Here is a 113,960-nt window from a genome sequence, read left to right as displayed (position 1 = left end):
ATTCCGATCGCGGCCTTCTTTTATCTCGGTGACGCGGGGTTTAAAAATATTTTGAACACCCCGCTGCCGAAAGGGTCTGCGGGGATCGTCAATGACCTCGGACTGGCCCTGTCCCATTCTTTTCCGATGTCCGGAGAATTCGCCGGCATCGCACTGGCCGCAGTCGGTGCGATTACCGGGCTCGACGGGTCTGGGTTTTCCGGTATATCTCTTGCAGGCTCGATGGCAAAGCTGTTTTCTGCCGCGCTTCATACGGACCCGGCCGTTTTAACGGCGCTGGGCCAGATTTCAGCGATCTGGGTCGGGGGCGGAACATTGGTCCCTTGGGCACTGATTCCCGCTGCGGCTATTTGTAAAGTTGACCCGTTTGAGCTTGCCAGGAAAAACTTTATCCCGGTTGCGGCCGGACTTATCGTCACGACGATCGCCGCCATCATCATTCTCCCGTAGCAAAAAGATTGAAATCTTCTGACATTTTCTATACAATCATGGGAAAAGCAAACGAGGGGGCATCGCTTTTGACGTTAACGACACTTCAAAAAAGCTTAAACGCTCAGCTTGACGGGCTGTATGAGGAAATGGTTGAAATCAGGCGTCACCTTCACATGAATCCCGAGCCATCCTTTAAGGAGAAAAAAACACCGGCGTTCATCGCCTCATTTTATGAAAAGCTCGGCGTCCCCATACGGACGAATGTCGGGGGCAACGGTGTCACAGCCTGTATTGAAGGCGGTGAACCGGGACCGGTCGTGGCACTCAGAGCTGATTTTGACGCTTTGCCGATACAGGATGAAAAAGATGTGCCCTATGCTTCACAAATTCCCGGCGTCATGCACGCCTGCGGGCATGACGGCCATACGGCGGCTCTGCTCGCGGCCGGAAAAGTGCTGTATCGCAACCGGGAAAAACTGAAAGGGTCATTTGTGATGATCCACCAGCACGCTGAGGAATTATCTCCCGGCGGAGCAAAAGCAATGATTGAGGACGGCTGCCTCGAACATGTCGATGCCATTTTCGGCACACACCTATGGGCGACTGAACCCGTCGGAACGGTCTTATGCCGCCCGGGCCCAGTAATGGCCGCCGCTGACGGCTTTACGATTAAAGTCATCGGCAAAGGCGGCCACGGCGCGATCCCTCACGATACGAAAGACGCCGTTTTAATCGGCTCACAAATCGTCACGGCTCTTCAGCATATCGTCAGCCGGCGGGTAAATCCGGTGCAGCCGGCCGTCATCTCAGCCGGCTCGTTCACCGCTGAAAATCCGTTTAATGCGATTGCCGATCAGGCAGTCATATCAGGCACCGTCCGCTCATTTGACGAAAGTGTGCGCAGCCTGCTCGAAGCAGAAATAGAAGCCGTCGTAAAAGGAATCTGCTCCATGCACTCCGCTTCCTATGAATATCGTTTCAAACGCGGCTATCCCGCCGTCGTCAATCATCCTGAGGAAGCGGCGCACGCTGCGGCAGCCGCAGCGGAAACAGACGGTGTTACGAAGGTCATTGAAGGAGAGCCGCAGATGGCGGGAGAGGATTTTTCCTATTATCTGCAGCATACAAAAGGCGCTTTTTTCTTTACGGGCGCCGCTTCAGAAAATGCGGAAACCATTTATCCTCATCACCACCCGAAATTTGATTTTAATGAAAAAGCGATGCTGACGGCCGCCAAGGTGCTTATCGGCGCCGCGGTAAGCTACCCCCGCTGACATAAAAAACAGCCGGTACATTACGTACCGGCTGTTGTGATTCTTAAATGAAAAACGTGCCTTGCCGTCTCACCGAGCTGTGACAGCAGTTTATAATTGGCCGCTCCGCCCACGGCGGCTCCGACGACCGGCAAAAGCTGAAACAATTTCACCACGTCCAGATAATCGCGGTATTCCTGCTGAAAAACTCTCCAATCGACATCATGCTTTTTCGAATCCCACTGTTCAATCATTGAGTATATGCGTTTCCGCTGTTCACCGCTTGAGAAAGCCAGCTGAAAAATAAACAGCAAAAACAATCGCTCATCCCTGTCTTTCACATCATAGCCGTAAATGGAGGCAAGATCGAACAGACATTTCATTTTAATGGATAGCAGCAAAGGAAAATCAGCCATCCCTAAAAAAATTCCGCCGGCCCCCGTACCGATACCTTCGGCTGCCGCGACCTTTTGGTACGATGCGATGGTTTGTCTGGCGAGGGCATCTTTTTCAGCAAGCGTCATACCGTTTGTATCCCGCTTGCTTTTCACCAGATTTGAACCCGTCATTGTTGCTTCGGTCATTTTTTTAATGCTTTCTGTGATGACGGCATGAATTTTATCGGGAATCCGCTCATTTATTTTCGCCTGCATTCCTTTAGAAAAGCGTTCAAGCATGGAATCCTTGCGCAAAAAACGCGCTTTCCACTGCAGTGCTTCCTGTATCAGCTGCTGATCGTCGGTCATCTGTGTCTCCTTCTTTCATTGAGGTTTCAAAAACCCGATTGATTACCGATTGATTACAGCTTGCCGTACTTTTTCAATCTTCCGCCCATATACGAAGGCATGATCACAAAAATCAGAACGGCTGAAGCAACGGCCGCATACAGCGCCCCGCTGACTCCCGCGGCATAGGCTGACGCTGCACAGAACAGCAGCGCCTGCACGGTTAATGCCGATTTCATCAGCGAAAAGAAACTTTGCAGCTTCGCTTTCTGATTGACCGGGTAAAGCTCCTGCAGAGAAAGATGATGAAAATGCCCGAACAGCGGAAGAAGCTGTATTCCCGTAATAAAGACGGTAAATACGGTTAACGCCGCCGTGATCCACGGATTGGCGGAAACGAGCATAATAATCAGGATAAAAATAATCGTGAGCCTGACCTGAATGCCGAGATAATCATTTGAACGCAGAAAGGCCCGCGCATACATATAGGAGAACGTTTTCCGCTGCTCAAACGGAATCATTCTGAGCAAAAAGTCGAGATACGCCCGGCGTTTTGCCTGTTTTTTCAGGTGAGGCACATCGGTAAACAGATTGGCGATTCTGTAAAACCGCTGCTTCCTTCTTAATTCATATTCAATATGAGCTTCCCATTTTAATGATTTATGTTTTGCGGCCGATGTGAAATACACATAAAGGCCGGCCATCACAATGTAGACGGCGGCAGCGTACACATAAAACGACTGTAAGACGAAGTATAAAAGCAACATATTGCAGATAAAGCGTATGACCGCATCCATCATTTTCATGCTTCTGTCATTCATAAACGTCATCCGCCACTCCATGGCCTGATTCCACGCTTTTACCGCCAGCATCTGAATAAATACGGCGGCATACGACGCAAGCGACGCCCCCGGACTTACAGCGAAAAACAGAGGCATGCATACAAGCGACAGAGCAATAAGCGGAAACAGCTGTGACAGATAGCTGTACTTAAATGAATGCTTAAAGTATGTCCCCATTTTCGGTTCAAGCGGCAGCAGAAACACGAGGTCCGCTTCCTTTAACAGCGTCCGGACGTATGAACCGGTCAGCACAAATGAAAAGAGCACCGCCATCACCCAAAATGAGGGAAAATGAACGGGAATGTCTTTGACCCACTTGCTGTACCAGCTCGCCGCGCCGGCAATAAAAAAGATCAGCACAATGACGAGATGATCATTGAGCATATATTTCATATACATTCTGGTTTCCTTTATATGCTCTTCAAGCCGGGACTGCCAAATAGTAGACATATTATTCATGGCCGGCGTCTTCCTTCGTCAGTTCAATATACAAGTCATCAAGAGCTGCGTCTTTCATGCCGAACTGCTCTCTCAGTTCTTCCAGTGTGCCGCTTGCCCGCACTTCGCCGTTATGTAAAATAATGAAAGCGTCACAGTAGCGCTCTGCCGTAGCCAGGATATGCGTTGACATCAGCACGCTTGATCCGGCTTTTTTCGCGGCGTCCATCCGCTCCAGCAATGCATTGATCGCCAGCGGGTCAAGGCCGAGAAACGGCTCGTCAATGATATAAAGCGAAGGCTCCGCGAGAAACGCGCACATGATCATGACCTTCTGCTTCATCCCTTTGGAAAAGTGAGCGGGAAACCATTTCAGCCTTTTTTCCATTCTGAATTCTTTCAGAAGCGGAGGAAGCCTTTTTTCAAGCGTTTCTTTGGAAAGGCCGTACGCCATGGCCGTCAGCTCCAGATGCTCTTTGAGCGTCAGTTCTTCATACAGCACCGGCGTTTCGGGGATGTACGTAAATTGCGAGCGGTAGCTTTCCTTATCCTCCGAAAACGTCTTGCCGTTCAGCTCAATCGAGCCTTTATGCGGGTCCATTAATCCGATAATATGCCGGATCGTCGTGCTTTTGCCCGCGCCGTTTAATCCGATGAGTCCGACAATCTGGTTCGGCTCAAGGGTGAATGAAACATTTTTTAAGACCGGGTTTCTCGTATAACCGCCGGTTAAGTCTTTTACCGATAGCAGAGACATAATTTCTCCCCTTCTGATTCGTTTTTCTTCATAGTACCAAAAATAAAGTCTGATTTGAAACGATTCCCTTTTTTTCTCACGTGAAAAGCGTGCATAGTTATCGTTTTGGCGGACATCATAATGTATGTAGAAGGAAACAGCTTTAATCAACTGAAAATGAGGTGTTTATAAAAGACGTCTTAGAACAGTTGGATGAAAATCAACATGTCCTGTGCTTACAATTTCTTCACACACTGCTTTGATGATGTTCTTCATTCATGATGAAATAATCAAATGAGGTGTTTGTCCCAGGAATGATTAAGCAGACCCATAAGTCTTCATTTTAAAAACAAATGAGGTGCTTACAAAAGGCATATTTAATTTTCTGTGATAAAGCTCGTACTTCTGCATCAGGGTGAACGCGCAGCCGTTCATCCTGTTTTTTGTTTTGGCCGTTTTTGTGGTACGATGAGAATATACATATATTTCTTTTCAGGGAGGAAACCCATCTATGCACAAAGCGGACGATTGTATTTTCTGCAAAATCATTGCCGGTGACATTCCGTCTTCAAAAGTATACGAAAATGAACATGTTGTGGCGTTTCTTGATATCAGCCAGGTCACAAAAGGCCATACGCTCGTGATCCCGAAAACACATATCGAAAACGTGTACGAGTTTACGCCTGAGCTTTCTAAAGAATATTTTGAAGCGGTGCCAAAAATCGCACGCGCCATCCGCGATGAATTCGAGCCGATCGGGCTGAATATTCTCAATAACAACGGTGAAAAAGCGGGCCAATCGGTGTTCCATTTTCACATGCATATCATTCCGCGTTACGGAAAAGGCGACGGTTTCGGGGCTGTCTGGAAGACCCACGCCGAAGACTATGCGCCTGACGATCTTCAGGAGATCGCTTCAACCGTCAGAAAACGGCTTGCCTCATCTTAAAGATGAGGTTTTTTTGCGTCCGGTAACACAAAAAACATAAAATTATATTTTTTCATATCAAAAAAATCAAAAAATTGTGATAGGATAATTGTATTATTTCTTACACTAAAGCGGAAAACAGGGAGAGATCGTAAACATGGAACGTACAACGAATTTCAATGCAGGACCCGCAGCCCTTCCACTGGATGTGCTGCAAAAAGCACAGAAAGAATTTGTCAACTTCAATGACACCGGCATGTCCGTCATGGAGCTGTCCCACCGGAGCAAAGAATATGATGCGGTGCATCAAAAAGCAAAAAGCCTTCTGAAAGAACTGATGGATATTCCCGACGATTATGATATTTTATTTCTTCAAGGCGGCGCAAGCCTTCAATTCTCCATGCTGCCGATGAACTTTTTAACGCCGCAGCAAACGGCGCACTTCATCGTAACGGGCGCATGGTCTGAAAAAGCACTCGCCGAGGCGAAACTGTTCGGAAACACATCTGTCACGGCAACAAGCGCAGATTCAAACCATAACCACATACCGGAAGCGGACCTCACAGGAATCAAAGACGGCGCCTACCTGCATCTTACGTCCAACAACACGATTTTCGGAACGCAGTGGAAAGAGTTCCCGAATTCACCGATCCCGCTCGTAGCCGACATGTCAAGCGACATCCTGAGCAGAAAAATTGATGTCAAAACGTTTGATGTCATCTATGGCGGAGCCCAGAAAAACCTCGGTCCGTCCGGCGTCACGGTCGTCATCATGAAAAAATCATGGCTTGAAAACGAAAACGCCAACGTCCCTAAAATTTTGAAATACTCCACACATACAAAAGCCGATTCACTGTATAATACGCCGCCTACATTTGCGATTTATATGCTGAGCCTCGTCCTTGAATGGCTGGCTGAAAACGGAGGTGTCGAAGCGGCTGAACGGCGCAATCAGGAAAAGGCCGACGTCCTGTACGGCACAATCGACGCAAGCGGCGGTTTTTACGCGGGGCATGCCGCAAAAGACAGCCGTTCTCACATGAACGTCACGTTCACCCTCCGCGACAGCAGTCTGACGAAAAAATTCGTTGAAGAAGCGAAAGCGGCTAAAATGACCGGACTCGGAGGCCACCGCTCAGTCGGAGGATGCAGGGCGTCTATCTACAACGCCGTCAGCCTGGCTGATTGTGAAAAACTGGCTCAGTTTATGAAAAAGTTCCAGCAGGAAAACGAATAAATTTCTTCTAACATAACGGTTCCTTTGATATACTGTTTGCATATCAATTTTTCCGGCCATCGCAATAAATGACGAGCATATTATTGGATGGCGAAAAAGCTTAGCAGAGGAGAGCTTAGTATGAAAACAAAAGAATTAGTCATTATGGCCCTGTTTGCGGCAATCGGAGCGGTGCTTCATTCCATTATGCCGCCGGTATTATTCGGAATGAAACCCGATATGATGCTTGTGATGATGTTTATGGGTATTCTGTTATTCCCCCGTGTGCAGAACGTGCTGATGATCGGGATTGTAACGGGAATTATTTCCGCACTCACGACATCTTTTCCGGGCGGACAGCTTCCGAATATCATTGAAAAACCGGTAACGGCGTTTCTGTTTCTCGCGCTGGCGCTTTTGGTGAAAAAGAGCGTAAAGACAGCGGCGGCCGCCGTCATTACGATAGCCGGCACCTTCATCTCCGGTTTGCTTTTTTTGGCGCTGGCCCTTCTGATTGTCGGCCTGCCGGGCGGATTCACCGCCTTGGTGCTCGCGGTCGTCCTTCCGGCGGCTGCGCTGAATGCGATCGCCATTATCATTATGCATCCGATTGTGCAGACGATCTTAAAACGGTCCAATATGATTGAAACGGTGAAATAACCGCATACCGAAACCTCTTCCGGCCGGAAGAGGTTTTTTAATGTGTTTCAGCATGTTTTATACGAGAAGTTTTGTGAAAAAGATAAGGAACAATGCGAGGGCGGTTCCTGCTGAGCAGACGATGGCCTTTTGGCGGACGACCCGCTTCGGCGGATAAGAAGCGGCCTGGCCGAGCAGTTTCAGGTAATAAACGGCGCCCGCCGCAAAGACAAGAGCCATACAAGATAAAACAATCATAAAGACAGACAACCTTCTCCCTCCTTTTCCCTTAAAAAATATGCTAAAATAAAGCAAGCTATGTATAGAAGTTTATTCTTCTGAACAAAAATGATAAAAGTTATGAGAAAAAAAACGGGGTGATTTCAAATGGCTGACGGACGTTCCCTTTTAACAGGCCTTTTCGTAGGCGGATTGATCGGAGGCGCAGCGGTGTTACTTTCGGCTCCTTCATCCGGAAAAGAGCTGCGGGGCAAAATCAAAGCAAATTGCAATTCAATTGAGGACACAATCAAACGGTTAAAAAAAGACGGAATGGCGCTTAAGGACCAGCTTGTCCAAACGGCGAAAGAAAGCGCAGAAGTCATTAAAGACGTAGGCGGAGAGCTTCAGACCAGCATTAAAAGGTGGCAGGAGGAAATCAAGCCGCACCAGCAGGATCTCCAAAAGGAAATCGCTGATATTGAAGAGAAAATCAGACAGCTGGAGAAAACCTTACAAAACTAATATCCTATACAACCAAAAAAAGTGCGGACATATTGCGTTCCGCACTTTTTTTTGCGGTTTAAAGCCTTTCACAGCAACGGATGAAGAATTTATTATAAAATTCTTAAATTTTCATCTTTATTAATCTTTATTTTATTGGCATAATAGAGGAAAAGAAAATGTGAAGCAGGTGATCTGTATTGAATCGTGTTGAACCGCCTTACGATCTAAAAGAAGCTTTAATCTATACCCAAAAAATGGCGCAGCTGTCCAAAGCGCTCTGGAAATCTATCGAGAAAGACTGGCAGAATTGGCTGAAGCCGTACGACCTTAATATTAATGAGCATCATATATTATGGATTGCCTATCAGCTTAAAGGAGCTTCTATTTCAGAAATCGCCAAATTCGGCGTTATGCACGTATCAACTGCATTTAACTTTTCAAAAAAGCTTGAAGAACGGGGATATCTGAAATTTTCCAAGCGGCTGAATGATAAACGGAACACGTACATTCAGTTAACAGAAGAAGGGGAAAATGTATTCGAAAGCCTGCTTGAGGAGTTTGACCCGTCGAGAAACGCGGTGTTTAAAGGCTCACAGCCGATCTACCACTTATTCGGGAAGTTTCCGGAAGTTGAAGAATTAACCTGTGTCATCCGCCACATTTACGGCGAAGATTTTATGGAGATATTCGAGAAATCATTGACAAACATAAACAATGATTTTGATAGTGAAGACGGAAGGCTGAAGAAAAAAACGGACGAATCGGCTGTCCATGAAACGGCTGAAGAGCTGGAACCGATCAACAGTTAATCAAAGTGCTTCATAATCTCAATAAATTCTTCCATCAGCGCTGTATAAAGCCCCTGCTCATACAGAGCAAAAATCGTTTCATGAACATCTAATTTTTCGTTCAGCTGTCCCGCAAAAAGCGCAAGGAGCTTGTCAAACGTCACAAAGCCTTGCGCTTTTTGCGACTCCAGCTCGTCCTCCAATTCGCGGCAGATCCGCCCGACCTCTTCTCCTTCTTCTTCGGTCAGCCCTTTTTCAATCATCATCGCATAAAAAGGGTACTTATCCATATCCACCGTTTTCACCAGCAATTGTATGTAATATTCTAAACGCCCGATACGCTGATCCATTGAATCCATCCGTTTCACTTCTTTCTATCTTTAATCTTATTTTAGCTGATAATGAATAGAGAAGAAAGGTTAAACCGTACATTTCCATGTTTCACCGAGCTCTTCTGTTCTTCCCTTTCCGGGGTTATTTTTTTTCTTTAAAAAAGGATTGATTTTTTCTCCTGAAGAGAGTAAATTATTTTGAGATTGTATTCCATCTTTGTACGGAAGGATGACTCTGATGAATTGCTGGAAAACCATTAATCTGATCAAAGATTATGGTGCGGTTCGTTTATTATTGACTGCTGTAGGTTTTATGATCCTGTTTTTTATATGCAACTTCTTGGCATTCGGGCTGCTGCGTCCGAATATCAGTTTAAGTGACGGGCACGTGTTTGCTTTTTGTGTTCTGCTCGTTGTTACTTTATTTGTACATAAAGTCATACATGTCCTGCCGATGATCTGTAAAAAAAGAAAAAAGGAAATGAAAATGTACTTCTTGCGGATGCCGACATGGAAAGGCATACCGAAAACGACGATGCTGATTTCTACGATCAGCCCGTTTTTATTCATTACGCCGTTATTGTTTTATGCCGGACTGGCATTTCCGAGACACGCTCATTACTTTTATATGATTTCGAGCATTCATGCGGGTTATTGCCTGCCTGATCTTCTGTTTGCGCTGCACCTGGTCAAAGCGCCCAAATCATGTCTGATTGACCAGGAATCCGACGGTTTTGATATATTAGTAAAAAAAGTGCCGGAGTCTTGATATCCCGCTGATTTTTCAGGTTACATTCTATCTTTTTTAATAAATATTTGGTAATGTAATATGGGAGCAGTTCAGAGAGAGGGGGAATCTCCCATCATTTTATTCTATTTTATCGTGGCTGCCCTGTTTATTCTTTATTTCATAAACAGGCTCACAAATACATTATGCCTTGTCAGAGAGATTCCTGAAGACCGGCAGGATAAGGTATTCCGTTTTATTAATGTATCTATTTTAATTTTACTGATCTCTTCATTCGTCGAGATCTCCTTTACTGTGTAAACAGGCAAAAAAATATGGCTGACGGAGGTCTGACCCCCGACAGCCATATTTTTTTCTTAATAAAGCCAAGAAGCGCCGATGATGATCAATAAGATGAACAGAACAACCAATAATGCAAAACCGCCTGCAAATACTTCACCCATCTCCAAAAGCACCTCCTACAAAACGTTTTATTTTTCCAATTACATCATATGCAATTTACTTCTGAAACGATTAGGCGCCCGGGTAAGAAAACGGACCGCTTTTAGAAAAAGCGATCCGTTTCGCTTAACAAATGTAAGCTGCACCTACGATGATAAGCAATATGAACAATACTACGAGCAGTGCGAAACCGTTTGAATATCCTCCGCCCATGGTTCATTACCTCCTTTTCATGATCAATATATTTGTATGTATCAGGAAAAAGTTTGACTAGACGAATGCCCTTTATTTAAAATCTTTTTACAGAAAGCCACAATATGTTATGATACGCATATGCAATTTAATTTGGATGATTAGGAGTGTTTAAAGGAATGAAGAAAATCGCGATAGCAGCTATTACGGCAACGAGCGTCCTGGCTCTCAGCGCTTGCAGCAGCGGCGACAACGACGTGATTGCCAAGACGGATGCCGGAAATGTAACAAAAGGCGAGCTCTACACGAATATGAAAAAAACCGCGGGCGCAAGTGTGCTGACACAGCTCGTACAAGAAAAAGTATTAGCAAAAAAATACAAAGTATCGGATAAAGAAATCGATAACAAGCTGAAAGAGTACAAAACGCAGCTCGGCGATCAGTACAGCGCCCTTAAACAGCAGTACGGCGAAGATTACCTGAAAGATCAGGTGAAGTACGAACTGCTTGCACAAAAAGCGGCGAAAGACAACATCAAAGTGACTGACGCTGATACGAAAGAATATTACGACGGCTTAAAAGGTAAAATCCGTGCGAGCCACATCCTTGTCGCTGACAAAAAGACAGCTGACGAAGTGGAGAAAAAGCTGAAAAAAGGCGAGAAGTTTGAAACGCTTGCGAAAGAATATTCAACTGACAACTCAAAAGACAACGGCGGCGACCTTGGCTGGTTCGATAAAAAGTCAATGGATGAAACATTCAGCAAAGCTGCATTCGGTCTGAAAGTCGGACAAGTCAGCGATCCGGTCAAAACAAAATTCGGTTATCATATCATCAAAAAGACAGAAGAACGCGGCAAATATGATGACATGAAAAAAGAACTGAAAGAAGAAGTTCTTAAACAGAAATTAAACGACAACTCAGCTGTACAGGCGGCAATTCAAAAAGTCATGAAAAAAGCTGACGTAAAAGTGGAAGACAAAGACTTAAAAGACACGTTTAACACTTCAACTTCTTCTGAATCTAAATAAAAAAACTGTGCGGGCTCTCGGAGAGCCGCACAGTTTTTTTATGCGATGGAATGATTGGAGTTTTCTTCCGCATCCGCGTTTTCACTTACGGGCGCCGCCATACGGCGCTCGCGTTCCTGTTCCATCCGTTCAATATACACCCTTCCTTCTTTTTCAATAAACGACTGGTCAAGCTTTTCCTCTTCTTTAGCTGTTGTGAAAAGCTTATAGGCGCTGAAAATAATTCCGATAATGCAAAGGTATACCCACCAAGGAAAAAATAGCACGTCGGTTTCCTCCCTTTTTCACCAAGAGTCTTTATTCTAAGCTATGCTTGATAAAGACAAGTTATGAGAGCTGAACGTAAAAAAGACCGATCATAGAGAATCGGCCTTTTTATCTTATTGATGGAACGTCGGTTTGTAGAAAGAACGGTTTTCAAGCGCAAATACACGCTCTGTGTATTCGCCCGGCTTCACCCGTTCCAGCGCTCTGTCCATCATGATCATTTTTGCATCCAGATTGTCAATGTAGTGCAGAATTTCCGCTTCTTTCACCATCGGCGGTTTCGGGCTTCCCCATTCCGCTTTTCCGTGATGGCTTAAAATCAAATGCTTCAGAATCAGCACTTCTTCAGCGTCAATCTGAAGCTCTTCGGCCGCTTTTGAAAGCTCTGTCACCATGATCGAAATGTGCCCGAGCAGATTCCCTTCCACGGTGTACGTCGTGGAGACGGGGCCTGAAAGCTCTTTTACTTTGCCGAGATCATGCAGAATGACTCCGGCATACAGTAAATCCCGGTCAAGAGACGGATACAGATCGGCAATCGCTTTTGCCAGGTTCAGCATGGACACTACATGATACGCGAGCCCGGAGACGAACTCATGGTGGTTTTTAGCCGCCGCCGGGTAATCCATAAACTCAGCCGCATATTTTTTGACCAGATGTCTTGTGATCCGCTGGATATTTGGATTTTTCATTTCAAAAATGTATTGAGTGACGGTTTCCATCATTTCATTTTTCGGAATCGGCGCCGTTTCCAGAAAATCATCAATGCTGACATTTTCGTTCTCGCCGGCCGGCCGGATGTTTCTCAGCTTAAGCTGGTTTCGTCCGCGATAGTGATGGACATCTCCGATCACCTTCACGATCGTCTGCGCCGCGTACGTTACTTCATCAGTCGGCTTGGCATCCCACAGCTTCGCTTCGATATCTCCCGATTGGTCCTGCAGCATTAACGTCAGGAATGGTTTCCCGTTGCTTGCGATTCCCTTAGTCGAAGATTTAATCAGAAAGTATTGATCGACCTGCTCGCCGACCTCGTGCAGCATAATACCTTTTGCCATTCTATTAAAAGCTCCCTCCATATCTTACATAATACCAGTATAGCACATACCTCTTTTTTGAAAATAAACTCTTTTATGACAGGAGCCGCATGACTTGTCCGCTGTGAAAAGACCGGCTGACATGCTCATGGCAGGTGAAATAAAGTATCTGCCGCCCGCCTTCTGAAAGCTGATTCAGCACATCAAACAGCCGCTCCAGCCGCTGCTTGTCAAAATGGACAAAACTGTCATCAAGTAAAAACGGAAGTGATACCGCAGATTCCCTCTCTGACGCAAGGGCGAAACGGATCGCCGCATAAAGCTGCTCGCATGCCGCCTGTGAGAGTTCGCCTGCAGAAAACACCGTTCCGTCTTTCCGCATGACCATAATGGAATCATCCGCCTCGGAGAAATACAATTTGTGGTAGCGTCCGTCCGTAAGCGGTCCGTATAATGCACCGGCGGTTTCTAACAGACGGGGAAGCGTCACTTTTTTATGCCGATCCATTTTTTCCCTGATGATGTGTCTGACCGTCTGTAATGCGGCCCACTCTTTAGCGGTTTTTTTCACACGCTCCTTCTGCATTTCTGTCTGCTGTTTTAAATCGGATACAAGTCCCGAGGACTCCAGCTGCTCTTGTTTCACCGTTAATAAAGCCGTTTTCTCACGGAGCTGCGCGCTTTTTTCCTCAAGCGTTTTTTTCTCTGTTTCCTTCTGAACGACTGTATGTTCAAGTTCGGACACTGTGCGGCTCATATACGGCTCAAGCTGTTTTCCGCCTATGCCGGACAAGTGCGTTTTGATTTCGCGCAGCTGCCGCTCTGTTTCCCGGCGGCTTTCATTCAGCCTGGCGAGTTCACAAAAGTGTTCGCGGTTTTTTGCGCCTGCCGCCATGAAAAGCTGTTTGACCTGCTGTTCGTAGTAATGAACTTCTTCATTTAATTCACGCATTTGCTCTTGTGCATGCAGCAGATCCGTTTCGAGCGCCTGCTTTCGTTTTGCTTCCTCACGGGCCCGTTCCGCCTGCGCCAGCAAAACGCGCAGTCTTTCTTTTACGGACAGCTCCCTTCCGTCTGAAGGACTCAGCTTTTTGACCCGGTCCTCAAATGCTCTTTGCAGCTTTTGCAGCCGGCCCGCTTCAATGGTCAGCTCATGCTTGTTAAGGATTTCTTTTTTGACATCTTTCATCACATGATATGCGTCAAGAAGATGGGAAGGACTTCCTGAAAACCCCAGTTCCTTCATAAAAAGTTCCGCCTGTTTTTCAGACGGCGCCATTTCCGCCTCCCATTCTTCATATTGGCGGATGACTCTTTCATATGCCGCTTCTTTCTGTTCAAGCACGGCTTGATCCGCAATCAGCTGCTGCCGGTGCCGGCCGTCACGCCAAAGCTCTTCCTGCAGAAGATCAGCTGCTTCTTTGGAGATCGTCGGCTTCTTTTTCTTGTGTCCGGGCCCTCCTCTTTCTGACGGCAGCGGCTTTTGTATGCCGGACAGCATATACAGCAGCAGAGCGCCGGTAAAAAGGGCGGCGGGCAGCCATTCCTTTAACATAGCGAAAATCGCAATGAACAGAATGCCCGCACCGAGAAAGAGCTTTTTTTGTTTGGCGCGCTGTTTTTCCAGCTGCTGTACATGTGCCTGCCATTCGTTTCCTTCTGTATCAGCTGTTTGCTTATATGATTGTAAAGCGGCTTCTTTTTCTTTCCTGACAGCGGGGTCCAAAATGTTTTCCGCCGTCAAGGCATGTTTTCGTTCGGCTTCTTCCAGCTCCAGCCGCGCTTGTTCGAAAATCGCATCAAGCTGTGTCTTTCTTTCTCTTGCCTGTCCGGCGCTCTGCACGGCTTCCTGCAGCCGCCATTCATATTCATAATCGGTGTTCAGCGAAAGAATGCCGTCTTCCTCATGTCTTCCGAGCTGCTGCAATCCTGACGAAACACGGGCAGATGTCTGCCGGATCTGTGATTGGATGGCGGCAAGCTGTTCACCGCGCGATTCGTACATATGCTGCTCGCCGGAAAGCTCCTGCAGCTGCCGCTCTGTTTGCAGCAAGTCCTCATTTGGAGCGAGCAGCTCAGCCTGCCGCCTGAGTTCAGCCGCTTTTGCCCGAAGTCCCTCAAGACGGGCCGCTTTCGGATGGAGATGCGATTCGTATTTTTCAAGCTGATGCATCCCGTCCTTCGGGAATTGCTTCAATGCTTCCGGATAAGAAGAAAGTTCGCTTTCCAAGGCTGTTTTTTTGTCTGCGAGCGGCTTTGCTTCTATCGCCGATTTTACTGTTTTGATTTCTTCAGTTATGTCTTTCAATCGTGCTTCAGCATCCTGCAAACGGCCGCCGGCGCTTTTTTTCTCTTCCAGAAGGCTGTGATAGCCCGCTTCCGCAGCTTCCGCCTGTTTCAGCTGGGCGCTGAGCCGCTTTAATGTATCCAACTCCTGATTTAAGCGGGGGTTCCGCCCGTTCGGCTTATACATCCTGTCAAGTTCTTTTGCCAGCCGCCCGTCAAGCTTTGCCGCCGCTTCCGACCCGAATAAGCTCGAATACAGGAGAAACTCGCCGATTTTGTCCCGGTTAAAAGCTTGAATCTCCTGCAGTCCGAATACATCGAACGAATAGATCGCTTCGTACAGCGCCCGATCTGTATCGGAAAGAAGCTGTTTGAGCCATTCTCCGTCCTTGATTTCGCCTGAAGCCGTATACACTCTGACTTTTTCGGCAGTGCCTTTTGTCCGTTCGATTTTGACGGCACCGTGATCGCCATGCTTCAATTCCACAGTGCCGCCGTAAACCCCGCCGTTTTTCGGTTCGTATTTTTTTGATTTCGGAAAACCGAACAGCACGCTTTTGATAAAGGACATCAACGTCGTTTTGCCCGCTTCATTTAATCCGTAGATCACTTGCACGGGAGAATCTGACAGCAGAAAACTTCGGTCGGAAAATTTTCCGTATTGGTAAATATGCATCGCCGTTATTTTCATCGCTGAATCTCCTTCATCTGGCGTCTTAAAACGGCTTGAGCCTGTTGCTTAATATCCAGTATCTCTTCATCTGTAAATGAAGTGATCTGACGCCGATATACGGGGTGACGCTCAAGGGCTTCAAATACACCGCTCATGTCCGCGCATTGTTCTATATCCTGAAGCAGCCCTTTAAAAAACGGATCGTGCGGCACGCTGTCTGTATCATCCGTCCGATCCTCAAGCACGAGCGGCCAGACGAAACATTCCTCTTCGGCCTCTTCCTCCTGTAAAGCGGAAAGAAAGTCCTCTGCGATGCCTGCGGGCGCCTCCGTCCAAAAGCGGGGCGCCGCGCCGCGAAGCACCAGCCTGACACATGCCGGGCGGCCCGCCGCGCGCAAGCCGGAGAATGTATCCGATGCGGCTTTCAGAAGTGAAGTCATATGTTCAGCTCCGGAGATATCAAGATCAATTTCCTCCCATAACACATCATGCGCTTCTTTGAATTCCCAAGACATCTCACCGTTTGCCGCCCGGACGAGATAGTATCCCTTAGGCCCGGTTTCTTTTAAATGCCGGGCTTGAATATTCCCGGGGTAAATAGCGGCGGGATGCTGGGCGGACAGAACCTGCCGTTTATGAATGTGTCCGAGCGCCCAGTAATCCATGCCGCTTTTTTCAAGGTCTTCTTTCGTAAACGGGCAGTACGGGTCATGCCCTTCCGCTCCTGATAACATGCCGTGGAGCATGCCGATATGATAAGGCGCGCCGGTCATTTTCCGGTAACGGGCCGCCTGATTGACCGTTACGCTTCTTTCCTGATAGCTGCATCCGTATATGCTTGCCGCAAGCTCTCCGTTTTTAAAGAAAGATTTTTCCTCCGGTGTACCCGAGGTGAATATATGTACATTTTCCGGCCATTCAATCGGCGTCCACTTACCGCCCAAATGATCATGGTTGCCGAATATGACGAACACTTGGATATCCGCTTCCTGTAATCTCGTAAACTGTTTTCTCAAAAACAGCTGGGCTTTTAAACTTCTGTTGGCTTCGTCAAACAGATCCCCCGAAAGCAGCACGAAATCTGCCTGCTCCCGCAGTGCCCCGTCCGTCAGACGGCGGACGCTGTGAAATGTGCTTTCTTTAATACGCGCATATACCGGTTCAGGCAGATTCGAAATGCCGTAAAACGGGCTGTCCAGATGCAGGTCAGCGGCATGAATAAACGTCAGATCAGCCATCTCGCCCTCCCCTTTCTGCAAATTGAATTACCCTTATTTTAGCACCGTTTTTATACGAATGCACGTTCTGCAAAATAAAAAAACAGCCCGGCTGTTCCGGGCTGTTTCACTTATTTTTTGGAGATGCGCAGCGCTTGTTTGATCGCTTTGAATCCGCCGGCGTTTCCGTAAATCAAAACGCCGCCTTTGTAAATTTTCGCGCCGACCGCCGCAAAGATCACGATAGTGAGCAGTGTCAGGGCGATTCCGGCCGCAGCCTGCCAAAACGGGATATCAAGCATCCCGACACGCAAAAACATAATCATCGGCGTGAAAAACGGTATATAAGAGGTAACGGTAATAAAACCGGCGTCAGGATTGCCGAGGCCGAACATGGCGATCATAAAACCTGCCATGATTAAAAAAATCATCGGCTGAATCGTCTGCTGCACGTCCTCTATCCGGCTGACAACACTGCCGAGAAACGCGGCAAGCGTCGCGTAAAGAAAATAGCCGAGCAAATAGAAAATGACGGCATAGACAATCGTCGAGACGGGAACATCCGTAAAATTAAGAAATGCACTGATCGGCGACGACGCATCATTTTGAGGGTTCAGCTTCAGTGAGAAATAACCCGCTGCAATCAGCACCGCAAACTGTGTGATCCCCACGAGCGCGATACCGAACAGCTTGGCAAACATCTGCTGAATCGGCGGCATGCTTGAAATTAAAATTTCCATGACGCGGGACGATTTTTCCGTCGCCACTTCCATCGCAATCATACTTGCGTACATGAAGACTGAAAAGTAGATGACAAACAGCATGATGTAGACAAGCCCCATTACCTGACCGAGCTCTTCCTCAGATTTCGCCCCTTTTTCCAGCGCGCTTTTGCTGACTTCCGGCGGAGTGTAGAGGCTGCTGACTTTTTCTGCCGAAATGCCGAGCTTGGCGGTTTCGACAGCGGTTTTTGTCTGGGTTAAAGCCTGTTTGAGAAGTTTATACGCTGATTCATCAGAAATGGTCAGCGCTTTGTAGGCTCCTGTTATCGTTCCTTTTTGATCTTGTCTGATGATAAACAGTCCGTCCCATTCACCGTCTTTGACACGCTTTACGGCATCTTTTTCGGACTCCTTCGTCTCCATTGCCTGCAGATCATTGTCTGTATCGGCCGCTTTAAGCTGTTTTGCAAACGCCGGGTACAGCCCGCCCGTTTCATCAATCACCGCGATTTGCTGCTTGCCGTCATCCGATTGAAACACGGAAATAATCGATTGCAGGTTGGTCACCGCTAATACTAATAAAACGGTAATAGCGGTCGAAATAATGAATGACTTTGTCGTGATTTTGTTTTTATATGTATGAAACAGCATAATCCAAAATTTATTCATATACGGCCCCCACCTTTTCTATAAAAATATCATGCAGTGACGGCTCTTCCAATTCGAACTTCCGTATAAAACCTTTCCCTTGCAGCGCCCGGAAAATATCCTGAGAAACCGGTTCATTCGCGACCTGCAGTCTGATTCCGTCATTTGTTTCCTTCCATTTCACGACACCTTCATGCGTTTTTAAAAAGCTGAGGTCATCATCTGAATGAACGGTGACATTTTTTTTGCCGAAAGACCGCTTAATGTCTTTAAGATTGCCTTGAACGACGGGTTTTCCCTTCTGGAGAATGCACAAATTCTCGCAAAGTTCTTCCACATGCTCCATTCGGTGGCTTGAAAAAACGATGGAAACGCCGCTGTTTTTCAAAGAAATAACCGCTTCTTTCAGCAGCTCGACATTCACCGGATCAAGACCGCTGAAAGGTTCATCGAGAATCAGCAGTTCAGGCTTATGCAGGACGGCCGAAATGAACTGGATTTTCTGCTGGTTTCCTTTTGACAGCTCTTCGACTTTCTTATTCTTGTAATCTGTAATGCCGAAGCGCTCGAGCCATGTCATGAGCTCTTTTTCCGCCTCTTTTTTGCTCATTCCTTTTAATCTCGCCAGATAGACAAGCTGGTCACTCACCCTCACTTTCGGATACAGCCCCCGCTCTTCCGGGAGATAGCCGATTTTTTCACTGATGGAATAATTGACCGGCTTCCCTTTCCAGGTGATATGCCCGTCAGTCAGGCTTAAAAGACCTAAAATCATCCGAAAGGTCGTCGTTTTTCCCGCGCCGTTTGCGCCGAGCAGCCCGAACATTTCCCTTTCAGGTATTTGCAGGTTCAAATTGTCAACAGCGGTAAAGCTGCCGAATGTTTTCGTTACATTTTCAATTGTAAGCACGAATCCAACTCCTTCCTTGACCCATTATATACTAATAATGGGTAAAAATTAATGGAGGATTTTAAATTCTTTATCAGAATATCATTCTATAAAGGGGGTGATATGATGGGACAATATGTATTGACCGCATTCCATGCGTCGGGAGAAACGCTGCTGGATGAACGGATCGAAGCAGATAATGAGGCGGAGGCGAAGGCCGCCGGAGAGGCTTTGTTAAAGGAAAAAAAGCTTGAGCACAGTACTCACCGCTTGGTAAATGAAGCCGGAAAGCTGATTTTATTCCACAGATAACAGAAGCTTTCCGGCTTCTGTATTTTACCGGTTAAATTGAGGCGTCCGTTTTTCTAAAAAAGCGCGGATGCCCTCTTTATGATCATCCGTTTTTCTCATATTTTCCTGGGCCTTTCGTTCAAGAGACAAAACGTCTTTTAACCGGCTGATATGAAGGCTCTGATAAATAGCCTTCGTTTCAATCATCGCTGACAGCGGCGCATGCAGCAATCGGTCGATATACGGTTGTGCCCCCTCCGCAGGGCCGCCGCTGAACAGCCCGTCGGCAAGCTTAAGCCGCACCGCTTTTTCAGCCGGCAATTTTTCACCGCTCCAAATCAGTTTTTTCGCTTCGATCTCACCGACGCGTCTCATTAATAAATAGTGGCCTCCACCGTCGGGAACCAATCCGATGCCGATGAAATTCATCGCGAGTCGGGCGTTTTCTTCGGCGAGCACCACATCGGCGCACAGCGCGAAACTCAGCCCGAGCCCCGCCGCGGCTCCGTGGATGGCGGCTATCACAATTTTTTTCATATCATAGAGCGTCAGCGTAATGGATTCAATCATTTTCATGAGCCGTTCATATTCTCCTGAATCATGATCAGACGTCATCATCTGGATATCACCGCCCGCGGAAAATCCCCTGCCTTCCCCCCGCAAGAGGACGATAAGCGCTTCACTGTCGGCTGCCATAACGCATGCATTTTCCAATTCCCGGAGCATTTGTTCATTCAGCGCGTTGTAATTGTCAGGCCGGTTCAGCACAATCTCTGCGATCTTTCCTTTTTCTTCATAACGAATATACTGCATGTTTACTCCCTCCTTGAATCCGCTTACATATTTTGTTCAAATGATATATTCCTTCCCCCGAAGCGAAACTCCTTTATTTTTCAAGGTCAACAGATACCGAAAAATGCATATCATTTGAAACTGAACATACATTTTTATATAGTGAAATTGATATACAAAACAAAAGGGGGGAAAAACACCGATAATGAAATATGTGATACTCAGCTTATTACTGAGCTTTTTTATGGTGCTGTTCCCCCCTTCGGATGTCGCTCTTCCTTCCCAATTGGTGACAGAAACAGACAGCTATGTACAAATTTCGGTTTACCCGCAGGAAACGGAATCGGCAAAGACGCCGGTTCAAACCAAAACCGCTCCGCAAGGCCTGTCAAAAGGATACGGTGCGTTATCCCGGATGATCTCCCTGTTATCTGTCAAACCTCTTGATCAATTCATTGATTCCACAATGGAAAGGACATGCGTCATTCCGATACAATACCAGTCAAATTACCTCCGGCATCAGACCATTTCTCATTGCCAATCTGTATTTACGGTGTAAAAACAGTATATTCCGGAGGGATTTTTTATGAATATTAAAGAAAACGATCTGCCCGGCATCGGGAAAAAATTCGAAATCGAAACGAGAAATCATGAAAAAATGACGATCATCATTCATGATGACGGCAGGCGGGAAATTTACAGATTTGATGACCGCGACCCTGATGAGCTTCTGGCAAGCATTTCACTTGATGATGCGGAAGCAAGACAGATTGCCGCAATTATCGGCGGGATGGTGTACAAACCGCAGGCGCTTGAATCGATTGAAATGGCGTTCAGCGATCTGATTATCGAATGGTTTAAAGTTGAAAAAGGGGCAAAAGCGGCAGGGCGGACGCTCGGCGAACTGGATGTGCGCCAAAACTATGACGTGACGGTTATCGCCATCATTAAGCATGACCAGAAAAAGTTTTTAAACCCGGGCGCTGATTCGCTCCTTGAAGCAAACGATACACTCGTCCTCTCAGGTGAAAGAAAGCATCTGAAAAAACTGATCCAAGACTTCCTCTCCAGAGACGGAGTGTGATCTGTTTATGGATCATCTCGTATTTGAAGTCGGTACGGCGTTAGTTCTTGTGGCCATTGCGAGTGTCATCGCCAATAAAATTAAATTCTCGATCATCCCCTTCCTGATCATTTTAGGAATGCTTGTCGGGCCGCACGCGCCCCAAGCGGGCATCATTGACCTGACGTTTATCGAAAGCCGGGAAGTGATTGAGTTTTTCGGACGGATGGGCGTCCTGTTCCTCCTCTTTTACCTCGGGCTTGAATTCTCGGTCGGAAAATTAGTCAAATCCGGACGTTCAATCGCCGCCGGAGGAACGATTTATATTCTGATTAATTTCAGTTTAGGGCTGATCTACGGCTTTATCACGGGCTTTTCCTTTTTGGAAGTGCTTGTATTGGCGGGCGTCATCACGATATCATCAAGCGCCATTGTCGCAAAGGTGCTTGTCGACTTAAAGCGCACGGCCAATCCGGAAACGGAGCTGATTCTCGGCATCATTATGTTTGAGGATATCTTTCTGGCGGTTTACTTGTCCGTCGTTTCCGGGCTTGTTCTGGGAGACGCGACGTCTGTCGGGGGCGCGCTGATGTCAATCGTGATCGCTTTCGGATATATGCTGCTGTTTTTCATTGCCGCTCGGAAATTGCCGCCTCTGCTGAACAAGCTGCTTGATATCCGTTCAAACGAGGTATTTGTCATCGTCATTTTCGCCGCGCTCTTTTTCATTGCCGGCTTTTCCGAAACGATTCATGTCGCTGAAGCGATCGGCGCGCTCTTGCTCGGACTCGTATTTTCGGAGACGGCCCATTCTGACAGGATTGAGCATCTTGTCGTGCCGTTCCGTGACTTTTTCGGCGCCATGTTTTTCTTCAGCTTCGGCCTCAGCATTGATCCGTTTTCACTCGGAGATGCGGTATGGCTCGCCCTCGGCGCCGTTCTGCTGACGATTGCCGGAAACTTTATCGCCGGCATGATCGCCGGGCGCCGGGCGGGGCTTTCTCATAAAGCATCGTCCAATATCGGGCTGACCATTGTGTCCCGCGGCGAATTCTCCATTATCGTCGCAAACCTCGGCATCGCCGGCGGCCTGTCCGCTTCACTTAAACCTTTCGCCGCCTTATATGTTTTGATACTGGCCATCTTCGGCCCTTTGCTCACGAAAGAATCGAAGCGGATATATCTCCTGCTGAACAGCGTATTCAAATGGAAGACGCCTGAAAAGAAGCCGCAGAAATCATAAAAAAAAGCTGACCTCTTCATAAGAGGTCAGTTTTTTTGAGCGGGAAGAAATTGCTGAAAAGCCGTTTTTTTATTAATGGAGAAATGCTCTTTTCCCAGAATGGTATTGATGATTTTTTGGTTTCTGTAAACAGACAGCTTCAAATTCGTAGCGCCCGTTCCGTGAGCATGATCAAGATTCGTTAATGTGAAAAAGTGATGCCGCCTGTCGTCCTTAAAGACAAGACGGGAATCGGCCGTCACTTTAAACCGTTTCTCATCCTCCCATTCGATATCGGGGGCAATTGCCGTAAACCATTCCGGAATATGAGGTTTAAAGCCGGTCGCCAATATCACTTTTTCTGAATCGGCCGTAAAGGTTTCATCCATCTGCCATTGATGAAAGCTCAGTACGCAGCGCCCGTTTTGCTTTTCAATTTTTTCAAGCTCCGCCATCGGCTGAATATACACGTCAGGCGAACCTCCGCTGATCGATCTGTGATACAGGGCATCGTAAATGGCGGCAAGTGTGTCAGAATCAATGCCGTGGCGCAGTCCGTCCAGCTCAGGGAGTGTGTTCAGCCGTTCTTTAAAAGGCAGGCGGTTAAAATATTCCACATAATCAGGTGTAAACATTTCCTGCCCGAGCTTGGCGGTTTCCAATTCTCGAAATCCGGCGGAGCGTGTCACCCATTGCAGCCGGCTGCGGCGGTATTGTTCATCATGCAATAAGTCAGAAAAGATCTCCGCGGCGCTCTGTCCGGAGCCGACCACTGTAATTGATTCGGCGCCGGCGAGCTCGTCTTTCCGGAACAAATATTCCGTGCTGACCATCGTGTCCTGACGCGCCCCGTCATCAATCTCTGCGGGAATAAGCGGTTCAGACCCCGTCCCCATGACGAAATGCTTCGTCTGATAGACACTGATGCTTCCGTCCTCAATGTTTTTGACGCTGACTTCATAATGTCCGCCGGCATTTTTCACGCCGATTACCTCTGAGCCGAAACGGCATGATTTGATTTCTGAAGCCGCCCAGCTTAAATAGTCGTTAAATTCCCGTCTCGGAATATCAAATTCATTAAACGTATAAAACCGGTACAGCCGGTCATGTTCATGGAGAAAGTTTAAAAACGTGTAGCGGCTTTTCGGATCGGCGAGCGTGACCAGGTCCGCCAGAAACGCCACCTGTAAATCCGTCCCTTTAATTAAAAGACCGGGATGCCACGCAAATTCTTTCTTTTTATCGAAAAAAAGAACGTCTGTTCCGGGTATATCCTCTAACAATGCGGCAAGCCCTAAATTAAACGGCCCGATTCCCGCTCCTATGACATCATACATATTATGCACCTCTTGCGAATAACAGTCTGATGATCTTTTCCCGTTTTTACAGACGGTTAAACATAAAAAAACGGCACGCTGATTCCGTGCCGTTTTTGATATTATAATGCAGATTTGACGAACATCTCATCTAAGTATTTGATTTTCTCTTCTGTATAATGCTCAAATCGGTCATTATATGATTTCGGGTCTTTCGGATTGGCGAAGTGCGTGATTTTTCCGGTTTCCGGATGAATGAATTTGCTTGCCGCGCCGCAGCCGATACCGATAATCGTCTGCACTTCTTCCATAATCATAATGTTGTAGATGCTCTCCTGACCCGGGAAGGAGTAGCCGACATTTTCAAGGTTTCCGAGAATGTTTTTCTGCCGGTACAAGTAGTACGGCGTATAGCCGTGCTCTTTTGTCCAGCGGACGGCGTCATCCATCATGCGGGATACTTCCTGCCTGTCGGCAACTTTATACTTATGCTTGTTTCTCGTCATTTCTGACGCCCGTTTAAAAGAAAGCGTATGAACGGTCAAAGATTCAGGCATCAGCTTTTCCGTTTCTTCAAGACTGTGCCTGAACTCAGCCGTCCCTTCTCCCGGCAGGCCGATGATCAGGTCCATGTTGATATTATTCATGCCGTGTTTGCGGGAAAGATGGTATTTTTCGATGGTTTCTTCAACTGTATGGTGTCTGCCGATGGCCTTTAGCGTTTCGTTTTCATAAGATTGCGGGTTGATGCTGATTCTGTCAATCTTATACTTATTTAAAACGGCCAGCTTTTCCTCCGTAATCGTGTCGGGACGGCCCGCTTCAACGGTAATCTCCCTGATATTCGCGACATCCGGGAAAGAGCGGACCATTTCTTCATATAAAAGATCCATTTCTTCAGCGGTAATGCTTGTCGGCGTGCCGCCGCCGAAATAAATGGTCGTCACTTTGATATCATGCCGCTTCAGCCATTCTCCGATTTTCTGCATTTCATAGTGAAGCCCCCATAAAAAGGAGCCGACTCTTCCCGCCTGTCCTTGAATGGCATAAGCCGGAAACGTGCAGTAGGCGCATTTCGTCGGGCAGAACGGGATGCCGATATATATGCTGACTTCATCTTTGACCCGGTACAGATCGGGAACCGCAGCGAGCTGGCGGTCGACAATCTCCTGCATCAGATTGATTTTTTCATCATGGATCAGATAGTCTTTTTTCAGATCGGCATGCGCCTCTTCTTTTGTCAGGCCGCTCTGCAGCTTTTTATGAAGAAGTTTAGTAGGCCTGATGCCGGTTAAGATTCCCCATTTTTGTGTCATGCCCGTATGTGATTGAAGAAGATTTAAGTAGACATATGACAGCGTGTTTTTCACCTGTTTAAATACTTCTTTTTCGCTCCATCCGGCAAGAAGCGGTTTCGTGTGATGTTCCTTTTCGCCGGTTCCTTTGATTTCTCCGGATACCGACACGCTGTCTGCATCTTGAGAAATGGCAAGTGAGATGACGAGATCAGAGGGTTCCTCCGTTTCGCCGTACGCAAGAACACACTCTTCAAAAAATAAATTCGCGATGTTTTGCAGCGGACGATGCAGCCTGTCATCCGTTATGCCGTCTATTTTTATTTGCAATGTGATCACCTTATTTTTCAGATTCAAAACTTTCTTTAGTGTACAGAAAGAACAGGCTAAAATCAATCCGCGAAAAAGCCGCAGACCGGCGTTTCGCGTCTGCGGCTCTTGATTACGGCCGTTTCATATGGAACTTATCGAGAAAGCCTTTGCGGTGCTGCATGCGGAAATATTCCTTAATCATATAGGCGACTCCCTGTTCATCATTTGACCTTGTCACCCAGTCCGCTTTTCTTTTTAATTCATTTGAGGCATTCCCCATCGCGACGCCGAGACCGGCCAGCTCGATCATCGGCAGATCATCTTCCTGATGGCCGATAGCTACAACCTCTTCCATTGAAAGCCCGAGATCAGCGGCGACCATCGAAAGTCCGCTTTCTTTTGAAACCCCTTTAGGCACGATGTTCAGTTTTTCTCCGTTGACGCGGATCACATCGACGGCCGGGAATGCTTTCATTATCGTATCCGTTATATCAGCCTGCAGGCCATCTTCAGCATGCACTTCAATGACGGGCGCTGAAACCGGCTCATCAAGGAGCAGGTCACTTAATGATTCGACAAACTGCACCGGATAAAAAATCGGATCAGACGGATGAATCATCGTTTTCCCGACCAGATTGGAGTTCACTTTCTTCTTGTTTCCGATCGAATATTTTTCGTGAAGAAGCCGGATATTGCATTGATAGCTTTCCAGCACCTGAACGATATTAAACGTGTGATCTTCTGATATTTTCTTTTCAAAAAACGGCTCATCTATTTTTTCAGAAATGTATGCGCCGCTGTGGGTAATCAATTTTGCATCAAGCTTTAATATTTTCGCCACTTTTTGAGCGGAGCGAAAATGGCGGTTTGTGACCAGTGTGACGTAAATTCCTTTTTTCTTGACGTATTCGATGGCATCCTTTGTCGTCTGATGAAGTTTGCCGTTGGAGCGAAGAAGCGCTCCGTCTATATTTAACGCCAGCATTTGTTTTGACACAGAGAAGTCCCCCTCCTTGATGACTGTACTTGTCATTAGGATATGACCCTGTCTCTTTGTTTAGAACAACCTTTTCTCCGCAGCAAAAAAGCCTGCCTCAAGCAGACTTTGAACTGTCGTTTTGTTGGGATACGATCGATTTGCTGCCTTCTCCCCAATGTGCATTTCTATTTACGAAATATATCAGGAACCCCTTATTTGACCGTTGATGCGCTCGTTTCACTTACTCTCTGTTGCTACCCCTTAACATACCAGGCAGTATAGGCGACCGTATCCTTAGATCATCTGTAAGTGTAGGCGCTTTCAGAGTTATTATCTCAATAATATTGTTAAAAAACAAGGGTTTTTTTAACTAAAAAAATCAGGGGAAATATCTGTGCTGAATGTATGATAAAGTTGAAAGGGAACGTATATTCGCATATAATAAGAGAAAAAAAGCGGTGACTGTTATGTCTCTATTAAAAGATATTTATAACGAAGAATTTGCAGAAGCACTTCTGAACAGAATCAAATCGGCGTACCCGGCTTTTGAGCGGGACAAGTGCCGGGCGCTGATATTTCAGGAAGATTGGCCCGGACTGACGTTAAAACAGCGGATGCGCCGGATCACAGACTCTTTATATGAAACACTGCCGAAGGATTACATACGGGCGCTTGACGTCTTATATGAGACAGCTCCCCATTTCACAGGGCTCGCCGGGATTATTTTTCCCGATTATGTCCAACAGTACGGAACGGATCACTGGGAAGAATCAATGAAGGCGCTTCAGTTTTTCACTCGTTTTTCCACTTCCGAATTTGCGGTCCGCCCGTATATCAGGCTTGACCGGGAGCGGATGTTCAAAGAGTTCCTTTCCTGGACGGAGCATCCGGACGAACATGTCAGAAGGCTTGCCAGCGAAGGCTCAAGACCGCGACTGCCGTGGGGAAGCTCCATTCCGGCTCTTCTTGAAGATCCTTCTCCGATTCTCCCTGTTCTGGACCGCTTGATGCAGGATGACTCGTTATATGTCAGAAAAAGCGTGGCGAATAACCTGAATGACATCTCCAAAACACATCCGGATCTTCTGGCACAGATCGCAGCCGAGCGGTTCGGAAGCTGTCCGCACACGGATTGGATTTTGAAGCACGCCTGCAGGACACTGTTAAAAAGAGGAGACAAACAGGCGCTTGCGATTTTCGGGTTTGAAGACGCCTCCCGGATTTCATTGGAACGTTTTACACTGAATCCGGAAACGGCCGCCATCGGAACAAGCATACATTTTTCTTTTCAGATCCGCTCATCCGCCCGGCAAAAAGTCAGGGTTGAATACGCGATTGATTTTGTAAAGAAAAGGGGGCATCGCAGCCGCAAGGTGTTTAAGATGTCGGAGTCCGCCATGGATAACAGAGACGTAAAAGCCTTCAGCAAACATCATTCCCTTAAAGATTTAACCACCCGCAAGCATTATCGGGGAATTCACACTCTGTCTGTCATCATTAACGGAACGGTAAAAGGTTCTCTTGATTTTTCTGTTGAATAAAAAAACCCCTCCATTTCATAGATGGAGGGGTTTGAAGCTTATTGCGGGCTGCCGTAAAGCTCTTCAAGAGGTTTCATAATGATTTTGTTTAACTCGCCGATCAGCATGCTCATGCGCTGTTCCGCTTCCATCAGCTGAGAAATCAATTCATGCTGCTGTACGAGAGCAACGGTTTTTTGTGCCTGCTCTACCTCTTCCTGAGTGATTTCTTCACCTGACATCTGCTTCTGCTGCAGCTGCAGCTGTACATTGCGGAAGTTATCAAACATGCGTTTTGCGGATTCATCTGCGTTTACTTGATCATAAAGCCCTCTCAGACGGCTGTATTCATCACTGTTTCGCAAAGCTTTTTCAAGATCATATGCTGCATCATAAAAATGAACTGCCATAGTAACCGCTCCTTTCTTCCTTTCGGACATACCACTCCACTATAACAGACTGCGGAGCGACTTTCATCATCGGCGTATGTTTTCCTTAGAAAAGAATGACAAACAAAGCCTGAATTGCTCCGATTATCCCGCCGAGCAGACCGCCTAAATACGTTATCATCTTAAATTCTCTCTTGGAAATCGACAGCACCATTTCTTCCAGCCGTTCAACGGGAAACTGATCAACCTGCTCTTTGACCACTTCCTCAAGACGCAGCCGTTTCAGCACACCCTCCAAATGAGCGGCAATACTGCCGAGTGCCGCATCAAGCAGCTTCGGCGCGTACGTCCCCGTAATCTCCCCTTCATAACGGGAGATGATGTCACCGAGCCGGCATTCGAAAAAGGGCGCGGTTTGAAGTGCGGCCAAAGCCCGCTTTTTCATGCTGAACAGCAGATCTTTCGCATTCCACTTTTCATCGGCCTCATAAAGTGTATAAGATTTGAGCTTGCCCCATTCTTGAGAAAGCAGATCAGCCAGAAGCTTTTTCGTTTCCTCATTGCGCAAAAACTTTAACAGCTCAGGCAGCACACGGTCTGCCAAGCTTGAATTGCCGAGGAACATCTGCACCATGCCGCCGAGCATCCCCCGGGAATTCAAAAAGTCGTCAATCATATTTCCGAGCCTGTCTTTCCCTTCTTCGCTCTCAAAATAATCGATGCTCCGCTTCAGGATATAATCTGCGGCCAGCGGGATTTTTTCATCCAGCTTTTCCTGCAGCTCATCAGGAAGCCAGTCTTTTATGGCGCGGTGCTCATATTTCCGGTACAGGTCCGAAAGTTTTTCATCGGTAAAACGGTCAATCCAGGCATCCGTCTTTTCCTGCGGATTCCGGATGCCCGCGGCGGCCAAAGCTTCGTGCACCGTCATCTCGGAAGCGGCCATTTTTTGCGTGAATTGTTCGGCGAAAAGAAGCGCCTGGTTTTTAACGGTATCTGATAAAAGCCGCTTTTTTATTCCTTCCGGGGTTAAAAGATGGTTCGTCACCATGAGCCCCATTTGTTTTGCCAATTCATCCCGTCTTTTCGGGATCAGCCCCGGCGTAAACGGAACCCGTTTTCCGAACAGGTAATACGGCCGGTACGGACGAAATAACATCTGAATGGCAAGATGATTCGTCACCGCGCCGATCGCGGCTCCGATCACAATCATAAATAGAAACGTTCCTGCTATGCCCATTCCTTTTCTTCTGCCTCCATCTTATGTTCTATTTTCTTGATGATATATCTATTCGTATTATAGAGGCTGGCGGGCATGCGGGCAAATGAAGAACCTGAATTGTTGTTTGTGAGGAATAAGGCAAGATGCTGTTTCGTACTCTTTACAGTAGATCATCTTTTATGATGCGCTTAGCATATTTATTGGATGGAAGGGCCGTTCCATCAGCGGCTTTTTGAATAAAGGGGGAGTAATAATATGACAACACTCGGTTTTATGTCTGTATCCCGCCGGCACGAAGAAGATTACGCCGGGGAATTGGCTGAAAGAGCGCCTCAATATAATGTGCGCTTAGCCCGCTTTACACCGTTTGATATATTTCCGGATTCTTTGCGCGTGAAAGCGCTCGTCTATCACCCGCAAAGCGGAAAGTGGAACGAAACGGAAATCGATATTCCCGAATATATTTACGACCGCTGTTTTTACGGAAAATCCGCTGAAGCGCAAAAAGCCAAACCGATCGTCGAATGGCTGAAAAAATATCCGAAAACGGAATTTATCGGGCGGGGGCTTCCTGATAAATGGACGGTCACGGATGCGCTCCAAAAGCATCATCTGATCAGTCCCTATATTCCTGAAACGGCCGAAGTCAGCCGCTATGAACAGGTGCAATCATACTTAGCCAAGGAAAAAGCATGTATACTTAAGCCCGCTTTCGGCGCGGGAGGCAGAGGCATCATCCTGCTTGAAACAGGCAAAAAATCAATTACGGCCACTTACTATATCGGAAAAAACAAACAAACAAAATCATTTTCCAATCACGTGTCTTTTAAATCTTGGTGCAAAAAAGTGCTGCAGCACCGCTATTTGCTTCAATCCTACTTAAATATCCAGGATAAAGAACGGCATCCGTGCGACATCCGCATTTTCATGCGCAAAACGGAGTCAGGCGTTTGGGAAACGGTCGGAAAAGCGGTCAGAAGGGGTTATCAGAACGGTCTTTTATCTCATTTGCCCGGAGGATCAGAACCGATTAAGTTTGACACATGGTTTGAGGAAATTCCGAGAAAGCAGCAGGCCGTTTTATTGGATGATGTCTTTTCGATCACCCAATCCGTCCCTTATTTCCTTGATGAACGGTTCGGACCGCTGTTTGAGCTGGGGCTCGATATTTGTTATGCCAAAGACGGACGCATCTGGCTTTTGGATGTCAATTCAAAGCCGGGACGGAAAGCTATTTTAAGCGTGGCTCCGGAGGCGAAAGAGGATTTGTATACGGGTCCGCTGAGACGCTTCCGCGAACTTCAGTCACAGGAAAGCAGGAAAGGAGTATTACCGCGTGAATCATAAAGGGATGATTGTCGGCATCGATAAAAAAAGCAAAAATACGCTGTTTCTCCCCTCCTCCATGAAACGGGAAGGGCTTTTATCCGCTGCCTTCGGGACCAAGGTTGTCAAATGCCGTGTAGCCTTTTCTCAATCACTTGAAAAAAGCGCGCTCCTTTCTGAAGATTTGTTTGAGGAGCTGTTGATACCGTATAAAAGCCGGGCTGACTTTCTCATACACGGCCAGACGGTGCACATCGGACCGCTGATCGGCGTTTTCACAGCCGGGTTCACATCATCGCCGTCCCGCCCGTTAAGAGACCGTACAGCCTTCTTTTCCAAGATGCTCTCACTTCATGAACAGGCGAACGGATATTGTTTCGTTTTCGGGGCTCATCAGATCAACTGGGAAGAAGGCACCGTCCAAGCGCTGATTTATAAAGAAAACAGCTGGAAACGGACGGCCGTCCCGCTTCCGAATGTCGTATATGACAGGCTCCCGAGCCGAAAAACGGAAGGAGTTCCGCTTTTACAGCAGACAAAACAGAGGCTGATGAATGACTATCAGATTCCGTGGTTTAATCCGCAATTCTTTAATAAATGGGACATTCATAAGCTTCTGGAAAAAAACAGCCTCACCGCTTCACTTCTGCCAAAATCTGTCCTGCACCCGAATGCAGAAGCGTTAGAGACGTTATGCAACACATTTGACACCGTCTATATCAAACCTGCAGACGGCGCACTCGGAACGGGGATTTACAGGGTGGAAAAAACAGATGCCGGCTTATCTGTCAAACACACGAATGAGGAAAAAACGGTGGTGACGGCAGAGTATTCAGATGCGGCATCCTTCATGAAATCATTTAAAGAAAACAATGACCCGTCCGCATTTTTAATTCAGCAAGGCATTGACCTGATCCGGCTGGATGGACGCCCCGTCGATTTCAGGGTGCACACGAATAAAAACGCCGAGGGGAAATGGACAGTGACGGCCATCGCGGCAAAAATTTCCGGTGAAAACAGCATCACGACGCATCTGGCAACCGGCGGAGAAGTCAGGACGTTAGCTGAATTATACGGCGATCCGAGAGAGAGAGTCGGCATGATGCGGAAACTTTCAAAAGCCGCCTTGGCGGTCAGCCGCGTGTTAAATGAGCACATTGAAGGTTTTATCGGCGAAATCGGTTTTGACCTCGGCGTCGATCATTCAGGGAAAGTTTGGATGTTTGAAGCCAATTCCCGCCCCGGGCGCAGCATTTTTTCCCATCCGAAGCTGAGATCGGTCGATTACCTGACAAAACGGAGAAATTTTGAATACGCGTCCTATTTATCAGAACGGTCCATCACCGCCCCGGAAAAACTTTGGCGGTGAGGCTGTCTTTTTTTGGGTTTACCCGGGACAGGCACAGAATGATGAGCTACAATGAACAAGATCAACATTTCCCACAAGGAGCGTGAACGTCATGATTTCGCACTTCAGCTGGAAACCGTTATTCAAAAAAGAGAAACTGCCCGGATGGCGGATTTCATTTTACTGGCAGGGTACGCATTACGAAGGGATTTACCATAAGTCCGGTGACATTGAATGGGGACACACACATCCGGGAAAAGAAGAGCCGGCGCTCGTAAAAGAGCTGCATGAATTAATGCTTTATCACATATATGACTGAAAGCTAAAAGCTCAGCCGCATCAGGCTGGGCTTTTCTTTTTCCTTCCGCTATTTACCACCCGGTTTTCCGAATGAGATGCCGTTTGATTCACCATAATACGTAGTACAAAGCGGCAAACAGCATTGGGTGAAGCCGAGCTGGCAATGGTTTTCATTCCGAAAATCATCGGCTGGTGCAATTCCAGCAAACCCAACCATACTACTTAATAAAGGAGATCATACAAATGGCAAACAACAACTCTTCAAACCAACTATTAGTACCCGGCGCTGCTCAAGCAATCGACCAAATGAAATACGAAATTGCTTCTGAGTTCGGCGTAAACCTTGGCGGAGAAACAACTTCTCGTGCAAACGGTTCTGTCGGAGGAGAAATCACGAAACGTTTAGTATCTTTCGCACAGCAGAACATGGGCGGCCAAGGCGTACAATAACTCAATAAATGGCTTACAGAAGGCGCGGGATACCGCGTCTTCTTTTATGCCGTCACCCTTTTTTCCTATTTCACATACCCTAGGAAAAAAGGAGGGAAAACATGTCATTCATTGCCTCAGTCAATTGGGAGCTGTTTCAGTTCGTAAGTGTTTCTTTGGTCAATGAATATGTTGCCCACCATTTCCCGTTTATTCACAGGCATTCTTTTCCCCGCTGCTTTGAATGATATAATGAGCGGCGAGGAGGTTTTTTACATGAGCATCGCTTTACTCGGAGCAACGGGAAGAGTCGGACAGGCTTTTATAAAAGAAGCGCAGAAACATGGACACATGGAAATATTCGCTCTTGTCAGATCAGCCGGAACAGTCCTTCCCATTCCTGAAAAACAGATCATAACAGGGAATGCGAGGCGGCGGGAAGATGTAAGCCGATTGATTTCCAAAGCGGACACAGTCGTGAGCTGTCTCGGCACGGACGGTGACGATACCCTTTCAGCCGCTATGACCCATATAATAGACGGCATGAAACGGCATCATGTTCAGCGTCTGATTACGATCGGCACCGCGGGTATCCTTCAATCACGGCTTATGCCTGATCAATACCGTTTTGAATCGGCAGAATCAAAACGAAAATCAACAAGAGCCGCAAAGGAACACGCCCGCGTATACGAGATGCTGCTGGCAGAGGATCTTGACTGGACGATCATCTGCCCTACCTACCTTCCTGACGGAGACGCTGCCGGAGTTTACCGGTTCGAACAGGATCGCCTTCCTGAAGACGGCGCCGAAATCACAGTCGGAGACACTGCGCATTTTCTGTACCGCGAGCTGATCAGCCCGCAGTTTGTCAGAAAACGGGTAGGACTGGCTTACTGAATGAAAAAAAGGGCGAATCTTTTTGATTCACCCTTTCCGATTACACCGCGGATTTCGCCGTTCCTTTCTGTAATTCATACATTTGATGGTACTGCCCCTTTTGCGCCATTAATTCGTCATGGCTTCCCTTTTCAATGATGCGGCCCTTTTCCAGCACGAGAATCTGGTCTGCGTGTCTGATCGTGGAAAGCCGGTGGGCGATAATAAATGTCGTGCGCCCTTCTTGAACGACTTGCAGCGCTTTTTGAATGACTGCTTCTGTTTCGGTGTCAATGTGCGCCGTCGCCTCATCCAAAATTAAAATGGCCGGATCGAACACAAGCGCTCTTGCAAAAGAAATCAGCTGACGCTGGCCTGAGGATAGTGTGCCGCCTTTTTCAGTGACGGGCTCTCTGATGCCCTTCGGCAAAGATTGCAGAAGACTTGCGGCGCCGACTTGGCGAAGCGCTTCTTCCGCCTGCTCCAAAGAAATACGCTGATCATCGAGGGTCACATTGGAGCCGATCGTTCCAGAGAAAAGATACGGATCTTGAAGCACGATCCCCATATGGGATCTCAGCTCCTGTCTTGACATGCTGTATATGCTTTTATCGTCCAGCAGGATATCCCCTTTTTGGGCATCATAAAAACGGAACAGAAGATTCAGGATGGAGCTTTTGCCGGACCCCGTATGGCCGACGAGGGCGACCGTCTCCCCTTTTTCAGCTGTAAAGCTGATGTGTTTCAGCACCTCTTCTCCCTTTCGATATCCAAAAGAAACATCGCGGAATTCCACTGTCCCTTCCGCCTTTCTGTCTGCGGGAGCGCCTTCTTCTTCCGTTTCCTCCTCCTGTAAAAGCTCGAATACTCTGGTGGCAGAGACACGGGCCAATTCAAGCTTCGAAAATTGGTTGACAATCCCCGTAACCGGCTGGAACAAACGGTTTAAATAATCAACAAATGCATATAAAACACCGATCGAAACAATTCCGGCCGCACTCAGACTCGCGCCTCCGAAATACCAGATCAGCCCGACAAACGCCAGATTGCGCAACACATTGACAAGACTGTGGGACATGAGGGAATTTAAGGACAGCATTTTGTTTTTGTAGCGGAAATGAGCTTCATTCAATTCTTCAAATTCCTTCATCGTTTCCTTCTCGCGGCGGAACGCCTGAATAATCGGCATTCCTTGAATGGACTCATTCATTTTCGCATTGATGTCACTGTTAATAGAACGGATTTTTTGGTTGAAGACGGATGCGTATTTGCGGTACACAACCGACCAGATCATTAAAATCGGAATAATCAGAAGACAAACGGCGGCCAGCCTGACGTCAAGCATAAACAGCGCCGTAAAAATGCCGAGCATATAAACGCCGCTTGTGATAAATGTCGACAGCACCGTTACATATAAATCCCTGACCGCTTCTGTGTCATTCGTAATACGAGCCACGACTTTTCCGGCAGGCAGATTATCAAAGTAGCGGATCGGCATTTTCTGAATGTGTGAAAATACATCCTGCCTCATGCGCTGTATGATCCGGTTCGCTCCCATCTGCAGCAGATAATGCTGACCGTAATGAAAACATACGGAAAACATGAGCAGTCCCGCGTAAATGGCGGTCAACGTCAGCAATCCTTTTATTTCCGGACGGTAAAATCCAAAAATCTCCTGTCTTGATAACCTAATGGCGGGATATGACCTGCTTTCTTTACCGTTTGATATGGTCAGCCGGTCGTCAGCCACCGAACGGTTTCCGTCAAAACTGACGGGACGGTCAACAAAATAGTAGCCCGCACCGACTTGATAAATGTGCGCCTCTCCGGTTTTATCCGCCTCCGGTTTGAGCCGGTCCTCCCTGACATAATCATGCCCCCGGAACCTGACGGCGCCCGGATCGTCCGCAGAGGCTTTAACCCATGTTTTTTCAATGCCGAGAATGTGGTCGTCAATCATTTTTTTTCCGATAAACGGGCCGGTCAGCTCAGTGCCGACCGCAATAATGAGCAGGACGACCGCCCATATCAGCAGCTTCTTATATTGAAGCGCGTAATTCCATAATCTTCTCCCGGTCTTCATGCGCCCGTCCCCCCTTCTTCAAGAGAGAACAGCTGCTGCCTCTCATATTGTTTTCGATACCAGCCGTTCTGCTCCAATAGCTCCCGGTGCGTGCCTCTTTCAGATACCCGGCCTTCATCCATGACGAGAATGAGATCTGCGTGTTCAACTGCCGAGAGCCGGTGGGTGGTGATAATCGTTGTTTTATGCCGCCGTTTTTTACGGATGCTGTCAATGATGGCGGCTTCCGTTTTCGCGTCTACGGCAGAAAGCGAATCATCTAATATGAGAATGTCAGGATCGGTCAAAAGCGCTCTCGCAATTGATATGCGCTGCTTTTGTCCGCCCGAGAGCGCCACGCCCTTCTCGCCGACAAGCGTCTCAAGCCCGTCGGAAAGCATGCCGATATCGTTTTCAAAATGCGCATCTTTCAGCGCGCCGCCGATTTCCTCTTCGTTTGCATCCTGCCGTCCGTAAAGCAGATTCTCCTTTACAGTCTTAGAAAATAAAATATGATCCTGCGGCACATAGCCGATCCACCCGCGGAGCTCCTCAAGCGGGATCTCCTGAATCGGAACGCCTGTAAACGTGATTGCTCCCGCCCCGGGCGGATATTCACGCAACAGCTGCTTAATGATCGTCGTCTTTCCGCTTCCCGTCTTCCCGACAATGCCGAGTGTCTGCCCTTTTTCTACGGAAAAAGATACATCGGAAACCGCCGGTCCCGCTCCGCTCGGATACGTGAAAGTCACTTGTTCAAAAACAAGACGCCCGGGCTCCTTGATGCCGGCGGGGCGCTTGGGCCCGATCACGTCAGGCTCATAGGAAAGCGTCTCATTGACACGATCCAAGGAGGCATTGCCGCGCTGCATGATATTGATTAATTCTCCAATCGCAAACATCGGCCAGATCATCATTCCAAGGTACACGTTAAACGATACCAGCTCTCCCAGCGTCAGCCGGTTTTGAAAAACGAGATAAGCGCCGTAGCCGAGACCGATGAGATAGCTGAGGCCGACGAGAAGTTTCACAGTCGGTTCAAAAAGTGAATCGATAAACGCCACCTTCATATTTTTCTCATATACATCCGCCGTCATATCACCGAACCGGCTGACATCATTTTTTTCCTGTACGAAAGCCCGGATGACCCGGACGCCGGATACCGACTCCAGCACCTTGTCATTTAATGATCCGAAAGCATCCTGCGCTTCCGTAAACCGCTCATGGATCTTTTTTCCGTACAGGCTGACCGCAGCCGCCATTATCGGCAGCGGAATAATCGCGGCAAATGTCAGCTTCCAGCTGATGAGAAGCCCCATTGTCAAAAATATCGTCAGCATATACATCGTCGAATCAACGAGCGTTAAGACCCCGAAGCCCGTCGTCATACTGACGGCCTGCAGGTCATTTGTCCCCCGCGCCATTAAATCGCCCGTTCTGTATTTCTCGTAAAACGGCGGTGACATTTGAAGAAGCCTTCCCATCAGTTTTGATCGGAGAATCTTCTCCATGACATTCGCCCCGCCGAAAAGCTGATACATCCAAAAATAAGACAGTAAATAGACGGCTGCCGTTAATGCGAGAAAAACACATATGTAAAACAGCATCCCGCTTTTCGTAAACACGCCCGCCTTCATATCGTCTATTGCATTACCGAGAAGTTTAGGCGGAAACATCTCAATGACATTCACAATCAATAACAGAACAATCGCTGTCGTATAGCGCAGCCAATAGGCTTTAAAAAACCACGCGAGCTTTTTTAATACAGTAAACAAATACCGTCATCCCCTTTCATCAATCAGCCGCCCTCAAGCTTTTCCGGATTGTTTTTCATTGTTTTCGCTAATGCCGCCACATGCATCACACCTGTCTTTCTTTCATTTTTTTGTATAAAAAAAGACATGAAGCCTCAGCTCCATGCCTCTTATTATTATAAATAAGGTACAGACCCGCCGTTTATGCGCGACTGCCCCGTTTTTAAGCAAATGTTCAGAAAACGGAAGCTGTATGGGAGTCACGCCGGTATTCAGCTGAAGATGAGTTGACAAGCTTTAGTTTTGACATGATCCATACCTCCTTTTTCCCTATATTGTTCCTTCATCATATAAACAAATCCTTTTTTTGTCAATGCAGGTTTTACATTTCTGCTGCACGGGTATTGTAAAACAAACCTTTTTTACTGAAAGGATGAGGCTGATGTTTCACGCAGACCGGTTGATAGCAGCTTTTGACGGAAGTGATGATAGTAAAAAAGCGCTCCAAAAAGCCATAGACCTTTCAAAAACGTTTCACGCGGATTTAACGGTCGTACATTCCCACAATGCAAAAGATACCCAGACGATTGTTGATCCCCCGAGGCCGGGAGCCGGGGCAACGTATATCGGCGGCGGGATTGCAAGCGTTCCTGACCCGCTCCAGGCGGAAAGAATCTCCCCTGATCCGATGATTTATGAAGACCGTACGGAAGAAATCGTTGCGGAAGCGAGAATGCTGATGAACGACAGCCAGATTGACGGGGATATCGACATTTTAGAAGGTGATCCCGCTGATGCCATTATCGAGCATGCCGACCGTATATCGGCGGATTTGATCGTCATGGGGAGCCGGGACCAGAACAGGCTGAAAAAACTTTTATTCGGAAGCGTCAGTGAAAAACTGTCATCGAAATCCGATATTCCCGTGCTGATCGTAAAATAATTCTTTCTGTAAAGCAGCTTAATCAAAAGCTGCTTTTTTTACAGCTCCCGGCTGTTTTTTCTTTTTTTCGGCATCACAAAAAAACTCGCCATGATCAAAAAATCGATGCACAATACGACAGACCAGCCCTTTAACAGTCCGCTGAGCGCTTCGGTGCGGGAAGCGTCCTGAATGAGAAATACCGTTCCGGCTAAAAGAACGCCGCCGATGACAAATGCTAATACATGTCTTCCCCATCCTTTTGCATAATGTTTGGCATAATCCAGTCCGTACCGCTTGACCGGTTTTGCCCCTTCCTTTACCACATAATAGCGGAACCGCTCATCCGCCCATTGAATCATGCTTTTTCCGAAGGCGACAGACACTCCGATATAAACGGCCGCCACTGCATGCGCCATAGTCGCCGCCGCCCCTCTGTATAAATCAGCTGCGGCCGCCAGAAACAGTACAGCATCCAATATAGGAATGAGAGCGAAAAAAAACATTCCGAGCTTTTGCCGCCTGAATATATAGCGCGCCGCCAATCCGAAGATGACAGCCGCCCAAAAAGCAGCCTCACAAATGACAATCAACCAAGCAATCGCGTTCAATCCGGTTCCCCCTTATCGTTTTCTAAAATGCATTGTATCACTGCTTTTTATTTAATACAACTGTATTACAAAATTGCAAGAAAAAATATTTCCTGTTACACTGGAACCATGCCTAAAATAATCGATCATGAAAAAAGAAGAAAACAAATAGCCGAAGCCACTTGGCGGACGATTTTGGAGCGGGGAATGGAAGGAGCGACAGTGAGAAACATCGCCCAAGAAGCGGGTCTTTCTTTAGGCGCGCTGAGGCACTATTTCACCACCCAGGATGAGCTTTTAGGGTATGCGATGACACTCGTAAAAGAAAAAGCGGCCGCCAGAATTAACGAAGTTGCCATGAAAGATCTGCCGCCGAAAGAAAAAGCGGTGCGTCTGATGCTTGAAATTATCCCGACAGACGAAGAAACGATGGCTGAAATGGAGGTATGGTTCGCTTTCACAGCTTATGCCAGACATAAGGGAGAAGAGTTTCAACCCCAGCAGGACGGGATCTTGGCATATATCCGCGGCCTGATTGACTGGCTGGATGAAAATAAGCTTCTGAAACCAAATCTTGATAAAGAAACCGAAGCGGAGAAAATGTACGCTATCGCCGACGGGTTGGCGCTGCATGCCATGCTTGAACCTGATCGTCTTTCAAAAGAGAAGATCTCCCGTGTGCTCGTTCAGCATATCGAATCTCTTTTTATCTGACTGAAGCAAAAAGGCCGGATGTGTTCCGGCCTTTTTTTCAGCTTATGACTGAACGCCGAGCTCCTGCTGAATGTGCGACTGAAATGCCTCCTGAATCGTTTTGGCTACAGGTCCCGGCGCGCCGCTTCCGACCGGTTTTCCGTCAAGGGTTACGATCGGGATTAATTCAGACGTCGTTGACGAGATGAAAATTTCATCCGCATCTCTGAGTTCGTCTTCGGTAAGAGCCTTCTCCCGCACCTCAATCCCGTTTTCTTTCATCAGCTCTAACAGTTTCATCCGCGTAATGCCGTTTAAAATCAGCTCATTTGCAGGATGCGTCCGGACGGTGCCGTTTATGACGGCGTATACATTGGATGAGGTTCCTTCCGTGACCGCTCCGTCCCTTATCAGCACCGCTTCATAAGCGCCTGCTTCATAGGCTTTTTGTTTTACCATCACATTATACAGTAAATTCAGACTCTTAATGTCACACCTCAGCCAGCGTTTGTCTTCCGCCGTGATGGCCTGCGCTCCGGCTTTTTGTTCATTTTCCGGTTTTTTCACTGAAAAGGTGTATGCCGTCGTCTGCGGCTCCAAACCTTCGTCATACTGGTGCTTCCGCGGCGCCTTCCCTCTCGTCGTCTGTATATAGACCCCGCCGTCAATGAGTTTGTTTTCCTGTACGAGCTTTTGCAGATCCCATTCTATGTCCTCTGCGGAGAACGGCAGGGTGATGCCGATTTCTGCGGCGCTTCTGAAAAGACGGACGATATGCTCACGCAGACCGAATAAGGCGCCGTTATACACTCTGATGACCTCATACACACCGTCACCGAATTGATACCCGCGGTCCTCAATATCAACTGCCGCTTCTTCACGATCAATCAACTGGCCGTTTACTAATGTCTTCATGTAAACCCTCCTAATCGTTATCTGCCGTGATGTGCATTCTCAGCTGTTATTGTCAACTATTCTATCATACTGAACGAGCCGGCTGCGGAGTTTATTTTTTTCTTAAAATCTTATTATTCGACATCTTTTCTATGTCTTTTCCAGTTTTGTTCCTGTATACTTGATTCGACATACATATGCTGTTAACTTATGGCACTTCGCAAGCCTCCGCTGTTATCGGCATTATGCAGAAACTTATGCTACTGGAGAGATTGTTATGCGCAACACAAAAGAAGGTGCTTCCCCTTCTCTGTTTTCATTAGCTTTTAAACTTACGAGTTTAGCAGTTTTGTGCGGACTGCTTCTGGTAATCGTCATAATGGGATATTCCGCTTCCGCCGCAAAAAACAAACAGGTCACCGTGACCGCAAACGGGCAGCTTCGGGATGAAGCAGAAAGCCTGCGGCTGAAAAATGATTCTCCCGACGTCTTAATGAAACATTTGCAGAAAGAGCGTGACCCAGGGAAAAAAACGGTATATTTAACCTTCGACGACGGGCCGTCTCCATATACTGAACAGCTGTTGAATGTATTGAAGGCAAATGGCGCAAAGGCCACTTTTTTTATGCTTGAACCGCGGATGAAAGCCTATAAGCATTCCGTGCAAAGAGCGAAGCAGGAAGGAATCGCGCTCGGCCTGCACGGCGTGACGCACGATAATCACCTGTTTTATCAAACACCGACATCGCCGCTGAACGAAATGCAGCAGGGACGCGATACGCTCGAGACAATCACTGGAGTAAAAACGGATCTTGTCCGCACGCCTTACGGCAGTAAACCGTCATTGACGGATGCCCAGATTAAGAATCTCGAAAAAGGCGGATTCGTGTACTGGGACTGGACGATAGACAGTGAAGACTGGAAGTACAAAAACGCACGGTACGTGCCGGAAGTATTGAATCAGCTCGCATATTTGGAAAGCGTTCATACGAGCAGGCCGCATGTCATTTTAATGCACGATCTGCCTGCGACGGTGCACGCTTTACCGAGCCTGATTCAAAAACTGAAAGCCCAGGGCTACTCCTTTGATGTTCTGACGGATCAAATGATTCCCGTCCATGAATAAAAAAAGCCGGATCTGTATATGATCCGGCTTTTTTTATGTCGAAGCGCTGATCCGTTTTGCAAATTCACCGATCTTCTCATGGATGACAAGATCAAATAAATGGTCGCAATATGTCGGCTCAAGGTTAATGATCACCTGCTTCAAACCGGGAATCCGGTCCGCATCCTCAGGGACAAACCTTGCCGGCGCCACTTCAAGCGAAGTGCCGATCACAAGAAGAAGATCAGCTTTATCAAGCTTTTCATAAAGGGTTTCAAAATGCTGAACGAGATCGCCGAACAGCACGACATCCGTTTTTAATACGGTGCCGCATACCGCATGATCACCGATTTCGGCCGTACATTCCGGCACTTCGTCCTTCAGCAGATGAGAAAGCCCGTAGCGCGCTCCGCAGCGGGGGCATGCGGCGGTCTGAATTGAACCGTGAAGCTCATAGACACTGCTGCTTCCCGCTTTCTTATGCAGCCCGTCAATATTCTGCGTGAAAATGTCTACCTGCTTTCCCCGCTTTTCAAGATCCGCCAAATACGTATGGCCGGCATTCGGCTCATAGCTTCCGCTCATTTTCATCTGAAAGAGCTGTTTGAATTTAGGCCAGAATTCACGCGGACGGCGTTCAAAGTATTCCCTGCTCATCGCTTCCATTCTGGAGGTGTCTTCGGTCCATATACCGCCCGCCGAACGAAAATCGGGAATGCCGGATTCCGTGCTCATTCCCGCTCCCGTCAGCACCAGGATACGTTCAGCCTGATTGATCAATGTTATAAACGCTTCCACTCTTCCACCGCCTTTTCTTTTTATCATATCATGAAAAAAGAACGGCGCCTGTTATGCCCGTTCTTTTTCTCCGGAATGATCCTTCACATGAACCGGATCATCGTGGCTCTTCTGTTTTACGAATACATTCTGGCCCGGATAGGCGAACTCCACGCCTTCCTCAGCAAAAATATCAATAATCCGGCGGTTGATATCCTGCCGCACGTCCAGGCTTTCCGCCCAGACGATGGTCTTTGTGTAAAAGTTGAAAAACAGATTGTAATAGCTGTCCGCAAACACGTCAAAGTTAACCATAATCGTATCATCATGCACGCCTTCATGTTCACGAAGCATTTCTCTGAGCCTTGTGATACACCGCTCTAAACGATCAATCGGCGTCGCATAAGAAACACGAACGGAAAACGTGACCTGGCGCTTCGTCATCCTCGTCCAGTTTGTGATGGCTTCCATGGACAGCGTTGAATTGGGTACGGTAACAAGCGCCCCCTGCGCCGTCCGGAACCTTGTGCTTCGGAATGTGATATCTTCAACGCCCCCCGTCACAGATGACGTCTCGACCCAGTCGCCGATCGTAAACGGCTTTTCCGTAATGATGATAATGCCGCCGAAAAAATTGCTGATCGTATCTTTAGCCGCAAGCGCGAAGGCCAATCCGCCAAGGCCGAGTCCGGCCACGAACCCGTTTACATCATAATTGAATTCCTGCGCGATCACACTGACGCTGAGCGCGAGAATGACAAAGCGCAGCACCTTGGATAAAAACGGCGCCAAAATGTCATCCATATCCAGCTCAAAACGCTGATTGACTTTATGAAATAAAAACGAAGACGCCGATGTCAGATTGCAAAGCCCCCAGGCGATCAGCGCTATGATCAAAGAGCGGTACATTTTTTTGACAATGTCCATCTGCCCGTCTAAAAACGGCGAATACTCAATCGCCAAAAACAGACCCAGCGCCACGAAAAACCATCTGGCCGGCTTGTCAAACGCTACGGCAATCTGTTTGAATATGTCGGTTTTCGGCTTGTTCGCCAATTTGTAAATGAGCTGAAAAAAGTATTTGACAAACAGTTTTCTCAAAACGAGAAAAGCCGCTAAAATTCCGATGCTGATACTGATCTGCAAAATATGGTCAAGAGTAAAAAAGCTCTGAAATTGTGTCATCATGGCATATGCTCCTTTGTCTTGTCGAAAATCTATTATACTAAAACATTCGGACATCAGCTTGTTTTATTGTCTTTAGGCAGCCTGAAAAACCCCGGCATCAGAGCACAGCCGGGGTTTTTCACACATTCGTTCATCTTTCAGCCAGATACAACAGGGTCAGGCACTATTTCTTCTTTGATTGTGTCTGTTTCAGGAGAGTCGCTTTTTGGATTTCAGCATCGGTTTCGGCCTTAATTCTTTCTTCCACTTTCAATCTCCCTTTTCCCATGATCTCGCCTCCTTTTTGCCATTATAAAACATCACTGCGGATTGTAAACCGAAAAAAGCACTATCTTTATTCCAAAAAAATACTGTTTTGCACATTCACCAGTTTGAATCGCTGTGCATATACGAATCTGATATAATAACAGAAATGCCCATGAGGGGAGCTGACAAGCTTGTATACCATCGCTCATCGCGGCGCATCCGGTTACGCGCCCGAAAATACATTTGCGGCATTTGATATCGCTGCCGAAATGAACGCTGATTTCATTGAGCTTGACGTCCAGCTCACAAAAGACGGCCAGATTGTCGTCATCCATGATGACAAAGTCGACCGGACGACGGACGGCTCCGGTTTTGTAAAAGATTTTACGCTGAAGAAGCTGCAGTCTCTGGACGCCGGCAGCTGGTATGGGGCTGAGTTTAAAGGGGAGCGGATTCCCCTGCTCGAAGAGGTTCTGAAGCGTTATCATTCTGAAATCGGTTTTTTAATTGAACTGAAAGGGCACATTTCTCAAGTCGGTCTTGAAAAAGCAGTCGGCCAGCTGTTAAGCAGGTTTACCTTTTCCATCCACCCTATCGTTCAATCATTCAGTCTCAAGTCGATTCAGACCTTTCACGACATGTATCCGTCCGTTCCGACTGCAATTATCGCAAGACCCAGCTTCGGGATGTTTTCCAAAAGCCAGCTGGCCGCTTACAAATCAGCCGCAAATTATGTCAATATTAAATATACCCGCCTGAATCGGTTCTTGATTTCCACCGCTCACAAACACGGCCTGAAAGTATTTGCCTGGACGGTCAGAAATCACAAGACGGCCGAAAAGCTGCAAATGATGGCAGTTGACGGCATTGTAACTGATTTTCCGGATATTATTTCTAAGGATGGCTGATATGAAACAATACATCGCAATTTTTATCGGAGGCGCGCTTGGCGCATTGCTCCGCTTTGAAATGAGCGCGCACATTCACAGCGGATCTTTCCCGGGTGCCACTTTCCTCGAAAACGCGGCGGGAAGCCTTTTACTCGGTCTTATTACGGGTTATTTCATCATTCGGGCTAAACGCCCTCTTTTGACCGCCTTTTTAGGAACCGGTTTTTGCGGAGGTTTCACGACGATGTCAACCTTCGCAAAAGAAACCATTTTTCTGCTGCAATCGTCTCCCGCAGCGGCTTTTTGTTATGCTGCCGCGACTTTATTCGCTGGTCTTGCCCTTGCATACGCCGGCATTTTTTGGGGACGGCGGATTGCCCTTCACGCAGCGGGAAGGGGGCATGATACGCCATGACGATTGTCCTGATGCTTATCGCGGCGGGTATCGGAGCGGTATTACGGTCTCTGCTGAGTAAAACAATTTCAGAAAGAACAAAAGGTTTTCCGATTCCGCTTGGAATGGCTGCGGTCAACCTGCTCGGCTCCTTCGGCCTCGGCATATTCACCGGATTGGGTCTGGATAATCCTTCTGCCGGCATCATCATCGCGACGGGCTTTTTCGGTGCGTTTACGACCTTTTCCACCTTCAGTATTGAAGCCGTGCAGCTGATGATGAACAATCGCATAAAGGAAAGTCTGCTCTACATCGCTGTTTCAGCAGCCGGAAGCCTTTTGGCATTCTGGTGCGGCTTTGTTATGATATCCATTTAAAAAAACCTTGAGCTTATTTTTCGCTCAAGGTTGCGTTATGAAGCATGACCGTTTCCGGCACGGGCAGCGGGCGGTTTATTGTCCCCTGACCGCCCGGGCGGCCCTGTTCTTCTTTGAGTTCAAGCTGTTTAATAAACCGGCCGTCCATTTCTAATATGAGGGCAGTGTATCCCCCGATTTGTATCGACTCACCCGCACAAATGTCAATATTCCGTTTCAGCACAAGACCGCCGATCGTGTCGACTTCCTCTTCAATCTCTGCGCCGAGAAGATGATTCACCTGATCGATCCGAACCTTTCCGTCCAGCACATAATGGCGTTCGGACAGCTTTTGAATCTGCGGCTGTTCGTCCTCATCAAATTCGTCTCTGATATCGCCGACGATTTCTTCAAGTATGTCTTCGGTCGTCACAAGACCGGACGTTCCGCCGTATTCATCAGACAATATCGCCAAATGAATCCGTTCTCTCTGCATTTTTATCAGCAGGTCGTGTATCGGGATCGTCTCGATGACTTCAATCACCGGGCGGACGTAAGACGTGATGGATACTTCCGCTTTTTCATCTTCTGTCATAAACAGCAGATCTGAAAAGAGATGCTTCGTATTGATCATGCCGATGACACTGTCTTTGTCCCCGTCCGTTACGGGCCAGCGCGTATATTTGTCTTTCAGCATCATATCAAGCATTTCCGGCACGTCCATATCAGTGGAAACAGCCGCGATTTCTTTTCTCGGGATCATGATTTCCTTGGCGATCCGATTATCAAAATCAAAAATTTTATTCACAAATGTATATTCAGACGGATTGATTTCTCCGTTTTTTAAACTTTCTGACAGCAGGATCCGCAGCTCTTCTTCAGAGTGGGAGCCTTCATGCTCAGATGCCGGCTTTAATCCGGCCAAACCGGTCAGAATTCTCGCGGAGCCGTTCAGCACCCAAATAAACGGGAACATGAACACGTAAAATAACCGAAGCGGTCCGGCAATCCATAACGTCAGCTTTTCCGCTTTTTGAATCGCAACCGTTTTAGGCGCAAGCTCACCGACGACGACATGCAAAAACGTAATCAGCCCGTACGCCGCAGCAAAAGCAGTCACATGCTCGGCTGAATCCGGCAGCCCCATGCCCTGAAACACAGGATGAAGCATCCGCTCAAATGCAGGCTCTCCCAGTACGCCGAGCCCGATGGATGTGAGTGTAATGCCAAGCTGCGAGGCGGATAAATACTCATCAAGATCCGTAATGATACGCTTTGCGAGCACCGCCCGTCTGTTCCCTTCTGAGATGAGCTGATCGATTCTGGATCTCCTCACTCTGACGATCGCAAATTCACTCGCCACGAAAAACGCCGTTAACGCAATGAGCACACCGATTAAAATCAAACTGTCAATATCGTCCATTTCACCTTATCCCGAATTGAAGGATAAGGACGTCACCTCCTGATTTCATCGTTTTTTCTTAAGCGAGAGGAACGAAATGGGTGATTGACTACACAGAGGGCCCCATCCTGCCACCTCCTAAGTCAAAGCATGATTGTCATTTGTATAGTTTATTGTATCACAACTCCATTCTTTCATCATTTTCAGATTTTTCACCATATAAAAACAGCCTTCAAAAAGAAGGCTGCCGTTATCTGCTTCGGAAATGATTTTCTAAACAAAGCGCCGTATTAATCCCCCCGAATCCCATGCTTAAGCTTAACGCATGGTGTACGGTATGGGCGCTCGGCCCGTCGGTCACCCACTGAAATGAATCGTCAATCGGATCCGTTAAGTTTCGGATCGGATGAAGCTTGTTTTCCCGCATTTGCAAGAGAACAGCAATGATTTCCACCGTTCCGGCCGCACTCAGACCGTGTCCGGTAATCGATTTTGTCGCATTAATCCGCGCGTGCGACAGGCCGCTTTCAGAAAGCGCCCGGCATTCAGTCTTATCTCCGATCGGCGAACCAGTGCCGTGCGGGTTGATGTAATCGATCTCTTTCGCTGAAAGACCGGCCCGCTCCAGCGCCTGGCGGATCACCGTCATTTCGCCCTCTGCTGAAGGATTCGGGTTGCGGTTCGCATCGGAAGCCATCCCCCAGCCCTTTAAGCCGGCCCACGATCGTGCGCCCCTCTCTTCGGCAGATTCAGCGCGTTCCAGCACAATCGCCCCGCACGCCTCTCCGAATATAAACCCGTCCGTATGCCGGTCAAACGGGCGGCAGGCGGCTCCAGGCCGTTCAGCGTATGTATCAGTGCCCATCGCTCCCAAAGAACGGAGAGCGTGACACTCCATGTACGACAGATCGGCCAGCGCCCCGATCACGATGCACCGGTCAAACAGGCCTCCTATGATTCCTTGAGCAGCCTGGATAACCGCCGCCTGGCCGCTTGCCGACGCGCCGCCGACCGTAAAGGCCGGCCCTTTTATCCCGAATTGCTCCGTGCAAAGCCCCGACAAATCACTATCCATAAAAGAAAGCCCGTATGTCGGATTTACAAATTGCGGCGTTTCACCGTTTTTCTCAAAGGCCTGCAGCAATTCGCGCTGCGTCATATTCGACCCGCCGATGATCAGACCGGTGCGGCTGTGATCAGCGCCGTCTAATTGAGCGTCATGCCACGCTTCATATAAAGCGATAAGCGCCGTCTTTCCTGATAATGCGGCCCTTCGGTACAAGCGCTTCGACAGCGCGTCCGGCGGCGTTAATTCGCTAAGCTCCGCGCCGATAAACGAACTGCCTTTCTGCCGGCCGGGGCGTTTCATCACATCAAAGGCGTGCCGCCCCTCCATGAGCGCAGCGAGAAACGCCTCCTTGCCTTGTCCGACCGCGGTTAAGACTCCGATTCCTGTAATGCTGATGTCTGACGTGCCATTATTTCTCCTCGACATGTGTCCGTTCTCCCATCTTTATGTATTGGAAGCTATGAAGAAAAATCTTGATACAGTGCTTTGAAAATATCGCGCGAATGTCTGATCTGTTCCGAAGGCACGCTGAAAGATAATCGGAAATAGCCGCTTTTTCCAAATCCGCTGCCGGGTACGATCAATAGTTTGTATTTCTGTGCGGCATGCATGCAGAACGCCACCTCGTCTTCAATCGGTGATTTCGGAAAGACGAAAAAGCCTCCTTTCGGCATTTCAAATTCGAAGCCGGCTTCTGTGAGGATGTCCACCATAAGGTCTCTCCGCTTTCTGTAAGGTTCAGCGTCAATCGAAAGATCATCCATTTTCGCCACGGCGCGCTGCATCATGACCGGAGCGTTCACAAAGCCGAGCGTCCGGTTGCAGAAAACGAACGCATCCGTCAGAAGATCGCCCTCAGGCATTTGGGCGTCCGCCGCGATATACCCGAGCCTTTCCCCCGCAATGCCGAGATCTTTACTGAATGAACTGACTAAAATCACGCGGTGATACGCCTGAAACGGATTCGCCTGCTCTTCTCCGTAAATCAGCTGGCTGTACGGTTCATCAAATAAAATAAATATGCTTTGGCCGTTCCGCTCTTCGGCTTCTTTTAATAAGGCGCCCAATTCGTTAAGGTTTTTCTGGCTGAGCACAGTCCCCGTCGGATTATGCGGCGTATTGACGATCAGTCCTTTCGTACGGGGGGTGATCGCACCTTTAACCGCTTCAATATCAATCTCAAATGAGTCAGTCAGCGGGCAGATGACGGGTCTGCCGCGGTAATTTTCAACATACGCTTTATATTCCGCAAAATAAGGCGAAAGAAGGATGACTTCTTCCTCCGGGTTTAAAATGCTCTTCAGCGCGACATTCAGCGCCCCGCCGGCTCCGACCGTCATAACTGTATGCCTGGCGGAAATTTCTGTCTGAAACCGCTCTGACAAAAAGCGGGCAACCTTTTCTCTCGCCTCCGGAAGCCCTTGGTTTTGTATGTATCCGTGCCGTCCTGTTTCAGCCGCTTCGCATAGCGCCTTTTTAAATGTTTCAGGCGGCTCCGCAACCGGATTTCCTATCGAAAAGTCAAACACCTTATCGGCGCCGAACTCTTTTTTCAGCCGAGCGCCTTCATCAAATAGTTTGCGTATCCATGAACCTTTCTCCAGATTCTGTGTCACTTCCCTTGATAAACCGGCCACTGTCATCTGTCCCTTCTGTCTTTTTCTGCCGTTTCTATTTACAATGATTATGAAAGATTTACATGGCGCAGTCAACGCTTTTTCAGACAGCCTGCCGCCCCGTTTCAGGAGAAAGACGGAAAACAATAAACTTGTGCAAACTCCCCTTCATATATTAAACTATTCTCATAACTATAACGTGATGGTTGGGGAGGGATTTAGATGGGGCTGAGACTTATCGCATCAGTGAATTAGCAGAGCTTGCCGGTGTAACGAAACGCACGGTGGATTACTACACAAACCTCGGGCTTTTAAAGCCTGACAGGTCTTGTTCGAACTATCGTTACTACGATACACTTGCACTTAATCGGTTAAAGTTTATAGTCGCTTGTAAAAAGCAGCGATTGGCCCTGTCTGATATAAAAGATCGACTGGAGAACCAGTTTCCCTCTTCAGCCCTGCCTGACGATGTTGGAAATCTGGCATCGGAAATTGATCATATGAATCAAAACATCTCCGGGATCTTGAATCGGTTTGAAAAGCTTGAACCAGAGGAGCGCGCCCAGCTGAAAAAAAGGCTGGCTCCTGAAAAGCTTGCAGTGCTTCAATCATTTATGCTGCTGTTAAGTTAAACCATTATCTTACTAACAGGAGGTGTTACCTTCATCTTCCCAAAAGAAGTGAAGGTTCTAATTGGACATTGTGAATTTGATTTTAGTCGCGGTTTTAATCGCGCTGACGGCATTTTTCGTAGCATCTGAGTTTGCGATAATCAGAATCAGAGGCTCACGGGTTGACCAGCTTATAGCAGAAGGAAATAAAGCCGCAATCGGTGTCAAAAAAGTGACCACGCATTTAGATGAGTATTTATCGGCGTGCCAGCTCGGCATAACATTGACTTCCATCGGTCTTGGTGTCTTAGGCGAATCAACGATTGAACGCTTGCTTCACCCGCTTTTCACAAAGATAAACGTACCAAGCTCATTATCGCATATTATTTCATTTATTCTCGCCTATGCGATCATTACATTCTTACACGTGGTCGTGGGAGAATTAGCGCCGAAAACAGTCGCCATCCAGAAAGCGGAAGCCGTTTCAATGCTGTTTTCGAAACCGCTCATTTGGTTTTACCGCATCATGTTCCCGTTTATCTGGCTTCTGAACAACTCCGCCCGTCTTTTAACGAAGACGTTCGGTCTGGAGACGGTGTCTGAAAATGAGCTTGCCCACTCTGAAGAAGAGCTGCGCATCATTTTATCGGAAAGCTATAAAAGCGGTGAAATCAACCAGTCTGAATTTAAATATGTGAACAAAATCTTTGAATTTGACGACAGACTTGCAAAAGAAATCATGATTCCGCGTACGGAAATCGTCAGTCTGCCGCATGATATCAAAATTTCTGAAATGATGGATATCATTCAGATTGAAAAATATACCCGGTACCCTGTCGAAGAGGGTGACAAAGATAATATTATCGGCGTTATTAACATTAAAGAAGTGCTGACCGCCTGCATCAGCGGCGAAGTATCAGTCGACTCGCCGATTACGGATTTTGTCAATCCGATCATCCATGTGATTGAGTCGGCACCGATTCACGATCTGCTTGTAAAAATGCAGAAGGAACGGGTTCATATGGCGATTCTGTCGGATGAATACGGCGGAACCGCGGGGCTTGTCACCGTTGAAGACATTATTGAAGAAATCGTCGGGGAAATCCGTGATGAATTTGATATCGATGAAATCAATGAAATCCGCAAACTCGGCGACGGCCATTACATGCTTGACGGCAAGGTCCTGATTGATCAAGTGAACGAACTCCTCGGCATCCATTTAGAAAATGACGAGGTCGACACCATCGGCGGCTGGTTCCTTACCCAGAAATACGACGTCGAACAATACGACTCGATTATCGAAGAAGGCTGCGAATTTATCATTAATGAAATTGACGGCCACCACGTCGCATATATCGAAGTGAAAAAACTGGCGTTTGATGAACTGCTGGAAACCGCCGAACAAAAAGAAGCATAACAAAAAAGCTTGCGCGTCTGATACAGACGGCAAGCTTTTTTTCATTTACAGTTGTTCAAGTTTTTTCTCAAGCTCTTTAATTCTGGCATTCAGCTCTTCTGTCATGGCCGCAAGCCTCTCCTTCGGCGCAAGATCGGAAAAGTCCTCCAAAAAAATCGGCTCGCCGATGATAAGCCGCATTTTTCCCTTTTTAAACAGCGCTTTTCCCGTAGACGGCCCTTTATATGCGGCCGGAACGAGCGGCGCTTTCCCCATTTGGGCGATGGTCACGGCCCCTCTTTTCAGCGGGACGTCTTCAGAAGTTCTCGTGCCGCTCGGAAAAATCCCGACAATCTTCCCTTCCTTCAGAAGCTTAATCGGCGTTTTAATGCTGCTCGGACCCGGATTTTCACGATCAACCGGAAACGCGTGAATCTTCTTTAAAAAACTTCCGATCCACTTTTTCTGAAACAGCTCTTTTTTCGCCATATAATGAATCTGATGGGGCAATATCCCGACACCGAGCGTGAGGACGTCCACCCAGCCCGCATGCGTGCACGCGATAACGAATCCTTTATCAGACGGAAGATTCTCTTTATTGTATACTTTGACTCCTCCGCGCAGAGAAAGAATGAATTTGATGGCATTTGCACAAAACTTATACATAACGCACTTCCTTTGTTGTAATGATCAAAAGTGTTCTCTCTCTATTATAACAATATTTTTTATTACCTGGTACTAATAAATATATTTTTCCTCCGCCGATCTCTATCTTTTATGACGGATTTTGGGTACTATAGAGAAATGGTGTTTGATGAGGTGAAAATGAATTTAAGCCGTTTGCATGGAACGTGCAACTTTAAACCTTTCTTATGCGTGTATAACATAGAGGGGAGAAAAGGCAGTGACGATCGATGAAATTTACCAAATGTATATGAATGATGTTTACCGGTTCCTGCTCTCCATGACAAAAGACAAGCATCTCGCTGAAGATTTGCTGCAGGAAACCTTTATGAGGGCATACATACACATTCACTCCTACGACCACAGCAAAGTAAAGCCATGGCTTTTTCAAGTGGCGAGAAATGCGTTTATAGATTATGTCAGAAAACATAAAAAGGAAGTGACCATTTCCGATGACTTAATTGGGAGCCTTTTTCAGACGGCTGTTCAAAGCCCGGCTCATCAGATTGAAATCAAGGAAGTGCTGACAGGGTATATGTCCGAACTTCCCGACAATTATCGGGAGGCCTTAACACTGTATTATTTAAAAGAACTGAATTACAAAGAAGCATCCCATATTATGAATATTTCAGAGGCTAATTTTAAAAGTGTTTTATTTCGTGCCAGACAGCGGCTGAAAGCACTTTATAATAGAGGTGTTAATGATGAATGAAGAATTTAAAAAGCGTTTTTACCAATACAAAAATGGAGAAATGAGCGACCGGGAAATGGCCGCCTTTGAAGAAGAGCTGGAAAAGCTGGAAGTCTATCAGGAGTTGATTGAAAGCGAAATGCAGGACGACCGGGAATGGGACGTCGGCATCAGCCCGGAAAAACAGAAGGCCATTTTGTCATACGGAAAACGCAAATCGTATTTGCGGATTTCAGTTCTCGCCGTCATCTCCACTTTGATGATTTTGCCGCTTTGCACTTTGGGAAGCTACCTCTATTACGGTCTGGGAGGAAAGGAAAGCACCGGCAATCAATTAATGGAAACCGCGGCCGTGACGGTCGCGACCACCATGCCGAACGTCCTCGTCGATACCTCCGGACTGAAAAGCCAGGTGAAGCTGTTTGGAATGAATACAGAGTTTCCGCTGCAAAAGCAGATCGGCACAAAAACGAAATCCGTCGGCGGAGAACGGATTGAAATGTTTTTAGATACGGTCAAATCGCCTGCCGTTAACTACTATGATCTAGACGCGGCACAGGCAAAGCATTATTTCGCCCATCCTTCGGGCTTAAAGGAACGCACGATTGACAAAGCCGGACAGACATTAAAAAAATTGCCTGAAGGAAGCGTGGCGGAGGTCTATCTTTCTTATGACCGGGCCTACCCTTCTTCTCAAGTATATTCAACTTTTAAAAAATACGATGTGAAGTTTTTATGGAACGCGGTCGAAACGGAGAAAAATCTGAAAGACAGTCCTTATGCCGAGCCGTTAGGATTTCCCGGGAAAGATTCCAAGATGGTGTCCTCTTTCGAAACGCAAGGACAGACAGACCGTGAACAATTTATCAATGCCCTTGAATTTATGTCCCGCCATAAAAAATGGGCGCATGCAATATCGAAACGCAAAGACATGAATCTGGGCAGCCGAATCGACTATGTTGAACATCACGGAATGAACGTATACGGCTCTGTCGTGACGGGGCCGACAAAAGAAATCGAACGTCTGCTGAAAAACAAAACAGTAAAAGCAGCAAACATCGGTGAGGTGGAATTATGGAATTGGTAAGAATTTTTAAAGAGCATAATGTTTTCGGCTGGATATCAGTCGGTACCGCGATTTTGTCGCTGCTGCTGTTGAACGTGGCAATCATCAGCAATGTGACTTTCTATTCTTATCAGATGCTGCCGTTTGCGATGGCCGCCGTGCCGTTCGGCATCATTGAGCTGTTTATTAAAAAAGGACGGACGGGCCCGGGACTGCTCGGTGTCATCCTCAACCTTTTCGTCATTGTCTGTGTATATACGATCGTTGCCGTTGATACGAATCTGCAATTCGGTTTTTAAACATAAAAACAGGCCCTTTTACGGGGGCCTGTTTTTTTAAAATGGAAGAACGCCGATTAAATGCAGCAATACGACGATGATAGCCAGCGGCACGAGATATTTCAGAAGGAAATACCACACCTGAAAGAAACGATAGCCGATGGCGGAACCGCTTTTCATCTCGGCGAACAGCTCCCGCTTCGGTATTTTCAGCGGGATGAAGATTGATATTAATAAAGCGCCGAGCGGAATCAGCACATTGCTCACTGTGAAATCCGCTAGATCAAAAAACGTTTTTCCGAACAAATGAACATCACCGAGCACACCGTATGATAAACACGACGGAATTCCGACTAAGAAAATGAGCAGACCGCTTGTCCACGACAGCTTCTTCCTTTTCGTTTCATCACCTTTCCCGACAGTCGCTACGATAATTTCCACCATCGAAAAGGCCGAAGTCAGCGCGGCGAAGAAAAAGACCGCCAGAAAGCTGATAAAAAACAGCGAGCCGAACGGCAGCCGGTCAAACACAGCCGGCAGTACGGTAAACAGCAGTGTAGGCCCTTCATCCGGTTTAAAGCCGAACGAAAAAACCGCCGGAAAAATGGCCAGTCCCGCAAACAGCGTGACGAGCACATTCATCACAACAATGGAACCTGCCGATCCCGGAAGGTTTTGGGTTTTCGGCAGATACGAACTGTATGTCACCATGACCGAAACGCCGAGCGTTAATGTAAAGAACGCCTGTCCTAAAGCATATAGGATGGATTCCGGCGTCAAATCTTCAAAGTGCGGAACCAATAAAAATCTAATCCCCTCAACGGCATGATCGAGCGTGACTGATCGCAGCACAAGCAATAGAAACAGCACGAATAAAACCGGCATCAGCACCGCACTGACACGTTCAATCCCTTTCTGCACGCCTTTTGCGACGACCGCCACTGTCAAGATCATAAATACAAGCTGCGCGGCGAGAGTCTGGATCGGATTTTCAATGACCGTCCCGAACACCGTTCCGTACTGCTCCTGAGTGAGCCCGGATAAAGAACCCGTAACAGCTTTTAACACATAAAGCAAAATCCACCCGCCGACAACACTGTAAAAAGACAAAACTAAAAAACAGGCCGCCACACCCACATAACCCGTGAGGTGCCATACCGACTTCGGCGCGGCTTGTTTGTAGGCATCAATCGCATTTGTCTGGCTCCGTCTTCCGAAAATAAATTCACCGAGCAAAAGCGGATAGCCTAAAAGCACGGTAAAGAGGACGAATACAAGAAAAAAAGCGCCTCCTCCGTTCGTACCCGCTACGTAAGGGAACTTCCAAATGGCTCCCAGGCCGATCGCCGAACCGGCAGCGGCCATAATAAATCCTATTTTTGAGGCCCATTGAACCCTTTTTTGGTCAGACACGACTTTCCACTTCCCTTCCGCCCTATATTATCCCTTATTCGCTGCGATAACTTAAGTCTATTTCAATATGTTTCATTATTCCGAAAAATAAAAAGGAGCGGCGGGTGCCGCTCCTTACAAATCCCCGTTTAATTTCGAATGCTTTCTCGAATATAAGAAATAAATCACCAGACCGATGATCAGCCAGATAAAGAAACGGAATATGGTGGTGGCGCCAAGGTTAATAATTAAAAATACGCAGAACAGAATGGATAATATCGGAATAAAGGGAACCCCCGGACATTTAAAAGCTCTCGGCAGATCAGGCTGTTTCTTTCTCAATACGATAACCGCTACTGAAATCAGGACAAATGCGGCAAGCGTGCCGATGTTCACCAGCTTCGCCAGCTCATCAAGCGGGACGAGTGAGCCGAGTAATGCCGACAGGATGCCGAACACCCATGTCACCACGTGCGGCGTTTTATGCTTCGGATGGACTTTTGAAAGCGCCCCCGGCACCAAACCGTCACGGGACATGGCAAACATCACCCTCGTCTGGCCGTACAGCATGACGAGCATCACCGTTGTCATTCCCAACACTGCACCGATATCAATAATCCCGGCCACCCAATTCTGTCCGGCCATCTGCAGGACGAGAGACACGGGATGGTCAACGCCTTCAAAGCGGGCAAACGGAACGACGCCCGTCATAATCGCCGATACGGTCACATACAGCACAGTGCAGACGATTAATGAAAAGATAATTCCTTTCGGCAGATCCTTCGCCGGATTTTTCGTTTCTTCAGCGGCGGAAGAGACGGCGTCAAAACCGATAAAAGAGAAGAAAACGAGCGCCGCGGCACTGAAAACACCGCCGAACCCCATCGGTATAAACGGCTGCCAGTTGTGAGGTTTGACATATACGGCCGCAACGGCGATAAACAATAGAACAACCAGAACCTTCAAAATGACCATAATATTATTGACCCGCTTCGATTCCTTAATGCCTAAGTAGAGGAGGAATGTAATCGCAAGCACGATAACAAATGCGGGGAGATTAAAGAATGTGACCGTGCCTTTAATAGATCCCGGCGCGGCCGTTAATGCGGTCGGAAGATGAATGCCGAAGCCCGCCAAGAATGATTGAAAATAGCCGGACCAGCCGACCGAAACCGCACTGACGGCGAGCATATATTCCAAGATTAAATCCCATCCGATGATAAATGCGAGAAGTTCACCCAGTGTCGCATAAGTAAACGTGTAGACGGAACCGGAAACCGGGACGCTTGAAGCAAATTCGGCATATGATAAAGCCGCAAATAAACACGCAAGAGCGGCGATGACAAATGAAACGGTCAGCCCCGGCCCCGCCGTGACAGCGCCTGTTCCGGTTAATACAAAAATTCCCGTTCCGATGATGGCCCCTATCCCCAGAAGGGTCAGATCAAAGGCCCCTAACTCTCTTTTCAGCGACTTTTCCCCGCCCGTTGCGGCAAGCAGGTCCTGAATGCTTTTCTTTCTGAATATGCTCCCCTTCATCTGCTTCACTCCTTGTAAATCAATATATGTTAGAATATTCAGACAACAATAGCAATAATGACTAAATTCTTATTTTTCGCATGAAATGTTTCAGCACATCATTCCTTTCTCCTACATCATATTATAGCGAAAAATATAAAAATGAAAATGACTTTTTTGAAAATTCTATATATTATTTCAGTTTTCATAAAACAGAACTCAGCGGATTCTCTGCTGTGAAATATTAACATTAGTGATTCGGCTGGAGACTTCCATTTGTAATCAAATAAAAATCCCGCACTTTTTAAAAGCGCGGGATAAGACTTGCGTATTATGTTGAAATAAACCTGCCGCCATTTACGTGAATGGTTTGCCCCGTCATATAGGAAGATTCGTCTGAAGCCAGAAGCACGTAAGCTCCGGCGTGTTCCGCAGGCTGTCCCGGTCTTCCCATCGGAGTGTCCAGACCGTGCTTTTCCACCTTTTCTTCAGTAAACGTTGCCGGAATCAGGGCGGTCCAGATCGGCCCGGGTGCCACCGCATTTACTCTGATCCCCTGATCGGCCAATGACATCGCCATTGAACGCGTAAAGGAAACGATGCCGCCTTTCGTGCACGAATAGTCGATCAATGATGTGTCTCCCTGATAAGCGGTAATCGACGTTGTATTAATGATGGCGCTCCCTCTTTTGAGATGAGGCAGCACAGCTTTAGTCATATGAAACATAGAAAACATGTTTGTACGGAATGTCTTCTCCAGCTGTTCAGCCGTAATATCAAGAATCCCGTTTTGCGGATGCTGCTCAGCCGCATTATTAACGAGAATATCTATTTTTCCGTAGTGATCTAAGACTTGCCGGACCGCCTTCTGACAATGCGCCTCATCACCGACGTCTCCCGGAATTAACAGGCATTCGGCCTGGTATTCTTCCGCACGCTTTTTCGTTCTCTCGGCATCGGCATGTTCGTCTAGGTACAGGATGGCAAGATCCGCCCCTTCCTTCGCGTAAGCGATCGCAGCCGCTGCGCCGATGCCGCTGTCTCCGCCCGTGATGACGGCGACTTTTCCTTTTAATCTGCCCGATCCTTTTACATCCGGGTCCTCCAAGAGCGGTTTTGGCTCCATGTCTGACTCAATGCCGGGCTGGCGGTTTTGCACCTGCGGCTTTTGTCCTTCCGTCTGTCTGTCCATCGGATTCATATTCTCACACTCCTGCAATTGGTATTACTGAGACGATACCACGCAGTGCGGGGAATTAAACGGACAAATATGCCGGTAATTAAAGCTGCTGAGCCGTTTCGGGAAAAGCGCCGGTGTATTTCGCAGACGGCCTGTAAATCATGTTGTCAGCGGACTGTTCAAGCACATGTGCGCACCAGCCTGCCATTCTGCTTGCTGAAAAGGTCGGCGTAAATAAATCATTGTCGACATCAATGGCCTGCATCACAGCCGCTGCGTAAAACTCCACATTCGTATACAGCTTCCGTCCGGGCTTATATTGCTCTAACAAGCGGATGGCTTCCTTCTCCACATAAAGCGCCAAGTCAAGCGACGGATCATTTCCTGCCACTTCTTCAGCCTTTATGCGCAGCGCTTCCGCCCGCGGGTCTTTTGTTTTGTACACCCTGTGCCCGAAGCCCATCAGGCGTTCTCCCCTCATAAGCTTCGCTGTCAAATACGCTTCTGCATTTTCTTTTTCCCCGATGTCTTCAAGCATTTTCGTGACACCTGAAGGAGCGCCTCCGTGCAGCGGCCCTTTCATCGTACCCAGTGCGGCAGTGACGGCAGACACTAAGTCCGATTCAGTCGAAACGGTGACTCTCGCCGAAAAAGTCGATGCATTCATCCCGTGCTCCATCGCCAGAATCATATACGTCTCAAGCGCTTTCTTTTGGGCTGCGGACGGCTGCCTGCCTGTCAGCATATACAAATAGTTTTCAACGTGTCCGTATCGCGCCTCGGGTGACAGCGCTTCCTGCCCTTGTTTACGGCGGTATCTGTACGCAATAATCGTCGGTGTGACGGCAATCAGTTTAATCGCTTCTTCCGGCTTGGGCGGATATGTAAATGAATCTGTGCCCAAACCCGAAACAGCCGTTCTCAGCACCGCCATGTCGTCCATTTCATCCGGAAGCGTTTCCAGTAAGCCGATCAAATGTTTCGGAAGCCCGCGCTCGGCTGCAAGTTCTTCCTGAAACGCAAGCAATTGCCGCTCATCAGGAAGCGCCCCGTTCAAAATGAGATACGCCGCTTCTTCAAAACTGAATTGCAATGCGATATCCTTCGCGTCATAGCCGCGATATATTAAATGCCCCTTTTCTCCGTCAATGTGGCTGATCGCCGTTTCTGCACAAGTAATCCCTTTCAATCCACGATAAATCAATTTCATTCCCCCTTATCCTCTTTCTGTTATTATAGTAAATATAATATTTAAAAAATAATGAATATTTTTAAGGGAATTAATTAAAACTTTTAATCAGAGGAGTGCATCTATGGATTTTAAATGGCTTCACACCTTCGTCACCGCGGCAAAATACGAGAATTTCAGAAAAACGGCGGAAACGCTTTTTTTATCTCAGCCGACCGTCACCGTTCATATAAAATTATTAGAGAAAGAAATCAGCTGCAAGCTGTTTCAGCGGAGCGGCCGGAAAATACAATTGACGGAAGAAGGAAAAGCATACGTGCCGTTTGCCATGAGACTTTTGGAAGACTATGAAAACAGCATGGCGGAGCTGCACAGGGTGCGCCAGGGCTACTCGCACACGCTGACACTCGCTGTTTCGCCGCTTATCGCCGACACCGTTCTCCCGTCTGTCATGAAGCGTTATACAGAGGACAATAAAGAAACCGAAATGACGGTCACCATTTTCGAATCGGAAGAAATCGCCTCTCAAATCAGAAACGGCTCAGCCGATATCGGACTGAGCTGCTTAAAGGTGCAATCATCTTCCCTCACTTGCCGTCCCCTGTACAATGACCCCGTTGTCCTCGTCGCGCCACCCGGCCGAAAACCCGGGACAGGGAAGACGGATGAAGTGAAAGACCTGTTCGGACAATATCTGCTTTTGACCCATAACCATCCTGACTATTGGGATGATTTGCTCCGCCAGGTCAGAATACAGTTCCCTTTCGTCAGAACAATGAAGGTGACACAGACGCATATTACGAAACGATTTATTAAAGAGGGGCTGGGCGTCTCATTTCTGCCGCTGTCAGCGGTACGGTCCGAACTCGCCGCAGGCAGCATGATTGAAATTCCGTGCGAATTCGCCCAGATGCCGAGCGCGGGCGCGTACGCCATCGCCCTCTATGAAAATGAAAAAAAGAAAACCTTTTTAGATTTTTTATCACATTTTCATTTTTAGGTGAAACAAATGGAGCTCTGCCCCGTCTAAATAAAAAACCCGTTCGGATGAACGGGTTTCTCTCACTGCTAGAATCTTTTCGCGCCCAGGTAGCGCGGCTTCCAGTAGCTGTTATTCAGATCACTTGTTGTGACGCCGTCAGAACCGGCATGGATGAACTTATTGTTTCCGATGTACACACCCATGTGTGAAGGGCCGGCCTGATATGTTGTAAAGAAGACGAAGTCTCCTCTTGACGGGCTGGACACGCTCTTCATTGAGCTCCAGTATCCCGCAGTGCTTGTTCTGCCGACACTCGTCTGTTTGTTTAACAGGTACCAGATAAATCCGCTGCAGTCAAAGCCGGAAGTCGTTGTTCCGCCCCATACATACGGCGTGCCGATTAAAGATTGCGCATCAGAAATCAGCTTGTTTACATTCAGGCTCGTCTGTGCAATATTATGGCTGGATGAAGGCTTCTTTGATGACGAAGATCCTGAAGACGTTGAACCGGAAGTTGATCCTTTTACTTTAAGCACTTGCCCGATGCGGATCAGGTCCGTTTTTAAACCGTTTAAACTTTTTAATTGGTTTACCGTCATTTTATATTTATTCGCAATTTTCCAAAGGCTGTCGCCTTTTACGACTTTATATGTAGACGATGATGACTTGCTGCCCGAATTTGAACCTGAAGATGATTTACCGTTGATCGAAAGCGTCTGACCGATGTAAATGATATCCGATTTTAATTTGTTCTCAGATTTAATGGAATTAATTGACGTTCCATACCGATTTGAAAGTCCCCATAATGTATCGCCTTTTTTTACCTTAATCGTTTGCGCAGACGCCGCGCCCGCAAACAAAGTCGTCCCCAAAACCACTGCCGTTGTTGCTGTAACAAGTTGCTTTTTCATATTTTCCTCCCCGAATGATTCTATCTATTTTATGTGTCTCTTTTTTAAAGTTTTTATCTGTTTCCTATTATAAGGTTCAATTTCCACTAGAAATAGACTTGACTTCCCGTGACAAATTTCTTACTAATTCGTTTTTGAAAAAAATTTTTAAGGGTATTAAATATTTCAATTTGATTTCAAACGTGACGAAAAACGAGTCAATTTGTCATGTTTTTTTCCTGTGATCCTCGTATTTTGGAAAAACAAAGCAGTTTACTTTCCAAATAACTCCTTGTTAAAAAAATCCTCGTCTTTTTCAAAAAAGTGAATGGTTTTCACCCTTTCTTGAAAACATAAGTTACACCGGAATTTACATTTCTAACAATGTTTCACCTGAAATTTACAGGAGAAACAGGCGCTCTTTACAAACACCCCCTACCATTAGACATGCAGACACGATTAAAGGAGGACGAGTGAGAATGAGTCTATTTAAACAGGTTCGATCAAAACTTCTGCCGGCGGCAGCCGTATCCGTGCTGACAGCCGGTCTGATTGCGGGCGCGGGGTTTCAGCACTCTGAACAGGCTGCGGCAAAAAAACAGCCTGACAAAAACGAGATCAGAAACGTCATCTTCATGGTCGGCGACGGAATGGGCGCTCCCTATATGAACGCCTACCGTTCGGTCATTAACAAAGGAAAGCCTTCGGATGGTATGAAACTGACGGCATTCGACCCCAATCTCGCCGGTATGATGATGACTTATCCTGACGATCCTGATTCCAATATTACCGATTCCGCGGCGGCTGGCACGGCAATGGCTACGGGCGTGAAAACGTATAACGCGGCGATCGGAGTCGATAAAAAAGGAAAGCGGGTCAAATCCGTCCTCGAAGAAGCGAAACAAAGAGGGAAATCCACCGGACTTGTCGCAACTTCGGAGATTGCCCACGCCACCCCTGCGGCATTCGGAGCCCATAACAAATCCCGAAAGAACATGAATGACATCGCAAGCAGCTACTTTGATGACCGCATCAACGGAAAACAAAAAGTCGATGTGCTCCTCGGAGGCGGCAAATCAAACTTTATCCGTAAAGACCGCAATGTAACAAAGGATTTCAAAAAAGCGGGATACAGCTATGTGACATCAAAACAGGAGCTGAAAAAAGATCGTAACAAGAAGATTCTCGGCCTGTTTGCCGATGGCGGACTCGACAAAGCAATCGACCGGTCAAACGCCGTCCCTTCATTAGAAGACATGACAACGGCGGCGATCGACAGGCTGAACAAGAATAAAAAAGGGTTCTTCTTAATGGTCGAAGGCAGCCAAATAGACTGGGCGGGACATGACAATGATATAGTCGGCGCAATGAGTGAAATGAAGGATTTTGAAAAAGCATATAAAGCAGCGATCGCATTTGCCAAAAAGGACAAACATACGCTTGTCGTTGCCACGGCTGATCATACCACCGGCGGATTGACGATCGGCGCGAATGACGATAAAAACTGGCATGTTGAACCGATTCTTGCCGCCAAGAAAACCCCGGCATTTATGGCTGACCAAATCAAAGCGGGCAAATCCGTATCTTCCGTGCTTGCGCGTTTTACAGACCTGAAATGGTCAAAAGCGGAAATCAAACAGATCGAAACGGCCGCAAAACAGGATACTGACAAGAGCGTCTACAAATCGATCATTAAGCTTTTTAATGCGAAAACCAACAGCGGCTGGACAACCGGCGATCATACGGGCGAAGAAGTTCCCGTTTACGCATACGGTCCGGGAAGAGAGTCATTTACGGGGCTTTTAAACAACACGGACCAGGCCAAAAAGATTTTTCACATCCTGAAACACGGAAAATAAAAAAGGATGCGGGGGTTTCCCCGCATCCTTTCTTCTTTTACAGATATCTCCGGTGCACTCCTTTGCCGTCATACGAGAACATCACTTCTCTGTCTTCAAGAACAGATTCGATGTGCACGCTCCTGCCCCACAGCTGGTACAGATACGGCAGCACTTTCTCCAAGTATTTCAGATCAAGCTCAATTCCCTCATACCAATGTTTAATATAAAGCTCATTATTCTTCAGGTAATCCCCGTCATTGACGGTCAGATAAGGAAATCCCCCGTTGACCCGCATGTTCACGAGCTGGTCGCGCACGGCCTTCCATTCTTTGTCGATCACTTTATAGTCCCTGCCCTGCTTTTGGAATAAATACAAATCCTCACGCATGACGAGATCTTTCGTCAAATAATTGCGGATAAACGATATATCCGATTCAATTTCCCTGACCTCAAACATTTTCTCACGGCCGGACCCGGGCTTTACCCCTGTTTTTTTCATTTCATCTGTCGGGTTGTCATAACGCTCTTCGATGTCTTCAAAAATTTTCAGTCCTAAATAATACGGATTGATTCCCGTTTTTGACGGTTGAACGACGCCTGCGTTCAGCTTCGCAAATTCGATGGCTTCATCTGAAGTCAGGTCAAGCTCACGGATAATCCGCTGATGCCAATAGGATGCCCAGCCTTCGTTCATGATTTTCGTTTCCAGCTGAGGCCAGAAATACAGCATTTCTTCTCTCATCATGGTTAAAATGTCACGCTGCCACGGTTCAAGCTCCCGCGAATGTTCTTCGATAAACAGCAGAATATCTTTTTCCGGCCGGGGCGGAAACGGTTTTTTCCCTTTTTTCTTTTTCACCTGCTTCGGCTTATCCATTCCCCATAAATCATCGTAAGGCGATGCCGCGGTTTCTTCTTCGTCCTCCTCTTCGTCATCGACGCTCCACAGCAGCTTCGGCCTGACAAGCGACGGATCGATATGCTCCTGAATCGCCAGAATGGCATCTAAAAAGGACTCCACCTCTTTTATCCCGTGAATTCTTTCATAATGCTTAATCCGCTCCGCCGCAGCCGCCATACTCTCAACCATGTCCCGGTTCGTATTTTGAAAGCGGCAGTTATTTTTGAAAAAATCACAATGGGCAAGAACATGGGCTACAATTAATTTATTTTGGATCAGCGAATTGCTGTCCAGCAAAAAAGCGTAGCAAGGGTTGGAATTAATGACAAGTTCATAAATTTTGCTCAAACCGAGATCATAATGGAGTTTCATCTTATGAAATTGTTTGCCGAAACTCCAGTGGCTGAATCTCGTCGGCATGCCGTACGCGCCGAATGTATAAATAATTTCAGCCGGGCAAATTTCATATCTCATCGGGTAGAAATCAAGGCCGAAACCCTTCGCAATATCGGTTATTTCCTCAATTGCCCGCTGTAAACCTTTTGTCTCCTCCGCGTTCAAGCGAATCCCCCCTACTTGGACTTATTTATAATGTATGACTCCTCCTCTCAAAAGATGAAATAACAGGCCGGTTTCCGACTGAAAACTTTCGGCACATCCGCCCCGTTTGCTTTATATGTAAGTGGGTAAAACACACACCATACCCCAAAAAGAAAAGGAGCGATTCTACTTGAATACAGCAGACATGCTTACGACGTATCTCAGCAAACTCCCGAATCTGATCATTGCACTGCTCGTCCTGCTTATCGGCTGGGGCATTGCCAAAATCATTGAAAAAGCCGTATACAAAGGCCTGCAAAAAACAAAAATCGACGACAGGCTCTTTGCCGAAAAAAAGCCGGCGCGCTATTCCTCAGAAAAAGTCATCAGTAAAGTCATTTATTTTATCGCATTAATCATCGTTTTTATTTTATTCTTTAACATTCTGCATCTGACAACCGTGGCTTCGCCTTTTGTCAGCATGCTGTCGGCGATAACGGCGGCTGTGCCGAGCGTCTTAAAAGCCGGCTTGATTCTGCTCGTGGGCTGGGCGGCCGCTTCGCTTTTCAGCTATCTCGTCAAAAAAGCGGGCATGAAACTCGCTGAAAACGCCCGGCTCAGAAAATGGACAATGGTGTCTGAAGAAGCGGAGATGAGCAGATCCGTTACGGCCGCTTCACGAATCGTTTTTTACTTCGTCTTGCTCTTGTTCCTGCCCGGCGTCTTGTCCGCTCTCCAAATCAGCGGAGTATCAGGGCCGTTTACAAATATGATCCAAAGCGTTTTGTCCTTTATACCGAAATTATTCGCCGCGGCGCTGATTGTTTTAATTGGCTGGCTTGTTGCCCGTCTCGTCCGTGATATCGTCACAAACTTTCTGGCGAGTATCGGCACGGAAAGGCTCGCCGCACGTATGGGGCTTTCTATTTATCTGAAGGATACGAGCCTGTCGGCAATCATCGGAACGATTGTCTACGTGCTGATTTTCATTCCGGTGATTATCTCTGCGCTTGACCGGCTTGATGTGGCGGGTATTTCTGAACCGGCGTCAGCCATGCTGCACACGGTCTTCACAATGCTACCTAATATCATCATCGGTATTGTGCTGATCATCGCCGGCATCTGGGTCGGAAAATGGGTCAACAGCATTGTATCCGGGCTCTTGCACCGGGCCGGTTTCGACTCTCTTCTCGGTAAAATGGGCTTTGAACAGGCGGGCACCCCGAAGCTGACGCTTTCTCAGACGGTCGGCATGATTGTTCAGATCATCATCGTCCTGCTCTTTACGGCAGAGGCGCTGCAGCTTGTTCATCTCGAATTTCTCGTCGTTATCGCAACCGGTATTATCGCTTACCTGCCTAATGTTCTGGCCGCTGTATTTATTCTCGGAATCGGACTTTTGGCCGGACAGCTCGTCAGCAGGCTGCTTGCCGGCATGCTGAGCGGAAAGGAATTCAGATTCCTGGCGCCGCTTGCGAAATATACCATTATCACTCTCTCAATCTTTATGGCGCTGGATCAGCTCGGTGTCGCCGACACGATCGTAAATGCCGCGTTTATTCTGATTCTGGGCGGTTTCGCGCTTGCCTTCGGACTTTCATTCGGGCTTGGCGGAAAAGAATTTGCCTCCCGTTATCTCGCAAAATTGGATCGCAAAATTGAAAAACATCAATCGGCTGACGATCGTAAGCCGCCGATGTCTTAACGAAAAAAACGTGTGCTCAGAAGGAGCGCACGTTTTTTTTGAGTTAAGGGGGCAAATTCCTTTTTTTTCATTTTAGATTCATATATGATAGACTGTAACAGAAGCAAAATCTCTTTTTTCGAGGTCATTCTATGAAATTAACGAACTATACCGATTACTCTTTACGCGTTTTGATTTTTTTGGCTTCCAGACATTCCGACGAACTTTCCAACATAAAAGAAATCGCAGATACTTATTCCATCTCTAAAAACCACCTCATGAAAGTCATTTACCGTCTCGGCCAGCTCGGGTATGTCGAAACGATCCGGGGCCGGGGAGGCGGAATTCGATTAGGAATGACACCGGAAGACATAAACATTGGAGAAGTCGTTCGAAATACAGAAGACGACTTTAACATCGTAGAATGCTTTGACTCCAAAAAAAATCTCTGTATCATATCTCCCGCCTGCAACTTAAAGAACCTTCTGAATGAAGCCCTGCAAGCTTACCTGGCCGTTTTAGACAAATATACGTTAAGGGATCTGGTCAAAAACAAAGAGGAGATTATGAGACTGCTCAGAAGCTGAAGGAATGTCCGCATTCCTTCTTTTTTTATGCCGGCATAAGAAAAAAGGACTATTTCTATTAATATGATAAACGATTGCAGACAAGTGCCGATATAAAGATTATCATTACTGATATCCTCACCTTGCGGCTGCAACGAATGGGGATAGAAAAATTATCGCAGGAAAAGGGAGATTCACTATGAAAAAAAAGGTAGCGGTCGGTTTGACTGCATCTGCGATCGTCGGGTCTGCGTTAGCTGTAACACCGGCAGAAGCACAAACGATTAAGGTTAAAAGCGGAGATTCATTATGGAAGCTTGCCCAAAACTACAATACAAGCGTGGATGCCATTACATCAGCGAATCATCTAAAATCCACCGTTATTTCTATCGGGCAGACGCTCACCATCCCTAACGGCAAATCAGATTCCGGCAGCAAAAAGCCATCTTCAAAGAACAGCGGCACGACTAAAAGCGTTTATACAGTGAAAAACGGCGATTCGCTGTGGCTGATCGCATCTGATTTTAAAATGTCCGTACAGGAACTGAAAAAATTGAACGGTCTGACAAGCGACTTAATCCGCGCCGGACAGAAGCTGCAAGTGACGGGGAAAGTTTCCTCAAGCACCGATCAGAAAAAAACCGCGCCGGGCAGCAGCTCAAACAGCAGCAAAAATCAGTCATCATCTTCCGGGACCTATAAAGTAAAACTCGGCGATTCCCTATGGAAGATCGCAAACAGCGTCAATATGACCATTGCGGAACTCAAAGTATTAAACAACTTAAAAACGGATACGATCTACGTAAACCAAGTCCTGAAAACAAAAGGAACGTCTTCTTCGGGAAACACGCCGTCAAAAGACAATTCAAACCAAAATAAAAACCAGACGCAAACGTCCTCCTATACAGTAAAAAGCGGAGACTCACTCTGGAAAATCGCAAACGCATACAATATGACGGTTCAGCAAATCAGAAGCATCAACAAACTGACGTCAGACATGCTGCGGGTCGGACAAGTGCTGAAGCTGACCAAAACGTCTTCTTCCGGCTCTTCGTCTTCACCGTCAGCTCCGAACCAGTCCGGAAATACAGGGAAAACCACTACATATACCGTGAAAAGCGGGGATTCTTTATGGGTGATCGCCCAAAAGTTCAATGTAACCGCCCAGCAGATCCGCGAGAAAAACAATCTGAAAACAGACGTTCTTCAAATCGGACAGAAGCTGACGATTACCGGGCAGCAGACAAACACGACACCGAATCAGTCCGGCAGCACAGGCGGCACAGGTTCAACAAGCGCGAAGATTAATGTAATGATCGATGCCGCAAAAGCTCAGCTGGGCGTACCGTATGTATGGGGCGGGACGACGCCGAGAGGCTTTGACTGCAGCGGTTTCATTTATTACGTTCTCAATAAGGTCACTTCAGTATCCAGACTTTCAGCCGCAGGCTACTGGAATACGATGACATCAGTCAGCCAGCCGGCGGTCGGTGACTTTGTCTTTTTCTCAACTTATAAAGCCGGACCTTCCCACGTCGGTATTTATCTCGGGAATGGCCAGTTTATAAATGCCAACGATTCGGGTGTCGTTATTTCCAGCATGAACAATTCCTATTGGAAACAGCGCTACCTCGGCGCAAAACGTTTCTTCTGATATCTGATAAGCTGTACGGCCGCATAAGGCTGTGCAGCTTTTTTACAGTCTGAAAATATTGATGCTGATCACGTGTTTTGTTACGGGATGGAAATACACTTCAGCACGGGATGAAAACGTTTCTTTTGCGGTTTGCACCGTTACGCGAAACACGTCTTTCGTCTGTTCCCTGTTCACTTTTGTACGGCCCATGTACGAATAATCGGTAAGCTCGGCCCCCTTGTATTCACGTTCAAGCTGGTTCCATGCGAGCTGTTCCCATTTTTCAACTGACGGATCGAGGTGTTCTGTATGCCCTTTTTCAGCGATAGAGGCAATGAGAATGCCGCAAAACAAGAGGGCAAGCGCAAATGGAAGGGATTTCATCTTTTTGTTCTCCTGAGTCGTTTTTTGTCAATCTTAGCGTGTCCAAAGAAGAGACGGATATGCGGTTTTATTTTATGTCTCCCTCATATTGCTATGCCGCAGTGATAAGGACACCAAGTTTTCCCCCGTTGCATCCGGGCTTCGGCGGCATAAACTAACGGAGAACTTCTCATTGAAAGGAGAAGCGTAAGATGGATCATGCCGATTATGATAAAGCCTTGTATTACACACACCGGTCTCAATGGGACAATTTATTAATTTTGATGGTTCGTACAAAAGATGATTTATTATCAAAGCGTATTGAGCACTTTCTGCACGCGTATCATTTCGAATACGATCATGCGGTGCTTGAAAAAGAGCTGTATTCCCTACTCGGGTATATTGATCATGCGACAGAACTCGCTTATGAAGATCAATTAGCCATGCTGACATAAAACAATCCCGGCGTCAGACGCCGGGATTTCTTGTGTTTGTGAACATATTCAGCTCTTCGATCATGTCTTTCAGGCTGACCGCCATATCCTCAGATACGGTCCGGCGCTCCATGTCGATGTGAATCGGGTCTAAGACCAGCTGTTTCGGGATGACATTTGCATAGACGCCCCGCATGACCGTCCGCATATTCGCCAGCGCGTTCATGCCTCCTTTTCCTCCGCCAGCCGCGGCAATGATGGCCACCGGTTTGTATGCCCAGTGATCGCTGCTTAAAAAATCGATGGCGTTTTTTAAAGCGCCGCTCATGCCGCTGTGATACTCGGGAGATAATAAGACGACGGCCGCCGACTTTTTCACCTGCTGCCTTAACTTTTGCACTGAAGACAGCTCGTTCTGTTCTTCTTCACCGTTATAAAGCGGCAGTTCACTTTCGCTCAAATCAATAAAATCGGTATGAAACCGATCTCTGATATAAGAAGCGGCAATTCTAGTCCGCCCGTTTTTTCTCGGTGTGCCGCTGATCACTAATATGCTCATGATTTTACCGCCTTTCCAAAAACATTATATTTTACCGCATACAATGCCGCCTGCGTCCGGTCGGAAAGATTCAGCTTTGACAGCAGGTTGGACACGTGGGTCTTCACTGTTTTTTCTGAAATAAACAGGGCCGCCGCAATTTCCTTATTGCTTTTTCCTTTGGCTATTTCTTGAAGAACATCTTTTTCACGGGGGGTCAGCTGATAATATTTTTCCTTATCCTGATTATCCTGAACCATATGGGTCAGCACGTGAGGCACAATATCCGCCGACAGCCGGTAACGTCCGGAATACACTTCCCGGAGCGTTTTCACTAAATCATCGGGCTGAGCGTCTTTCAGCTGATACGCTTTTGCGCCGGCTTTAAGGGCGGGAATGACGTGCTCCTGATCAGAATAGCTCGTCAAAACGACGATACTGATGTCCGGAAATCGTTCAGCCGCAATTTTTGCCGCTTCAATGCCGTCCATATCAGGCATTGATAAATCCATCAGAATGATGTCCGGCTCCGTCTTTTCAGCTTGATGAAGCGCTTCAGCACCGGTGGACGCCTCACCGACAACTTCAATGTCTTCCTGAGTGGCGAAGAAATAGCGCAGTCCTTTGCGGACAACATGATGATCATCAGCAATCACAATTTTCATCAATCAGACCTCCTGTCCCGAAACGGAAGCCGAACGGAGACAATCGTTCCGGCGCCAAGCTCGGATTGCAGTGTAAAGCGGCCTCCGATCGCTTCAGCCCGCGCTTTCATGCCGGCCACGCCGAGCGATGGGAGCACAGCATGCGCATCAGAGCTGAAGCCCGCTCCACGGTCGCTAATGTGAAGCTCAGCGTAACCCGGCTTTTTAACGGCGGAAATGATAACCCGGTCCGTTCCCGCATGCTTTTTACAGTTATTCAAGGCTTCCTGGGCGATCCGCCAAAGCGCGTGTTCCTGTTCATCCGTAAGCTCCAGCTCATCCTCCGTTTCACAAACGGCTTCCAGGCCGATAAGAGCGGCGTAGCTTTTGATCGACGCATACAGCCCTTTCGTTAAGCTTTCCGGCTTCAGCTGCCAAATGAGCGCCCTCATTTCTGTTAGCGCATCCTGAGACAGCTCTTGAATAAACGTAATCATCTGCCGGAGCCGATCATCATCTGTAAAGCTCTTTGCGGCTTTTGCCGTTAAGCTGACAGAAAACAGCATCTGATTGACGGAATCATGCAGGTCTTGCGCAAGTCTGCTTCGTTCCATCAACAGGGCGTTCTGCTGCTCAAATTCGGCCAATTTCATCCGCTGAATCGCCGTTCCGATTTGAAATGCAACCGCTTCAAGCAGATGCAGTTCTTCTTCGTTGAAAAATGTCTTTTCACTTGCGGCGACGTTTAATAAACCGAACTTCCGGCCGCCGTCCTCAAGCGGTACGGTCGCATGATGGGTAATGCCCTCCGTATCGCGGCAGTTCGTCGTCTGTTCCGCAAATTCAATCCGTTTACAATTCATTATGTTTACGGCCTTTGTCAATCCGCCATTGCTGAATTTGGTCAGACAATAGCATTCCCCGCTGCACATGAGTGCATTTTCCCGCTGACCGAGAGCCGGCGGTAAATAAGCGGATGCGGCGAGCGTATAAGACCCGTCCGGCTCAATCAGAAAAATCCACCCTGTCTGCAGTCCGGTCAGGCTGAGCAGTTCGCGGAGCACTTTATCAAGCGCTTCCTTTAAATCGTGGTTTTGGTTTAAGGTTTCCGCAATCGCTTTTAACGTTTTTAACGTTTCTACCGTCGTTTTCGTCAATTTCCCTCACTCCGGCCAATCAGAATTATCCATATTATATCAATTCTTTTCTGTATATTCCTTTGTTTTCAGCATGAATTTTCCTCATACTTTCGGATGAGGCGTATAAAAAAACCGCCGGATGTCGCTTCCGGCGGTTTGTTGTTTATTTCGTTTTTTCCACTATGTCATCCACCGTTTTCATGACGGCTTCAGATAATGCGGCAAGACGCTGTTCGCTGTCTTGTAAAGAAGTTCCCTTCACGGCGAAATAGAACTTCACTTTCGGCTCCGTTCCTGATGGACGAAGGCAGAACCAAGAGCCGTCTTCAAGGAAATATTTCAGGACATTTGACTTCGGCAGATCAATATCTTCTTCATGATGATCGGCAAATACAGTCCGTTTTCCCGTTGAATAGTCTTCAGCCTGTGTGATTTGTTTTCCGGCCATCTGCTTCGGCGGATCGTTTCGGAATGAAGTCAGGATAGCGGAAATCTGCTCGGCTCCCTGTTTTCCTTTTAACGTCAATGACTTCAAGCCTTCACGGTAATATCCGTATTCTTTAAAAATGGACAGCAGCGCGTCATAAAGCGACATGCCCTGCTTTTTATAAAAGGCGCATACCTCGACGGCTAACAGCGCAGCCTGGATCGCGTCTTTGTCACGCGCGAAATCGCCGATTAAGTAGCCGTAGCTTTCTTCATACCCGAACTGGAACGTGTATTGGCCTGATTTTTCATATTCTTTGATCTTTTCACCGATAAATTTGAAGCCTGTCAGCGTGTCAACCGTATCTAATCCGAACGATGAAGCGACAGCGCGGCCCAATTCGCTCGTGACAATCGTTTTCATGACGACACCGTTTTCAGGAAGGGTGCCCTGTTTTTTCTTCTCGGAAAGCAGGTAATGCAATAAAAGCGCGCCTGTCTGGTTTCCCGTCAGCACTGTGTACTTGCCTTCGCTGTTTTTTACGGCAATGCCGAGACGGTCGGCATCCGGGTCCGTAGCGACGAGAATATCGGCATTTTGTTCTTCTCCGAGCTTAATGGCATATTCGAATGCCGCGTGCTCTTCCGGATTCGGCGATTTGACGGTTGAAAAATCCGGGTCCGGCAGCTCTTGCTCCTTTACGACGGTGACGTTTTTGTAACCGAGTGCTTCGAGACCGCGGCGCACCGGTTTATTTGCCGTGCCGTGCAGCGGAGTGAACACGACGCTGACATCCACTTCATCCGAAAGCTCGGGATGTACGGAGATGGAAGTCAGTTTTTCAGTATACGGTTTATCAATTTCTTCACCGATTATTTTAATCAAACCTTTTTCTTTCAGCGACTGTTCATCTTCAACTTGAATCGTTAATTCATTTTCTATGGCATTCACTTCCGCAATGACGATGTCCGCTTCTTTCGGCGGCAGCTGTGCGCCGTCATCGCCGTACACTTTATATCCGTTATATTCAGGCGGGTTATGGCTGGCCGTCACGACGATGCCGGCATAAGCGTTCAGCTTTCTCACCGCAAAAGACAGCTCAGGCGTCGGGCGGAGCTCATCAAATACGTATGTTTGAATGCCTTGGGAAGCAAGGGTTTTTGCAGCTTCCATCGCAAACTCAGGAGATTTATGACGGGAGTCGTATGCGATCGCAACCCCTCTTTTTTTCGCGTCTTCCCCCTGTTTCGCGATATACGCCGCAAGTCCGGCAGATGCTTTGCGGACCGTGTAAATGTTCATTCTGTTCGTACCCGGCCCGATTTCTCCTCTCATGCCTCCTGTTCCGAACTCAAGATTTTTGTAGAAAAAATCTTCCAGCAGCTGCTCGTTTCCTTCTGCGTCCGCCAATAATTTTTTCAATTCTGAATCTAATTGTTCGGCCTGATTCCAGCGTTCGTAACTCTTACTCCAACTCATGTTCGTCCTCCTATAATTTCAGCTTATGACCATATTTTAATATGAAGCGGCTGCCCGTGTCACTTGATAACTTAACCAAATGCTTTATGTAAAAAGATAAAAGAAGGGCTCATGCCTTTTCGGCACAGCCCTCCGGTTATTATTGTTCGAGCGGAACAACCGCGTCGTGCAGCAGCGTATTTAACCACTCAGTGTGTTTTTCTTTCGTTTCGTCATTCCATTGGAATCGGTCGCTCATGTAATCAATCACGGCCGTTTTATACGTTTGCACCCATTTGATGTCGAAGAACAGTCTACCCGTTCTGCGGACGAAGAAATCGGCAGGTGTCGCAGCCATTTCTTCTTCGATGCTGTAAGCCGCTTCCGCCAGAATGTGAACCGGAATCTGGCGTTTTTCCGCTTCATCTTTCAGGCCTTCAATCCGGCTGAATACATTTTCAACGTTAGAGCCGTATCTGATGGCTAACTGCTTAGCGGTTTCCTGTGATAAACCGATTTTCAAGCCGTCTTTTGTCTTTGCTTCCACAAATGACTCGAAGTTTTTAGAGCCGCCGACATGTCCGCCGGAAATCGGCATCGTCTTCGTCTTGCAGCCGCCGAAGTCCTGGCCGCCCTCTTCTTTCAAGCGGTCGCGGACAAGATCGACAATGTGCTCAGCCATTTTACGGTAGCCCGTCAGTTTTCCTCCGGCGATCGTAATCAGGCCTGATTGAGATGTCCAGATTTCATCTTTACGGGAGATCTCAGACGGGTCTTTCCCTTCTTCGTGAATAAGCGGTCTGAGGCCGGCCCAGCTTGATTCAATATCGTCCGCCGTAATGTTCAGTTCCGGGAACATATAATTGATGGAGCTGACGACATAATCGCGATCCTGCACCGTCATGCGCGGGTGCTCAAGTTTTTGTTTGTAAACCGTATCGGTCGTACCCACGTATGTTTTTCCTTCACGCGGAATGGCGAACACCATCCGGCCGTCCGGCGTATCAAAGTACACCGCCTGTTTAAGCGGGAATACGGATTGGTCGAATACGAGATGGACCCCTTTTGTGTGCTGGAGATGTTTTCCGCTTTTGCTGTGGTCTTTTTCTCTCAGCTCGTCGACCCACGGACCTGTCGCATTGACGATTTTTTTGGCGTACACTTTGTATTCCTTGCCTGACAGCAGATCTTCAATTAAAACGCCGACAACTTTTCCTTTTTCATAAAGCAGTTCTTTCACTTTAGAATAGTTGACAGGCTCCGCACCGAATTTAACGGCTTCTTTCATGACTTCAATCGTCAGTCTCGCATCGTCCGTCCGGTACTCTACATAATAGCCTCCGCCTTTTAAGCCGTCTTTTTTGACGAGCGGCTCTTTTTGCAGCGTTTCTTTAGCAGACAGCATGCTTCTGCGCTCTGATTTTTTTACTCCCGCTAAATAGTCATACACACGCAGGCCGATGGAAGTAGAGAATGAACCGAACGTGCCGCCTTTATGAAACGGCAGCAGCATCCATTCCGGCGTCGTGACGTGCGGGCCGTTTTCGTACACGATGGCGCGTTCCTTACCGACTTCAGCCACCATTTTGACTTCAAATTGCTTCAGATAACGCAAACCGCCGTGGACAAGCTTTGTGGATCGGCTTGATGTGCCGGCCGCGAAATCCTGCATTTCGCTCAAAGCGACTTTCATTCCCCTTGAAGCAGCGTCAAGCGCCGTACCGGCACCCGTAATACCTCCGCCTATAATAAACAGATCGTATGTTTTTTTAGTCATGTCTTCCAGCATATGATCCCGTTCCAAACTTGAAAATTGGTGATTCATCATTACGCTTCCTCCTTGTTGTCACGGTATAGAAAAAGAGACCACAACAGCCAAAGCGCATGTCATCACTTTGGTGCTGTGGTCTCTCCTCATCTCAGGACCGTTCCTATTAACTTGTTTTCAGTATACCATAATTTTATCTTATTTAAAAGCCATAGCTGCATTTACTGCTTTTTTCCATCCGCCGTACAATTCATCGCGTTTTTCATCTTCCATTTCCGGTTTGAATTGCTTATCAAGGTTCCACTGATCGGCGATTTCAGTGCTGTCCTTCCAGTAGCCGACAGCGATTCCGGCCAAATACGCGGCACCGAGCGCCGTCGTTTCATTAATTTCCGGACGTTCGACCGGCACATCAAGCAAGTCGCTCTGGAACTGCATGAGGAAGTTATTTTTTACCGCTCCGCCATCTACACGCAATGTTTTTAAAGAGATGCCTGAATCAGCCTCCATGGCATCAAGCACATCTTTCGCCTGATATGCGAGAGATTCAAGCGTGGCACGGATAAAATGCTCCTTCGTCGTTCCGCGTGTCAGGCCGAAAACTGAGCCGCGCACGTCACTGTCCCAGTACGGCGTGCCCAATCCGACGAAAGCGGGCACGACATAAACACCGTCAGCGGAATCCACACGCTCTGCGTATGTCTCGCTTTCTTTCGAATCCTGGAACATCCGCATGCCGTCTCTCAGCCATTGGATGGCAGAACCTGCGACAAAGATGCTTCCTTCCAATGCATACTCGACTTTTCCGTCTAATCCCCAGGCGATTGTCGTCAGAAGGCCGTGATCAGAAGTGATGGCTTTTTCTCCGGTATTCATCAGCATAAAGCAGCCTGTGCCGTATGTGTTTTTCCCCATGCCTTCTTCAAAGCACGCCTGACCGAACAGCGCAGACTGCTGGTCTCCGGCCGCTCCCGCAATCGGAATGTTCTTACCGAAGAAATGATAATCAACCGTTTTCGCGTACACATGAGAAGACGGTTTCACTTCCGGCAGCATGGATTTCGGCACGCCTAAAATATCAAGAAGCTCGTCATCCCATTTTAATTCATGGATATTAAACATCAGCGTTCTTGAAGCGTTTGAATAATCCGTTACGTGCGCCGCGCCTCCGGACATTTTCCAGATGAGCCATGAATCAATCGTTCCGAACAGAAGATTTCCATTTTCCGCTTTTTCCCGCGCGCCTTCTACATTGTCAAGAATCCATTTGACTTTCGTTCCTGAGAAATAAGGGTCGATCAAAAGTCCCGTTTTTTCTCTGAATGTATCATTATATCCTTTTTCACGAAGCTCTTCGCAAATGCCGGATGTTTGTCTCGATTGCCACACAATCGCATTGTATACCGGCTTTCCGGTATCTTTATCCCATACGACCGTCGTTTCCCTTTGGTTCGTGATGCCGATACCGGCAATTTGATCAGCGCTGATTCCGGACTCGGAAATCACAGTCGCGATAACGGCGAGCACCGATCCCCAGATTTCGTTCGCATTGTGCTCCACCCAGCCCGGCTGAGGGAAATGCTGTGTGAATTCCTTTTGAGCGGAATGCACGATTTTTCCTTCTTTATTAAAAAGAATCGCTCTTGAACTTGTTGTGCCTTGGTCAATTGATAAAATATAGGTCTCCATGATGCCGCTCTCCTTTTTAAATATATTCAGAATTTGATAATGTTTTCTGTGATTGAGATTTCTTGGTATAAATATAGAGTATAAAAAGCACTACAACCATTATAACGCTTACAAACCAAAAGCTAGGTGTCACATTTCCTTTAAACGCGGCATTGTAAAATACGCCGCCGAACGCACCGCCCATGATCGGACCGATTACGGGAATCCAGGCATATTTCCAATTTGACGGCCCTTTTTTCGGGATCGGCAGAAAGGCGTGAGCGATTCTCGGCCCCAAATCCCGCGCAGGGTTGATCGCATATCCGGTCGTCCCTCCAAGAGAAATCCCGATGGCAACGATGAGGAATCCGACAATCAGCGGGTTCAGCCCTTTTGTAAATTCATTCGCTCCGATTGCCAAAATGCCGAGCACAAGCACAAACGTACCAATGACTTCACTTATCATATTCCCAAATGTATGAGGAATACTCGGGCCGGTCGAGAAAACGCCCAGTTTAGCGGCCGGATCATCCGTCGCCTTCCAATGCGGCAGATAATGAAGGTACACAACAACAGCACCGATCATTGCTCCGATCATCTGTCCCGCAATATAAACAGGGACGTCTTTCCAAGGAAAGCTGCCTTCAAGCGCAAGGCCTATCGTTAAAGCCGGATTCAAGTGAGCGCCGCTGATGCTGCCGACGGCATATGCCGCCATGGCTACTCCCAATCCCCAGCCGAATACAATAACAATCCATCCGGATTGGTATGAAAGCGATTTCTTTAAATTGACTCCCGCACAAACGCCGCCGCCGAAAATAACAAGCAGCATTGTACCGATTACTTCTCCCCAAAATGCTGTCATCACCATTCCTCCTAAATGACAAAATAGCAGGTTTGACAGAGTTATAGAGAATAAAAAACCCACAACAAACCGCTTTACGCTTTATTGCTTCCGTAAAGAGCTGTTGTGGGTCTCCGGATCTCCATCACATAGTATTAACCTAGGTCTATTGTAACAATGGGTGTAAGCGGTGTCAATCTTTTTTTGTCATAGAATGTTCATATTTAGCCCATAGTTCGGTGTCTGAAGTCGTCACGGCCGTGGCTCCTGCCTGCAAGGCGTTTTCAACGTCCTGCTCCGTGCGGATAAAGCCGCCGGCAAAAATCGGAATCCCCGTCATTTCTTTAATTTCTCTAATTAAAGTCGGAACGATGCCCGGGAGAACCTCGATAAAGTCAGGCTTATGCTTTCCGACGAATTCCATGCTTTTCTCCATGGCGCTCGTATCCAAGAGAAACAGACGCTGGATCGCGTATATTTTCTTTTGTTTCGCTTTGACGATGACTGATGATCTCGTCGAAATGATGCCCGCGGGCCGGATATCCTGACAAATAAACTCCGCACCGTATTCGTCATGCTTAATGCCGTGAATTAAATCGACGTGAACCATCAGAAGTTTTCCGTGTTTTTTCGCTTCATTCACGACACCTTTTAATTGACCGAGGTGGATATCTAAAATGACGCCGTATAAGAACGGACTCTCTAAAAATGCATCGAATTGCTTCATGTTCCGGATAGCCGGTAGAATCTTCTGGTTGTGAAAACTCATGTTTTACTCCTTTACTTTAAAAATCAATGCTCAGCACGCTTTCCTTGACGGTCGAAATGATGAAAGAGAGCTCCTCGTCGGACAGGCAAAAAGGCGGAGACAGCTGAATGACATTATTATATCCCGCTACAGTATCACCATTTTTCCCGACAAGCAGGCCTTTTTCTCTGCACGCGGTGATGACGTGCTGCACAAGAGCGGCATCAGCGGGTTCCTTCGTGATTTTGTCCTTGACGAGCTCAATGCCGGCAAGAAGGCCTTTGCCCCGTACATCGCCGACCGCCGGATGTTCTCTGAGCGGCTCAAGCTCACGGAGCAGCCGTTCTCCAAGCTCCCGGGAGCGGGCGATCAGATTTTCGTCCTCCATCAATTGCAGGTTTTTCAAAGCAAGGGCGCAGGCTGCCGGATTGCCTCCGAATGTATTCACGTGCCGGAAGCGGCCGTACGGCTCACCGCCTGAATACGCCTCAAAAATCTCCCGTTTTACTGCCGTTGCCGACAGCGGCAGATAAGCGCTCGTAATGCCTTTTGCCATTGTGACGATGTCCGGTGAAACGCCGTAATGCTGAAATCCGAACGGCTCTCCCGTGCGGCCGAAACCGCAAATGACTTCATCACTGATCAGAAGCGCGCCGTGGCGGCGGCAAATGTCCTCTACCTTTGCCATATACCCGTCCGGAGGCATCAGTATCCCTCCGCCTGTAATAATCGGTTCCATTATAACGCCGGCAATCGTTTCGCTTAACTCCCACGTCATGATCCGGTCGATTTCATGCGCGCTTTCCAATGTGACGGCATCGCCGGGATTCCGATAGAGATCAGGCGGCGCCGCGTGCAAAAAACCTTGTGAGAGCGGCTCATATTTATATTTTCTCTGCGCCTGACCGGTAGCGGCGAGCGCCCCCATCGTATTGCCGTGATAGCCTCTGTACCGGGAGATGAATTTGAAGCGGCTGTGATCGCCGTTTTCAATGTGGTATTGGCGGGCAATTTTGAACGCGGTTTCATTTGCTTCCGATCCGCTGTTGGAAAAGAAGATTACATAATCGCCGCCGAGCCATTCATTCAGTTTTTCCGCAAGCTCAATCGCGGGTTGATGGCTTTGGGTCAGCGGATAATAAGGAAGCTCCTTCAATTGGCTGTAAGCCGCATCGGCAAGCTCCTTTCTCCCGTATCCGATATTGACGCACCACAGTCCTGACATGCCGTCCAAATACCGTCTGCCGTCAATGTCCGTAACCCAGGCGCCTTCCCCTTTTTGGACGATTATGCTGTCATCCGGCTCCGCCCCTTTCATCGCGTGCCAAATCAGCTCTTTATCCTTTTGTTTGAGTGACTGATTTTTTTGTACATGTTCCACACCGCTCATCTCCCTTTCAATATCATTGCACTGTATCGAAAGCTGCCCGGCTTCTGACGCCGATTCTCATGGTGAAGTTTTCCTCTTAATAAGAATATAAAGGCGCGGCATGGGCGAGTCAATAAAGCGGCGGCAATTAAAAAAACGCTTTCTCCCAGAAAGCGAAAGGGCTACAAGAGCATATCCCGAAACCGGGGCCGGCGCAAGTGTTTTTATAAAAAAACCCGCCCCTTAAGCGGAGCGGGCATTTTTTTATTTCAGATGCGTAATCCGGTAAATATCTTTGCGCCGGTCTTTCAGCTGGCGCACGGTTCCGTTTTCACGCTGCCTTCTTAAGATTTCAAGGTCCACATCCCCGATCACGACCATTTCGATATTCGGATTCGTTTCACCGACGATTCCGTCTCTGGCGAATTCAAAATCAGACGGAGCAAAAATGGCTGACTGCGCGTATTGAATATCCATATTTTCTGTTTGCGGCAGGTTTCCGACCGTACCTGAGATGACGGTGTAAATTTGGTTTTCAACCGCTCTCGCCTGAGAGCAGTACCTTACGCGCAAATAGCCTTGGCGGTCTTCAGTGCAGAACGGCGTAAAGATAATTTTCGCCCCTTGATCCGCGGCAATTCTCGCAAGCTCCGGAAATTCGATATCGTAACAGATCTGAATAGCGATCTTTCCGCAGTCCGTATCAAATACGCGCACCCTGTCTCCGGCGCTGATGCCCCACCATTTCCGCTCATTCGGCGTAATGTGAAGCTTATATTGTTTTTCAATCGTGCCGTCACGTCTGAATAAGTAGGCGATGTTATAAATTTTCCCCTCTTCTTCAACGAAGTGGGAGCCGCCGATGATGTTGACATTATATTTCACCGCGAGATCTGTAAAGAGGCTGATATAGTCCTCGGTATATTCGGTAATCCTCTGAATGGCCAGACTCGGAGAACGCTCCTCGAGAAATGACATGAGCTGCGTCGTGAAAATCTCCGGAAATACCGCGAAATCAGATCTCGCATCTGAAGCCACATCGACATAATATTCAACCTGATTGGCAAATTCCTCGAAAGAGTAAATCTTTTTCATTTCATATTGAATGACGCAGATGCGCACCGGAAATGCCGATTTGTAATAGCGCTTTGACTGCGGCAGATAATCGACATTGTTCCATTCCATTAATGTCGCATATTTAATGGACGCGGTGTCATCCGGGAGATAATTCGGATTGATCCGCATGAGCGTAAATCCGTTCATCAGCTGGAAAGAAAGCACCGGATCATAAATCTGATGGCGTGTCACCTGTTCGACATAGGCTCTCGCCGTCATTTCTTCCGCATACTTATGATAATTCGGAATCCGCCCGCCGATAATGATGCTTTTCAGATTCAATCGTCTCGCCAAGTCTTTTCTCGCCTCATACAGCCGGTGTCCGATTTTCATCCGTCTGTATTCCGGGTGAACCATTACCTCAATCCCGTACAGATTCAATCCGTCCGGGTTGTGGTTCGTGATATAACCGTCGTCTGTAATGTCCTGCCACGTGTGGCGGTCATCATATTCATCGAAATTGATGATCAGGCTTGAGCATGAACCGATAATTTCCCCTTCATACTCGGCGCAAAACTGACCTTCCGGAAAGTGAGCGAGATGGCTGATTAAATGCTCAGGCTCCCACGGCTCCATCCCCGGAAAACAATCCTTTTGCAGCTCAATAATTTTGTTGATATCTTTCTCTTCCATATTCCGTATGACCATTTTCTTTTCAAAACGGGTCAGATCAAGTTTCTCAGACAATGCTGCTTCCCCCTGCCGGTTCGTTTTGATCGTTCAATCGCTGTAAGAGTAATTCAAGTTCCATTTCCGCCATCGATTCCAGTCTGTGATCGTATTCTTCAAATAACAGGGCGCTCGTTACCTTATTCGGCACGATGACACATTTCATGCCGGCGCGTTTGGCTGCGATTGAGCCGTTGACCGAATCCTCAAAGGCAAGACATTCAGAAGGTTCAACGCCTAAATGTTCCGCAGCTTTCAGATAGAGTTCCGGATTGGGCTTCACTTCTTCTACGTCGTCAGCCGTCTGAATCACTTCAAATTCATCAAACAGGCCTAATTCCTTCAGATGGCCCGACACCCATTTAAAATCTGAGCTGGAAGCGAGCCCCACCTTTAATCCTAATTCTTTTGCCGCGGCTAAATAAGCCTCCACCCCGGGGCGCGCCGTTTCCGTCTTCATCCGCTGTTCGAAGCGCCCGCGCCTGATCGCCGTCAGTTCATCATGATCGAGCTTTCTTCCCAGCTGCTCCTCTAAATATGCGAACGGCTTAAACCCCGCCGCCGTTCCGATCACCTTTCCCCAGACGGATAAAGGCAACGTTGAACCATGTTCCTCAAACATTTCCTGCAGCACTTCATATTCATGGGTTTCTGTATCTAAAATTAACCCGTCAAAATCAAAGATTAATGCTTTTATCAATGGTTACAGCTCCTTTAGCTAAACGTACTGACCTATGTATACACTATACCGTGAATTTCTTTTGCATTCAAAATGTAACATTCTCACGGAAAGAAGAGCCTGCATGAGTGCAAGCTCTCTTCATCCGTTACTGTGTGTTTTGACTGGAAATATTAGAAAGAGCCGCTCCCGCAGACTCATTTGAACGCTGATCGACCGCTAAGTCTCCAAGCGCAACGATCCCGACCAGATGATTTTGATCGACAATGGGAAGGCGGCGGATTTGGTGTTGGGCCATCAGATGTGACGCCTCTTCAAGACTCATTTCCGGGTTTCCGGATACAACTTGAGAAGACATCACGTGTGAAACAGGTGTTTGGCCGTCGCGGCCTTGAGCCGTTGTTCTCAATGCGATATCACGGTCTGTCAGCATTCCTTTTAATTCCCCTCCGTCAACGACGGGAATTGCTCCGACATTATGCTGGTGCATCAGCGCAGCCGCTTCCTGGATCGTTTGGTTGGGAGAAACGGTAGCCACGTGGGTAGTCATTGATTGTTTGATTGAACTCATTGTAAAGCACCCCTTTCGCCATTTATTATGCTCGGGGGTTTGACTCATTATAAAGGGAGTTAGAGGAAAGAAATTGTGGTATCATGTCAAGGAAGCAAAAAAGAGCCTGTCAAAAGGCTCTTTATACCCGTCAGATCAGCCTTCTGTGACCGCAGGCTTCTGATCCGGCCCCTGTCTCGAAATCATCATAGGTAAAGGGAAAATTCATTCCGCATTCATTCAGCAAAGCGCAATTTTTATCAAACAGCGCCCGCTCTTTGACGTCATATACGGGGTGCGGCTTTGACAGCATGATATGTACCGTTTGCAGACAAGCCATAATTTGAAACGCTTCTTTTAAAGTTCCTTGGTAACGTTGGTTTTGTAAAGACAATACGCCCCTTTTTTTAAAGCGCTGAATTTCCAGTTCGGAGAAATAAAGAGGAAAGACATTTTGAAACAATTCAGAGGAAAGCTCTTGTATCGCGCTTTCTTGTCCGTCAGTCGCTGCGTTCACAATTCTCACATCAATCACCTTTCTTGCCATGTGAATATCCTTAATCTTTATCAAGAATAGCATAGAAAAAAACGCGAAAGCTAAGGTAAGTGTTTCCTATTGAAACAGCCGCTTTCCGCTTGAAAAGGAGCTTTATGATATGAAACAAAATGACCGCGGTCTGGAACTCCTGATTACGGAAAAACACGCCGGACAATGGCTGTTTTCAGTCCTGAAATCTGAATTCCAGGCGTCAAAACCCGTGATAACGGAATGGATGAACCAAAAAAGCATTCAGGTGAATCGGACATCCACGAAAAACAACATCATACTGAAAACCGGAGACCGCTTATTCATTGATCTTCAGGAAAAAACGGGTTCTTCGGTGATTCCTGAATACGGAGAGCCGGACATTTTATTTGAGGACAGTCATATGCTGATTGCAAATAAGCCGGCGGGAATGCCGACTCATCCAAATGAAGAGGGTCAGACGGGAACCCTCAGCAACCTGATCGCTTACCATTTTCAAATCAACGGCGAACAGGCGAAAGTGCGCCACGTTCACCGTCTTGACCGTGACACGTCAGGCGCGGTCGTTTTTGCGAAACACCGCCTGGCCCATGCAATCCTTGACCGTCAGCTCGAAACCAAAACATTAAAACGCACCTATATCGCCGCGGCGGAAGGAAAAGTCACGCCGAAAAAAGGCACGGTTGACTCGCCGATCGGCCGCGACAGGTCACATTCCGTCAGACGGCGCGTCTCACCCGGCGGACAAGCCGCCGTCACCCATTACAAAGTGAAAGGCTATCATCCCGGTGCGCAGCTTACATTGGCAGAGCTTGAACTGGAAACCGGGAGAACACATCAAATCAGGGTGCATATGGCAAGCATCGGCCATCCGTTGGCGGGCGATGACCTGTACGGCGGAAGCAGGGCGCTGTTTCACAGGCAGGCGCTTCACGCCAGAAAAGTCAGTGTCGTCCATCCGATCTCAGGAGAAGAAATCGTTGCCGAGGCGCCGATGCCGGCTGATCTGGCTCATTTTACCGAAACGTATTTTTCTTAAACCGGGTCGGCATATATAATATATCGTTTCGGCGCATTTCCAATGTAAGAAAACGGATAGCAAGTGGTCAGGATCAGTTCCTCCCTCTCGTGTTGAAGGGTGATGACAGACGTATCATCCCGGCTGACGATTTTTGTGCGGCTGATTTTATAAGAAAACGTGCCGTAAGACAAAATCACGTTCAGTCTGTCTCCTTTTTTCAGTTCGCCGGTCCGGCGGAACACCGTGTCCCTGTGGCCGGATAACACAATTTGGCTGTGATCGCCAGGATAATAGCTGTCCTTATAATGTCCGACGCCTTTTGCTAAATCATCTGCGTCAGTCCCTTCGACGATCGGGAGCTCAGCGTCGATTTCAGGGATTTCTAAAATGCCGCTTGCCTCACCCGTTTTGGGGTGAAATTCTTTTTTGCGCTGTGTCAGCACAGCGCTTTTTGTTTCTTTCTTTTCCAAGACAGGTTCTGTTGCTTTTTTTGCTTCTTCAAGCGATTGGTTCGTTTTCATATGTGAATCAATGATCTTCCAGCTTCCGTAACATGTGATGATAACACCTGCGATGATGACGAGAAGCGGAATATGTTTCAGTTTGTTCATCGTGTGCGGGCTCCCCTTTTCTTTCTGAAAAGCCAATATACGCCGGCACCCGTGATCACCAGGCCGGCCAATGCCGTCTGATGGCTGCCCGCTGAAGTATCAGGCAATGGGCGGCCTTTTTGTGTGCCGCTTTCAGTCTGTTCTGTGCTTTGTTCCGAATTTGCAGCAGACGCCGGACGGGATTCGGGAATTGACTGCACTGTATCGGATGCTGTTTCTTCTGCGACAGGACGTTCAAGTTTTTTGGCTTGATCAGGCTGTTCTGCTGCATCCGGTTTTTTAGCGGGTTTTTCCGCTTGAGGTTTTTCTCCTTTATCAGGCCCGGTGCCGCCCGGTGTTTCCCCGCTTCCCGGCTGATTGCCGGTGTCATCAGGTGTTTCGGCGGCTGATGCCGTGCGGATGCGGCCGTCGGTTTGATAAGAAATCGGTGCGGAAAAGCTTTTGACATAGTCTACTGTCGCTTCCAAATCCTCAGGCCCCGTCACCGGATTCTTGCCGAGTTTCCCGATCGGACCGTATTTTGCCCCCGCCGCTGTCGCCATAAATTGATTGACTGTTACTGTATATCCTTTTTCAGGCTGTATGTCTGTGCCGTCCGCCATCTTCATATCCACCGCTTGTCCAGTTTCCGGGTTCCATGTATAGGAAAATCCGCTGATGCTGTAATCCGGTCCGTACACCGGAGATATTTGCGCGTTGATGATCTCCCGCAAATCTTTTCCTTTGATTTCAAGCTTCGTCAGCACATTGCCGAACGGCTGTACATTATATAGGTCTCCCCATGTGATCGTCCCTTTTTTTATGCCGTCCCGGATGCCTCCTCCATTCATAAGCGCAAAATCGGATTTCATCTTCGCTTTCATACCGTCGGCAATCAGATTTCCGAGCGCCGTGTCGCCGTCATTTGAATACCCGCCCGTTATATCATGGGCCGCTTCCCCGACCGCTTCGCTGATAATCGGTTTCACTTTCTCTTCATATTTGCTTAATATGCCTGCCGCATCCGGATCAGGCTTGATTTTACTTTGATCGATATATTGGATTTCCGCTGATTTTTTCACGATATCCTTCGACTCTTTATCAAGTTCGAGATCGGCGATTCCGATTGCTTTTCCGTATTCAAATGCCTGCACGATCAGCTTGCCGTTGATTTCTCCGTTTACGACTTTATGATTGTGCGCGGCAAAAATCACGTCAATCTCTGAGTCTGTTCCGCTTGCAAGCTTTGCGGATTCTCCCGTGATGGCTGAGCCATTTTGTTCAGCAGACATATGGGCGAGCACGGCGATTGCTTTAATTCCTTTTTTCTTCAGGTCAGCGGCGGCGTCATTGACGGCCTTTACCTCATCCGTAAACGTAATATTTTTAATTCCGTCCGGAATGACCATGCCCGCGGCCGATCTGGTTACAACCCCGATAAATGCGACCGGAATTCCGGAAACGTATTTGATTTCATACGGCGGCAGAAAGGACTCCCCTGACTTCAATTTACAGTTGGCGCAGACGAGCGGGAAATTTTGGCCGTCATAACCGCTTGTCCCCTTACCGTCCGGATGATCTCCTCCATTGATGATCCGTTTAAGCTCATTCGTTCCTTCATCGAATTCGTGATTGCCGACAGTTCCGACATCAAAACCGATGTCTTCCATCAGTTCTACTGTCGGTTCATCCTGAAAAAGGGCTGACACGGGAGAGCTGCCCCCGATCATATCGCCCGCATGCACGACAAAGGCGTGTTCTTTCTCGGCTTTCGCCTTTTTAATGTACGCGGCGGCGTAGTCCATCCGTCCGAAAGTGCCATCCGGTTTACCGTCTCCGTTAAGGTCAAGCTCATATTGCTGATCAATTTTTCCGTGCAGATCATTCATGCTGATGATTCTGAGCGGGACACGGCCGGAGTCTTCAGTCTGCCGTTCTTTATACGCTTTATCCGTTCCAGCTTCATTCAGTGATCCGGCTTGCCCGATTGCTTCCGCATCTTTCACGCTGGACATCATAAAACAAACCGTCAGCAAACAGTACGAAAGACGCAAACCCCTTTTTTTCTTCATTCATTTCCCCCCTGTCTTCTAAGAAATACGTTAGCTTATTTTCTTAAAAATCACATCACTTTTTTGTAAAGATTGTCTTCGCTGGCGCAAAATAGTAAATAATCCCCATGTAACGAAATATGTCTTGATGTATAACGGATCGGCTTTTTTCACATCTTAAATGTGATTTGACATGAAGGAGGAAAACAACCAGTGGAACAGCAGCAGAATCAGCAGCAGCCGCCAGTAAATCAGGGGATTCCGGGTTCACCGCAAGTGAATCACGGAGGACATGAGCTTTTCGATATGCATGAAGTGCTGGCCGGAACAGTCGGCGTTTTGGATCAATTTATGATGCTCAGACAGTTTATACAGGATCAGCAGCTGGCCGACATCCTTGACCGCCAGTATCAATTCATTCTCGGACTCTATAATCTGACGGCAGAATGCTTTAAGACCGGCCAAAAGCCTTCTCAGGAAACGTCGACATATATGATGGAGGAACAGAACCAGGCCGTCTACGGTATAAAACCGACTCAGCCGAAAAAACCGAATCAATCATTAAATGATGTCAAAGATCTCGGAATAAGCGGCCATATGCTCGGCCTGATTAAAGCTCAAGCTTCTCTCTTGACGATGAGTTCGCTTGAAATGACCAATCCCGTCACAAGAAGAGTGCTCTCCGCCCAAATTCAGCAATATGTCGAAATGGCGTATGAAATCTTCTTATACCAAAACAAACACGGTTATTATCAGGTTCCTCAGCTCAATGCACAAGATATGCAGACCATGCTGAATTCATTTGCGCCGGCGCAGGGACAGCCGCAAATGCCTCCGATTAAAGGACAAATGGGACAACAGCAGCAAAACCTCCATTAATGAAAAAAACGGCGTTGGAATCCTGACTCTCCAATGCCGTTTTCTTTTTTTCATATGCTTTTGTGAAATCATGTTCAAATCGTTTCAGGCTTTCTTTCGTAGCCGCTTCAAAGCCTTTTTCAAAATCCTGTGTTTCGGCGGTTTTATTGATAATGGTTAAGATAATGCCTTCTCCGAATGTTTCGGTTAAATCCTTTATCATATAGAAGCTTTGCAAATAGACATCCGTTTCATATTCCATACGCGATTTCTGCCATTTTCGGTCGGTCGTTAATTGATCAAACGGCACGACGGAAAATGCAATCGGATCAATGACCACATCATAATGCGCAACCCACTCGCTCAGCCCCTCATGAAACCAAAGCGGAAATACAGACGTATCCGTCCCCAATTGCCGTGTTTTTTGATGAAACGCGTAGTGTGTATATTCATGTATAATCAATTGCTTATACATGAAAACGGCCAGCTCATCTTTTTTCAAAAGCTGTTTTTTCTCTTCTGGCAAAAGCCCCATCATCTGCTCCTGCTCTGAATAAAAACCGACTACATTTTTCAATCCTGAGTATTGCTCCATTTCAGCTTCATCCGAAAAGAAAATGAGTTCCAGAGGCGCCGCTCCTTTATAGCCGACAATGATTTGGTTGATACGCTTTGCATGGTCCAGCGTAAGCTTGGTCAGATCCAAGAGCGGCTTTTCATCCGCCGTATAATAAATCGCTGTATGTTTGTAAATTTCTTTATTCATGTGTTCAGTCACTTGTTCCTTCGTCGGAACAGAGCGGCTGTTTTGGCCTGACAGGACGTACATCATACTTACTGAAACGGCTGAACTGACAGCCAATATGACAAGGACTCCGCACAGGATCAGAGTGAATGCCGCCCGTTTCCCCATGCCGTCACGCAAACAAGCTCCCCTCCCCGATCCTTTAATTTTCATCTCATTCTTTACTTTATGCTCAGGAGCGCTGGGTCGTGACGGCAGATAAAATAAAAAAGCCGCAGCAAATGCGGCTTTTCCATTCATTTATTTATTGGGGTTTGGGAATACACGCTGTACCATTTGGCCGAATTCATCAAACAGTCCGGATACCGGATGGCCGTTTTGGATTCGTTTTCCGTAGCCTTGCATACGTTCAACGAAGTCCGGGTTCGCTGATACATATACAGTCCGGACATGTTTATCGGCTGATTTCACCTTATCGGTAATCTTATTTTTCAAATGGTTGGCGATGGCGCCTTTTTGTCCGTTTGTCAGAACAACGGCTACATAAGCGCTGTTTCCGGCAACGATCACAGTCGCATTTTTAACTTCTTTTAAATCAGTCACCTTGTCGGCGGCTTTATCAGCCACTCTCAGGTTACGGTTGTCATTGTGATCGGTGTTTTGGTTATGACGGTTCACTGTATTCATATTTGTCGCACCGTCGTTAGGTGTGTTGCGGTAATTTACATTCTGGGTGCGGTTGTCATTTCGTTTTCCTTCTCCCTGGTTCCCCATACTGCACCCTGCGGTAATCAGCATCGGCAGAAGAAGGGCAGAAATAACTGCTTGTTTTTTTATCATGTGAATTCCTCCTTTCTCACTTTACGTATAGGTTTTTCTATTCGGCGGGATTTATGCACGCCGTTTGCATTCTGAGCGGTTTGGATAAATATCAGAAGGAAAGGGAAAGGTAAGCGTAATCAATTGAATGAGGAGGGATTTAACTTGTTCAGACAAAAAAGCGGCATCAGCCCGACAGCGCTGCTGATCGGATCATCGATTCTGATCGCAGCTTTATCACCCGAAATCCGCCGGAAAATCTCCGGAATGGTTTCAGGCCGAATGCAGCATAAAGATGGTACACACTCCATGCAGCCTGCTGACCTGATTCAACAGGCTTTCAGCGGGGAATCCGGCGGACAGCAGCACACGGACAAAGCACGGCATTCACAAACCGGCTCCATGCAGCCTGCTGAGCTGATCAAACAGGCTTTCGGCGGGGAATCCGGCGGACAGCAGCACACGGACAAAGCACGGCATTCACAAACCGGCTCCATGCAGCCTGCCGAGCTGATCAAACAGGCTTTCGGCGGGGAATCCGGCGGACAGCAGCATGAGCAGACTTCCCGCAACCACTCCGGCTCATCCCATACGGACGGACAGGCAGACCGCAGTAAAAAAACTTCGCCGAAGCCTCACTATACCGAGCCGATTCACTTCGAAGAAAGCGCGGTGAATGTTTTAAATGACAGCACCGTGATGAATATGCTGGAAGAAATTGAACCCGGAAATCATTAGAAACAAAAAAATCCTTCATTCGTTCAACGTTGAAGGATTTTTTCGTTTTAGCGCTACTTAAGCTTCTTCAGCTTCAATGACGATTGAGGAATCATTGTACACCGCGGTATCGGTTTCCTTCGTCATTTTACTTGTTAACAGCCCTGCGGTCATACTGCCGCTGACATTTAAGGCGGTGCGCCCCATGTCAATTAACGGCTCAATTGAAATGAGCAGCCCGGCAAGCGCGACAGGCATGTTCAAAGCGGATAGGACGAGCAGAGCCGCAAATGTCGCGCCGCCCCCCACGCCTGCTACACCGAATGAACTGATTGCCACGATGGCGATGACGGAGATGATAAATCCCGGTTCAAACGGGTTTTGCCCTACTGTCGGCGCAATCATCATCGCGAGCATCGCCGGGTAAATGCCGGCACAGCCGTTTTGACCGATCGATAAACCGAATGAACCGGCGAAGTTCGCAATTCCTTCCGGGACGCCCAAGCTTTTTTGCGTTTTAATATTAAGCGGCAAAGCCCCTGCGCTTGAACGGGACGTAAACGCAAACACCATGACAGGAAATGCTTTTTTCACGTATGTGATCGGATTTAAACCGCTGAACGTAATCAGCAGCAAGTGAATGATAAACATGACGATAAGCGCGGCGTATGAAGCGATCACAAACATCCCCAGTTTCGCAATGCTGTCGATGTCGCTTGTCGCGATCGTCTTTGTCATAATCGCCAATACCCCGTAAGGCGTCAATCTTAAAATTAACGTCACGACGCGCATAATAATCGCGTATACCGCATCGACAATTCCGCTAAACGTCGCAGCGTGCTCCGGCTGCTTCCGTTTCACGCCCAGAAAAGCGATGCCGAGGAAAGCGGCGAAAATAACGACTCCGATGGTGGAAGTCGGTCTGGCTCCCGTGAAATCAAGAAACGGATTTCCCGGCAGAAGCTCAACGATTTGCTGAGGCAGCGTTTTGGCCGTCATATCCTCAGATTTTTGCTGCAGCTCCTGGCCTCTTGATAACTCGGTGCTTCCCTGGTCGATATGGACGGCTTTCAGATCAAAGGATAGCGCCGAAACAATTCCGACTGCCGCGGCAATTGCTGTCGTGGCGATCAAAATTCCGATGATCAGTCCGCTGATTTTCCCGATGTTATGGGTCAGTTTCAGCTTCGTAAATGCGCCGAGAATGGAAATAAAGACTAGCGGCATGACGATCATCTGAAGCAATTTGACATAACCGCCGCCGGCGATATTAAACCAATCGGCCGTTTGTGTCACGATATGTGAAGCCGGCCCGTAAATCAATTGCAGTGCAAAACCGAATACAATGCCTAGTCCGAGCGCGGTAAAGACACGTTTAGAAAAGGAAACGTGTTTTTTTTGCATGACAAACAGACCTGCTATAAGCAAAAGCATAATAAAAACATGTAAGACTACAAATAAATTCTCCAAAACAGGTAAACACTCCCTTGCTCATTATCCTTTAACACTATATTATATCAATTCCGATCGGTCAAGTAAGGATTGACAATATATGTATTTTTATTGATTTTTCTCTTTTCTTTCCACCCTTTCTCTAGTAACTTATATAAGGGTGATTGTTATGCTGAAGGAACTGTTTCTTAATTTAACGATTTTAATCACATTTAATTATCTGTTCACCCTTCTTTTTAAAAAGTCGCTTTCGTATAAAGAAGACCGTCCGATGTTTCAATTACTGAAGGGGACGGTCTGCGGGCTTTTAGGGGTTTTTCTGATTGTTTTCGGCTTTTCTTACTCCGATTCCATCATTGATCTCAGAAATATCCCCATTATCATCGCCGCTCTTTACGGAGGCTGGGTGTCTACGGCAGCCGCCTTTGCGATTATCGTCGCAGGCCGTATCCTGATCAATTTCAATGCCAGCGCCATTTTTTCCATCGCCGCAGTCGGGGTTATTGCGATACTTTCTGCGGCCGTCCTCAGAGGAAAAAAGCCGGATCACAAAATGGCGTTCGTTATGCTGCTTTTTTCAAATGTTATTTTCACCTTGACGCTGCTGTTTCTTATGCCTGAACAGCCTGCCGGGGCCCTCGTTTATTATTGGCTCATTTCCATCTTGGGCGGAATGCTGTCACTGTATATCATCAAACACGAAGCCGATGCCCGCGTTTTGTTCAAGCAATACAAGTTTCAAGCGAATTATGATTTTCTGACGGGGATTTTTAATAAGAGAAAATTCGAGGACGTCTCGCGCGTTCTGTACGATCGGGCGTCTCAATCCCCCTCGTCTCAGCTCGCGCTTATTTATTTGGATATTGATCACTTTAAGCAGATCAATGATCAATACGGCCATTATGAAGGGGACCAAGTGCTGAAGGAACTGGGCGCGCGCCTGAGGTTCTTACTCAGCAGTTCTCATACGTCAGCCCGCATCGGCGGGGAAGAATTTGCCGTGCTTATGCCCAATTGCACCTATACAAAAGGGCTTCACCTCGCAGAGGAAATCAGGCACACGATTGACGCGAACCCGATTCTGCTGACGAGCGGAGATACAATTCCCGTGACCGTTTCCCTCGGCATCGCGCATTATCCGACAAATACACCGGATCCTCAGACATTGCCCCTGATCGCGGACCGGATGCTGTACAAAGCGAAAACATCAGGGCGCAATCAAGTGTGCAGCACTGAAAAAAAAGAATGATCGCCCGAAGAGGAAATCATTCTTTCTTTTCAGTGAGAAAGCCGCCCCTCAGGAAAACGGGAATCAGGCTGCCCTCATATTCTTTTTCAATCAACGCCGCGGTATCGTCTGATTGATACAAAGACAGGAGTTTTTGCATCCGTTCATCATCTTTATCCTCAGCTCTGACGGCGATCAGATGAATATACGCTTCCTTCATTTGCGCCGATCGGATCAGCGCGTCCTTCTCCGCATGAAATCCTGCTTTTTTCGCCTCGCTTTGACTGAGAACTGCTGCGTCAGCATGTTCCGCCGCCTGATAGGCGTTCTTTTTTGTTTCCGTTTTTAAGGTCAGATGCTTCGGGTTGTCCTTGATCATATCCGTTGACCCCGTACCGCTGAATCCCTTTTTCAATGTAATCAGTCCGGCCTCCTGCATGAGAAAAAGCGCCCTGCCGAAGGCCGCCGCTTCATCAGGCACGGCAATGACCGCTCCGTCCGGTATATCCTTCAGCCGTTTATGTTGCTTGGAATACACCCCCAGCGATGCCGCATATGTCGTTCCTAAAGGAGCCAGCTTCTTTTTCACATGAGGCGGCAAAGATTTAAAATTAGTAACGGATTGAAACGCATTGGCGTGGAGATCCCCGCCGGCAAGTGCCAAATCGGCCTCGGCATAATCCGAAAACGTTACCAAAGAAAGCTGCAATCCTTCCTCACCGGCTTTTTTCGCGACAAACTCCCAGATCGATTGATCAGATTCATTGATTCCGATAGTAATGGTCCGGTTCCAATCAGGATAATGGCATGAAGTAAGTGACATGATCAAAATGAAAAGAAACAGACTGTTTATAAGCCGCAGATTCAAGTTGACCTACTCCCTATCTATTTTTATGTACAGAAGCTGCACCATGGTATTCGGGCTCATGATTACATACAATACCGATTAAAAAAAGGGTTGTCAATTGCTTCCTTAAGAGGCTGCAATGCGGTTTTTATCGGCTGAAAATGGGCCGTTCTGGTCTCAAATCAGATTTCCGTATCAGAGCATTTTCCTCTTAAAACATGTTATTTCGAAAAAAGTTACATTTAGCAGTTGTTTTTTCTTCGGATTACTGGTAGAGTAAAGGTAATTATTTTTGTTCGAACTATCTTTAAGAAGAAAGTTTTGTAAGAGTTTTCGTCTTGGAAGTTTGTTTTAGAGCAAGAATAGTGAATTTAAGCGTTATGTCGCTTTAGGAGGAAATTTCATGTTAGAAGGTAAAGTAAAATGGTTCAACTCTGAAAAAGGATTCGGATTCATCGAAGTAGAAGGTCAAGACGATGTATTCGTTCACTTCTCTGCTATTCAAGGCGAAGGCTTCAAAACTTTAGAAGAAGGCCAATCTGTTTCTTTCGAAATCGTTGAAGGAAACCGCGGACCACAAGCTGCTAACGTAACAAAAGCATAAATTGTTTTAAAAAAACTGCCGGTGTACGCCGGCAGTTTTTTTTCATCTAAAACGAAAAGCTGTTTTGCAAAGGCAAAACAGCTTTTTTATATCAGGTGGCAATATCCCGTTTTAAGAAGACGCCGAATGCGAGCGCCAGAAAAATAACGAAGTAAATAACAAGCATCACAACAGAAAATGTCATCGTCATCCCCTCTACTAAAGGAGTCCCGTTCATATATTGCGACAAATCCGTGTTCGCAAATAAAATATATTTGGTCCATTCAAATTTCGCAGCAAGAAATACCGTCGCCGTGTTCCCCATAACCAATAGAAAAATAGAAAATCCGACCGCTAATGAGCTGTTCCGGAATACCGCAGACAGCATAAACGCCATCGTCGCAAGCATAAAAGCGGAGACAGATTCATAGACATATGTTTTAGCGAGGAAAGCGATGATATTTTGCTCAAAAACATGGCCGTCTTTGTATACGAGATGAACATCAGCCGCAGTATCTCCGCCTGTACCGAAAAAGATCAATCCCAACAGAGCGGAGCCGGCAAATAAAATCACAAGCATCAGCAGTCCGAACAGCAGCACCGTCATATATTTAGATAGCAAAATCTGAAAACGGCTGAGCGGACGGATGGCCAGCAGCTTGATCGTCCCCCAGTTGAACTCATTCGCCACGATGCCTGCGGCAATGATAATCGTAAACAGCCCGGTCAAAACAGTCATCATCGAAGAATCAGCTACGTATGACCACACTGTGTACCCTGTATCCTCGGGGATGTTATGATCCATACGGTATTGATTTATCGCGACATTCTGTTTCAGGTTATCAATGAGCGTCTGATTTCCGGTTTCCTTCATCTGCTGTTTCATTTCTTTGTTTTCAGCCTGGAGCTCCTGTTTCCAATTCGGATTGGCTTCACTCGAGGTGAAATGGTTTGACAAAAGCGCAAAACCGATCATCGAAACGCCTAAAATCACAATCATAGCCCACGTCCCGACGCGGCTGAAAATTTTTATCCATTCATTATAGATCAGCTTAAACATATTGAACCTCCTCTTTCGTCCCGCCGGTAATTTCCAAGAAACGGTCTTCCAAAGATTTTGTCATGATTTTCACTTCATATAAGCGGATGTTTTCACGGACGAGCAGTGATATCACATCAGGCACTTCCTGTTTGGACAGCTGGATCTCAATGCCGTTTGTCTTCTTCACACAGTCAAACTGACTCAAAACGGCAAGAGCCTCTTCTCTTTGTTCAATATGGAAGAAGTATGTATCTTTATCCTCTTTTCCTTCATCCCTTACTTTTTGAATATCGACAAGCTCTCCTTTTTGCAGAATGCCGATTCGATCGCACATTAGCTCCATTTCTGACAGAAGATGGCTTGAGACGATGACAGCCATTCCTTTTTCACGTGTCAGCTTTTTCAGATGGTCCCTGATTTCTCTGATGCCGGCGGGATCGAGGCCGTTTGTCGGCTCATCCAGAATCAGCACCTTAGGATTATGCAGCAAGCTTTGGGCGAGGCCGAGACGCTGTCTCATTCCGAGAGAGTAGGTTTTTACTTTGTCATGTATTCTGTCCTGCAACCCGACGAGCTCGATGACCTCATCTATTTTTTCTTTCGTAACGCCTTTTACCATCCTTGCGTACTGCTGTAAATTTTTATAGCCGCTCAAGAATTTGTACAGCTCCGGGTTTTCCACGATGGCTCCGACGTGCCTGACCGCTTTTGAATAGTTTTTCGTAATGGATTCCCCGCAGATTACGATGTCTCCCTGAGACAGTTTCATTAATCCGACCATCATTCTGATCGTAGTGGTTTTCCCCGCTCCGTTCGGCCCTAAAAATCCAAACACTTCGCCCGCCCGGACGGAGAAGCTCAGATCATGAATAATCGTTCGTCCTTTTATCGTTTTCTTTACCTGTTGCAGTTCTAATACCGTTTCCAATTAGAATCCCCCTTCTATTTCGTGCGCCTGCATGACGCTTCTATACCATTGCAGCACAGACATTCCTTCCTGTTCCCGAATTTCTTCGACCTCGCGCCGTTCAGCGATTTTCCCTTTTATGAAAACCATCACTTCGTCTAACAGCGTCTCAATCTCGCCGATCTCATGCGTGGCGATGACGACGATCTGGCTGTCAAAATCAATATAAGATACGAGACTGTTGACAATCGACTCCCTGACCGCCGGATCAAGACCTGAAAACGGCTCATCCAGCAGAATGACCGATGCTTTTCTCGACAGGGCCAAAACGATTTTCAGCCTGCCCCGGCTGCCTTTGGACAGCTCTTTTATCTTCTGCTTCGCTGAAAGATTCATTTCCGCTAATAGGTTATGTGCTTTTTCCAGCTGAAAATCCGGGTTGCGAATGATAAAATGTGAGCATATCACCGACGGTCGTCCGGGCGGAAAACATATCATGTTCGGTTAAATAAGCCGTACGAAACAGCATGTTCCTGCTTACTTTGCATTCTCCCATCCGGACGGCGCCCGATGTCGGGAACGCAAGCCCGGCAAGCATTTTAAGCGTTGTTGATTTACCGCTTCCGTTCGGCCCTAAAATTCCGTAGATTTTACCCGGAGACAATGAAAATGATACATCGCTGACCGCGATCCTGCGGCCGTATTTTTTTGTTACGCGTTCAAAATCAAGATTCATCGTTTGCTTCCTCCGCATATTGTTTGATCCCGTCGAGCATTTCCTCAGGAGATAACCCCAGCTCCGCCATTTCCTGAATAAAGCGTTTGAAAACGTCTTTTGTCAGCCTGTCTTTCAGCTCTGCTTTCAGATCGGATCTTTCCGCTATAAAGGTTCCCTGTCCTCTTCTCGTCTCCACGATCCCCAGCCTTTCCATTTCACTGTACGTTCTTTGTATCGTGTTCGGATTCACTTTCATCTGTACGGCCATCTCCCTTACGGACGGCAGTTTGTCCCCCGGTGAAAGCTCACTTCTGATCAGCCGGTAATATATACGATCGGCAATCTGCAGATAAATCGGCTTGGATGACCGAAATTCATTCTCCATCATTACACCTCAACCTTTCGATTCAGCAGCATAGAGGCCAGCGCGAGACAGAGCGCTGCAAGCACGATCACTGCCAGGAAGCTGAAAAGCGAAATGTGGACGGCTTTCAGCTCCATCGTCCATCCGGTCAATTTTGTATAATGAAAATGAAAATTCGCATACACTTTTACCGGCCATAAATCATGTTGAGATGAAGTGAAAGGCGTAATGATTTTATCGTCAATATAGGTCCAGACAAACGCAAGCACGATGCAGATCACCCAACGGAGGACGGGAAAATGTTTTAATGAGTGAAAAACAGTCCAAAATACGGCCACAATCACAGATAAGTACGCTGAACTGATCAGCAGGTAAGCATTCAGCCCGGTTAATGTGCCGGCCAGGGGAATGGTGTGTTCCAGCACTCCTTTTGCAGAAAGCATCCGGTACATCCAAATGCCGTAACCGGTCAGCGCCAGCTGCCCGATCAACTGATACAGCAGTGAGGCCGTCAGCTTGGAAGCCAGCAGATAAAATCCCCCATTCGGATTGTAAAGCCACAGCTGGTTTTTTCCTTCTTTATGAAGGTGATAGTACATAAAAAGCGGCGCTACAAGAAATTGAAAAAACCCCATTGCCGTAAAAAAGCCGAAAATGACGAGCGGTTCTTTCTGACGGGCAGCGATGACGTGGGCTGCAAACGCCCAGCAAATCATGCCGCAAAGCCACACCGCGAGCCAAATCCATGAAACTTTCGCATCTTTTTTCAGCAAACCTAAAAACGATGTCATTCTTTCTCTCTCCATTCGGATCAAGTGTATGAGTAACATAGTACACTAGATCATCATGTATTACAATATCTTCAATAAAAAAAAGGCAAATCCGCCATTATGCGGATTTGCCTTTTCAATTACTTCTTTTTGTTTTTTAAGGAGAGCAGCGCATCACGATAGCTGCTATCCTGCATTTTGCCGCCGCTATCAGGATCGTTTGGTTCCTGATCCGTCTCAGAAGTCTTAAACTTCTGAAGCGCCTGACGGTACACATCATCGCCCATTGTATTCTTTTTCTCACGGGGAGATTCAGATTTTACAACGACGGGAGTATGCTCGGCTGAGCGCTCCTCGGCCGGATCATGCTTTTCCGGCTGTTCGGCTGTAGTGCCGATCGCTTCTCTCTTTTCTTCTTTGACATCCTGTCCTGCAGAAGTGCTGCGGACATTGAATGTGATAAGAAGTGCAATCACAATGACAGCAGCAATAACCGCTATAATAATGGCCATATAACCCTCTCCTTACTGTCGTCCGGCAGTTAGATTACCAGTGACCTGGCTGACACGTCTGCCAAGCGCACGGCCTAATTGAAGGCCTTCTTCCGTCATCAGCACATCGCTGTCAACCGGGCATGTGACGCCCGCGCCGTAGTAAGAGCCGTACAGCGCGTTTTCAGGAACGTTGCCGGGAAGACCGACAACAATCATGCCTTGGTGAAACATAGGAGTAATCAGATTGTGCATTGTCATTTCTAATCCGCCGTGTGTTGTCGCCGTCGTACAGAATACAGCGCCGACTTTATCAATCAGCTCGCCTTCAGCCCACAGATAGCCGAGTCTGTCGATCCACGCTTTTAAGCCTGAACTGATGGTGCCAAAATGTCCCGGGCATCCCCAGATAATGGCATCCATGTCTTTCAGCTTGCGGATGTCTGCTTGATCGACATGGTCGATCAGGACTTCAGCCTCAGCGTTTTCTCGTGCTCCTTCGGCAATGGCTTCAGCAAGGTGTTTTGTGTGTTCGCCTTCACTATCGTACACTACGTAAATTTTCATTCAGGAAACCTCCCATTCAGATGATTAAGATTCCTTCACTTCTTTAGGGGCCGGAAGCAATGACAGCTCCTCTTTTTTCTTCGCCCGCTGTTTGTCTTTCCGTACGTCACGCAAGAACAGGCTCAGGACTACGCCGATAACCGCAAAGATCGTCGCCCACATAAACGCGTCATTAATCCCCATAACGTTGGAATTAAGTGAAGCTGTTTTGTAGAGATATGAATAAACGGTTTGTTTCGCCGCATCAAGCGACATGTTCATGTTGACCATTAAATTCGAAACCGCGCTTTGGAACGACTGCATGAAGCTTGGATCAGCCGTGCTTGTTTTATCCGCAATCTGCGAATAATGCATTGTCGTACGGTTCGTATAAATCGTTGTGATCAAACTTGTTCCGATTGATCCGCTGATCTGGCGGAGCGTGTTGCTCATCGCCGTGCCGTGGCTGTTCAACCGTGCCGGAAGCTGGTTCATTCCGGCTGTCATAACAGGCATCATTAACAGTGACATACCGAATGCGCGGATGGCATAGACAAGCATAATGTGCGTGTAAGGTGTGTCAATTGTCAATTTTGTGTACTGGAATGTCGTTGCGACCGTGATGACCAGCCCGATAATCGCAAGCGGTCTCGGACCGATTTTGTCAAACAGAATACCGGAAATCGGCGACATGATCAGCATGACAATCGCGCCCGGCAATAGCAAGAGACCCGATTGCAGCGCCGTAAAGCCGACTAAGTTCTGCAGGTAAATCGGAAGCAGGAACATTCCTGTGTAAAGCGCAACGGTAATAATGATATTAATGACACTGGAAAGTGAGAAAATATCATATTTAAATACCCGGAAGTCGAGCATCGGTTTTTCAGAGCGCAATTGCTGAATGACAAACGCGGCAATCGCGATGACACCGACAATGACGGTAGACAGCACGATCGGATCTCCCCAGCCGTCGCTGCCCGCTTCACTGACTCCGTAAAGCAATGAGGCGAATCCGACAATAGATAGAATCGCACCCAAGCTGTCGAGTTTGATTTTTTGCGGTTCCACCAAGTTCTTAAAGAGGAAAAACGCTATGATAATAACGATTGCCCCGATCGGAACAAGGCCGTAGAACATAATGCGCCATGTGTAATGCTCGATGATCCAGCCGGAAAGAGTCGGTCCGACCGCCGGAGCAAACATCATCGCAAGACCGAAAATCCCCATTCCTTTCCCCCTGCTTTCAGGCGGGAAGATAAGCAGAATGGTTGTCATGACCAGCGGCTGCAGGATACCGCCGCCGACCGCCTGAATTAACCGGCCGATCAGCATGGTTGAGAAGTTAGGCGCGATTCCGCAGACTAACGTTCCCGCTGTAAAACAGAACATGGCTACGAGAAAGAGGCTTCTCTGTCCGAACCGGGTAATTAAGAACGCAGATAACGGAATCAAAACACCGTTGACCAGCATGTATCCGGTCGTAAGCCACTGAATCGTCGTCGCACTCACACCGAACTCGGTCATTAAGTGCGGCATCGCCACGTTAAGAAGCGTTTGGTTCAAGATCGCCAGGAATAACCCGGCCATAAGCACAATAAGCAATGTTTTAGGACTTTTTACTTGATTATCTGATTTAGCCACCTAAGACAACCTCCCTTCATGGTTTGATGACTGATCTGTATTATTCAGAGATTTTTACAGATGCGTTCATACCAGGAAGCACCTTGTCAGATGGGTTGCTGAGTGAAATTTTAACAGGAACTTTTTGCGTTACTTTAGTGTAGTTGCCGCTTGAGTTTGAAGAAGGCAGCATATCAAATGTTGAATTTGTCGCATAACCGATTTCTTCTACTGTTCCGTCAAATGTTGTATTAGGATCGCCGTCAACAATTACGTCTACTTTGTTTCCTACTTCAATGTCTCTAATGTCTGTTTCTTTAATGTTTGCAGTGATGTAAAGGTGTTTCATGTCAATTTCTTGGGCAATTGTCGTACCGGCTTGCACCATTTGGCCGTTTTTCACTTCGTTTTTCACGATTGTTCCATCCATGATGGCTTTTACGTCAGCATTTTGCTGTCCTTTAATTTTTGCAACAACGTCGTTTTTGCTTACTTCTTTCCCCTCATCAAGGTTCCAGTCAGTTACTTTACCCGCAGCAGGAGCTGTGATAGCAGCCATGTCGCCGGCAACTTTCGCTTCATCGGTTTTTACATAGTGTGTGCTTTGATAATAGTAGTAAGCACCTCCGCCTATAATTGCAAGAACAACGATCAAACCGATAATGTTGGTCAGAATTAAACGTCCTCTGTTCATTTTGTTTTCTCCTTTCGTTTCTTCCTCTATCATTTTGTGGAATGATGATAAAAATATGTGGGGATTTTTTTATTTTCCGTTTTTCATTGCACAGCCGTTTGCAAGCTTCGTTAAACTTTCCGCAAGCTTGCGCAGGTACTGCAGTTCAGCGGTATTGAGCTGCCGGTATAAGACCGCCGCTTTTTCGGCATATTGAACAGCAGCTTTCTTTAGAAGTTCTTCCCCCTCTTCGGTTAACTGAATCATAACAACACGCCGGTCGTCGTGATAGTCGCTCCGAACCATTAGGCGGCGCTTATACAGAATATCGGTCATTCTCGTGACAGACGCCGGTTTCAGATCAAGCGACAAAGCCAGCCTTGAAAGCTGCGTGCTTTTGCTCTTATGTATTTTGAACATCAGCAGATACTGCAGCACTGTAATATCAAAAGGTTCAAGCACTGTCTCCAGAATCATTTTCTGCTTTTTGTAAATCGATCTGGAAGTATCAAACAGCTGTTCAAAACTGAGCAAAGCGAGCTCTGATTCAATCACCGTATTTTCACCTCATTCCCTTAATAATAGTTCACAAGATAAAATATTAATAAATGAAAGAAGGTTTGTAAAGAGAAAAGTTTCATTTTTTAAGGATTTTTTTTATGCCGGTTTTTCTCTTTATTTTTAATTTAAAAAAGCCGGGTGAAGAACCGCGGCCGCACGATTCTTCACTCGGCTTTATATTTAATACGATGCTTTGCTTATACCGGCTTCCTCATTTTTAAAAAAGCTTTTCAGCGCTTGAAATACGTCCGATTTCTGTTTCAGGATGTAGTATTTAAATTTATCATCTTTGACATTTTTATAGGCGGACATGAGGGTGGAATGCCTGTTATATTGATTGACCTCACCGTAACAGAACAGATTCGATTTTTTCATGATGTCATTGACGAGCTTTACGCATCGGGCGTTATCCGAAGTCAGGTTATCTCCGTCTGAAAAATGAAACGGATAGATGTTGTAGCGGGCGGGGTCATATTTTTCATCAATTAATTCAAGAGACTTCCGGTAAACGGAGGAACAGATGGTGCCTCCGCTCTCGCCTTTCGAGAAAAAATCTTCTTCCGACACAACCTTCGCTTCCGTATGGTGGGCGATAAATTCGATATCAACCGTTTCATACTTTGTCCGTAAAAATCGTGTCATCCAAAAAAAGAAGCTCCTCGCCATATACTTTTCCCATACGCCCATCGAACCGCTTGTATCCATCATGGCTAAAACGACAGCTTTCGATTCCGGCTTCGTCACATCATTCCATGTTTTGTATTTCAGATCTTCCGGATAAATAGGGTAAAACGATGGCTTGCCTGTCATAGCGTTTCGTTTATAGGCCGACAGCATCGTCCTTTTCTTATCGATATTCCCTGTCAGCCCGGTTTTCCGGATATCATTGAACTCGATATCGGTATGGACGATATTGTCCCTTTCCTTTTGCTGCAGATTCGGCAGTTCTAATTCCTGAAACAGCGCTTCTTCCAGATCCATCAATGAAACTTCCGCTTCATAATAATCCTCGCCTGCCTGATCGCCTGCTCCCTGGCCTTTTCCGGCACCCTGCTTTTTATCTGCGCCGTCTCTTGCGACGACATCGCCGACTTCGCTGTCGCCGTCGCCTTGGCCGACATGTTTATTTTTATCATAGTTATAACGGATTTTATATTCATCAAGCGAACGAATCGGGATTTTCACGACATCTTTTCCGTTGGACATAATAATGCTTTCCTCAGTGACAAGATCCGGAAGGTTGTTTTTTATCGCTTCCTGCACTTTCTTTTGGTGGCGCTGCTGGTCGTCAAAGCCTTTGCGATGGAGGGACCAGTCTTCCTCTGAAATCAAAAAATTTCCGCTGTCATTACGGGACATGAATTCCCCTCCTTAACCGTTATGGTCGTTTTACATGTGTATTCCGGCTTGGTCCTGTTTATGAAACAAGTCCGGCGAAAAGATTTATTTTTATCTTATGCCGGCCGGACTCTCCAATTGACAAACAATTGCGAAAAACAGACAAAAGAACCCGTCCTTTTACAGACGGGCCTCTCGATGAAATCAAATATCAGCGGTTTAACAAGCTTCCGACATACTTCAGCAGTTCATTAGCGCTTGTCGAATTATAGCCGTGTTCATCTATTAACCTTGCCACTACCTCATTGACCTTTTTAAGCTGCTGTTCATCCGGCGTTTTGGTGGAGGTCGTAATTTTCACTACATCTTTTAAGTCTGCGAACAGCTTTTTCTGAATCGCTTCGCGGAGTCTTTCGTGCGAATTATAGTCAAAGCGTTTTCCTTTTCTTGCATAGGCGGATATGCGGATTAAGATTTCTTCGCGGAACGCTTTTTTGGCGTTTTCTGAAATGCCGATCTGCTCTTCAATGGATCTCATCAGTTTTTCGTCAGGATTCATTTCTTCACCCGTCAGCGGATCGCGAAGCTTATTTTTATTGCAGTACGCTTCCACATTATCTAAATAATTGTCCATGAGAGTTTTCGCGGATTCTTCATATGAATAGACGAACGCCTTCTGCACTTCTTTTTTGGCGATGTCATCGTACTCTTTCCTGGCGGCGGAAATAAAATTCATATACCGCTCTTTGTCCTCGGCGGAGATGGACGGATGCTGGTCGAGTCCTTCTTTTAAGGAACGCAGCACGTCAAGCGAATTGATGGATTCCATATTTTTTCTGATAATCGTTGAGGAAATGCGGTTGATGACATAGCGCGGGTCAATTCCGCTCATTCCTTCATCATGGAATTCCTTCTTCATATCCTCCAGATCAACGGAATTGTAACCTTCAACGCTTTCTCCGTCATAAAGTCTCATTTTTTTGACGAGATCAATATCAGAGCGGTTCGGTTCCTTCAGCCGGGTCAAAATAGAAAACATCGCGGCCACTTTTAATGTATGGGGGGCGATGTGTACGTCAGAAACATCACTTTCAGAAATCATTTTTTCATAAATCCGTTCTTCCTCTGACACCTTTAAATTATAAGGAACAGGCATCACGATGATCCTGGAGTGAAGGGCTTCATTTTTCTTATTGGCAATAAACGAGCGGTACTCCGTTTCGTTCGTATGCGCAACAATCAATTCGTCGGCGGAGATGAGCGCAAACCGTCCGGCTTTGAAATTCCCTTCCTGCGTGAGTGACAGAAGGTGCCACAGAAATTTTTCATCGCATTTCAGCATTTCCTGAAACTCCATCATTCCGCGGTTCGCTTTATTTAATTCACCGTCAAACCGATAAGCGCGCGGATCTGATTCCGAGCCGTATTCGGCAATCGTCGAAAAATCAATGCTCCCCGTCAAGTCGGCGATATCCTGTGATTTCGGATCAGACGGGCTGAAGGTACCGATTCCGGTACGTTTATCCTCCGAGAAGAATATACGTTCAACCTTTACATCCTCAATTCTGCCGCCGTATTCTTCTTCAAGCCGCATGACATTAAGCGGAGAAAGGCTGCCCTCAATTCTGATGCCGTATTCTCTGTAGAAGTCGTCGCGCAGATGATGGGGAATGAGATGGAGAGGATCTTCATGCATCGGGCAGCCTTTAATGGCGTAAACAGCGCCGTTGTCTGTCAATGAGTAGGCTTCAAGCCCTTTTTTCAGCATGGTGACAAGAGTTGACTTTCCGCCGCTGACGGGTCCCATCAATAGTAAAATCCTTTTTCTTACATCGAGCCGCTTGGCGGCCGGGTGAAAGTATTCCTCCACGAGCCGTTCCAGAGATTCCTCAAGGCCGAACAGCTCCCTCGAGAAAAAGCTGTATGTCTTTTTCCCGTCATCCTCTTCGATTCCGCTGTCTTTTATCATATTAAAAACGCGAGAATGAGCAGACTGCGCGACCAATGGATTTTCTTTTATGATCTCCAAATAATCAGCGAACGTCCCTTCCCATTTGAGACGCTGCTCTTCCTCTCTGTACTTTTCAATTTTCTTTAATATATCCATAAGAACCTCCTCTATCATGGTTAATGCACTAGAAATAAGGTACTTTGTTACAATCTATGCGGTGACGTGATAATACATGCTTTTCGTTTCTTAAAAATAAAGACGTTATAAGGCCGTCATTGACAAGGGTCCGGTGCACCGTTCATAATGAAAGAAATACAGTTTCATCCAGACTCGGACATCAAATGGAAAAGCAAAGAGGAGGAGACATGATGAAAACGATCATTTTACTTGGGGTCATTCTCACTTTTTTAGTATCCATTTTTACGGCGGGTTACGACAGCAAACCTGAAAACAAATAACGGCAAAAGGGTGCTCTTTATGGAGAGCACCCTTTCCTGTACAACATAACAATGTTTCATATTTGAATATGTTCTTGGACAGTTGATTTTTCATGAGACTTGCAGCTTGTTTGATACTCGATTTTTCCGATTTTGCACCCCGGGCCGATTTCCACACGCTTCCCTCTGACAATGTCCGCTTCCGTGTATTCGAGGTAAATTGCGTCTCCTTCGATCAATTCAGCAGAAAGCATGCCGGCTTTCCGTTTAAGAAAACCGGGTTTCCGTCTGACGGTGATCGATGTGCCGCCGATTTCTTTCACACGGCTTCGGTCATAACGCAAATGGATGTTTACGTCCCCTGCGTTTAACAATCCCGCCACATTGATACATCCTGTTACATGAAGCAGCTCCGTCTCGCAATCGCCGCCGACGGCGAGACTGCCTTTTATATGACACTGCTCTCCCGCGGCCCCGCCGCCAATTTCAGCAAGTCCTTTCAGCCTCATCCTGGCGAAACGCATGGAGCCGCCGACTTTCAATGTGCCGATCACATTTGCTGAATGTGCTGATAAATCTCCTGCAACTTCATGCTCTCCGAAAATTTTCAGCCTGCTGATCTCGGCATCTCCGAGAAAAAGTCCCGTGCCGAATATCCGGCAGCGTTCGCTTTGAAGTCCTTCGCCGACAGTTCCTTCCCCTTTAATGCTTACATTTTGGTAGGAACCGCCGGAGGCGTGTCCGGCTCCGTACATTTTTAAATGACTCAATTTTTTTGTCGTTTCCATCGCAGCTCCTCCTATCGTTTCACGACTTTGTTAACCAAAGCGGAAGGATCACATGTAAAATCGCCGCTGTATTCCACAGTCCCAATGGTGCAGCCTGCGCCGATCCGCACATGATTTCCGCGGACTGTCTTCGCGTTCGTGTCCGCCAATTCAATGATGTCACCCTCAATCAGCTCTGCTGTCAGCACCGGGGCCGGCATCAGCTTAAAACGCGTAAGCACGCTCTTTCTGCTCATCACTTTCAAATGGCGGCAGCCGATTTCTTTCACCCGGCTTTCTCCCGCCGCCAGCTTCATACTGACTTCATCGGCATTCAGCAGGCCGCCGATCTTGCATTTGCCTTCCGAACGGAACGTCTCTGTCTCGCAATCGCCTTCAATCCCGGCTTTCCCGGATATGAAAATATCATCAGCTTTCACACCGCCGCCGAAAGATGAAAATCCCGCGACGTTCAGCCGCTCCGTTTTGACATCACCTTTAATGACACCCGTTCCGTTGATACGGATGGATTCAGCTTCGGCGCTGCCGGAAATTTTCCCCGAACCGCTGATCGTCAGCGTTTGCGTCTTGACATGTCCGTCTGTTTTTCCGCTGCCGTTAAACAAAAGGCTCGTGCACTCCACATCACCCGACACCGTGCCGCTTCCGTTAATCTCCACTGTATGAAAACGGCCTCCTTTTGAACTTCCCGAACCGTTAATGATTAATTTATCTGTTACTTCCATTGATGGTCCTCCTGCATCCATTTCGTTTTTAATTCTTCCGATGCCGCAGCAAGCGCCACCCGTTCAACCACTTTGACAGTCGGTTCAAATAAAATATGTTCCGCGTCTGCGATGAAGCACGTCGTTACGCCGAGCTTTCGGAGCATGACAAGCTCCGTATTCGCTTTCAGCTCGGAAGCCTCATACGTCTTCAGCACCCCCGCCGCCAATTTTCCTTCCTCAAGGCTGATATTGCCCGATTGCAAAAGCCCTTCAAGCACATATAAAGACAGCAGCGCGCGGGACGTGAATGTCACGCCGTCTTCGCCATAAACTTGCAGCGCGGCTTTTGAAATCAGTCCCTTTTGAAGCAGTTCCGCAGACGTTATATTGACATCAGTCATTTGCGGAGACAGCATTTCTCTCATTTCATCCAGAGACAGATTTTCTTTCATTTCCTGTATTTTTGAGATGCGTTTTAATATTTCCGCTCTCGGAAAAAATGTTTCCTGGCCTGTAAACGTCGATTTTCGGATAAACCATTCTTCAGGAATTAAATTTTTCCGTTTCCACCGGTACAGCTGCCCGTATGAAATTGATGTTTCTTCCAGCAATTCTTTTTTAGAAATCAGTTGTTCCTCCATGAATCCAGCTCCTTCGATGAACGTATTGTAACATAACACTGTTACGTTGTTAAGCCTGGAAATATAAAAATGCCGTAAACCGCTGCTGCCTGTCTTTTTTATTCAATAAAAAAACGCCCGGATGCGGGCGTTTTTTCTCACGTCAAATCTCTGTAATTTTGCTGGCGCAACGCTTCATATACAAGAATCGCGGCCGTGTTGGACAGGTTTAATGATCTCACATGCTCGGTCATCGGCAGACGCAGGCAGCGGTCCATATTGTTTTCGATCAATTCTTTCGGAAGTCCGCTCGTTTCTCTGCCGAATACGAAGAAAAAGTCTTCCTCTGTATTTGAGTAATCAAATGATGTGTGCGGCTTTTGGCCGAATTTTGTAATGAAGAAAAACTTTCCGTTCTCATATGCCTCAAATAATTCTTCCAATGAATCATGATATACGACGTTGACGAACTCCCAATAATCGAGTCCGGCTCGCTTCAGCATTTTATCATCGGTTGAGAATCCGAGCGGGCGGATCAAATGAAGCGTTGTGTCTGTTGCCGCACAAGTACGTGCGATATTTCCCGTATTGGCCGGGATTTCGGGTTGATATAAAACGACATGTAATGCCACGATGTTCACCTCTGTTTTTTATTCCGCCCACCATTATATCATTAATTACTCTTTTGTCGTATCATCCGTAATATGAAAATACGCATATCTGATGGAAGGAGTATACGCCGTTGAATCCTCATATGACCAATATCTCATTCTGCTGTCATACGTTTGGGCATTGACGAGCGGCATATTGCTTTTATCTTTTGCGACCACGATCGCCGTATGATTAAAACGGCCGTCTCCTTCAAAATCATAGCAAATGATATCTCCGGGCATCAGTTCTTCAGCTCTTGATACTTGCAATGCGCGGAGCCCTGCCTTGGATTGGGCCAGATACATCTTCATCGAATGCGCGACCGTCCAGCTGTAGCTCCACGAGCTTGCCTTCATCCACCAGCCTGAGCCTCTGTTCGGATGCCCCCGCATCGGTGCTTTTCCGGCATGTAAACATTGGGAAATAAAATTGGTGCAATTATCGCTGAAATTTTTATAAGCGGGATTTCGTTTATTCCAAAACTTCTCCGCGTACTGCACGGCAGCCAGACGGTCGTATTGAAACGCCCGCCCGAAATCTTCCCGTTCACTCCGCTCATATTCAATTACGCTGTTTCCGTCAGAAAATCCCGCTGGTTTTTTCTTTACTTCCCGGTCTTTAATCAAAAGCTCATCATAGAGAAATGCAGTCCGTTCCTCAATCTGCTCTTCTAAGTAAAGGTGTCCGTCATGCTCCTTGCACAAATATTCGAAATGAATCGTGTACATGACGCATAACGTGCCGTCGTCCTCAAGACTGCTTTTGACAATGACGGCTTTTGCCTTCGCCTTCACGATATCAACTTTCCGTTTTTCAAACAGCTCTTTTTTTCTCGTCAGGACCTCAAGATCGCCGGCCTGCCCATTCTGCCTCATCTCGGTTCCGTTGATTAAATAATGAAGCCGGGCCTCCGCTAAATCTTCAATAATATGCTTCAAGCGCTCCACCCACCATACGATTTTATAAAGAAAAAACACTTGAACTCCGGCCAAGTGCTTTTTCTCTATACATATGTCAGGACCGGCCGGTTTTAGTCTTATCAGAAACCGATAACAGCTCCAGTCCCTTTTCAATTTCCCGTATGGCGTCCTCATCCTGCTCCTTTTGAAGCGCTTTTTCTAATTCCTCCGCATAATCAGGATCACCGATTTTCCCGATGGCCCAGGCGGCCGTACCCCTGATGACGGGGCGCGGATCTTGGTGCATCAAGGCCGTTAATTCCGGAAGAGACGAGGCATCTTTAAAATGAGCCAAAGCTAAAATCGCATTCCGCTGTATCGGCTTCTTGCCGCGCCATGATCCCGATACATGTCCGAATTTTTCTTTGAATTCGCGGTTGCTTATGGTCAAAAGCGGCTTTAACAGCGGCTTTGCGATTTCCGGATCAGGCTCCATCTGCGGATGAAGATGAAAATCTTTCCCCTTATTAATCGGACAGACCGTCTGGCACGTGTCACAGCCATACAGACGGTTTCCGATTTTCGTGCGGAACTCATCCGGCAAAAATCCCTTTGTCTGGGTCAGGAACGAAATACAGCGCTGGGCGTTAAGCTGTCCGGGATTGACGAGTGCGCCGGTCGGACAAGCGTCTAGACATTTTGTGCACGTACCGCACATATCTTCAATCGGCACATCCGGTTCAAAGGGCAGATTGGTGATCATTTCAGCCAGATAGACGTAAGAACCGTATTCAGGCGTGGTGATCATGCAGTTTTTGGCGCTGAAGCCGATTCCCGCCCGTTCAGCCACGGCCCTGTCGGACAACTCTCCTGTATCCACCATTGACTTTGTGCGGATATCCTCATGTTTGCTTTGGAGAAAATTCTCCAGCAGATCAAGCTTTTCCCGCAGCACATCATGATAATCCTTCCCCCAGGAAGCTCTGCAAAAAATGCCGCGCCGCCCGTCCCTCGTGCTCCTCGGCGCATCTTTCATTTTGGAAGGATAAGCAAGGGCGATGGCGACGATTGATTTGGCTTTCGGGAGAAGCAAAGACGGAGTAACCCGTTTTTCAATATCCGGCTCTTCAAAACCGGATAAATAGCCGAGTGATTCCTGAAGAATCAGCCGGTCCCTCAGACTGTCGAACGTATCAGCCGTCGTAAACCCTATTTTGTCAACTCCGATGCTTTTGGCGTATTCGATTAATTCCTCTTTCAGTTTATGAATATTCATTTTTTGCACAGCCTCCTTTCTTTGTGATCAGGCTCCCGCACGGGTATAATAGAGTTTTATCATCCCGAAATGGAGTGAACACACTTGAACATCAGTTTAGATCCACTTATTGCTGAACGGGTGCCGGGGATCAAAGCGGCAGCCGTCTTATATGAACAGATCGAAGTCGGGCCTGCTCCGCAAATGCTGAAAGGCCGCCTCCGTTTATTTCAAGAATCTCTTTACTTTGATTATGCTGACGGCGGTATAGATGAGCAGCCTTTTGTTAAAGAGTGGGCGCGTATGATGGAACAGCTCAGTCCCGCCTTTTCAGGACAAAAAACGCCGATGGAGCTTATGCTCGGCGATATTTCCCGGGAACGATTCATTGAAAGTGTGAATTCAGCCCATGATACCATACTTTTTTTCTCCTTGAAATATTCATTGCCCATCATGGCGTATGACGCCGCAGAAATAGATGAACCGATTTCGATTACAATCGGAGAAAAAGAACACGTACTTGCTTTCTCCGACTCTGGCGGCATTTTCGGCGGCCTTACCGGACATATCAACACCCGCCCTGTAACAACCGGCACAAAGAAAATGCTGCAGCTGATCTTTTTCCCGCCTTCATTTCATGCCGACGCGGCGGATGAGCTGCTATCATCTTTAACCAAAATGTTTGAACAAATTCACGGAGGCACGCATACCGTCTCTTGGCTTTCATAAAAAGACACGCCTTCGTGTCTTTTTTCACATAAAAAAACGCAATACTTCGTTTATCAGAGAAACGAAACACTGCGTTAATAACGTATGTATGGAGCGGGTGATGAGAATCGAACTCACGACATCAGCTTGGAAGGCTGAGGTTTTACCACTAAACTACACCCGCATCAAAGTTTTTTGTCAGTACCGATTTGATGTTTCTAATATTACATGTATATTTTTTTTTCGTCAAGGGAATGTTAAAAAATTTGTCGAAAAAAATTCTTTTTTTGTCCACATGTTAAGTTAGGTTTACATTTTGTTAAGAATCTCATACAATATAAAAAAGAAGAAAACTTGAGGTACGCCCTGATGATGAAAAATAAAGTAAAAGAGCTGAGAGCCAGATTCGGCTATTCTCAGGAAACGCTCGGAAAAGAAGCCGGAGCCACCAGACAGACGATTGCAGCGATTGAAAAAGGAGATTATGTGCCTTCACTCTTATTGGCGCTTAACATCTGCCGGGCTTTCTCACTGCCGATGGAGGAAGTTTTCTGGCTGGAGGAGGAGAAAAAATGAGTTTGAAAAGAAAAGCGTGTTTTCACCTTGCACTCTACGGATTGGCCTGCTGGACGCTTATTTCCTTTATGGAAGCGGCACCGCGGATCGCTCAGTTTTTCCAAACGGAGGGGAGCAGTTCATTTGAGCTGAATATCACTCCGTTTCTGCTGTTTATCATTTGTGCCGCATTGTATATCTATGCCGAAAAGAAAAAACGAAACGGCAAAAAGCACAGGCTTGTGCCCGATGAATTTGAGGAACAGGATGAAAGAGAACAAATGATGACGGCTAAAGCTTGCCGTTCCTCGTATATCGCCATTTACTTCTCATTGCCGGCCGCAGCCGTTCTGCTTTTGTTTTATCCGCTGATTCAGCCGCATCTACCTTTTTTTCCGATTCTTTTGATTTTCATTCTGATGATGATTCAGCATTTGGCTTATGTTTTCACTTTTCATAAGCACGGCAAAAACTCCGGTTCATGACAGATCCGGAGTTTTTTATGTTACCAGCTCGCTTTTTTTACCCCGGGAACCCGGCCTTTATGGGCCAGCTCCCTGAATGCGATTCTGGACAGTTTAAATTTTCTCATATATCCGCGGGGCCGCCCCGTCACCGTACAGCGGTTATGAAGCCTGGCCGGAGCAGAATCACGCGGCAGTTTGCTCAGCGCTTCCCAGTCGCCTTTTGCCTTTAATTCTCTTCGGATGTCCGCATATTGTTCAACAAGCTTCTGCCGCTTGAGCTCTTTGATTACTTTTGATTTTTTTGCCATTTCAGCACTCCTAACAAATCGTAATAATTACGTTTTGTATCATATCATCCAGATGAGCATCGTGCAAGCTAAGCGCTTAAAAAGGCGGGTGAATACCCGCCTTCACTGCCGGCATTTCCCCGGAAATGAAACCGCAGAAAGCACCCGCCATCAATGATCCGCCTTGCGACGTCATCAGACTGTCGCTTTATTTCCTCTTGCAAAATGGTCGTTTCCCATTGCTTCACCCAATCTGCGCTCAAGCTTTTTCGTCCGCTCATTCTGAAACGGCAGAAGCGGAAACACGAGTTCAGCCAGATAATAAGCTTCTTCCAGATGCGGATAGCCTGAAAAGATAAACGAATCAATGCCGAGTGCCTGATACTCTAAAATTCGATCAGCGACAGTCTGCGGATCACCGACAAGCGCCGTGCCCGCTCCGCCTCTGACCAGTCCGATGCCGGCCCAGAGATTCGGGCTGATCTCAAGCTTCGAGCGGTCACCGTTATGAAGATCGGCCATCCGTTTTTGTCCCGATGAATCAGCGCGCCGGAGCGCAGCCTGCGCTTTCGCAATTGTCTCTTCGTCTAAATGGCTGATTAATCGTTCAGCCGCTTCCCATGCCTCTTCCTCAGTCTCCCGGACAATCACGTGAAGTCTGATGCCAAAACGCATCGTCCTTCCTTCCTTGGCAGCCTGTTTTTTAACAGTTTCAATCTTTTCTTTTACCTGCTCCGGCGGCTCTCCCCATGTTAAATAGACATCTGTATGTTTCGCCGCAGCCTCAATTCCCGCCTGTGATGAACCGCCGAAATATAATGGCGGATGCGGAGACTGTTTTGGCGGGAACAGGAGGTTGCTGTTT

The 113,960-nt window shown here is 47.2% G+C and carries 121 protein-coding genes, 1 tRNA gene and 1 pseudogene (2 of these 123 running past the window's edge); 46 read left to right on the top strand and 77 right to left on the bottom strand.

From position 1 onward, the window contains the following. Positions 1 to 450 carry the final stretch of a hypothetical protein gene (locus tag VP472_RS05075; protein ID WP_146276455.1) on the top strand. It extends 936 nt beyond the left edge of the window, so 450 of the gene's 1,386 nt are visible here — the last part of the coding sequence; its start codon lies off the left edge, out of view; the stop codon is at positions 448 to 450. 68 nt (positions 451 to 518) lie between these two features. Then, positions 519 to 1,706, top strand: a complete 1,188-nt coding sequence (locus VP472_RS05070) for a M20 family metallopeptidase (protein ID WP_146276453.1) — start codon at positions 519 to 521, stop codon at positions 1,704 to 1,706. A gap of 20 nt (positions 1,707 to 1,726) precedes the next feature. Here VP472_RS05070 and VP472_RS05065 read toward each other — a convergent pair whose 3' ends face one another. Genes VP472_RS05065 through ecsA form a run of 3 tightly spaced genes read right to left on the bottom strand, consistent with a single transcriptional unit; the run spans position 1,727 to position 4,447 of the window. Then, positions 1,727 to 2,431: an EcsC family protein gene (locus VP472_RS05065; RefSeq protein WP_058906677.1), complete on the bottom strand. Its 705-nt coding sequence runs from the start codon at positions 2,429 to 2,431 to the stop codon at positions 1,727 to 1,729. 53 nt (positions 2,432 to 2,484) lie between these two features. Beyond that, positions 2,485 to 3,711 carry an ABC transporter permease gene (locus tag VP472_RS05060; RefSeq protein ID WP_007409219.1) on the bottom strand — a complete coding sequence of 409 codons (1,227 nt, stop codon included), beginning with the start codon at positions 3,709 to 3,711 and terminating at the stop codon, positions 2,485 to 2,487. Then, entirely contained in the window at positions 3,704 to 4,447 is a 744-nt protein-coding gene (gene ecsA, locus VP472_RS05055; RefSeq protein ID WP_003155231.1) for an ABC transporter ATP-binding protein EcsA, read from the bottom strand. The genes VP472_RS05060 and ecsA overlap by 8 nt, the downstream gene beginning before the upstream one ends. A gap of 490 nt (positions 4,448 to 4,937) precedes the next feature. Between ecsA and VP472_RS05050 the strand changes: the two genes are divergently transcribed. From VP472_RS05050 to VP472_RS05040, 3 genes are all read left to right on the top strand, one after another. Beyond that, a complete protein-coding gene (locus tag VP472_RS05050; protein ID WP_057080120.1) occupies positions 4,938 to 5,375 on the top strand; it encodes an HIT family protein in 438 nt (145 codons plus the stop codon). A gap of 136 nt (positions 5,376 to 5,511) precedes the next feature. Continuing rightward, on the top strand, positions 5,512 to 6,591 hold the full coding sequence (gene serC, locus VP472_RS05045; RefSeq protein ID WP_060386843.1) for a 3-phosphoserine/phosphohydroxythreonine transaminase: 1,080 nt from the start codon (positions 5,512 to 5,514) through the stop codon (positions 6,589 to 6,591). Between the two features lie 120 nt (positions 6,592 to 6,711). Further along, positions 6,712 to 7,230: a tryptophan transporter gene (locus tag VP472_RS05040; RefSeq protein ID WP_003155234.1), complete on the top strand. Its 519-nt coding sequence runs from the start codon at positions 6,712 to 6,714 to the stop codon at positions 7,228 to 7,230. Between the two features lie 57 nt (positions 7,231 to 7,287). Here the strand turns inward: VP472_RS05040 and VP472_RS05035 are convergent, their stop codons facing one another. After that, on the bottom strand, positions 7,288 to 7,479 hold the full coding sequence (locus tag VP472_RS05035) for a membrane protein YhzF (protein WP_007409223.1): 192 nt from the start codon (positions 7,477 to 7,479) through the stop codon (positions 7,288 to 7,290). Between the two features lie 117 nt (positions 7,480 to 7,596). Between VP472_RS05035 and VP472_RS05030 the strand changes: the two genes are divergently transcribed. Together VP472_RS05030 and VP472_RS05025 are read left to right on the top strand one after the other, a co-directional pair. After that, entirely contained in the window at positions 7,597 to 7,953 is a 357-nt protein-coding gene (locus tag VP472_RS05030) for a YtxH domain-containing protein (RefSeq protein WP_007409224.1), read from the top strand. Between the two features lie 179 nt (positions 7,954 to 8,132). After that, positions 8,133 to 8,744 (top strand): HTH-type transcriptional regulator Hpr, encoded by a 612-nt coding sequence (locus VP472_RS05025; protein ID WP_003155240.1) that lies wholly within the window; start codon positions 8,133 to 8,135, stop codon positions 8,742 to 8,744. On the opposite strand, the gene VP472_RS05020 is transcribed toward VP472_RS05025, so the two are convergent. Beyond that, positions 8,741 to 9,082 (bottom strand): YhaI family protein, encoded by a 342-nt coding sequence (locus tag VP472_RS05020; protein ID WP_003155243.1) that lies wholly within the window; start codon positions 9,080 to 9,082, stop codon positions 8,741 to 8,743. The genes VP472_RS05025 and VP472_RS05020 overlap by 4 nt on opposite strands. A gap of 211 nt (positions 9,083 to 9,293) precedes the next feature. Between VP472_RS05020 and VP472_RS05015 the strand changes: the two genes are divergently transcribed. Then, the gene (locus tag VP472_RS05015; RefSeq protein ID WP_007409225.1) at positions 9,294 to 9,824 is read left to right on the top strand and encodes a DUF3267 domain-containing protein; all 531 of its coding nucleotides are present in this window, start codon (positions 9,294 to 9,296) and stop codon (positions 9,822 to 9,824) included. 60 nt (positions 9,825 to 9,884) lie between these two features. Further along, entirely contained in the window at positions 9,885 to 10,103 is a 219-nt protein-coding gene (locus VP472_RS05010) for a hypothetical protein (protein ID WP_003155245.1), read from the top strand. Positions 10,104 to 10,159: 56 nt separating this feature from the next. Here the strand turns inward: VP472_RS05010 and yhzE2 are convergent, their stop codons facing one another. After that, entirely contained in the window at positions 10,160 to 10,246 is an 87-nt protein-coding gene (yhzE2, locus tag VP472_RS05005) for a sporulation protein YhzE2 (protein WP_003155248.1), read from the bottom strand. Between the two features lie 124 nt (positions 10,247 to 10,370). Continuing rightward, positions 10,371 to 10,457, bottom strand: a complete 87-nt coding sequence (yhzE1, locus tag VP472_RS05000) for a sporulation protein YhzE1 (protein ID WP_017417375.1) — start codon at positions 10,455 to 10,457, stop codon at positions 10,371 to 10,373. Positions 10,458 to 10,615: 158 nt separating this feature from the next. Between yhzE1 and VP472_RS04995 the strand changes: the two genes are divergently transcribed. Further along, a complete protein-coding gene (locus VP472_RS04995) occupies positions 10,616 to 11,467 on the top strand; it encodes a peptidylprolyl isomerase (RefSeq protein ID WP_003155249.1) in 852 nt (283 codons plus the stop codon). A 38-nt stretch (positions 11,468 to 11,505) separates the two neighbouring features. Here VP472_RS04995 and VP472_RS04990 read toward each other — a convergent pair whose 3' ends face one another. The 6 genes from VP472_RS04990 to VP472_RS04965 all read right to left on the bottom strand — a co-directional run bounded on the left by VP472_RS04990 (position 11,506) and on the right by VP472_RS04965 (position 19,227). Next, positions 11,506 to 11,733 carry a sporulation YhaL family protein gene (locus tag VP472_RS04990; protein ID WP_025649547.1) on the bottom strand — a complete coding sequence of 76 codons (228 nt, stop codon included), beginning with the start codon at positions 11,731 to 11,733 and terminating at the stop codon, positions 11,506 to 11,508. Between the two features lie 114 nt (positions 11,734 to 11,847). Further along, on the bottom strand, positions 11,848 to 12,792 hold the full coding sequence (gene yhaM / locus VP472_RS04985; RefSeq protein WP_003155251.1) for a 3'-5' exoribonuclease YhaM: 945 nt from the start codon (positions 12,790 to 12,792) through the stop codon (positions 11,848 to 11,850). Between the two features lie 73 nt (positions 12,793 to 12,865). Further along, positions 12,866 to 15,748 carry an ATP-binding protein gene (locus VP472_RS04980; protein ID WP_146276449.1) on the bottom strand — a complete coding sequence of 961 codons (2,883 nt, stop codon included), beginning with the start codon at positions 15,746 to 15,748 and terminating at the stop codon, positions 12,866 to 12,868. Continuing rightward, the gene (locus VP472_RS04975) at positions 15,745 to 16,968 is read right to left on the bottom strand and encodes a metallophosphoesterase family protein (RefSeq protein WP_146276447.1); all 1,224 of its coding nucleotides are present in this window, start codon (positions 16,966 to 16,968) and stop codon (positions 15,745 to 15,747) included. Before VP472_RS04975 ends, VP472_RS04980 begins: the two co-directional genes overlap by 4 nt. 110 nt (positions 16,969 to 17,078) lie before the next feature. Then, positions 17,079 to 18,338, bottom strand: coding sequence for an ABC transporter permease (locus VP472_RS04970; RefSeq protein WP_146276445.1), 1,260 nt, complete (start codon positions 18,336 to 18,338; stop codon positions 17,079 to 17,081). Next, on the bottom strand, positions 18,331 to 19,227 hold the full coding sequence (locus tag VP472_RS04965) for an ABC transporter ATP-binding protein (RefSeq protein ID WP_146276443.1): 897 nt from the start codon (positions 19,225 to 19,227) through the stop codon (positions 18,331 to 18,333). Before VP472_RS04965 ends, VP472_RS04970 begins: the two co-directional genes overlap by 8 nt. A gap of 105 nt (positions 19,228 to 19,332) precedes the next feature. Between VP472_RS04965 and VP472_RS04960 the strand changes: the two genes are divergently transcribed. Continuing rightward, the gene (locus tag VP472_RS04960) at positions 19,333 to 19,518 is read left to right on the top strand and encodes a YhzD family protein (protein WP_070081577.1); all 186 of its coding nucleotides are present in this window, start codon (positions 19,333 to 19,335) and stop codon (positions 19,516 to 19,518) included. Between the two features lie 24 nt (positions 19,519 to 19,542). Here the strand turns inward: VP472_RS04960 and VP472_RS04955 are convergent, their stop codons facing one another. Continuing rightward, the gene (locus VP472_RS04955) at positions 19,543 to 20,310 is read right to left on the bottom strand and encodes an enoyl-CoA hydratase (RefSeq protein WP_077722008.1); all 768 of its coding nucleotides are present in this window, start codon (positions 20,308 to 20,310) and stop codon (positions 19,543 to 19,545) included. 184 nt (positions 20,311 to 20,494) lie between these two features. Between VP472_RS04955 and VP472_RS04950 the strand changes: the two genes are divergently transcribed. From VP472_RS04950 to VP472_RS04940, 3 genes are read left to right on the top strand one after another with little or no spacing between them, the layout of a single operon-like run. After that, positions 20,495 to 20,848 carry a hypothetical protein gene (locus VP472_RS04950; protein WP_146276439.1) on the top strand — a complete coding sequence of 118 codons (354 nt, stop codon included), beginning with the start codon at positions 20,495 to 20,497 and terminating at the stop codon, positions 20,846 to 20,848. A gap of 27 nt (positions 20,849 to 20,875) precedes the next feature. After that, complete coding sequence (locus tag VP472_RS04945; protein WP_003155265.1) at positions 20,876 to 21,373, top strand: cation:proton antiporter regulatory subunit; 498 nt, start codon at positions 20,876 to 20,878, stop codon at positions 21,371 to 21,373. 7 nt (positions 21,374 to 21,380) lie between these two features. Next, on the top strand, positions 21,381 to 22,595 hold the full coding sequence (locus VP472_RS04940) for a cation:proton antiporter (protein WP_003155266.1): 1,215 nt from the start codon (positions 21,381 to 21,383) through the stop codon (positions 22,593 to 22,595). Positions 22,596 to 22,621: 26 nt separating this feature from the next. Here the strand turns inward: VP472_RS04940 and VP472_RS04935 are convergent, their stop codons facing one another. The 3 genes from VP472_RS04935 to VP472_RS04925 form a co-directional block, all read right to left on the bottom strand. Then, on the bottom strand, positions 22,622 to 23,911 hold the full coding sequence (locus tag VP472_RS04935) for a lysine N(6)-hydroxylase/L-ornithine N(5)-oxygenase family protein (protein WP_101562857.1): 1,290 nt from the start codon (positions 23,909 to 23,911) through the stop codon (positions 22,622 to 22,624). A 101-nt stretch (positions 23,912 to 24,012) separates the two neighbouring features. Beyond that, the gene (locus tag VP472_RS04930) at positions 24,013 to 25,515 is read right to left on the bottom strand and encodes a coproporphyrinogen III oxidase (protein ID WP_007409236.1); all 1,503 of its coding nucleotides are present in this window, start codon (positions 25,513 to 25,515) and stop codon (positions 24,013 to 24,015) included. 112 nt (positions 25,516 to 25,627) lie between these two features. Continuing rightward, positions 25,628 to 26,494 (bottom strand): Cof-type HAD-IIB family hydrolase, encoded by an 867-nt coding sequence (locus VP472_RS04925; RefSeq protein ID WP_031378450.1) that lies wholly within the window; start codon positions 26,492 to 26,494, stop codon positions 25,628 to 25,630. 383 nt (positions 26,495 to 26,877) lie between these two features. Here VP472_RS04925 and VP472_RS04920 point away from each other — a divergent pair, with 383 nt between their 5' ends. Further along, positions 26,878 to 28,017: a DNA alkylation repair protein gene (locus VP472_RS04920; RefSeq protein ID WP_146276437.1), complete on the top strand. Its 1,140-nt coding sequence runs from the start codon at positions 26,878 to 26,880 to the stop codon at positions 28,015 to 28,017. A 38-nt stretch (positions 28,018 to 28,055) separates the two neighbouring features. Here the strand turns inward: VP472_RS04920 and VP472_RS04915 are convergent, their stop codons facing one another. Continuing rightward, complete coding sequence (locus VP472_RS04915) at positions 28,056 to 28,406, bottom strand: YlbF/YmcA family competence regulator (RefSeq protein WP_007409239.1); 351 nt, start codon at positions 28,404 to 28,406, stop codon at positions 28,056 to 28,058. A gap of 85 nt (positions 28,407 to 28,491) precedes the next feature. Then, on the bottom strand, positions 28,492 to 29,625 hold the full coding sequence (locus tag VP472_RS04910; RefSeq protein WP_146276435.1) for a DUF445 domain-containing protein: 1,134 nt from the start codon (positions 29,623 to 29,625) through the stop codon (positions 28,492 to 28,494). Between the two features lie 237 nt (positions 29,626 to 29,862). Here VP472_RS04910 and VP472_RS04905 point away from each other — a divergent pair, with 237 nt between their 5' ends. The 6 genes from VP472_RS04905 to VP472_RS04880 all read left to right on the top strand — a co-directional run bounded on the left by VP472_RS04905 (position 29,863) and on the right by VP472_RS04880 (position 33,907). Continuing rightward, complete coding sequence (locus VP472_RS04905; RefSeq protein ID WP_070081574.1) at positions 29,863 to 30,954, top strand: YheC/YheD family endospore coat-associated protein; 1,092 nt, start codon at positions 29,863 to 29,865, stop codon at positions 30,952 to 30,954. Beyond that, positions 30,944 to 32,302: a YheC/YheD family endospore coat-associated protein gene (locus VP472_RS04900; protein ID WP_053573527.1), complete on the top strand. Its 1,359-nt coding sequence runs from the start codon at positions 30,944 to 30,946 to the stop codon at positions 32,300 to 32,302. The genes VP472_RS04905 and VP472_RS04900 overlap by 11 nt, the downstream gene beginning before the upstream one ends. Before the next feature lie 82 nt (positions 32,303 to 32,384). Then, positions 32,385 to 32,600 carry a YheE family protein gene (locus VP472_RS04895; RefSeq protein WP_012117190.1) on the top strand — a complete coding sequence of 72 codons (216 nt, stop codon included), beginning with the start codon at positions 32,385 to 32,387 and terminating at the stop codon, positions 32,598 to 32,600. Between the two features lie 224 nt (positions 32,601 to 32,824). Continuing rightward, entirely contained in the window at positions 32,825 to 33,031 is a 207-nt protein-coding gene (locus VP472_RS04890; RefSeq protein ID WP_003155280.1) for an alpha/beta-type small acid-soluble spore protein, read from the top strand. Between the two features lie 101 nt (positions 33,032 to 33,132). Then, entirely contained in the window at positions 33,133 to 33,258 is a 126-nt protein-coding gene (locus tag VP472_RS04885) for a hypothetical protein (RefSeq protein WP_003155283.1), read from the top strand. 28 nt (positions 33,259 to 33,286) lie between these two features. Further along, positions 33,287 to 33,907, top strand: coding sequence for an NAD(P)-dependent oxidoreductase (locus VP472_RS04880; RefSeq protein WP_146276432.1), 621 nt, complete (start codon positions 33,287 to 33,289; stop codon positions 33,905 to 33,907). Positions 33,908 to 33,947: 40 nt separating this feature from the next. Here VP472_RS04880 and VP472_RS04875 read toward each other — a convergent pair whose 3' ends face one another. Then, positions 33,948 to 35,969, bottom strand: a complete 2,022-nt coding sequence (locus VP472_RS04875; protein ID WP_146276430.1) for a multidrug resistance ABC transporter ATP-binding protein/permease BmrD — start codon at positions 35,967 to 35,969, stop codon at positions 33,948 to 33,950. Continuing rightward, complete coding sequence (locus VP472_RS04870) at positions 35,966 to 37,723, bottom strand: multidrug ABC transporter ATP-binding protein BmrC (RefSeq protein WP_071392047.1); 1,758 nt, start codon at positions 37,721 to 37,723, stop codon at positions 35,966 to 35,968. Before VP472_RS04870 ends, VP472_RS04875 begins: the two co-directional genes overlap by 4 nt. Before the next feature lie 421 nt (positions 37,724 to 38,144). Between VP472_RS04870 and VP472_RS04865 the strand changes: the two genes are divergently transcribed. Further along, positions 38,145 to 38,645: a universal stress protein gene (locus tag VP472_RS04865; RefSeq protein WP_003155289.1), complete on the top strand. Its 501-nt coding sequence runs from the start codon at positions 38,145 to 38,147 to the stop codon at positions 38,643 to 38,645. A gap of 38 nt (positions 38,646 to 38,683) precedes the next feature. Here the strand turns inward: VP472_RS04865 and VP472_RS04860 are convergent, their stop codons facing one another. Continuing rightward, positions 38,684 to 39,235: a hypothetical protein gene (locus VP472_RS04860; RefSeq protein ID WP_060657740.1), complete on the bottom strand. Its 552-nt coding sequence runs from the start codon at positions 39,233 to 39,235 to the stop codon at positions 38,684 to 38,686. A 108-nt stretch (positions 39,236 to 39,343) separates the two neighbouring features. Between VP472_RS04860 and VP472_RS04855 the strand changes: the two genes are divergently transcribed. Then, positions 39,344 to 39,928: a TetR/AcrR family transcriptional regulator gene (locus tag VP472_RS04855; RefSeq protein ID WP_015388489.1), complete on the top strand. Its 585-nt coding sequence runs from the start codon at positions 39,344 to 39,346 to the stop codon at positions 39,926 to 39,928. A 42-nt stretch (positions 39,929 to 39,970) separates the two neighbouring features. Here VP472_RS04855 and dat read toward each other — a convergent pair whose 3' ends face one another. Next, positions 39,971 to 40,822 (bottom strand): D-amino-acid transaminase, encoded by an 852-nt coding sequence (gene dat, locus VP472_RS04850; protein ID WP_077722003.1) that lies wholly within the window; start codon positions 40,820 to 40,822, stop codon positions 39,971 to 39,973. A gap of 256 nt (positions 40,823 to 41,078) precedes the next feature. Between dat and VP472_RS04845 the strand changes: the two genes are divergently transcribed. Continuing rightward, a complete protein-coding gene (locus VP472_RS04845; protein WP_031378441.1) occupies positions 41,079 to 41,927 on the top strand; it encodes a polysaccharide deacetylase family protein in 849 nt (282 codons plus the stop codon). A gap of 33 nt (positions 41,928 to 41,960) precedes the next feature. Here the strand turns inward: VP472_RS04845 and VP472_RS04840 are convergent, their stop codons facing one another. The 3 genes from VP472_RS04840 to VP472_RS04830 all read right to left on the bottom strand — a co-directional run bounded on the left by VP472_RS04840 (position 41,961) and on the right by VP472_RS04830 (position 44,139). Continuing rightward, positions 41,961 to 42,731 (bottom strand): NAD-dependent protein deacylase, encoded by a 771-nt coding sequence (locus tag VP472_RS04840; protein ID WP_217365421.1) that lies wholly within the window; start codon positions 42,729 to 42,731, stop codon positions 41,961 to 41,963. Positions 42,732 to 42,755: 24 nt separating this feature from the next. Beyond that, positions 42,756 to 43,871 (bottom strand): mechanosensitive ion channel family protein, encoded by a 1,116-nt coding sequence (locus VP472_RS04835; RefSeq protein WP_003155296.1) that lies wholly within the window; start codon positions 43,869 to 43,871, stop codon positions 42,756 to 42,758. A 163-nt stretch (positions 43,872 to 44,034) separates the two neighbouring features. Then, complete coding sequence (locus VP472_RS04830; RefSeq protein ID WP_003155299.1) at positions 44,035 to 44,139, bottom strand: YhdX family protein; 105 nt, start codon at positions 44,137 to 44,139, stop codon at positions 44,035 to 44,037. Between the two features lie 169 nt (positions 44,140 to 44,308). Here VP472_RS04830 and VP472_RS04825 point away from each other — a divergent pair, with 169 nt between their 5' ends. Genes VP472_RS04825 through crcB form a run of 3 tightly spaced genes read left to right on the top strand, consistent with a single transcriptional unit; the run spans position 44,309 to position 45,778 of the window. Then, a complete protein-coding gene (locus VP472_RS04825) occupies positions 44,309 to 45,025 on the top strand; it encodes a glycerophosphodiester phosphodiesterase (RefSeq protein WP_077722000.1) in 717 nt (238 codons plus the stop codon). A 1-nt stretch (position 45,026) separates the two neighbouring features. Further along, entirely contained in the window at positions 45,027 to 45,422 is a 396-nt protein-coding gene (locus VP472_RS04820; RefSeq protein WP_070081569.1) for a fluoride efflux transporter FluC, read from the top strand. Beyond that, entirely contained in the window at positions 45,419 to 45,778 is a 360-nt protein-coding gene (crcB, locus tag VP472_RS04815) for a fluoride efflux transporter CrcB (protein ID WP_121984134.1), read from the top strand. Before VP472_RS04820 ends, crcB begins: the two co-directional genes overlap by 4 nt. A gap of 13 nt (positions 45,779 to 45,791) precedes the next feature. Here crcB and VP472_RS04810 read toward each other — a convergent pair whose 3' ends face one another. The 3 genes from VP472_RS04810 to VP472_RS04800 all read right to left on the bottom strand — a co-directional run bounded on the left by VP472_RS04810 (position 45,792) and on the right by VP472_RS04800 (position 49,871). Next, the gene (locus VP472_RS04810) at positions 45,792 to 47,180 is read right to left on the bottom strand and encodes a hemolysin family protein (protein WP_146276428.1); all 1,389 of its coding nucleotides are present in this window, start codon (positions 47,178 to 47,180) and stop codon (positions 45,792 to 45,794) included. Between the two features lie 229 nt (positions 47,181 to 47,409). Further along, positions 47,410 to 48,654, bottom strand: a complete 1,245-nt coding sequence (locus VP472_RS04805; protein ID WP_146276426.1) for a beta-ketoacyl synthase N-terminal-like domain-containing protein — start codon at positions 48,652 to 48,654, stop codon at positions 47,410 to 47,412. 32 nt (positions 48,655 to 48,686) lie between these two features. Continuing rightward, a complete protein-coding gene (locus VP472_RS04800; protein ID WP_146276424.1) occupies positions 48,687 to 49,871 on the bottom strand; it encodes a pyridoxal phosphate-dependent aminotransferase in 1,185 nt (394 codons plus the stop codon). Positions 49,872 to 50,050: 179 nt separating this feature from the next. Between VP472_RS04800 and VP472_RS04795 the strand changes: the two genes are divergently transcribed. Both VP472_RS04795 and VP472_RS04790 read left to right on the top strand, forming a co-directional pair. Further along, positions 50,051 to 50,476 carry a Cu(I)-responsive transcriptional regulator gene (locus VP472_RS04795; protein ID WP_014304704.1) on the top strand — a complete coding sequence of 142 codons (426 nt, stop codon included), beginning with the start codon at positions 50,051 to 50,053 and terminating at the stop codon, positions 50,474 to 50,476. Between the two features lie 61 nt (positions 50,477 to 50,537). Then, a complete protein-coding gene (locus VP472_RS04790; RefSeq protein WP_003155308.1) occupies positions 50,538 to 51,872 on the top strand; it encodes a hemolysin family protein in 1,335 nt (444 codons plus the stop codon). A gap of 45 nt (positions 51,873 to 51,917) precedes the next feature. On the opposite strand, the gene VP472_RS04785 is transcribed toward VP472_RS04790, so the two are convergent. Continuing rightward, positions 51,918 to 52,517, bottom strand: coding sequence for a lysophospholipid acyltransferase family protein (locus VP472_RS04785; RefSeq protein ID WP_003155309.1), 600 nt, complete (start codon positions 52,515 to 52,517; stop codon positions 51,918 to 51,920). A gap of 238 nt (positions 52,518 to 52,755) precedes the next feature. Between VP472_RS04785 and sigM the strand changes: the two genes are divergently transcribed. Genes sigM through VP472_RS04770 form a run of 3 tightly spaced genes read left to right on the top strand, consistent with a single transcriptional unit; the run spans position 52,756 to position 54,591 of the window. After that, positions 52,756 to 53,247, top strand: a complete 492-nt coding sequence (sigM, locus tag VP472_RS04780) for an RNA polymerase sigma factor SigM (RefSeq protein WP_003155312.1) — start codon at positions 52,756 to 52,758, stop codon at positions 53,245 to 53,247. Continuing rightward, positions 53,237 to 54,313 (top strand): anti-sigma factor, encoded by a 1,077-nt coding sequence (locus VP472_RS04775; RefSeq protein WP_088005355.1) that lies wholly within the window; start codon positions 53,237 to 53,239, stop codon positions 54,311 to 54,313. Before sigM ends, VP472_RS04775 begins: the two co-directional genes overlap by 11 nt. After that, a complete protein-coding gene (locus tag VP472_RS04770; RefSeq protein WP_003155315.1) occupies positions 54,301 to 54,591 on the top strand; it encodes an anti-sigma-M factor in 291 nt (96 codons plus the stop codon). The genes VP472_RS04775 and VP472_RS04770 overlap by 13 nt, the downstream gene beginning before the upstream one ends. Positions 54,592 to 54,627: 36 nt before the next feature. Here the strand turns inward: VP472_RS04770 and VP472_RS04765 are convergent, their stop codons facing one another. From VP472_RS04765 to VP472_RS04750, 4 genes are all read right to left on the bottom strand, one after another. After that, entirely contained in the window at positions 54,628 to 55,983 is a 1,356-nt protein-coding gene (locus tag VP472_RS04765) for a sodium-dependent transporter (protein WP_070081565.1), read from the bottom strand. Positions 55,984 to 56,097: 114 nt separating this feature from the next. Further along, on the bottom strand, positions 56,098 to 57,501 hold the full coding sequence (locus tag VP472_RS04760; RefSeq protein ID WP_014304702.1) for a branched-chain amino acid transporter BcaP: 1,404 nt from the start codon (positions 57,499 to 57,501) through the stop codon (positions 56,098 to 56,100). A 310-nt stretch (positions 57,502 to 57,811) separates the two neighbouring features. Then, the gene (locus VP472_RS04755) at positions 57,812 to 58,681 is read right to left on the bottom strand and encodes an SDR family oxidoreductase (RefSeq protein WP_014417296.1); all 870 of its coding nucleotides are present in this window, start codon (positions 58,679 to 58,681) and stop codon (positions 57,812 to 57,814) included. Positions 58,682 to 58,760: 79 nt separating this feature from the next. Beyond that, on the bottom strand, positions 58,761 to 59,864 hold the full coding sequence (locus tag VP472_RS04750) for a citrate synthase/methylcitrate synthase (protein WP_024085068.1): 1,104 nt from the start codon (positions 59,862 to 59,864) through the stop codon (positions 58,761 to 58,763). 109 nt (positions 59,865 to 59,973) lie between these two features. Between VP472_RS04750 and VP472_RS04745 the strand changes: the two genes are divergently transcribed. After that, on the top strand, positions 59,974 to 60,849 hold the full coding sequence (locus VP472_RS04745; RefSeq protein ID WP_146276422.1) for a transcriptional regulator CitR: 876 nt from the start codon (positions 59,974 to 59,976) through the stop codon (positions 60,847 to 60,849). A gap of 68 nt (positions 60,850 to 60,917) precedes the next feature. On the opposite strand, the gene VP472_RS04740 is transcribed toward VP472_RS04745, so the two are convergent. Then, positions 60,918 to 61,742 (bottom strand): C40 family peptidase, encoded by an 825-nt coding sequence (locus VP472_RS04740; protein ID WP_070081564.1) that lies wholly within the window; start codon positions 61,740 to 61,742, stop codon positions 60,918 to 60,920. Between the two features lie 458 nt (positions 61,743 to 62,200). On the opposite strand from VP472_RS04740, the gene VP472_RS04735 reads away from it, so the two are divergent. Further along, positions 62,201 to 63,580: an alkaline phosphatase PhoA gene (locus VP472_RS04735; protein ID WP_146276420.1), complete on the top strand. Its 1,380-nt coding sequence runs from the start codon at positions 62,201 to 62,203 to the stop codon at positions 63,578 to 63,580. Between the two features lie 37 nt (positions 63,581 to 63,617). Here VP472_RS04735 and VP472_RS04730 read toward each other — a convergent pair whose 3' ends face one another. Continuing rightward, positions 63,618 to 65,024 (bottom strand): SpoVR family protein, encoded by a 1,407-nt coding sequence (locus VP472_RS04730; RefSeq protein WP_060562081.1) that lies wholly within the window; start codon positions 65,022 to 65,024, stop codon positions 63,618 to 63,620. Positions 65,025 to 65,193: 169 nt separating this feature from the next. Here VP472_RS04730 and VP472_RS04725 point away from each other — a divergent pair, with 169 nt between their 5' ends. The 3 genes from VP472_RS04725 to VP472_RS04715 all read left to right on the top strand — a co-directional run bounded on the left by VP472_RS04725 (position 65,194) and on the right by VP472_RS04715 (position 68,907). After that, positions 65,194 to 66,708 carry a mechanosensitive ion channel gene (locus VP472_RS04725; protein ID WP_146276418.1) on the top strand — a complete coding sequence of 505 codons (1,515 nt, stop codon included), beginning with the start codon at positions 65,194 to 65,196 and terminating at the stop codon, positions 66,706 to 66,708. A 131-nt stretch (positions 66,709 to 66,839) separates the two neighbouring features. Then, complete coding sequence (nsrR, locus tag VP472_RS04720; RefSeq protein WP_007610306.1) at positions 66,840 to 67,274, top strand: nitric oxide-sensing transcriptional repressor NsrR; 435 nt, start codon at positions 66,840 to 66,842, stop codon at positions 67,272 to 67,274. 178 nt (positions 67,275 to 67,452) lie between these two features. Then, the gene (locus VP472_RS04715) at positions 67,453 to 68,907 is read left to right on the top strand and encodes a peptidoglycan endopeptidase LytF (RefSeq protein ID WP_071392053.1); all 1,455 of its coding nucleotides are present in this window, start codon (positions 67,453 to 67,455) and stop codon (positions 68,905 to 68,907) included. Positions 68,908 to 68,949: 42 nt separating this feature from the next. On the opposite strand, the gene VP472_RS04710 is transcribed toward VP472_RS04715, so the two are convergent. Continuing rightward, positions 68,950 to 69,273: a DUF3889 domain-containing protein gene (locus VP472_RS04710; protein ID WP_003155332.1), complete on the bottom strand. Its 324-nt coding sequence runs from the start codon at positions 69,271 to 69,273 to the stop codon at positions 68,950 to 68,952. 191 nt (positions 69,274 to 69,464) lie between these two features. On the opposite strand from VP472_RS04710, the gene VP472_RS04705 reads away from it, so the two are divergent. Then, the gene (locus VP472_RS04705) at positions 69,465 to 69,707 is read left to right on the top strand and encodes a YhdB family protein (RefSeq protein ID WP_003155335.1); all 243 of its coding nucleotides are present in this window, start codon (positions 69,465 to 69,467) and stop codon (positions 69,705 to 69,707) included. Positions 69,708 to 69,720: 13 nt separating this feature from the next. Here VP472_RS04705 and VP472_RS04700 read toward each other — a convergent pair whose 3' ends face one another. From VP472_RS04700 to VP472_RS04640, 13 genes are all read right to left on the bottom strand, one after another. Further along, positions 69,721 to 70,245, bottom strand: a complete 525-nt coding sequence (locus VP472_RS04700) for an NADPH-dependent FMN reductase (protein WP_102422642.1) — start codon at positions 70,243 to 70,245, stop codon at positions 69,721 to 69,723. After that, positions 70,242 to 70,889, bottom strand: a complete 648-nt coding sequence (locus VP472_RS04695; RefSeq protein ID WP_070081558.1) for a response regulator — start codon at positions 70,887 to 70,889, stop codon at positions 70,242 to 70,244. Before VP472_RS04695 ends, VP472_RS04700 begins: the two co-directional genes overlap by 4 nt. Continuing rightward, positions 70,889 to 72,025, bottom strand: coding sequence for a GAF domain-containing sensor histidine kinase (locus tag VP472_RS04690; protein WP_094247111.1), 1,137 nt, complete (start codon positions 72,023 to 72,025; stop codon positions 70,889 to 70,891). Before VP472_RS04690 ends, VP472_RS04695 begins: the two co-directional genes overlap by 1 nt. A gap of 145 nt (positions 72,026 to 72,170) precedes the next feature. Beyond that, on the bottom strand, positions 72,171 to 73,913 hold the full coding sequence (locus VP472_RS04685) for a phospho-sugar mutase (RefSeq protein ID WP_071392057.1): 1,743 nt from the start codon (positions 73,911 to 73,913) through the stop codon (positions 72,171 to 72,173). Positions 73,914 to 74,052: 139 nt separating this feature from the next. Continuing rightward, positions 74,053 to 75,720, bottom strand: coding sequence for a glycerol-3-phosphate dehydrogenase (gene glpD / locus VP472_RS04680; RefSeq protein WP_003155341.1), 1,668 nt, complete (start codon positions 75,718 to 75,720; stop codon positions 74,053 to 74,055). A gap of 138 nt (positions 75,721 to 75,858) precedes the next feature. Further along, entirely contained in the window at positions 75,859 to 77,349 is a 1,491-nt protein-coding gene (gene glpK / locus VP472_RS04675; RefSeq protein ID WP_007610291.1) for a glycerol kinase GlpK, read from the bottom strand. 16 nt (positions 77,350 to 77,365) lie between these two features. Then, positions 77,366 to 78,193 (bottom strand): MIP/aquaporin family protein, encoded by an 828-nt coding sequence (locus VP472_RS04670; protein WP_003155343.1) that lies wholly within the window; start codon positions 78,191 to 78,193, stop codon positions 77,366 to 77,368. A 172-nt stretch (positions 78,194 to 78,365) separates the two neighbouring features. Then, positions 78,366 to 78,941, bottom strand: a complete 576-nt coding sequence (locus VP472_RS04665) for a glycerol-3-phosphate responsive antiterminator (protein ID WP_025649522.1) — start codon at positions 78,939 to 78,941, stop codon at positions 78,366 to 78,368. A gap of 16 nt (positions 78,942 to 78,957) precedes the next feature. After that, the gene (locus tag VP472_RS04660; protein WP_102422641.1) at positions 78,958 to 80,310 is read right to left on the bottom strand and encodes an aspartate aminotransferase family protein; all 1,353 of its coding nucleotides are present in this window, start codon (positions 80,308 to 80,310) and stop codon (positions 78,958 to 78,960) included. Positions 80,311 to 80,553: 243 nt separating this feature from the next. Next, positions 80,554 to 82,092, bottom strand: coding sequence for a bifunctional GNAT family N-acetyltransferase/carbon-nitrogen hydrolase family protein (locus VP472_RS04655; protein WP_003155346.1), 1,539 nt, complete (start codon positions 82,090 to 82,092; stop codon positions 80,554 to 80,556). Further along, on the bottom strand, positions 82,085 to 82,774 hold the full coding sequence (locus VP472_RS04650; protein WP_003155347.1) for an HAD family hydrolase: 690 nt from the start codon (positions 82,772 to 82,774) through the stop codon (positions 82,085 to 82,087). Before VP472_RS04650 ends, VP472_RS04655 begins: the two co-directional genes overlap by 8 nt. Positions 82,775 to 82,901: 127 nt before the next feature. Next, positions 82,902 to 83,324: a CBS domain-containing protein gene (locus VP472_RS04645; protein ID WP_003155348.1), complete on the bottom strand. Its 423-nt coding sequence runs from the start codon at positions 83,322 to 83,324 to the stop codon at positions 82,902 to 82,904. Between the two features lie 130 nt (positions 83,325 to 83,454). Beyond that, a complete protein-coding gene (locus VP472_RS04640; RefSeq protein ID WP_007408448.1) occupies positions 83,455 to 83,850 on the bottom strand; it encodes a DUF5365 family protein in 396 nt (131 codons plus the stop codon). 109 nt (positions 83,851 to 83,959) lie between these two features. Here VP472_RS04640 and VP472_RS04635 point away from each other — a divergent pair, with 109 nt between their 5' ends. Continuing rightward, complete coding sequence (locus VP472_RS04635; protein WP_146276416.1) at positions 83,960 to 84,868, top strand: RluA family pseudouridine synthase; 909 nt, start codon at positions 83,960 to 83,962, stop codon at positions 84,866 to 84,868. Here the strand turns inward: VP472_RS04635 and VP472_RS04630 are convergent. Continuing rightward, positions 84,865 to 85,461: a class D sortase gene (locus VP472_RS04630; RefSeq protein WP_146276414.1), complete on the bottom strand. Its 597-nt coding sequence runs from the start codon at positions 85,459 to 85,461 to the stop codon at positions 84,865 to 84,867. The genes VP472_RS04635 and VP472_RS04630 overlap by 4 nt on opposite strands. Continuing rightward, on the bottom strand, positions 85,458 to 87,512 hold the full coding sequence (locus VP472_RS04625) for a 5'-nucleotidase C-terminal domain-containing protein (protein WP_146276412.1): 2,055 nt from the start codon (positions 87,510 to 87,512) through the stop codon (positions 85,458 to 85,460). Before VP472_RS04625 ends, VP472_RS04630 begins: the two co-directional genes overlap by 4 nt. A gap of 192 nt (positions 87,513 to 87,704) precedes the next feature. Here VP472_RS04625 and VP472_RS04620 point away from each other — a divergent pair, with 192 nt between their 5' ends. Then, on the top strand, positions 87,705 to 88,370 hold the full coding sequence (locus tag VP472_RS04620; protein WP_014304688.1) for a spore coat protein: 666 nt from the start codon (positions 87,705 to 87,707) through the stop codon (positions 88,368 to 88,370). On the opposite strand, the gene VP472_RS04615 is transcribed toward VP472_RS04620, so the two are convergent. Together VP472_RS04615 and VP472_RS04610 are read right to left on the bottom strand one after the other, a co-directional pair. After that, positions 88,330 to 89,274, bottom strand: a complete 945-nt coding sequence (locus VP472_RS04615) for a hypothetical protein (protein ID WP_071392062.1) — start codon at positions 89,272 to 89,274, stop codon at positions 88,330 to 88,332. The genes VP472_RS04620 and VP472_RS04615 overlap by 41 nt on opposite strands. A 120-nt stretch (positions 89,275 to 89,394) precedes the next feature. Continuing rightward, positions 89,395 to 89,934 carry a YhcN/YlaJ family sporulation lipoprotein gene (locus VP472_RS04610; protein ID WP_003155362.1) on the bottom strand — a complete coding sequence of 180 codons (540 nt, stop codon included), beginning with the start codon at positions 89,932 to 89,934 and terminating at the stop codon, positions 89,395 to 89,397. Positions 89,935 to 90,078: 144 nt separating this feature from the next. Here VP472_RS04610 and VP472_RS04605 point away from each other — a divergent pair, with 144 nt between their 5' ends. Next, positions 90,079 to 90,651 (top strand): hypothetical protein, encoded by a 573-nt coding sequence (locus tag VP472_RS04605; protein ID WP_094247116.1) that lies wholly within the window; start codon positions 90,079 to 90,081, stop codon positions 90,649 to 90,651. A 57-nt stretch (positions 90,652 to 90,708) separates the two neighbouring features. Here the strand turns inward: VP472_RS04605 and VP472_RS04600 are convergent, their stop codons facing one another. Then, a complete protein-coding gene (locus tag VP472_RS04600; RefSeq protein ID WP_079898187.1) occupies positions 90,709 to 92,100 on the bottom strand; it encodes an L-cystine transporter in 1,392 nt (463 codons plus the stop codon). A gap of 151 nt (positions 92,101 to 92,251) precedes the next feature. On the opposite strand from VP472_RS04600, the gene VP472_RS04595 reads away from it, so the two are divergent. Continuing rightward, a complete protein-coding gene (locus tag VP472_RS04595) occupies positions 92,252 to 93,331 on the top strand; it encodes a GGDEF domain-containing protein (protein WP_146276409.1) in 1,080 nt (359 codons plus the stop codon). Between the two features lie 16 nt (positions 93,332 to 93,347). Here the strand turns inward: VP472_RS04595 and VP472_RS04590 are convergent, their stop codons facing one another. Continuing rightward, positions 93,348 to 94,178 (bottom strand): MetQ/NlpA family ABC transporter substrate-binding protein, encoded by an 831-nt coding sequence (locus VP472_RS04590; protein WP_146276407.1) that lies wholly within the window; start codon positions 94,176 to 94,178, stop codon positions 93,348 to 93,350. A gap of 382 nt (positions 94,179 to 94,560) precedes the next feature. On the opposite strand from VP472_RS04590, the gene cspB reads away from it, so the two are divergent. Continuing rightward, positions 94,561 to 94,761, top strand: coding sequence for a cold shock-like protein CspB (gene cspB, locus VP472_RS04585; protein WP_003155376.1), 201 nt, complete (start codon positions 94,561 to 94,563; stop codon positions 94,759 to 94,761). A 91-nt stretch (positions 94,762 to 94,852) separates the two neighbouring features. Here cspB and VP472_RS04580 read toward each other — a convergent pair whose 3' ends face one another. From VP472_RS04580 to queG, 18 genes and pseudogenes are all read right to left on the bottom strand, one after another. Next, positions 94,853 to 95,800 carry an ABC transporter permease gene (locus VP472_RS04580; RefSeq protein ID WP_146276405.1) on the bottom strand — a complete coding sequence of 316 codons (948 nt, stop codon included), beginning with the start codon at positions 95,798 to 95,800 and terminating at the stop codon, positions 94,853 to 94,855. After that, positions 95,793 to 96,710, bottom strand: a complete 918-nt coding sequence (locus VP472_RS04575) for an ABC transporter ATP-binding protein (RefSeq protein WP_146276403.1) — start codon at positions 96,708 to 96,710, stop codon at positions 95,793 to 95,795. The genes VP472_RS04580 and VP472_RS04575 overlap by 8 nt, the downstream gene beginning before the upstream one ends. Continuing rightward, positions 96,711 to 97,425: pseudogene (locus tag VP472_RS04570) on the bottom strand (ATP-binding cassette domain-containing protein). Further along, on the bottom strand, positions 97,415 to 97,792 hold the full coding sequence (locus VP472_RS04565) for a GntR family transcriptional regulator (protein WP_069473671.1): 378 nt from the start codon (positions 97,790 to 97,792) through the stop codon (positions 97,415 to 97,417). Before VP472_RS04565 ends, VP472_RS04570 begins: the two are co-directional and overlap by 11 nt. 2 nt (positions 97,793 to 97,794) lie before the next feature. After that, positions 97,795 to 98,562, bottom strand: coding sequence for a hypothetical protein (locus VP472_RS04560; protein ID WP_046559449.1), 768 nt, complete (start codon positions 98,560 to 98,562; stop codon positions 97,795 to 97,797). Positions 98,563 to 98,681: 119 nt separating this feature from the next. Further along, the gene (locus tag VP472_RS04555; RefSeq protein ID WP_146276401.1) at positions 98,682 to 99,053 is read right to left on the bottom strand and encodes a hypothetical protein; all 372 of its coding nucleotides are present in this window, start codon (positions 99,051 to 99,053) and stop codon (positions 98,682 to 98,684) included. A 12-nt stretch (positions 99,054 to 99,065) separates the two neighbouring features. Then, positions 99,066 to 99,599 (bottom strand): NAD(P)H-dependent oxidoreductase, encoded by a 534-nt coding sequence (locus VP472_RS04550; protein ID WP_003155386.1) that lies wholly within the window; start codon positions 99,597 to 99,599, stop codon positions 99,066 to 99,068. 24 nt (positions 99,600 to 99,623) lie between these two features. After that, positions 99,624 to 101,219 (bottom strand): MFS transporter, encoded by a 1,596-nt coding sequence (locus tag VP472_RS04545; protein ID WP_003155387.1) that lies wholly within the window; start codon positions 101,217 to 101,219, stop codon positions 99,624 to 99,626. 40 nt (positions 101,220 to 101,259) lie between these two features. Then, on the bottom strand, positions 101,260 to 101,925 hold the full coding sequence (locus VP472_RS04540; protein ID WP_007610259.1) for an HlyD family secretion protein: 666 nt from the start codon (positions 101,923 to 101,925) through the stop codon (positions 101,260 to 101,262). 36 nt (positions 101,926 to 101,961) lie between these two features. After that, positions 101,962 to 102,426: a MarR family transcriptional regulator gene (locus VP472_RS04535; protein ID WP_146276399.1), complete on the bottom strand. Its 465-nt coding sequence runs from the start codon at positions 102,424 to 102,426 to the stop codon at positions 101,962 to 101,964. Between the two features lie 186 nt (positions 102,427 to 102,612). Next, entirely contained in the window at positions 102,613 to 103,791 is a 1,179-nt protein-coding gene (yhbH, locus tag VP472_RS04530) for a sporulation protein YhbH (RefSeq protein WP_014417268.1), read from the bottom strand. 190 nt (positions 103,792 to 103,981) lie between these two features. Next, complete coding sequence (gene prkA / locus VP472_RS04525; protein ID WP_069473222.1) at positions 103,982 to 105,877, bottom strand: serine/threonine protein kinase PrkA; 1,896 nt, start codon at positions 105,875 to 105,877, stop codon at positions 103,982 to 103,984. Between the two features lie 358 nt (positions 105,878 to 106,235). After that, a complete protein-coding gene (locus VP472_RS04520; RefSeq protein WP_146276397.1) occupies positions 106,236 to 106,946 on the bottom strand; it encodes a hypothetical protein in 711 nt (236 codons plus the stop codon). Between the two features lie 11 nt (positions 106,947 to 106,957). After that, entirely contained in the window at positions 106,958 to 107,671 is a 714-nt protein-coding gene (locus VP472_RS04515; RefSeq protein WP_230014206.1) for a polymer-forming cytoskeletal protein, read from the bottom strand. Beyond that, entirely contained in the window at positions 107,662 to 108,294 is a 633-nt protein-coding gene (locus VP472_RS04510; RefSeq protein ID WP_025852205.1) for a YhbD family protein, read from the bottom strand. Before VP472_RS04510 ends, VP472_RS04515 begins: the two co-directional genes overlap by 10 nt. Positions 108,295 to 108,431: 137 nt before the next feature. Next, positions 108,432 to 108,914, bottom strand: a complete 483-nt coding sequence (trmL, locus tag VP472_RS04505) for a tRNA (uridine(34)/cytosine(34)/5-carboxymethylaminomethyluridine(34)-2'-O)-methyltransferase TrmL (RefSeq protein ID WP_007610253.1) — start codon at positions 108,912 to 108,914, stop codon at positions 108,432 to 108,434. 36 nt (positions 108,915 to 108,950) lie between these two features. After that, on the bottom strand, positions 108,951 to 109,862 hold the full coding sequence (locus tag VP472_RS04500) for an amidase domain-containing protein (protein ID WP_146277458.1): 912 nt from the start codon (positions 109,860 to 109,862) through the stop codon (positions 108,951 to 108,953). Between the two features lie 76 nt (positions 109,863 to 109,938). Next, positions 109,939 to 111,099, bottom strand: a complete 1,161-nt coding sequence (gene queG / locus VP472_RS04495) for a tRNA epoxyqueuosine(34) reductase QueG (protein WP_029973233.1) — start codon at positions 111,097 to 111,099, stop codon at positions 109,939 to 109,941. Between the two features lie 84 nt (positions 111,100 to 111,183). Here queG and VP472_RS04490 point away from each other — a divergent pair, with 84 nt between their 5' ends. Continuing rightward, a complete protein-coding gene (locus VP472_RS04490; RefSeq protein ID WP_022552809.1) occupies positions 111,184 to 111,807 on the top strand; it encodes a hypothetical protein in 624 nt (207 codons plus the stop codon). A gap of 89 nt (positions 111,808 to 111,896) precedes the next feature. Here the strand turns inward: VP472_RS04490 and VP472_RS04485 are convergent. Beyond that, a tRNA-Gly gene (locus tag VP472_RS04485) sits at positions 111,897 to 111,970 on the bottom strand. 188 nt (positions 111,971 to 112,158) lie between these two features. Here VP472_RS04485 and VP472_RS04480 point away from each other — a divergent pair. Further along, a complete protein-coding gene (locus VP472_RS04480; RefSeq protein WP_003155407.1) occupies positions 112,159 to 112,362 on the top strand; it encodes a helix-turn-helix transcriptional regulator in 204 nt (67 codons plus the stop codon). Further along, positions 112,359 to 112,826, top strand: a complete 468-nt coding sequence (locus VP472_RS04475; protein ID WP_102422628.1) for a hypothetical protein — start codon at positions 112,359 to 112,361, stop codon at positions 112,824 to 112,826. Before VP472_RS04480 ends, VP472_RS04475 begins: the two co-directional genes overlap by 4 nt. Positions 112,827 to 112,846: 20 nt before the next feature. Here the strand turns inward: VP472_RS04475 and rpsN are convergent, their stop codons facing one another. Continuing rightward, positions 112,847 to 113,116, bottom strand: a complete 270-nt coding sequence (gene rpsN / locus VP472_RS04470) for a 30S ribosomal protein S14 (protein WP_014417259.1) — start codon at positions 113,114 to 113,116, stop codon at positions 112,847 to 112,849. A gap of 174 nt (positions 113,117 to 113,290) precedes the next feature. Beyond that, positions 113,291 to 113,960 carry the 3' portion of an FMNH2-dependent alkanesulfonate monooxygenase gene (gene ssuD, locus VP472_RS04465; protein ID WP_146276393.1) on the bottom strand. Its footprint extends 467 nt past the window's final position, so 670 of the gene's 1,137 nt are visible here — the last part of the coding sequence; its start codon lies off the right edge, out of view; the stop codon is at positions 113,291 to 113,293.

This window comes from Bacillus sp. MT(2024) (assembly GCF_036362845.1).
Lineage (GTDB): Bacteria > Bacillota > Bacilli > Bacillales > Bacillaceae > Bacillus > Bacillus velezensis.
Note: the sequence above shows the minus strand (reverse complement) of the source record. Positions and strands in the feature narration are given on the sequence as shown.

What these genes read in the sequence shown, in the direction of transcription:
- VP472_RS04695 (WP_070081558.1), bottom strand. Translation starts at nt 70,889, where the DNA reads ATGAAAATTGTGATTGCTGATGATCATCATGTTGTCCGCAAAGGACTG.
- VP472_RS04935 (WP_101562857.1), bottom strand. Translation starts at nt 23,911, where the DNA reads ATGTATGATGTCATAGGAGCGGGAATCGGGCCGTTTAATTTAGGGCTT.
- VP472_RS04785 (WP_003155309.1), bottom strand. Translation starts at nt 52,517, where the DNA reads ATGTATAAGTTTTGTGCAAATGCCATCAAATTCATTCTTTCTCTGCGC.
- VP472_RS04635 (WP_146276416.1), top strand. Translation starts at nt 83,960, where the DNA reads ATGAAACAAAATGACCGCGGTCTGGAACTCCTGATTACGGAAAAACAC.
- dat (WP_077722003.1), bottom strand. Translation starts at nt 40,822, where the DNA reads ATGAAGACATTAGTAAACGGCCAGTTGATTGATCGTGAAGAAGCGGCA.
- VP472_RS04610 (WP_003155362.1), bottom strand. Translation starts at nt 89,934, where the DNA reads ATGATAAAAAAACAAGCAGTTATTTCTGCCCTTCTTCTGCCGATGCTG.
- rpsN (WP_014417259.1), bottom strand. Translation starts at nt 113,116, where the DNA reads ATGGCAAAAAAATCAAAAGTAATCAAAGAGCTCAAGCGGCAGAAGCTT.
- VP472_RS04740 (WP_070081564.1), bottom strand. Translation starts at nt 61,742, where the DNA reads ATGAAAAAGCAACTTGTTACAGCAACAACGGCAGTGGTTTTGGGGACG.
- VP472_RS04875 (WP_146276430.1), bottom strand. Translation starts at nt 35,969, where the DNA reads ATGAAGACCGGGAGAAGATTATGGAATTACGCGCTTCAATATAAGAAG.
- VP472_RS04880 (WP_146276432.1), top strand. Translation starts at nt 33,287, where the DNA reads ATGAGCATCGCTTTACTCGGAGCAACGGGAAGAGTCGGACAGGCTTTT.
- glpD (WP_003155341.1), bottom strand. Translation starts at nt 75,720, where the DNA reads ATGATGAATCACCAATTTTCAAGTTTGGAACGGGATCATATGCTGGAA.
- VP472_RS04995 (WP_003155249.1), top strand. Translation starts at nt 10,616, where the DNA reads ATGAAGAAAATCGCGATAGCAGCTATTACGGCAACGAGCGTCCTGGCT.
- VP472_RS05065 (WP_058906677.1), bottom strand. Translation starts at nt 2,431, where the DNA reads ATGACCGACGATCAGCAGCTGATACAGGAAGCACTGCAGTGGAAAGCG.
- VP472_RS05050 (WP_057080120.1), top strand. Translation starts at nt 4,938, where the DNA reads ATGCACAAAGCGGACGATTGTATTTTCTGCAAAATCATTGCCGGTGAC.
- VP472_RS04840 (WP_217365421.1), bottom strand. Translation starts at nt 42,731, where the DNA reads ATGATAAAAAGAAAAGGCGGTGGAAGAGTGGAAGCGTTTATAACATTG.
- yhbH (WP_014417268.1), bottom strand. Translation starts at nt 103,791, where the DNA reads ATGTCCCGTAATGACAGCGGAAATTTTTTGATTTCAGAGGAAGACTGG.
- VP472_RS04645 (WP_003155348.1), bottom strand. Translation starts at nt 83,324, where the DNA reads ATGAGTTCAATCAAACAATCAATGACTACCCACGTGGCTACCGTTTCT.
- VP472_RS04865 (WP_003155289.1), top strand. Translation starts at nt 38,145, where the DNA reads ATGTTTCACGCAGACCGGTTGATAGCAGCTTTTGACGGAAGTGATGAT.
- yhzE2 (WP_003155248.1), bottom strand. Translation starts at nt 10,246, where the DNA reads ATGGGTGAAGTATTTGCAGGCGGTTTTGCATTATTGGTTGTTCTGTTC.
- VP472_RS04945 (WP_003155265.1), top strand. Translation starts at nt 20,876, where the DNA reads ATGAATATTAAAGAAAACGATCTGCCCGGCATCGGGAAAAAATTCGAA.
- VP472_RS04705 (WP_003155335.1), top strand. Translation starts at nt 69,465, where the DNA reads ATGGATCATGCCGATTATGATAAAGCCTTGTATTACACACACCGGTCT.
- VP472_RS04955 (WP_077722008.1), bottom strand. Translation starts at nt 20,310, where the DNA reads ATGCAGTATATTCGTTATGAAGAAAAAGGAAAGATCGCAGAGATTGTG.
- nsrR (WP_007610306.1), top strand. Translation starts at nt 66,840, where the DNA reads ATGAAATTAACGAACTATACCGATTACTCTTTACGCGTTTTGATTTTT.
- VP472_RS04920 (WP_146276437.1), top strand. Translation starts at nt 26,878, where the DNA reads ATGTATGATAAAGTTGAAAGGGAACGTATATTCGCATATAATAAGAGA.
- VP472_RS05010 (WP_003155245.1), top strand. Translation starts at nt 9,885, where the DNA reads ATGGGAGCAGTTCAGAGAGAGGGGGAATCTCCCATCATTTTATTCTAT.
- VP472_RS04715 (WP_071392053.1), top strand. Translation starts at nt 67,453, where the DNA reads ATGAAAAAAAAGGTAGCGGTCGGTTTGACTGCATCTGCGATCGTCGGG.
- VP472_RS04890 (WP_003155280.1), top strand. Translation starts at nt 32,825, where the DNA reads ATGGCAAACAACAACTCTTCAAACCAACTATTAGTACCCGGCGCTGCT.
- yhzE1 (WP_017417375.1), bottom strand. Translation starts at nt 10,457, where the DNA reads ATGGGCGGAGGATATTCAAACGGTTTCGCACTGCTCGTAGTATTGTTC.
- VP472_RS04630 (WP_146276414.1), bottom strand. Translation starts at nt 85,461, where the DNA reads ATGAACAAACTGAAACATATTCCGCTTCTCGTCATCATCGCAGGTGTT.
- VP472_RS04580 (WP_146276405.1), bottom strand. Translation starts at nt 95,800, where the DNA reads ATGTTTAAGCTGATCTATAATGAATGGATAAAAATTTTCAGCCGCGTC.
- VP472_RS04565 (WP_069473671.1), bottom strand. Translation starts at nt 97,792, where the DNA reads ATGGAGAATGAATTTCGGTCATCCAAGCCGATTTATCTGCAGATTGCC.
- VP472_RS04555 (WP_146276401.1), bottom strand. Translation starts at nt 99,053, where the DNA reads ATGGCCATTATTATAGCGGTTATTGCTGCTGTCATTGTGATTGCACTT.
- VP472_RS04800 (WP_146276424.1), bottom strand. Translation starts at nt 49,871, where the DNA reads ATGACAGTGGCCGGTTTATCAAGGGAAGTGACACAGAATCTGGAGAAA.
- VP472_RS04685 (WP_071392057.1), bottom strand. Translation starts at nt 73,913, where the DNA reads ATGAGTTGGAGTAAGAGTTACGAACGCTGGAATCAGGCCGAACAATTA.
- VP472_RS04510 (WP_025852205.1), bottom strand. Translation starts at nt 108,294, where the DNA reads ATGGAGGAACAACTGATTTCTAAAAAAGAATTGCTGGAAGAAACATCA.
- VP472_RS05020 (WP_003155243.1), bottom strand. Translation starts at nt 9,082, where the DNA reads ATGGATTCAATGGATCAGCGTATCGGGCGTTTAGAATATTACATACAA.
- serC (WP_060386843.1), top strand. Translation starts at nt 5,512, where the DNA reads ATGGAACGTACAACGAATTTCAATGCAGGACCCGCAGCCCTTCCACTG.
- VP472_RS04475 (WP_102422628.1), top strand. Translation starts at nt 112,359, where the DNA reads ATGAGTTTGAAAAGAAAAGCGTGTTTTCACCTTGCACTCTACGGATTG.
- VP472_RS04805 (WP_146276426.1), bottom strand. Translation starts at nt 48,654, where the DNA reads ATGTCGAGGAGAAATAATGGCACGTCAGACATCAGCATTACAGGAATC.
- VP472_RS04885 (WP_003155283.1), top strand. Translation starts at nt 33,133, where the DNA reads ATGTCATTCATTGCCTCAGTCAATTGGGAGCTGTTTCAGTTCGTAAGT.
- VP472_RS04550 (WP_003155386.1), bottom strand. Translation starts at nt 99,599, where the DNA reads ATGAAAATTTACGTAGTGTACGATAGTGAAGGCGAACACACAAAACAC.
- VP472_RS04845 (WP_031378441.1), top strand. Translation starts at nt 41,079, where the DNA reads ATGCGCAACACAAAAGAAGGTGCTTCCCCTTCTCTGTTTTCATTAGCT.
- VP472_RS05060 (WP_007409219.1), bottom strand. Translation starts at nt 3,711, where the DNA reads ATGAATAATATGTCTACTATTTGGCAGTCCCGGCTTGAAGAGCATATA.
- yhaM (WP_003155251.1), bottom strand. Translation starts at nt 12,792, where the DNA reads ATGGCAAAAGGTATTATGCTGCACGAGGTCGGCGAGCAGGTCGATCAA.
- VP472_RS04810 (WP_146276428.1), bottom strand. Translation starts at nt 47,180, where the DNA reads ATGGACGATATTGACAGTTTGATTTTAATCGGTGTGCTCATTGCGTTA.
- VP472_RS04745 (WP_146276422.1), top strand. Translation starts at nt 59,974, where the DNA reads ATGGATTTTAAATGGCTTCACACCTTCGTCACCGCGGCAAAATACGAG.
- VP472_RS04970 (WP_146276445.1), bottom strand. Translation starts at nt 18,338, where the DNA reads ATGAATAAATTTTGGATTATGCTGTTTCATACATATAAAAACAAAATC.
- VP472_RS04910 (WP_146276435.1), bottom strand. Translation starts at nt 29,625, where the DNA reads ATGGGCATAGCAGGAACGTTTCTATTTATGATTGTGATCGGAGCCGCG.
- ecsA (WP_003155231.1), bottom strand. Translation starts at nt 4,447, where the DNA reads ATGTCTCTGCTATCGGTAAAAGACTTAACCGGCGGTTATACGAGAAAC.
- glpK (WP_007610291.1), bottom strand. Translation starts at nt 77,349, where the DNA reads ATGGAGACCTATATTTTATCAATTGACCAAGGCACAACAAGTTCAAGA.
- VP472_RS04855 (WP_015388489.1), top strand. Translation starts at nt 39,344, where the DNA reads ATGCCTAAAATAATCGATCATGAAAAAAGAAGAAAACAAATAGCCGAA.
- VP472_RS04595 (WP_146276409.1), top strand. Translation starts at nt 92,252, where the DNA reads ATGCTGAAGGAACTGTTTCTTAATTTAACGATTTTAATCACATTTAAT.
- VP472_RS04960 (WP_070081577.1), top strand. Translation starts at nt 19,333, where the DNA reads ATGGGACAATATGTATTGACCGCATTCCATGCGTCGGGAGAAACGCTG.
- VP472_RS05030 (WP_007409224.1), top strand. Translation starts at nt 7,597, where the DNA reads ATGGCTGACGGACGTTCCCTTTTAACAGGCCTTTTCGTAGGCGGATTG.
- VP472_RS04820 (WP_070081569.1), top strand. Translation starts at nt 45,027, where the DNA reads ATGAAACAATACATCGCAATTTTTATCGGAGGCGCGCTTGGCGCATTG.
- prkA (WP_069473222.1), bottom strand. Translation starts at nt 105,877, where the DNA reads ATGGATATATTAAAGAAAATTGAAAAGTACAGAGAGGAAGAGCAGCGT.
- VP472_RS04660 (WP_102422641.1), bottom strand. Translation starts at nt 80,310, where the DNA reads ATGAGCGGTGTGGAACATGTACAAAAAAATCAGTCACTCAAACAAAAG.
- VP472_RS04760 (WP_014304702.1), bottom strand. Translation starts at nt 57,501, where the DNA reads ATGAAGGGGAGCATATTCAGAAAGAAAAGCATTCAGGACCTGCTTGCC.
- VP472_RS04735 (WP_146276420.1), top strand. Translation starts at nt 62,201, where the DNA reads ATGAGTCTATTTAAACAGGTTCGATCAAAACTTCTGCCGGCGGCAGCC.
- VP472_RS04700 (WP_102422642.1), bottom strand. Translation starts at nt 70,245, where the DNA reads ATGAGCATATTAGTGATCAGCGGCACACCGAGAAAAAACGGGCGGACT.
- VP472_RS05040 (WP_003155234.1), top strand. Translation starts at nt 6,712, where the DNA reads ATGAAAACAAAAGAATTAGTCATTATGGCCCTGTTTGCGGCAATCGGA.
- VP472_RS04670 (WP_003155343.1), bottom strand. Translation starts at nt 78,193, where the DNA reads ATGACAGCATTTTGGGGAGAAGTAATCGGTACAATGCTGCTTGTTATT.
- VP472_RS04710 (WP_003155332.1), bottom strand. Translation starts at nt 69,273, where the DNA reads ATGAAATCCCTTCCATTTGCGCTTGCCCTCTTGTTTTGCGGCATTCTC.
- VP472_RS04830 (WP_003155299.1), bottom strand. Translation starts at nt 44,139, where the DNA reads ATGGGAAAAGGGAGATTGAAAGTGGAAGAAAGAATTAAGGCCGAAACC.
- VP472_RS04775 (WP_088005355.1), top strand. Translation starts at nt 53,237, where the DNA reads ATGATGAATGAAGAATTTAAAAAGCGTTTTTACCAATACAAAAATGGA.
- VP472_RS04520 (WP_146276397.1), bottom strand. Translation starts at nt 106,946, where the DNA reads ATGGAAACGACAAAAAAATTGAGTCATTTAAAAATGTACGGAGCCGGA.
- VP472_RS04940 (WP_003155266.1), top strand. Translation starts at nt 21,381, where the DNA reads ATGGATCATCTCGTATTTGAAGTCGGTACGGCGTTAGTTCTTGTGGCC.
- VP472_RS04950 (WP_146276439.1), top strand. Translation starts at nt 20,495, where the DNA reads ATGAAATATGTGATACTCAGCTTATTACTGAGCTTTTTTATGGTGCTG.
- VP472_RS04975 (WP_146276447.1), bottom strand. Translation starts at nt 16,968, where the DNA reads ATGGCTGATCTGACGTTTATTCATGCCGCTGACCTGCATCTGGACAGC.
- crcB (WP_121984134.1), top strand. Translation starts at nt 45,419, where the DNA reads ATGACGATTGTCCTGATGCTTATCGCGGCGGGTATCGGAGCGGTATTA.
- VP472_RS04665 (WP_025649522.1), bottom strand. Translation starts at nt 78,941, where the DNA reads ATGAGTTTTCACAACCAGAAGATTCTACCGGCTATCCGGAACATGAAG.
- VP472_RS05015 (WP_007409225.1), top strand. Translation starts at nt 9,294, where the DNA reads ATGAATTGCTGGAAAACCATTAATCTGATCAAAGATTATGGTGCGGTT.
- VP472_RS04770 (WP_003155315.1), top strand. Translation starts at nt 54,301, where the DNA reads ATGGAATTGGTAAGAATTTTTAAAGAGCATAATGTTTTCGGCTGGATA.
- VP472_RS04540 (WP_007610259.1), bottom strand. Translation starts at nt 101,925, where the DNA reads ATGATAGAGGAAGAAACGAAAGGAGAAAACAAAATGAACAGAGGACGT.
- VP472_RS04905 (WP_070081574.1), top strand. Translation starts at nt 29,863, where the DNA reads ATGACAACACTCGGTTTTATGTCTGTATCCCGCCGGCACGAAGAAGAT.
- VP472_RS04560 (WP_046559449.1), bottom strand. Translation starts at nt 98,562, where the DNA reads ATGACATCGTTTTTAGGTTTGCTGAAAAAAGATGCGAAAGTTTCATGG.
- queG (WP_029973233.1), bottom strand. Translation starts at nt 111,099, where the DNA reads ATGAATATTCATAAACTGAAAGAGGAATTAATCGAATACGCCAAAAGC.
- VP472_RS04915 (WP_007409239.1), bottom strand. Translation starts at nt 28,406, where the DNA reads ATGGCAGTTCATTTTTATGATGCAGCATATGATCTTGAAAAAGCTTTG.
- VP472_RS04755 (WP_014417296.1), bottom strand. Translation starts at nt 58,681, where the DNA reads ATGAATCCGATGGACAGACAGACGGAAGGACAAAAGCCGCAGGTGCAA.
- VP472_RS04980 (WP_146276449.1), bottom strand. Translation starts at nt 15,748, where the DNA reads ATGAAAATAACGGCGATGCATATTTACCAATACGGAAAATTTTCCGAC.
- VP472_RS04640 (WP_007408448.1), bottom strand. Translation starts at nt 83,850, where the DNA reads ATGGCAAGAAAGGTGATTGATGTGAGAATTGTGAACGCAGCGACTGAC.
- VP472_RS04625 (WP_146276412.1), bottom strand. Translation starts at nt 87,512, where the DNA reads ATGAAGAAAAAAAGGGGTTTGCGTCTTTCGTACTGTTTGCTGACGGTT.
- VP472_RS04835 (WP_003155296.1), bottom strand. Translation starts at nt 43,871, where the DNA reads ATGATGACACAATTTCAGAGCTTTTTTACTCTTGACCATATTTTGCAG.
- VP472_RS04515 (WP_230014206.1), bottom strand. Translation starts at nt 107,671, where the DNA reads ATGGAAGTAACAGATAAATTAATCATTAACGGTTCGGGAAGTTCAAAA.
- cspB (WP_003155376.1), top strand. Translation starts at nt 94,561, where the DNA reads ATGTTAGAAGGTAAAGTAAAATGGTTCAACTCTGAAAAAGGATTCGGA.
- VP472_RS04480 (WP_003155407.1), top strand. Translation starts at nt 112,159, where the DNA reads ATGAAAAATAAAGTAAAAGAGCTGAGAGCCAGATTCGGCTATTCTCAG.